The organism is Streptomyces sp. NPDC096310, from assembly GCF_044763125.1.
Lineage (GTDB): Bacteria > Actinomycetota > Actinomycetes > Streptomycetales > Streptomycetaceae > Streptomyces.
Map to the genome: position 1 here is coordinate 111,092 of NZ_JBIWFO010000009.1, position 113,569 is coordinate 224,660.

100 protein-coding genes and 4 pseudogenes (2 of these 104 cut by a window edge) are annotated in these 113,569 nt (G+C 73.1%); 48 read left to right on the plus strand and 56 right to left on the minus strand.

Features of this window, described 5'->3' with window-relative positions; translation table 11 throughout:
- Positions 1-472: the 5' portion of a GNAT family N-acetyltransferase gene (locus ACIQ7D_RS19410; RefSeq protein ID WP_403939070.1), read on the minus strand. 77 nt of this gene lie to the left of the window's left edge; only the first 472 of its 549 coding nucleotides appear in the window; the start codon lies at positions 470-472; its stop codon lies beyond the left edge, outside the window.
- Positions 473-733: 261 nt separating this feature from the next.
- Between ACIQ7D_RS19410 and ACIQ7D_RS19415 the strand changes: the two genes are divergently transcribed.
- Positions 734-1,480 (plus strand): DUF4118 domain-containing protein, encoded by a 747-nt coding sequence (locus ACIQ7D_RS19415; protein ID WP_403939072.1) that lies wholly within the window; start codon positions 734-736, stop codon positions 1,478-1,480.
- Between the two features lie 32 nt (positions 1,481-1,512).
- Here the strand turns inward: ACIQ7D_RS19415 and ACIQ7D_RS19420 are convergent, their stop codons facing one another.
- The gene (locus tag ACIQ7D_RS19420; RefSeq protein ID WP_403939074.1) at positions 1,513-2,883 is read right to left on the minus strand and encodes a DUF2252 domain-containing protein; all 1,371 of its coding nucleotides are present in this window, start codon (positions 2,881-2,883) and stop codon (positions 1,513-1,515) included.
- A 396-nt stretch (positions 2,884-3,279) separates the two neighbouring features.
- Between ACIQ7D_RS19420 and ACIQ7D_RS19425 the strand changes: the two genes are divergently transcribed.
- The 11 genes and pseudogenes from ACIQ7D_RS19425 (at position 3,280) to ACIQ7D_RS19475 (ending at position 13,668) form a co-directional block, all read left to right on the plus strand.
- Positions 3,280-4,023 carry a TetR/AcrR family transcriptional regulator gene (locus ACIQ7D_RS19425; RefSeq protein ID WP_403939076.1) on the plus strand — a complete coding sequence of 248 codons (744 nt, stop codon included), beginning with the start codon at positions 3,280-3,282 and terminating at the stop codon, positions 4,021-4,023.
- Positions 4,024-4,044: 21 nt separating this feature from the next.
- Positions 4,045-4,338 (plus strand): hypothetical protein, encoded by a 294-nt coding sequence (locus tag ACIQ7D_RS19430; protein WP_403939078.1) that lies wholly within the window; start codon positions 4,045-4,047, stop codon positions 4,336-4,338.
- Positions 4,339-4,350: 12 nt separating this feature from the next.
- Positions 4,351-5,553, plus strand: coding sequence for a methyltransferase (locus ACIQ7D_RS19435; protein WP_403939080.1), 1,203 nt, complete (start codon positions 4,351-4,353; stop codon positions 5,551-5,553).
- Positions 5,554-5,668: 115 nt separating this feature from the next.
- Positions 5,669-6,064: a molybdopterin-binding protein gene (locus ACIQ7D_RS19440; RefSeq protein ID WP_403939082.1), complete on the plus strand. Its 396-nt coding sequence runs from the start codon at positions 5,669-5,671 to the stop codon at positions 6,062-6,064.
- 99 nt (positions 6,065-6,163) lie between these two features.
- Positions 6,164-6,976, plus strand: a complete 813-nt coding sequence (modA, locus tag ACIQ7D_RS19445) for a molybdate ABC transporter substrate-binding protein (protein WP_403939084.1) — start codon at positions 6,164-6,166, stop codon at positions 6,974-6,976.
- A gap of 127 nt (positions 6,977-7,103) precedes the next feature.
- On the plus strand, positions 7,104-9,059 hold the full coding sequence (locus ACIQ7D_RS19450; protein WP_403939085.1) for an ABC transporter permease: 1,956 nt from the start codon (positions 7,104-7,106) through the stop codon (positions 9,057-9,059).
- 48 nt (positions 9,060-9,107) lie between these two features.
- A pseudogene (locus ACIQ7D_RS19455) lies at positions 9,108-9,419 on the plus strand (LysR family transcriptional regulator); the annotation flags it as partial.
- Positions 9,377-9,776: pseudogene (locus ACIQ7D_RS19460) on the plus strand (NAD(P)-dependent oxidoreductase); the annotation flags it as partial. The pseudogenes ACIQ7D_RS19455 and ACIQ7D_RS19460, both read left to right, overlap by 43 nt.
- Before the next feature lie 166 nt (positions 9,777-9,942).
- Entirely contained in the window at positions 9,943-11,895 is a 1,953-nt protein-coding gene (locus ACIQ7D_RS19465; protein ID WP_403939304.1) for an NAD-binding protein, read from the plus strand.
- Between the two features lie 73 nt (positions 11,896-11,968).
- Positions 11,969-12,169, plus strand: coding sequence for a hypothetical protein (locus tag ACIQ7D_RS19470; RefSeq protein ID WP_403939087.1), 201 nt, complete (start codon positions 11,969-11,971; stop codon positions 12,167-12,169).
- A gap of 452 nt (positions 12,170-12,621) precedes the next feature.
- Positions 12,622-13,668 (plus strand): phosphatidylinositol-specific phospholipase C domain-containing protein, encoded by a 1,047-nt coding sequence (locus tag ACIQ7D_RS19475; protein ID WP_403939089.1) that lies wholly within the window; start codon positions 12,622-12,624, stop codon positions 13,666-13,668.
- Positions 13,669-13,694: 26 nt separating this feature from the next.
- Here ACIQ7D_RS19475 and ACIQ7D_RS19480 read toward each other — a convergent pair whose 3' ends face one another.
- Positions 13,695-15,248, minus strand: coding sequence for an ATP-dependent DNA ligase (locus tag ACIQ7D_RS19480; RefSeq protein ID WP_403939091.1), 1,554 nt, complete (start codon positions 15,246-15,248; stop codon positions 13,695-13,697).
- A gap of 212 nt (positions 15,249-15,460) precedes the next feature.
- Between ACIQ7D_RS19480 and ACIQ7D_RS19485 the strand changes: the two genes are divergently transcribed.
- The 3 genes from ACIQ7D_RS19485 to ACIQ7D_RS19495 all read left to right on the plus strand — a co-directional run bounded on the left by ACIQ7D_RS19485 (position 15,461) and on the right by ACIQ7D_RS19495 (position 20,242).
- Positions 15,461-16,306, plus strand: coding sequence for an oxygenase MpaB family protein (locus ACIQ7D_RS19485; RefSeq protein WP_403939306.1), 846 nt, complete (start codon positions 15,461-15,463; stop codon positions 16,304-16,306).
- Between the two features lie 19 nt (positions 16,307-16,325).
- Complete coding sequence (locus ACIQ7D_RS19490; RefSeq protein WP_403939093.1) at positions 16,326-18,620, plus strand: tetratricopeptide repeat protein; 2,295 nt, start codon at positions 16,326-16,328, stop codon at positions 18,618-18,620.
- 89 nt (positions 18,621-18,709) lie between these two features.
- Positions 18,710-20,242: a phytoene desaturase family protein gene (locus ACIQ7D_RS19495; RefSeq protein ID WP_403939095.1), complete on the plus strand. Its 1,533-nt coding sequence runs from the start codon at positions 18,710-18,712 to the stop codon at positions 20,240-20,242.
- A gap of 14 nt (positions 20,243-20,256) precedes the next feature.
- Here ACIQ7D_RS19495 and ACIQ7D_RS19500 read toward each other — a convergent pair whose 3' ends face one another.
- Positions 20,257-22,077, minus strand: coding sequence for a serine hydrolase (locus ACIQ7D_RS19500; protein ID WP_403939097.1), 1,821 nt, complete (start codon positions 22,075-22,077; stop codon positions 20,257-20,259).
- 149 nt (positions 22,078-22,226) lie between these two features.
- Here ACIQ7D_RS19500 and ACIQ7D_RS19505 point away from each other — a divergent pair, with 149 nt between their 5' ends.
- Positions 22,227-23,333: a calcium:proton antiporter gene (locus tag ACIQ7D_RS19505; RefSeq protein ID WP_403939099.1), complete on the plus strand. Its 1,107-nt coding sequence runs from the start codon at positions 22,227-22,229 to the stop codon at positions 23,331-23,333.
- 55 nt (positions 23,334-23,388) lie between these two features.
- On the opposite strand, the gene paaK is transcribed toward ACIQ7D_RS19505, so the two are convergent.
- Positions 23,389-24,684: a phenylacetate--CoA ligase PaaK gene (gene paaK, locus ACIQ7D_RS19510; RefSeq protein WP_403939101.1), complete on the minus strand. Its 1,296-nt coding sequence runs from the start codon at positions 24,682-24,684 to the stop codon at positions 23,389-23,391.
- 302 nt (positions 24,685-24,986) lie between these two features.
- Between paaK and ACIQ7D_RS19515 the strand changes: the two genes are divergently transcribed.
- From ACIQ7D_RS19515 to ACIQ7D_RS19530, 4 genes are all read left to right on the plus strand, one after another.
- On the plus strand, positions 24,987-25,229 hold the full coding sequence (locus tag ACIQ7D_RS19515) for a DUF397 domain-containing protein (RefSeq protein ID WP_403939103.1): 243 nt from the start codon (positions 24,987-24,989) through the stop codon (positions 25,227-25,229).
- A 103-nt stretch (positions 25,230-25,332) separates the two neighbouring features.
- Positions 25,333-25,833 (plus strand): hypothetical protein, encoded by a 501-nt coding sequence (locus ACIQ7D_RS19520; protein WP_403939105.1) that lies wholly within the window; start codon positions 25,333-25,335, stop codon positions 25,831-25,833.
- Between the two features lie 103 nt (positions 25,834-25,936).
- Positions 25,937-28,300, plus strand: a complete 2,364-nt coding sequence (locus ACIQ7D_RS19525) for a glycosyl hydrolase family 95 catalytic domain-containing protein (protein ID WP_403939107.1) — start codon at positions 25,937-25,939, stop codon at positions 28,298-28,300.
- A 93-nt stretch (positions 28,301-28,393) separates the two neighbouring features.
- Complete coding sequence (locus ACIQ7D_RS19530) at positions 28,394-29,503, plus strand: chemotaxis protein (RefSeq protein ID WP_403939109.1); 1,110 nt, start codon at positions 28,394-28,396, stop codon at positions 29,501-29,503.
- 128 nt (positions 29,504-29,631) lie between these two features.
- Here ACIQ7D_RS19530 and ACIQ7D_RS19535 read toward each other — a convergent pair whose 3' ends face one another.
- A complete protein-coding gene (locus ACIQ7D_RS19535; RefSeq protein ID WP_403939111.1) occupies positions 29,632-31,623 on the minus strand; it encodes an N-acetylmuramoyl-L-alanine amidase in 1,992 nt (663 codons plus the stop codon).
- A gap of 320 nt (positions 31,624-31,943) precedes the next feature.
- The gene (locus tag ACIQ7D_RS19540) at positions 31,944-33,065 is read right to left on the minus strand and encodes an aminoglycoside phosphotransferase family protein (protein ID WP_403939113.1); all 1,122 of its coding nucleotides are present in this window, start codon (positions 33,063-33,065) and stop codon (positions 31,944-31,946) included.
- 232 nt (positions 33,066-33,297) lie between these two features.
- Between ACIQ7D_RS19540 and ACIQ7D_RS19545 the strand changes: the two genes are divergently transcribed.
- On the plus strand, positions 33,298-34,785 hold the full coding sequence (locus ACIQ7D_RS19545) for a hypothetical protein (RefSeq protein ID WP_403939115.1): 1,488 nt from the start codon (positions 33,298-33,300) through the stop codon (positions 34,783-34,785).
- A gap of 143 nt (positions 34,786-34,928) precedes the next feature.
- On the opposite strand, the gene ACIQ7D_RS19550 is transcribed toward ACIQ7D_RS19545, so the two are convergent.
- The 4 genes from ACIQ7D_RS19550 to ACIQ7D_RS19565 form a co-directional block, all read right to left on the minus strand.
- Positions 34,929-36,485, minus strand: coding sequence for a PP2C family protein-serine/threonine phosphatase (locus ACIQ7D_RS19550; protein ID WP_403939118.1), 1,557 nt, complete (start codon positions 36,483-36,485; stop codon positions 34,929-34,931).
- Between the two features lie 266 nt (positions 36,486-36,751).
- Positions 36,752-37,321, minus strand: coding sequence for a TetR/AcrR family transcriptional regulator (locus ACIQ7D_RS19555; protein ID WP_403939120.1), 570 nt, complete (start codon positions 37,319-37,321; stop codon positions 36,752-36,754).
- Positions 37,318-37,680, minus strand: a complete 363-nt coding sequence (locus tag ACIQ7D_RS19560) for a DUF1304 domain-containing protein (protein ID WP_403939121.1) — start codon at positions 37,678-37,680, stop codon at positions 37,318-37,320. Before ACIQ7D_RS19560 ends, ACIQ7D_RS19555 begins: the two co-directional genes overlap by 4 nt.
- 96 nt (positions 37,681-37,776) lie before the next feature.
- Positions 37,777-38,619: an endonuclease I family protein gene (locus ACIQ7D_RS19565; protein WP_403939123.1), complete on the minus strand. Its 843-nt coding sequence runs from the start codon at positions 38,617-38,619 to the stop codon at positions 37,777-37,779.
- 417 nt (positions 38,620-39,036) lie between these two features.
- Here ACIQ7D_RS19565 and ACIQ7D_RS19570 point away from each other — a divergent pair, with 417 nt between their 5' ends.
- Positions 39,037-40,305 (plus strand): ricin-type beta-trefoil lectin domain protein, encoded by a 1,269-nt coding sequence (locus tag ACIQ7D_RS19570; RefSeq protein WP_403939125.1) that lies wholly within the window; start codon positions 39,037-39,039, stop codon positions 40,303-40,305.
- A 110-nt stretch (positions 40,306-40,415) separates the two neighbouring features.
- On the opposite strand, the gene ACIQ7D_RS19575 is transcribed toward ACIQ7D_RS19570, so the two are convergent.
- Positions 40,416-40,895 (minus strand): hypothetical protein, encoded by a 480-nt coding sequence (locus tag ACIQ7D_RS19575; protein WP_403939127.1) that lies wholly within the window; start codon positions 40,893-40,895, stop codon positions 40,416-40,418.
- A gap of 453 nt (positions 40,896-41,348) precedes the next feature.
- Between ACIQ7D_RS19575 and ACIQ7D_RS19580 the strand changes: the two are divergent.
- Positions 41,349-41,995, plus strand: a pseudogene (locus ACIQ7D_RS19580) (polysaccharide deacetylase family protein).
- A 96-nt stretch (positions 41,996-42,091) separates the two neighbouring features.
- Positions 42,092-42,409, plus strand: a complete 318-nt coding sequence (locus ACIQ7D_RS19585) for a UBP-type zinc finger domain-containing protein (RefSeq protein WP_385123750.1) — start codon at positions 42,092-42,094, stop codon at positions 42,407-42,409.
- A gap of 71 nt (positions 42,410-42,480) precedes the next feature.
- On the opposite strand, the gene ACIQ7D_RS19590 is transcribed toward ACIQ7D_RS19585, so the two are convergent.
- Both ACIQ7D_RS19590 and ACIQ7D_RS19595 read right to left on the minus strand, forming a co-directional pair.
- The gene (locus ACIQ7D_RS19590) at positions 42,481-43,278 is read right to left on the minus strand and encodes a VOC family protein (protein WP_403939129.1); all 798 of its coding nucleotides are present in this window, start codon (positions 43,276-43,278) and stop codon (positions 42,481-42,483) included.
- A gap of 198 nt (positions 43,279-43,476) precedes the next feature.
- Positions 43,477-43,704, minus strand: a pseudogene (locus tag ACIQ7D_RS19595) (response regulator transcription factor); the annotation flags it as partial.
- Here ACIQ7D_RS19595 and ACIQ7D_RS19600 point away from each other — a divergent pair.
- Positions 43,673-44,050: a hypothetical protein gene (locus tag ACIQ7D_RS19600; protein ID WP_403939131.1), complete on the plus strand. Its 378-nt coding sequence runs from the start codon at positions 43,673-43,675 to the stop codon at positions 44,048-44,050. The pseudogene ACIQ7D_RS19595 and the gene ACIQ7D_RS19600 sit on opposite strands and share 32 nt — an antisense overlap.
- 852 nt (positions 44,051-44,902) lie before the next feature.
- Here ACIQ7D_RS19600 and ACIQ7D_RS19605 read toward each other — a convergent pair.
- The 6 genes from ACIQ7D_RS19605 to ACIQ7D_RS19630 form a co-directional block, all read right to left on the minus strand.
- Positions 44,903-45,490 carry a DUF4232 domain-containing protein gene (locus ACIQ7D_RS19605; protein WP_403939133.1) on the minus strand — a complete coding sequence of 196 codons (588 nt, stop codon included), beginning with the start codon at positions 45,488-45,490 and terminating at the stop codon, positions 44,903-44,905.
- Between the two features lie 99 nt (positions 45,491-45,589).
- Positions 45,590-46,657 carry an ABC transporter permease gene (locus ACIQ7D_RS19610; protein ID WP_403939136.1) on the minus strand — a complete coding sequence of 356 codons (1,068 nt, stop codon included), beginning with the start codon at positions 46,655-46,657 and terminating at the stop codon, positions 45,590-45,592.
- A 33-nt stretch (positions 46,658-46,690) separates the two neighbouring features.
- Positions 46,691-47,503: a sulfite exporter TauE/SafE family protein gene (locus ACIQ7D_RS19615; RefSeq protein ID WP_403939138.1), complete on the minus strand. Its 813-nt coding sequence runs from the start codon at positions 47,501-47,503 to the stop codon at positions 46,691-46,693.
- Between the two features lie 63 nt (positions 47,504-47,566).
- The gene (locus tag ACIQ7D_RS19620) at positions 47,567-48,775 is read right to left on the minus strand and encodes an MFS transporter (RefSeq protein WP_403939308.1); all 1,209 of its coding nucleotides are present in this window, start codon (positions 48,773-48,775) and stop codon (positions 47,567-47,569) included.
- A 119-nt stretch (positions 48,776-48,894) separates the two neighbouring features.
- Complete coding sequence (locus ACIQ7D_RS19625; protein ID WP_403939140.1) at positions 48,895-50,073, minus strand: PLP-dependent cysteine synthase family protein; 1,179 nt, start codon at positions 50,071-50,073, stop codon at positions 48,895-48,897.
- Positions 50,074-50,210: 137 nt separating this feature from the next.
- Positions 50,211-50,663 carry a hypothetical protein gene (locus ACIQ7D_RS19630; protein ID WP_403939142.1) on the minus strand — a complete coding sequence of 151 codons (453 nt, stop codon included), beginning with the start codon at positions 50,661-50,663 and terminating at the stop codon, positions 50,211-50,213.
- Positions 50,664-50,836: 173 nt separating this feature from the next.
- On the opposite strand from ACIQ7D_RS19630, the gene ACIQ7D_RS19635 reads away from it, so the two are divergent.
- Positions 50,837-51,430 (plus strand): DUF6461 domain-containing protein, encoded by a 594-nt coding sequence (locus ACIQ7D_RS19635; RefSeq protein WP_403939143.1) that lies wholly within the window; start codon positions 50,837-50,839, stop codon positions 51,428-51,430.
- Positions 51,431-51,562: 132 nt separating this feature from the next.
- Positions 51,563-52,126 (plus strand): NUDIX hydrolase, encoded by a 564-nt coding sequence (locus ACIQ7D_RS19640; protein ID WP_403939145.1) that lies wholly within the window; start codon positions 51,563-51,565, stop codon positions 52,124-52,126.
- Positions 52,127-52,203: 77 nt separating this feature from the next.
- Here the strand turns inward: ACIQ7D_RS19640 and ACIQ7D_RS19645 are convergent, their stop codons facing one another.
- Entirely contained in the window at positions 52,204-52,893 is a 690-nt protein-coding gene (locus ACIQ7D_RS19645) for a YoaK family protein (RefSeq protein WP_403939146.1), read from the minus strand.
- A gap of 150 nt (positions 52,894-53,043) precedes the next feature.
- Between ACIQ7D_RS19645 and ACIQ7D_RS19650 the strand changes: the two genes are divergently transcribed.
- Both ACIQ7D_RS19650 and ACIQ7D_RS19655 read left to right on the plus strand, forming a co-directional pair.
- Positions 53,044-54,354, plus strand: coding sequence for a D-arabinono-1,4-lactone oxidase (locus ACIQ7D_RS19650; protein ID WP_403939147.1), 1,311 nt, complete (start codon positions 53,044-53,046; stop codon positions 54,352-54,354).
- A gap of 97 nt (positions 54,355-54,451) precedes the next feature.
- Positions 54,452-55,405 carry a serine hydrolase gene (locus ACIQ7D_RS19655; protein ID WP_403939148.1) on the plus strand — a complete coding sequence of 318 codons (954 nt, stop codon included), beginning with the start codon at positions 54,452-54,454 and terminating at the stop codon, positions 55,403-55,405.
- A 24-nt stretch (positions 55,406-55,429) separates the two neighbouring features.
- On the opposite strand, the gene ACIQ7D_RS19660 is transcribed toward ACIQ7D_RS19655, so the two are convergent.
- The 12 genes from ACIQ7D_RS19660 to ACIQ7D_RS19715 all read right to left on the minus strand — a co-directional run bounded on the left by ACIQ7D_RS19660 (position 55,430) and on the right by ACIQ7D_RS19715 (position 66,849).
- A complete protein-coding gene (locus tag ACIQ7D_RS19660; protein ID WP_403939149.1) occupies positions 55,430-56,155 on the minus strand; it encodes a class I SAM-dependent methyltransferase in 726 nt (241 codons plus the stop codon).
- Positions 56,156-56,182: 27 nt separating this feature from the next.
- Positions 56,183-57,640: a PLP-dependent aminotransferase family protein gene (locus ACIQ7D_RS19665; protein WP_403939150.1), complete on the minus strand. Its 1,458-nt coding sequence runs from the start codon at positions 57,638-57,640 to the stop codon at positions 56,183-56,185.
- A gap of 117 nt (positions 57,641-57,757) precedes the next feature.
- Entirely contained in the window at positions 57,758-58,795 is a 1,038-nt protein-coding gene (locus ACIQ7D_RS19670; protein ID WP_403939151.1) for a helix-turn-helix domain-containing protein, read from the minus strand.
- Positions 58,796-58,852: 57 nt separating this feature from the next.
- Positions 58,853-59,869, minus strand: coding sequence for an alpha/beta hydrolase (locus ACIQ7D_RS19675; RefSeq protein ID WP_403939152.1), 1,017 nt, complete (start codon positions 59,867-59,869; stop codon positions 58,853-58,855).
- Between the two features lie 136 nt (positions 59,870-60,005).
- Positions 60,006-61,319: a cytochrome P450 gene (locus ACIQ7D_RS19680; protein ID WP_403939154.1), complete on the minus strand. Its 1,314-nt coding sequence runs from the start codon at positions 61,317-61,319 to the stop codon at positions 60,006-60,008.
- Complete coding sequence (locus ACIQ7D_RS19685) at positions 61,316-61,933, minus strand: GTP-binding protein (protein WP_403939156.1); 618 nt, start codon at positions 61,931-61,933, stop codon at positions 61,316-61,318. The genes ACIQ7D_RS19680 and ACIQ7D_RS19685 overlap by 4 nt, the downstream gene beginning before the upstream one ends.
- Positions 61,911-62,285 carry a DUF742 domain-containing protein gene (locus tag ACIQ7D_RS19690; protein WP_403939157.1) on the minus strand — a complete coding sequence of 125 codons (375 nt, stop codon included), beginning with the start codon at positions 62,283-62,285 and terminating at the stop codon, positions 61,911-61,913. The genes ACIQ7D_RS19685 and ACIQ7D_RS19690 overlap by 23 nt, the downstream gene beginning before the upstream one ends.
- Entirely contained in the window at positions 62,282-62,692 is a 411-nt protein-coding gene (locus ACIQ7D_RS19695) for a roadblock/LC7 domain-containing protein (RefSeq protein ID WP_403939159.1), read from the minus strand. The genes ACIQ7D_RS19690 and ACIQ7D_RS19695 overlap by 4 nt, the downstream gene beginning before the upstream one ends.
- Positions 62,693-62,694: 2 nt before the next feature.
- Positions 62,695-64,389 (minus strand): ATP-binding protein, encoded by a 1,695-nt coding sequence (locus ACIQ7D_RS19700; RefSeq protein WP_403939161.1) that lies wholly within the window; start codon positions 64,387-64,389, stop codon positions 62,695-62,697.
- A gap of 425 nt (positions 64,390-64,814) precedes the next feature.
- Positions 64,815-65,534 (minus strand): VOC family protein, encoded by a 720-nt coding sequence (locus ACIQ7D_RS19705; RefSeq protein ID WP_403939163.1) that lies wholly within the window; start codon positions 65,532-65,534, stop codon positions 64,815-64,817.
- A gap of 170 nt (positions 65,535-65,704) precedes the next feature.
- Positions 65,705-66,100, minus strand: a complete 396-nt coding sequence (locus ACIQ7D_RS19710) for a hypothetical protein (RefSeq protein ID WP_403939165.1) — start codon at positions 66,098-66,100, stop codon at positions 65,705-65,707.
- A gap of 98 nt (positions 66,101-66,198) precedes the next feature.
- Positions 66,199-66,849 carry a DUF6629 family protein gene (locus tag ACIQ7D_RS19715; RefSeq protein WP_403939166.1) on the minus strand — a complete coding sequence of 217 codons (651 nt, stop codon included), beginning with the start codon at positions 66,847-66,849 and terminating at the stop codon, positions 66,199-66,201.
- A gap of 396 nt (positions 66,850-67,245) precedes the next feature.
- Here ACIQ7D_RS19715 and ACIQ7D_RS19720 point away from each other — a divergent pair, with 396 nt between their 5' ends.
- Together ACIQ7D_RS19720 and ACIQ7D_RS19725 are read left to right on the plus strand one after the other, a co-directional pair.
- Positions 67,246-67,449, plus strand: a complete 204-nt coding sequence (locus tag ACIQ7D_RS19720; protein WP_403939168.1) for a cold-shock protein — start codon at positions 67,246-67,248, stop codon at positions 67,447-67,449.
- Between the two features lie 143 nt (positions 67,450-67,592).
- Positions 67,593-69,122 (plus strand): DEAD/DEAH box helicase, encoded by a 1,530-nt coding sequence (locus ACIQ7D_RS19725; protein WP_403939170.1) that lies wholly within the window; start codon positions 67,593-67,595, stop codon positions 69,120-69,122.
- 119 nt (positions 69,123-69,241) lie between these two features.
- Here the strand turns inward: ACIQ7D_RS19725 and ACIQ7D_RS19730 are convergent, their stop codons facing one another.
- The 6 genes from ACIQ7D_RS19730 to ACIQ7D_RS19755 form a co-directional block, all read right to left on the minus strand.
- Positions 69,242-69,619 carry a hypothetical protein gene (locus ACIQ7D_RS19730; RefSeq protein ID WP_403939172.1) on the minus strand — a complete coding sequence of 126 codons (378 nt, stop codon included), beginning with the start codon at positions 69,617-69,619 and terminating at the stop codon, positions 69,242-69,244.
- 47 nt (positions 69,620-69,666) lie between these two features.
- Entirely contained in the window at positions 69,667-69,969 is a 303-nt protein-coding gene (locus ACIQ7D_RS19735; protein WP_403939174.1) for an SCO5918 family protein, read from the minus strand.
- Between the two features lie 130 nt (positions 69,970-70,099).
- Positions 70,100-71,626 (minus strand): DUF6056 family protein, encoded by a 1,527-nt coding sequence (locus ACIQ7D_RS19740; RefSeq protein WP_403939175.1) that lies wholly within the window; start codon positions 71,624-71,626, stop codon positions 70,100-70,102.
- A 109-nt stretch (positions 71,627-71,735) separates the two neighbouring features.
- A complete protein-coding gene (locus ACIQ7D_RS19745) occupies positions 71,736-72,650 on the minus strand; it encodes a glycosyltransferase family 2 protein (protein ID WP_403939177.1) in 915 nt (304 codons plus the stop codon).
- A 368-nt stretch (positions 72,651-73,018) separates the two neighbouring features.
- The gene (locus tag ACIQ7D_RS19750; RefSeq protein ID WP_403939179.1) at positions 73,019-73,717 is read right to left on the minus strand and encodes a 4'-phosphopantetheinyl transferase; all 699 of its coding nucleotides are present in this window, start codon (positions 73,715-73,717) and stop codon (positions 73,019-73,021) included.
- The gene (locus tag ACIQ7D_RS19755) at positions 73,714-74,562 is read right to left on the minus strand and encodes a metallophosphoesterase family protein (RefSeq protein WP_403939181.1); all 849 of its coding nucleotides are present in this window, start codon (positions 74,560-74,562) and stop codon (positions 73,714-73,716) included. The genes ACIQ7D_RS19750 and ACIQ7D_RS19755 overlap by 4 nt, the downstream gene beginning before the upstream one ends.
- Before the next feature lie 262 nt (positions 74,563-74,824).
- Here ACIQ7D_RS19755 and ACIQ7D_RS19760 point away from each other — a divergent pair, with 262 nt between their 5' ends.
- Positions 74,825-75,580, plus strand: coding sequence for a thioesterase II family protein (locus tag ACIQ7D_RS19760; RefSeq protein ID WP_403939182.1), 756 nt, complete (start codon positions 74,825-74,827; stop codon positions 75,578-75,580).
- A gap of 142 nt (positions 75,581-75,722) precedes the next feature.
- Here the strand turns inward: ACIQ7D_RS19760 and ACIQ7D_RS19765 are convergent, their stop codons facing one another.
- The gene (locus tag ACIQ7D_RS19765) at positions 75,723-76,472 is read right to left on the minus strand and encodes a hypothetical protein (protein ID WP_403939184.1); all 750 of its coding nucleotides are present in this window, start codon (positions 76,470-76,472) and stop codon (positions 75,723-75,725) included.
- Positions 76,473-76,865: 393 nt separating this feature from the next.
- Here ACIQ7D_RS19765 and ACIQ7D_RS19770 point away from each other — a divergent pair, with 393 nt between their 5' ends.
- Positions 76,866-78,914 (plus strand): FUSC family protein, encoded by a 2,049-nt coding sequence (locus ACIQ7D_RS19770; protein ID WP_403939186.1) that lies wholly within the window; start codon positions 76,866-76,868, stop codon positions 78,912-78,914.
- Positions 78,915-78,995: 81 nt separating this feature from the next.
- On the opposite strand, the gene ACIQ7D_RS19775 is transcribed toward ACIQ7D_RS19770, so the two are convergent.
- On the minus strand, positions 78,996-79,955 hold the full coding sequence (locus ACIQ7D_RS19775) for a zinc-binding alcohol dehydrogenase family protein (RefSeq protein WP_403939188.1): 960 nt from the start codon (positions 79,953-79,955) through the stop codon (positions 78,996-78,998).
- 151 nt (positions 79,956-80,106) lie between these two features.
- On the opposite strand from ACIQ7D_RS19775, the gene ACIQ7D_RS19780 reads away from it, so the two are divergent.
- Positions 80,107-81,033, plus strand: coding sequence for a helix-turn-helix transcriptional regulator (locus tag ACIQ7D_RS19780; protein WP_403939310.1), 927 nt, complete (start codon positions 80,107-80,109; stop codon positions 81,031-81,033).
- Here ACIQ7D_RS19780 and ACIQ7D_RS19785 read toward each other — a convergent pair.
- From ACIQ7D_RS19785 to ACIQ7D_RS19805, 5 genes are all read right to left on the minus strand, one after another.
- The gene (locus tag ACIQ7D_RS19785) at positions 81,030-82,316 is read right to left on the minus strand and encodes an acyltransferase family protein (RefSeq protein WP_403939189.1); all 1,287 of its coding nucleotides are present in this window, start codon (positions 82,314-82,316) and stop codon (positions 81,030-81,032) included. The two genes, ACIQ7D_RS19780 and ACIQ7D_RS19785, sit on opposite strands and share 4 nt — an antisense overlap.
- Positions 82,317-82,399: 83 nt before the next feature.
- Entirely contained in the window at positions 82,400-83,437 is a 1,038-nt protein-coding gene (locus ACIQ7D_RS19790; RefSeq protein WP_403939191.1) for an ABC transporter substrate-binding protein, read from the minus strand.
- A 57-nt stretch (positions 83,438-83,494) separates the two neighbouring features.
- Positions 83,495-84,412, minus strand: coding sequence for an ABC transporter ATP-binding protein (locus ACIQ7D_RS19795; RefSeq protein ID WP_403939193.1), 918 nt, complete (start codon positions 84,410-84,412; stop codon positions 83,495-83,497).
- A 24-nt stretch (positions 84,413-84,436) separates the two neighbouring features.
- Entirely contained in the window at positions 84,437-85,561 is a 1,125-nt protein-coding gene (locus ACIQ7D_RS19800) for a FecCD family ABC transporter permease (RefSeq protein ID WP_403939195.1), read from the minus strand.
- Positions 85,558-86,658 carry a FecCD family ABC transporter permease gene (locus tag ACIQ7D_RS19805; protein ID WP_403939196.1) on the minus strand — a complete coding sequence of 367 codons (1,101 nt, stop codon included), beginning with the start codon at positions 86,656-86,658 and terminating at the stop codon, positions 85,558-85,560. Before ACIQ7D_RS19805 ends, ACIQ7D_RS19800 begins: the two co-directional genes overlap by 4 nt.
- A gap of 350 nt (positions 86,659-87,008) precedes the next feature.
- Between ACIQ7D_RS19805 and ACIQ7D_RS19810 the strand changes: the two genes are divergently transcribed.
- Positions 87,009-88,046: a LacI family DNA-binding transcriptional regulator gene (locus ACIQ7D_RS19810; protein ID WP_403939198.1), complete on the plus strand. Its 1,038-nt coding sequence runs from the start codon at positions 87,009-87,011 to the stop codon at positions 88,044-88,046.
- Between the two features lie 186 nt (positions 88,047-88,232).
- Entirely contained in the window at positions 88,233-89,462 is a 1,230-nt protein-coding gene (locus ACIQ7D_RS19815; protein WP_403939200.1) for an alginate lyase family protein, read from the plus strand.
- Between the two features lie 26 nt (positions 89,463-89,488).
- Here ACIQ7D_RS19815 and ACIQ7D_RS19820 read toward each other — a convergent pair whose 3' ends face one another.
- Complete coding sequence (locus ACIQ7D_RS19820) at positions 89,489-90,925, minus strand: glycosyltransferase family 39 protein (protein WP_403939202.1); 1,437 nt, start codon at positions 90,923-90,925, stop codon at positions 89,489-89,491.
- A gap of 270 nt (positions 90,926-91,195) precedes the next feature.
- Positions 91,196-91,561, minus strand: coding sequence for an ArsR/SmtB family transcription factor (locus ACIQ7D_RS19825; RefSeq protein WP_403939204.1), 366 nt, complete (start codon positions 91,559-91,561; stop codon positions 91,196-91,198).
- A gap of 182 nt (positions 91,562-91,743) precedes the next feature.
- Here ACIQ7D_RS19825 and ACIQ7D_RS19830 point away from each other — a divergent pair, with 182 nt between their 5' ends.
- Complete coding sequence (locus ACIQ7D_RS19830) at positions 91,744-93,084, plus strand: DUF1254 domain-containing protein (RefSeq protein ID WP_403939206.1); 1,341 nt, start codon at positions 91,744-91,746, stop codon at positions 93,082-93,084.
- 119 nt (positions 93,085-93,203) lie between these two features.
- The gene (locus tag ACIQ7D_RS19835) at positions 93,204-93,716 is read left to right on the plus strand and encodes a hypothetical protein (protein WP_403939207.1); all 513 of its coding nucleotides are present in this window, start codon (positions 93,204-93,206) and stop codon (positions 93,714-93,716) included.
- 33 nt (positions 93,717-93,749) lie between these two features.
- Here the strand turns inward: ACIQ7D_RS19835 and ACIQ7D_RS19840 are convergent, their stop codons facing one another.
- Genes ACIQ7D_RS19840 through ACIQ7D_RS19855 form a run of 4 tightly spaced genes read right to left on the minus strand, consistent with a single transcriptional unit; the run spans position 93,750 to position 98,085 of the window.
- On the minus strand, positions 93,750-94,781 hold the full coding sequence (locus tag ACIQ7D_RS19840; RefSeq protein ID WP_403939209.1) for a LacI family DNA-binding transcriptional regulator: 1,032 nt from the start codon (positions 94,779-94,781) through the stop codon (positions 93,750-93,752).
- A gap of 33 nt (positions 94,782-94,814) precedes the next feature.
- Positions 94,815-95,738, minus strand: coding sequence for a carbohydrate ABC transporter permease (locus ACIQ7D_RS19845; RefSeq protein ID WP_403939211.1), 924 nt, complete (start codon positions 95,736-95,738; stop codon positions 94,815-94,817).
- A complete protein-coding gene (locus ACIQ7D_RS19850) occupies positions 95,735-96,760 on the minus strand; it encodes a carbohydrate ABC transporter permease (protein WP_403939213.1) in 1,026 nt (341 codons plus the stop codon). Before ACIQ7D_RS19850 ends, ACIQ7D_RS19845 begins: the two co-directional genes overlap by 4 nt.
- The gene (locus ACIQ7D_RS19855) at positions 96,760-98,085 is read right to left on the minus strand and encodes an ABC transporter substrate-binding protein (protein WP_403939215.1); all 1,326 of its coding nucleotides are present in this window, start codon (positions 98,083-98,085) and stop codon (positions 96,760-96,762) included. Before ACIQ7D_RS19855 ends, ACIQ7D_RS19850 begins: the two co-directional genes overlap by 1 nt.
- 232 nt (positions 98,086-98,317) lie before the next feature.
- Between ACIQ7D_RS19855 and ACIQ7D_RS19860 the strand changes: the two genes are divergently transcribed.
- The 5 genes from ACIQ7D_RS19860 (at position 98,318) to ACIQ7D_RS19880 (ending at position 104,133) form a co-directional block, all read left to right on the plus strand.
- The gene (locus ACIQ7D_RS19860) at positions 98,318-100,339 is read left to right on the plus strand and encodes a beta-galactosidase (protein ID WP_403939217.1); all 2,022 of its coding nucleotides are present in this window, start codon (positions 98,318-98,320) and stop codon (positions 100,337-100,339) included.
- A 168-nt stretch (positions 100,340-100,507) separates the two neighbouring features.
- Positions 100,508-102,091: an arabinogalactan endo-beta-1,4-galactanase gene (locus ACIQ7D_RS19865; protein ID WP_403939219.1), complete on the plus strand. Its 1,584-nt coding sequence runs from the start codon at positions 100,508-100,510 to the stop codon at positions 102,089-102,091.
- 25 nt (positions 102,092-102,116) lie between these two features.
- Positions 102,117-102,584, plus strand: a complete 468-nt coding sequence (locus tag ACIQ7D_RS19870; RefSeq protein WP_403939221.1) for an alpha/beta fold hydrolase — start codon at positions 102,117-102,119, stop codon at positions 102,582-102,584.
- A 137-nt stretch (positions 102,585-102,721) separates the two neighbouring features.
- The gene (locus tag ACIQ7D_RS19875) at positions 102,722-103,285 is read left to right on the plus strand and encodes a SigE family RNA polymerase sigma factor (protein ID WP_403939223.1); all 564 of its coding nucleotides are present in this window, start codon (positions 102,722-102,724) and stop codon (positions 103,283-103,285) included.
- Positions 103,285-104,133, plus strand: a complete 849-nt coding sequence (locus ACIQ7D_RS19880; protein WP_403939225.1) for a hypothetical protein — start codon at positions 103,285-103,287, stop codon at positions 104,131-104,133. The genes ACIQ7D_RS19875 and ACIQ7D_RS19880 overlap by 1 nt, the downstream gene beginning before the upstream one ends.
- A 73-nt stretch (positions 104,134-104,206) precedes the next feature.
- Here ACIQ7D_RS19880 and ACIQ7D_RS19885 read toward each other — a convergent pair whose 3' ends face one another.
- Complete coding sequence (locus tag ACIQ7D_RS19885; protein ID WP_403939227.1) at positions 104,207-105,004, minus strand: peptidoglycan-binding domain-containing protein; 798 nt, start codon at positions 105,002-105,004, stop codon at positions 104,207-104,209.
- A gap of 275 nt (positions 105,005-105,279) precedes the next feature.
- Positions 105,280-106,632, minus strand: coding sequence for a M14 family metallopeptidase (locus ACIQ7D_RS19890; protein ID WP_403939229.1), 1,353 nt, complete (start codon positions 106,630-106,632; stop codon positions 105,280-105,282).
- A 533-nt stretch (positions 106,633-107,165) separates the two neighbouring features.
- On the opposite strand from ACIQ7D_RS19890, the gene ACIQ7D_RS19895 reads away from it, so the two are divergent.
- From ACIQ7D_RS19895 to ACIQ7D_RS19915, 5 genes are all read left to right on the plus strand, one after another.
- Positions 107,166-107,546, plus strand: a complete 381-nt coding sequence (locus ACIQ7D_RS19895) for an MmcQ/YjbR family DNA-binding protein (RefSeq protein WP_403939231.1) — start codon at positions 107,166-107,168, stop codon at positions 107,544-107,546.
- A 49-nt stretch (positions 107,547-107,595) separates the two neighbouring features.
- On the plus strand, positions 107,596-108,324 hold the full coding sequence (locus ACIQ7D_RS19900; protein WP_403939233.1) for a ribonuclease H: 729 nt from the start codon (positions 107,596-107,598) through the stop codon (positions 108,322-108,324).
- A 202-nt stretch (positions 108,325-108,526) separates the two neighbouring features.
- On the plus strand, positions 108,527-108,814 hold the full coding sequence (locus tag ACIQ7D_RS19905) for a lactococcin 972 family bacteriocin (protein WP_403939235.1): 288 nt from the start codon (positions 108,527-108,529) through the stop codon (positions 108,812-108,814).
- Between the two features lie 119 nt (positions 108,815-108,933).
- Positions 108,934-111,069: a hypothetical protein gene (locus ACIQ7D_RS19910; protein ID WP_403939237.1), complete on the plus strand. Its 2,136-nt coding sequence runs from the start codon at positions 108,934-108,936 to the stop codon at positions 111,067-111,069.
- Positions 111,066-111,743, plus strand: coding sequence for an ABC transporter ATP-binding protein (locus tag ACIQ7D_RS19915; protein WP_403939239.1), 678 nt, complete (start codon positions 111,066-111,068; stop codon positions 111,741-111,743). Before ACIQ7D_RS19910 ends, ACIQ7D_RS19915 begins: the two co-directional genes overlap by 4 nt.
- A 155-nt stretch (positions 111,744-111,898) precedes the next feature.
- Here ACIQ7D_RS19915 and ACIQ7D_RS19920 read toward each other — a convergent pair whose 3' ends face one another.
- Both ACIQ7D_RS19920 and solA read right to left on the minus strand, forming a co-directional pair.
- A complete protein-coding gene (locus ACIQ7D_RS19920; RefSeq protein ID WP_403939241.1) occupies positions 111,899-113,047 on the minus strand; it encodes an aromatic ring-hydroxylating dioxygenase subunit alpha in 1,149 nt (382 codons plus the stop codon).
- Between the two features lie 14 nt (positions 113,048-113,061).
- On the minus strand, positions 113,062-113,569 hold the 3' end of the coding sequence (solA, locus tag ACIQ7D_RS19925; RefSeq protein WP_403939243.1) for an N-methyl-L-tryptophan oxidase. 653 nt of this gene lie beyond the right edge of the window; the window shows 508 of its 1,161 coding nt (coding positions 654-1,161); its start codon lies beyond the right edge, outside the window — the gene reads right to left on this strand; the stop codon is at positions 113,062-113,064.

Consider the following 113,569-nt stretch of genomic DNA (forward strand, 5'->3'; position numbering starts at 1 on the left):
AGTACCTCAGCGCCTCGTCCCGCGCGACCAGCCGCATGCCCGCCGCCGCCATCACGCGCTGCGACGCGATGTTGTCGTGGCCGGTGTCCCCCTGGACACGGCTGACCCCGCCGGACCGCGCGAACCGCAGCAGTGCGCGCAGCGCCTCGGACGCGTACCCCCGCCCATGGACGGAGGGGATCAGTCCGTAGCCGATCGTGACGGCGAGATCCTCGTCGGGGACACCGTGGAAGCCGAGACCGCCGATCGCGTGCCCGTCCGCGCGGCGGCGGATCTCGTACGCCCCGAACGGCCCCGGATCACCGGTGATCGCACATGTCGTCAGAAAGCGCCGGGCCCCCGTCATATCCCCGTCCGCGGGGTACCCGGGCGCCCACCGGTCCCCGTCGGCGGGCTCGCCCGCCGCCACCCGCTCGGCTTCGAGCACGCTCAGCGGATGGAGCACCAACCGCTCCGTCACAAGATCGTCCATGACGGCAGACCTATCACGGGCCCCCGGGGCGGCACAGACGTTTTCACGCGATGTGCGCCGAGCGTTCGGCCCTCCTTCGCGCCCGGTACAGCCGGCCGGACATCAAGGGCGCGTCAGGGGCCGCCGGACCCGCGGCAGGGCACCGTCAAGAACCGGGCCGCGCCCGCCGCCACGGATCCGGCGGGTGCACGCTGGAGTAGAGGCCGCCGGACCGGCGGCCCGGTTGCGCCGGACCTCCGTACCGGCACGGCGAGGTGGGCCATGCGCTGTTCGCTCCGTGACCGCGTCGCGCTCGGTGCCGCGCTGCTCGCGCCCCTGGCGACCGCGGGGATACTGGTGCCGTTCCGTACCGGAGTGGCGAGTACGAATCCGGCGCTGATCCTCGTCGTGGTCGTCGTGGCGGTCGCCGCACTCGGCAACCGGGTCGCGGGCGCGCTGGCCGCGCTCTCCTCGGCCGTCTGGTTCGACTTCTTCCTCACCAAGCCGTTCGAACGCTTCACCGTCACCGACACGAACGACCTCACCACGGCCCTCCTGCTGCTGGCCGTGGGGCTCGCCGTCTCCCAACTCGCCGCGCGGGCCCGGCGGCTGCGCGTCATGACGGTGGTCGACGCGGGGCTGCTCGCCCGGATCCACGACACCGCCCGGCTGGCGCGGACCACGGGCTCCTCCGCCGCCGTGGTCGACCAGGTCGGCCGTCACCTGGTCGACATCCTGCGGCTGCGGAGCTGCCGGTTCGAGTACGGGAGCCTGCTCGGGCACCCCGCGCGGCTGGAGCAGGACGGCACCGTCGTCGTGGACCGCGAGCCCTGGGACCTGGAGGCACGCGGCTGGCCCGACGGTGAGATCGAACTGCGGGCCGAGGCGGGCGGCCACTACCAGGGCCGCTTCATGCTCCGGCCCTCACCGGGGGTCGTCCCCAGCCGGCAGGTCCGGCAGGTCGCGGTGACGCTGGCCGACGACGCGGGCGCGGCACTCGAAGGGGAGGCGCCGGTCCTGGACGGCTGAGACCCGTCCGACGAACGGGACGGTCACAGTCCCTACGACCCCGCCCGTACGGCCGGGTCCGCCCGCGCGGGGTGGTCGGCCGCCGGGATCCGGTCGGCGGCGAGGGCCGCGACGAGCGCGGCGTGGTCGGCCGTGTTCCGGTCGGCGTAGCGCAGCGCGAAATCCGCCACGGCGCGCTCGAAGGTGTCCGACCCGCCGAGGTAGTGCGCGATGGCGATCCGGTCCCCGGAGCGGGCGTGCGCCCGCGCCAGGGCCCTGCCGCACAGCTCCGCGTACGTACGCAGCAGGTCCGGCGCCATCGTCTCGACGACGACCGGGCCCTTCATGTCCCGCAGCCGCCGCCAGTAGAAGTGGTGCCCCTCGGGCCCGGTGACCCAGCCGAGGAAGACATCGCCCGCCGCCTGGAGCAGCCGCTGTCCCGCGACCACCCGCCGGCCCTGGTGGGGGTAGACGCTCTGCTGGGCATGCGGTTCGAGCACCGACCGCTCGGCCTCCTTGATCTGGAGGAGGAGCGGATCCCCGGCGTCGCGCCCCTCCAGCAGCACGACGAAGCACCGTGTGCCGACACTCCCCACCCCCGTGACCTTGCGGGCCACGTCGACGAGGCGGAACCGGTCGAGAAGCACCCGCTGCTCCTCGGGGAGCGTGCTGCGGTAACCGATGAAGATCCGCCGGAGCATCGCCGTGTCGAGCCGCCCGACCGGCTCCAGCAGCGGCGGGTCGTGGATGATCCGGCGCGGCCCCGACGCCGTGTCGGTCAGCTCCTCCACCGCCCGCAGACAGGTGCGCCGACGGGCCTGCGGCAGGTCCGCGGCGACGCGCGCGCGGCGGGCCGCCCGGACGAGCGGGCGCAGGTCCGCGGTGCCGATCCGCTCGTACCAGACGCCCAGTTCACCGAGGCGCGCCAGCCGCCGCATCGATGTGCGGTACGCGCCGGCGGCGGCCCGCGCCGCGTCCCGGGCGTCCGCCGCCGGGGCGCCCCGGTCGAGGGCGGCCACCACCACGCTCGCCGCCAGCCGCTTCACATCCCACTCGAACGGGCCGGGCAGGGTCTCGTCGAAGTCGTTGAGATCGAAGAGCAGGGCGCCGTCGGGGGAGGCGAAGACCCCGAAGTTCAGCAGATGGGCGTCGCCGCAGAGCTGGACGGTCAGCCCCGTACACGGCTGGGTCGCCAGATCGGCGGCCATCACGGCGGCGGCGCCGCGCAGAAAGGAGTACGGGGACGCGGCCATCCGCTCGTAGCGCAGCGGCACCAGTTCGGGGACCCGCTGCGTGGCCTGCCGGGCGAGCACGGCGAGCGGGTCGATCCGGTCGGCGCCCGGTATCCACAGCCCGTGCGAGGACCGGGACGCGTCCTTGCGGGCCGCCCGGCCGCGCTCCGCCCGGTCGGCGGGGGTGGTCATGGCGCGGCCCCTCTCCCCGTGGTCGGTGCCGTGGCACGGCCGGTCAGCACGAGCATCCCGCCCCGGCGGCCGGGCAGCCCGGTGCGACGGCCGTTCGAGTGACCCGGCGGACCGCGCCGGTCCCGTAGGGGGGCACGGGGCGATCCCGTACGGGGGGCACGGGCCGGGTCCGTACGGGGCACGAGTCGGTCCCGTACGGGACACGGACCGGTCCCGTGCGGAGGCGGAGCCCGGGTCCGTACGGGGCACGGGCCGGGTCCGTACCGTCCGGACATTTTTGCGGTTTCGCGCGCCTTCGCCGAACGCGGCGTGTCGGCCCCCGGTGCGTGGCATGCTCGACAAGCGCCCTTACCGGTGACAACACCGCGTGTTCCCTGGGCGATTCGGGGAGGTCGGATGGATCCGGGCCGGAATTCCGCGGACACGACGTCGGCATCGTCCGCCCGTACGAGAGCCAAAGAGACCCGCACGGACCCGAACCCCACCGACCGGCCCTGCGCCGACCAGGACCGTACGGGGCAGGACCGCAGGGCGGCGCGCCGGGAGCGGCTGCTGATGACCGCCACCGATCTGTTCACCACCCGGGGCTACCCGGCCACCTCCATCGAACGGATCTGCGCCACCGCCCATGTCTCGATCCGCGCGTTCTACGAGGAGTTCGAGGGCCGAGAGGCGCTGCTGATCGCACTGCACAACGATGTCGCGAGGGCGGGCATGGAAGCCGCGCTGACGGTGCTCAGCGACCCCGGGACGGAGTCGGCGGGAGCCAGGGCCCGGATCTCGGCCCTCACCCGCTCCTACCTGGACGCCGTCACCGCCGAGCCCGCCGCCACCCGGATCGCGTTCGTCGAGGTCGTCGGCGCCGGCCGCGCGGTCGAGGAACACCGGCTGTTGTGGCGGAGCCTGTGGTCCGACTTCCTCAGCGGGGAGGCGGAGCGTGCCGTCGAGCGGGGCGAGGCCGTACCCCGGGACTACTCCCTCGCCATCATGGCGCTCATCGGGGCCATCAACGAACTGGTGGCGCACTGGGCCCGCGACCCCACCGCCTTCCCCCGGGAACTGCTGGCCGACGAACTCGTCCACCACGCGCTCGCCACGCTCGGCATCCCCACCGACGGTATCCCCACCGACGTCCCCTGACGGACGAAGGGAAATGACGCGATGACCGGACTCTGGCACCAGGTACTGCACACCATGTCCCAGCCCGGGGCGTCCCCCGACGACGACCTGCTGGCCCAGGCCGCCGCGGACATCGCCCTGCGCGACCACCCGGGCCCCCCGGCCGACGCCGAGGCGGTCCTGGAGATCGCGCGTTCGGAGTTCGCCGCGGTCCTCAGCCTGAGCCAGGCCCAGGCCGCGCTGGACCGGGCCCGCAGACTCTCCGCGCGGAACGAGGCCGCCCCGGCCGGTGAGCCGAGCGGCCGCGCGGCGCACGGTGGGCCCCCGGGCGGTTAGCCTGAGGGCACGATGAACCGTTTGACGACACCCTGGGGCGAGTTCGGCCTCACCCGATTCCCCGAACACCCCCGCGAGACGCTGCGCGCGTGGGACGCCGCCGACGAGTACCTGCTGCGGCGCCTCGGGGAAGGCGGACAGGAAGGCGACGGCACCCAGGCCGGCCCACCCGGTCCGGCCGGGCCGTCCGGCACCGTCGTGGTCGTCGGGGACCGCTGGGGCGCGCTCACCACCGCGCTCGCCGGCCACCCGGAACGGGACACCGGCGACCTCGTGCAGATCAGCGACTCGTACCTCACCCAGCAGGCGACCCGCGCCAACCTGCGCCGCGCAGGTCTCGGTACGGACGCCGTACGGCTGCTGTCCACCCGGGACACACCGCCGGAGCGGATCGACGTACTGCTGGTCCGCGTCCCCAAGAGCCTGGCCATGCTGGAGGACCAGCTCCACCGGCTGGCGCCCGCCGTGCACCCGGGAACCCTGGTCATCGGTACGGGCCGGGTGACGGAGATCCACACGTCCACCCTGAAACTCTTCGAACAGATCCTCGGCCCCACGAAGACCTCCCTCGCCGTCAAGAAGGCCCGGCTGATCTTCTGCGCACCCGCGGCCGGACGGGTACGGACCACCAGCCCCTGGCCGCACAGCTACGCGCTGCCCGAAGGCCTCGGCTCCGTGTCGGGTCGTACCGTCGTCAACCACGCCGGGATCTTCTGCGCGGAACGGCTCGACATCGGCACCCGGTTCCTGCTGCGCCACCTCCCGCGCCGCCAAGGACCCGACCGGGTCATCGACCTGGGCTGCGGCAACGGGGTCATCGGCACCGCCGTGGCGCTGGACAACCCGGACGCCACGGTGACCTTCATCGACGAGTCGTACGCGGCGGTGGCGTCCGCCGAGGCCACCTTCCGCAAGAACGTCGACGCCGCGACACCCGCGGAGTTCGTCCTCGGCGACAGCCTGACCGGCGTACCCGCCGAGTCGGCCGACCTCGTCCTGACCAACCCGCCGTTCCACACCCACCAGTCGACGACCGACGCGACGGCGTGGCGGATGTTCACCGGGTCGCGCGCGGCGCTGCGGACCGGGGGAGAGCTGTGGGTCATCGGCAACCGGCACCTCGGCTACCACACCAAGCTGCGCAGGCTCTTCGGCAACTGCGAGACCGTGACCAGCGACCCCAAGTTCGTCATCCTGCGGGCGGTCAAGCGCTGAGACGCCGGGTCGGGCGCGCCGCGCCGTCCCGGCCCCCTCGCATCTGCTCTCATCTGCGAGGAAGCATCATCTGAAGAATTGTAAATGCGAGGCTATCCGGCCTATCTTGTCGCACATGCCTTCCTACACGATCGGTCAGGCGGCCCGGCTCCTCGGAGTGAGCCCCGACACCGCGCGCCGCTGGGCCGACGCGGGCCGGATCGCCACCCATCGCGACGAGGGCGGACGCCGTCTCGTCGACGGCCGCGCGCTGGCCGCGTTCTCCGTCGAGGCCGCCCAGAGCGGTACCGACGAGGACGACGTCTCGTACACCTCGGCACGCAACGCCTTCCCCGGCATCGTCACCGCCATCACCCTCGGCGATGTCGCGGCCCAGGTGGAGATCCAGGCGGGACCGCACCGGCTGGTCTCGCTGCTCACCCGGGAAGCGGTCGAGGAACTGGGCCTGGAGGTCGGCATGCAGGCCACCGCCCGGGTGAAGGCCACCAACGTGCACATCGACCGCGTCTGAACCATGGCCGCCGCGTCCGAACGTCCCGGCGGCACGGCCGGTCCCGGTGCCTTGCCCCGCCCCGCGCCCCTCTCCGCCCCACCGCCAAGGAGCACCCTCATGTCCCTCGCCCTCACCCGCCGCCGCGCCGCCACCGCGCTCGTGACAGCCGCTCTGCTCCTGCCGCTGGCGGCCTGCGGCGGCAAGGACGACGCGAAGGGCACCGGCTCGGCCGCCACGGACGGCGCCTCGCCGAGCGGCGCCCCCAAGGCCCAGCTCACCGTGCTGGCCGCCGCCTCGCTCACCGATGTCTTCAAGACGGCGGGCGCCGCGTACGAGAAGGCCAACCCGGGCACCAAGCTCACGTTCTCCTTCGCCGGTTCGCAGGAGCTGGCCGCACAGGTCAAGCAGGGCGCCCCCGCCGACGCGCTGGTCACCGCCGACACCAAGACCATGGACGGGCTGAGGAGCGACACCGGAACCCCGACGGTCATCGCCAGGAACCGCCTGGTCATCGCCACCGGCGAGGGCAACCCGGAGAAGGTCGGTAACCTCAAGGACCTCGCCGACCCGAAACTGAAGGTCGTCCTCGCCGCCCCCGAGGTGCCCGTCGGCCGCTACAGCGAGCAGGTGCTGGACGCGCAGAAGATCGAGGTGAAGCCGGTCTCGCAGGAGCCCAACGTCCGCGCCGTACTGAGCAAGGTCGAACTGGGCGAGGCCGACGCCGGCATCGTCTACCGGACCGACGCCGCCACCGCGACGGACAAGGTCGACGCCGTGGAGATCCCCGACGCGCAGAACGCGATCGCCCAGTACCCGGCCGCCACGCTCAAGACCTCCGAGAACGCCGGCGCCGCCGCCGCGTTCGTCACCTGGCTGAGCGGCCCGGAGGCGCAGAAGATCCTCCATGCGGCCGGTTTCCAGAAGCCGTAACGGCAGCCGCCGACGCGCCGCCGGACGGTCGTCCGGCGCCGACGCGCCGCCGGACGGTCGTCCGTCGTCCGCGCGGCACCCGCGCGGCCCCGTGACCCGTTCCCAACCGATCCAGCCAGGGGGCCCGATGAGCCGCACCCGCATCCGTGGGCTCCGCGCCCCCCTCGCCCTGACGCTCCCCGCGCTGCTCGCCGTCGCGTTCCTGCTGCTGCCCCTGATCGGGATCCTCGCCCGGACCACCTGGGGTGAGCTGGGCACCCATCTCACCAGCCCCGGCGTGGTCCAGGCGCTGAAGCTGTCGCTGCTGGTCTCCTTCTGGGCGCTCGCGCTCTCGCTGCTGCTCGGGGTGCCGCTGGCCTGGCTGCTGGCCCGGGTCGACTTCCCCGGCAAGACCCTCGTCCGCGCCCTCGTCCTGCTGCCGATGGTGCTGCCGCCGACCGTCGGCGGGGTGGCGCTGCTGCTCGGCTTCGGCCGGCGCGGGCTGCTCGGGCCCTGGCTGGGGGACACCTTCGGGATCACCCTGCCGTTCCACACCTCGGGCGCCGTGGTCGCCGCGACCTTTGTCGCGATGCCGTTCCTCATCATCAGCCTCGAAGGCACCCTCGCCGGGCTGCGGCCCGCCTACGAGGAGACCGCCGGGTCGCTGGGCGCCTCGCCCGTACGGGTCTTCCTCACCGTCACCCTGCCGATGGTCGCGCCAGGACTCGCCGCGGGCGCCGCGCTGACCTGGGCACGCGCGCTCGGCGAGTTCGGCGCCACGATCACCTTCGCCGGGAATCTGCCCGGCACCACCCAGACCCTGCCGCTCCAGGTCTATCTGCTGCTCCAGGACTCACCGGAGGCCGCCACCTCGGTCTCGCTGCTGCTCCTGGCCATCGCCATGGCCGTCCTGATCGCGCTGCGCGGCCGGTGGACCGGTCATACGGCCGACCGCGCCCCGGGACGCGGTCCGCTGCCGGACACCGACGGTACGGGAGACCCCCGGACCCCCGAGCCACGGGCGCCGCACGAGCCGGAAGCACCGGAAGCGCCGGAGGAGCCGTCGGAGCGGTGGCCGCTGCACGCCGAGGTGAGCGGCTTCAACCGGCTCACCCTGGACGCCGGGCCCGGCACCACCCTCGCCGTCGTCGGACCCAACGGCGCCGGCAAGACCACCCTGCTCCGCGCGCTCCTCGGCCTCACCCCGCGCGCCCACGCGGAGCTGCGCCTCGGCGAGCTGGACGTCACCTCCCTGCCACCGCACCGCCGAGGAGTCGCCTGGGTCCCGCAGGACGGCGCGCTCTTCCCGCACCTCAGCGCCCTCGCCAACACCGCCTACGGGCTGCGCGCCCACGGCGTCCCCCGCGCCGAGGCCCGCCGTACCGCACAGCGTTGGCTCGACCGGCTCGGCGTCGGGCACCTCGCCCACCGCAAGCCCCACCAGGTCTCCGGCGGGCAGGCACAGCGCGTCGCGCTCGCCCGCGCCCTGGCCGCCCGGCCCCGGCTGCTGCTGCTGGACGAGCCCCTGGCCGCGCTCGACCAGACCACCCGGGCCCGGGTACGGCACACCCTGCGCGGCCATCTCGACGGCTTCGGCGGGGTCTGCCTGATCGTCACGCACGACCCCGTCGAGGCGGTCTCCCTCGCCGACCGGGTCCTCGTACTCGACGAAGGACGCGTCCTCCAGGACGCGCCGCCGGCCGAGGTGACCCGGCATCCGCGCTCGCCGTGGGTGGCCCGGATGCTCGGCCGCAACGCCTGGCCCGGTGCCTTCGGCCCGGACGGGTTCACCCTGGACGCGGGCGGCCGGCTGGTGGTCGCCGAGCCGTTGCCCGACTCCACGCGGGCGCTGGCGGTCATCGCTCCGGAGGCCGTCTCCGTCCACCGGGAGCGGCCCGGCGGCAGCCCGCGCAACGTCTGGCCCGGCACCGTCCGGGAGATCACCGCGCTCGGCAGCAGACTGCGCGTCCTGATCACCTCGGACGAGGCACCCGACCTGGTCGCCGAGATCACCCCCCAGGCGGCGGCCGAACTCCGCCTGGCCGACGGTGTCCAGGTCTGGACCGGCGTCAAGGCCACGGAAGTCACCCTCGTCCCCCTGTGACCCGTACGCCACCCGGCCCTTCACGCCGCACGAGCAGGGGAGCGAGCGTTGTTACTGCGTCAACTGGAATATCTGGTCGCGCTGGCCAGGGAACGCCACTTCGCCCGGGCGGCCGCGGCCTGCTACGTCTCCCAGCCCTCGCTCTCCGCCGCCATCCGCAAACTCGAACGGGACGTGCCCATCGTCCGCCGCGGCCACCGCTTCGAAGGGCTCACCCCCGAAGGCGAACGCGTCCTGGTCCGGGCGCACCGTATCCTCGCTGAGCGCGACGCCCTGCGCCATGAACTCTCCGCGATGCGCGGCGGCCTCGCCGGGACGCTGCGCTCCACCCGGAGACCGAGGGCCTGTTCGGCGACGAGCTGATCGCCACCATGATGTGCGGCGCCTATCTCATCAACACCGCCCGCGCGAGGATCGCCGACCGCGACGCCATCGACCGCGCGCTGCGCGACGGACAGCTCGCCGGGTACGCCGGTGACGTCTGGTACCCGCAGCCCGCCCCCCGCCGACCACCCCTGGCGGACCATGCCGCACCACGGCACGACCCCGCACATCTCCGGCTCCTCGCTCTCCGCGCAGGCCCGTTACGCGGCGGGCACCCGGGAGATCCTGGAGTCCTGGTTCGCCGGGACACCCCTGCGCGAGGAGTACCTGATCGTCGACCAGGGCGCCCTGGCCGGCACCGGAGCCCGCTCCGACTCCGTCGGCCAGGGCTGACGGCTCCTCAGAATCGTCCAGATGCATCTCATCTGACCGGAAATCAGCCGTCCCCGCCGGGCCCCCCGGCCGGGGACGGCTGTGCCGTACCCGAACACGGGCACGGCACACTGGTGCGGTGTCCACACTTCCTCACCAGGTACCCCACGGCTCGACGGCGGGCCACATGATCGTCTGCGGCGACGACACACTGGCCCACCGGCTGGCGGGCGAGCTGCGCCATGTCTACGGCGAGCGGGTCACCCTGGTCGTGCCGCCGGTCCGGGCCTCCCGGCGGCCGCCCGCCCCGGTCGCCGGACCCGGCAGGGCCTCGGCCTTCTTCGGCCGGATGTCCGCGGCCATGGCCCGTACGGCGGCGACCCTGCCGGATCCGGCGGGCGACGACCCCGGCGGCGGGGGGAGCGGGCCACGGGTCCTGGAGACCGACGAACTCGACGAGGACACGCTCGTGGAGGCCGGGGTGGCGGAGGCGGCGGCGCTCGCCCTCGTCCACGACGACGACGAGATCAACATCCGGGCCGCGCTCGCCGCCCGTCGCCTCAACCCCCAACTGCGCCTGGTCATCAGGCTCTACAACCGCAAGCTCGGCCAGCACCTGGAGGAACTGCTCGACCAGGCCGCCGCCGTCGCCGTCCCCGGCCTCGACGCGGCGGCCCTGGACGCCACCACGACCGTACTCTCCGACGCCGACACGGCCGCCCCCGCGCTGGCCGCCACCGCCGTCGCGGGCACCAGCAAGGTCATCCGCGCCGACGGTCTGCTGCTGCGGGCCGTGGAACGCGACCCGCCCGGCCCCGGCCGGGTCGCCGACCCCGGGCTGTGCACCCTCGCCCTCCTCTCGGCCACCACCAACGACCCGGCGGGCACGGAGGGTTCGGAGAACAGCGGCCAGGAGGCCCCGCGGCTGCTGCCCGACGACGCGAGCGCCGCCGCCGCCACCGGCCGCGGTACGGTCGTCCTGGAGGCCGTGTCCCACGCCGGGCCCGATCTGCCGCCCAGCCGGCTCGCCGGCCGGGGCGCCCCGCTCTCCTCGCTCTTCTCCCGGCGGCTGCGCTGGTCCTTCGCCGGGATCCTCGCCGCCGTGCTGGCGCTGGCCGTCGCCTCGTGGATCGCCACCGGCGTCCGCCCGCTGGGCGCCCTCTACCTCACCCTGCTCGATCTCTTCGCCATCGGCGACCCCGCGGTCGGCGAGCCCGTGAACCGGCAGGTCATGCAGCTCCTCGCCATGGTCACCGGGATTCTGCTGCTGCCCGTGGTGCTCGCCGCGGTCCTGGAGGCGCTCGGCACCTTCCGTACCGCGTCGGCGCTGCGCCGGCCACCGCGCGGCCTGTCCGGCCATGTCGTCCTGCTGGGCCTCGGCAAGGTCGGCACCCGTGTCCTGGTCGGCCTGCGCGAGCTGGGCATCCCCGTGGTCTGCGTGGAGGAGGACCCCGAGGCGCGCGGCATCGCGCTCGCCCGCAGGCTGCGGATCCCGACCGTCCTGGGCGATGTCACCCAGGAGGGGGTGCTGGAAGCGGCCAAGATCGAACGGGCGCACGCCCTGCTCGCCCTCACCAGCGTCGACACCACCAATCTTGAGGCCACGCTCTACGCCCGCTCCGTCGCCCCCGATCTGCGGGTGGCCCTGCGGCTGTACGACGACGACTTCGCGACCGCCGTCTACCGCACCCTGCGCGCCGCCCACCCCCGGGCGCTCACCCGCAGCCGCAGCGTCTCCACCCTGGCGGCCCCGGCCTTCGCCATCGCCATGATGGGGCGCCAGATCCTCGGGGCGATCCCCGTAGAGCGCCGGGTGCTGCTGGTCGCCGCCATCGATGTCGCGGGCCACCCCCGGCTGGAGGGGCGCACGGTCGCCGAGGTGTTCCGCCCCGGCGCCTGGCGGGTCATCGCGCTCGACACGGCGGAGCCCGGGGACCGGGTGCCGGACCTCGCGGACACCCGGCCGGGGCCCGAGGGGCGGCGGCCCCCGGGGCTCGTGTGGGATCTGCACCCCGGCTATGTGCTGCACGCCAGGGACCGGGTGGTCCTCGCCGCCACCCGGCGCGGCCTCGCCGAACTGCTCGGGCGCCAGTACGCCGCCGGTTCCAGGCCGGCGCCCGACCCAGGACCGCGCGGATGACCGGGCGCCACCGGGGATGCGACCGGGCCCGGAGGGCACGAGAATGGCCCCACCGGACGAACGAGGAGGCGGCATGAACGAAGAGTCCGCTGCGCAGTACGAGATCGAGAGCGCGACCCCGGACCGGCTGCTGCACACCGGAGCCTGTGACGAGGTGACGGCCGAGGATCTCGCGCTCGCCTCCGGCCGCGACATCACCCCCGAGAGCCTGGCCTGGGCCCGGCGCCGACTGGCCGAGCGGGGACGGGCGGCCATCGAGGAACAGCTTCCGTGACCAGCGGGCCGCTCCCGCCCGGCGACGGCTGACGGGAGCGGCCGCACGGCCACGCCGGTACGGCGGCGGCCTGCTCCTCCCTGTCCGGTAGGCGCCCTCGCCCGTACCCGCTCCCGGTCGGTAACCGCCCGCTGCCTGTACGTGCTCACCGTCCGGACGTAACCCGCCCGGCGGTCGTCCCTGCGGGAACGCGCGCCCGCCGCCTGAACGCCGAACGCGCCCCACCGCGCAGGCGGCGGGGCGCGTCGTCACGCCCGGCCCGGCCTGGCCCCGCCATCCCCATCGGCCCCGCCGCGCCGCGCCCAGCCCTTCCCGCTACCGCCCCCGATGCCGCCCGTTTCCCCGGTGATCGCGTCCGTAGGCCCGATGTCCTCCCGCTCGTCACCGAACTCCCTTACGCTGCCTCTCCGTTGACATGCCCAAGACATGCATGCCGAGAGGAACCCAGGGATATGGCCAAGCTTCTCCGTACGACCCTGGCGGCCGGCGCCGCCGCCGTGCTCGCCCTTGTCGCCACCCCGGCCGGGGCCGCCGACACCGGACAGTTGCCCTATGCTTCCGGCACCGGAGTCGGGGTCCACAACGCGTACGAGAAGGCCACCTTCCCCTACTTCGCGGACGCCCTGGACTCCGGCGCCGGGATGCTCGAACTCGACGTGTGGACCAATGTGTACGGCGCCTCCTGGCGCGTGTCGCACTCCAACCCGATCGGCAACGACAACAACTGCGTCAATGCGGCGGCCGTCGCCGACCTGCGCACCAAGACGCGCAACCGCGACCTGCCGGGCTGCCTCGCCGACATCAAGGTCTGGCACGACGCCAACCCGGGCCACCGCTCCGTCGTGCTCAAGCTGGAGATGAAGGACGGCTTCCAGGGGCAGGGCGGCCGCGGCCCCGCCGCCCTCGACGCGCTGCTGACCGCCAAGCTCGGCGACGCGCTCTACCGCCCCGCCGATCTGGCCGGCGACCACGCCGATCTCGACCAGGCGGCCCAGGCCGGCGCCTGGCCGACGCGCGCGCGGCTCGCGGGCAAGTTCATCGTCGAGCTGATCCCGGGCACGGTGGAGGAGCAGAACCCGCTCGACACCCTCTGGACCGACCGCGAGTACGCCCTGCACCTGCGTGACCTCAAGGCGGCCGGCCGGCTGGGCGAGGCCGCCGCCTTCCCCGCCGTGCACAAGGCGGCGGCCGGTGATCCCCGTACCCGGTACACGGACGCGACGATCAGGCCCTGGTTCGTCTTCTTCGACGGCGACGCCGCCACGTACGCGAACGGCACCATCGACACATCCTGGTACGCCCAGCGCAACTACTTCCTGCTGATGACGGACGCGCACAACGTGGCGCCCGCCATCGACGGCACCAACCCGACCGAGCAGCAGGCCCGCGACCGGCTGGCGCTGCTGGCGCAGCGGAACGCGAGCCTGATCTCCGCGGACTGGCGCGCGCTGCCGACCGTCCTCGGTTCGGTGGTCCCGCGCGGTACGACGGCCCCCTAAGGTCCTCCCCGGGGCGGCGCGGGCTCTCAGTCCGGCCGCTCCGGGTCCCGGCCGTGGGCCGCCAGCACCGCCCCGACCGTGTCCGCCTCCGCCGCCGGCTTGTCCTCGCGGTAGCGCACCACCCGCGCGAAGCGCAGCGTCACCCCCGCCGGGTAGCGGGACGACCGCTGGAGCCCGTCGTACGCGATCTCGACGACCAGTTCGGGGCGTACGGTCACGGTGAAGCCGTCGTCCCGCAGCGCCAGTTCCCGCAGCCGGACCGTCTGCCACTCCAGCATCGCGTCCGTCAGCCCCTTGAACGTCTTGCCGAGCATCGCGAACGAGCCGTCCTCCCGCCGCGCGCCGAGATGCAGATTGGAGAGTCGGCCGGTCCGTCTGCCATGGCCCCATTCAGCGGCCAGCACCACGAGATCCAGGGTGTGCACCGGCTTCACCTTCAGCCAGCCGGCACCTCTGCGGCCCGCGCTGTACGGCGTGTCGAGCGCCTTCACCACCACGCCCTCGTGCCCCCGGTCCAAGGTCTCCCGGAGGAACACCTCCCCCGTGTCGGCGCAGTCACCCGGGCCGCCCGGGACGACGAGCCGCCGTACCCGCATCGGCTCGGGCACCAGCCGCGCCAGCACCTCGTGGCGGTCCCCGCACGGCAGATCGAGCAGATCCTCGCCGTCGGCCGCGAGCACGTCGAAGAAGACCGGCGACAGCGGAACGGCCGTCGCGGCCGACCTGACGTCCGTACGCGACCCGACCCGGCCCGCGACCTCCTGGAACGGCCGCGGTCTGCCCCGCTCGTCCAGGGCAATCACCTCCCCGTCCAGCACGAACCGGTCGCCGTCCAGCTCCAGCACCGCCGCGCTCACCTCCGGCAGCCGCTCGGTGATCTCGTCGAGCGTGCGCGTGAAGATCCGTACCGTGGCCCCCTCCCGGTGCACCTGCACCCGGATCCCGTCCAGCTTCTCCTCCACCACGCACGCGCCGAGCCGCTCGACCGCCTCCGCCACACTCGTGGCGCTCTGCGCGAGCATCGGCAGCACGGGGTGGCCCACCGTCAGCAGGAACTCCTCCAGCACATGCGGGCCCTCCGCCAGCAGCCGCTCGGCCACCGGCAGCAGCGAGCCCGCCAGCATCACCGCCCGCCGCACGGCCGCCGAGGAGGCGCCCGACGTCTGCGCGAGCGCCTCGACGGCGACCGCGTCCAGCGCGCCCTGGCGCACCTCGCCGGAGATCAGCCCCACCAGGAACCGCTGCTCCTCCTCGGTCGCCGCCCCCAGCAGCTCCCGCACCAGCCGCCGCCGCTCCGCCTGCGCGCCGGGCCCGGAGACGGCCGCGAGCGCGGTGAACACGGCGTCCGTGCCGTGCACGGTCAACGAGGCCCGGCCCGCGGGCGGCGGCGGGTCCTTCAGCGCGTTCCAGCCGACCCCGATCCGCCCCTGGGGCAGCCGCCCCGCCAGATACGGGATGACGACGGGCACGTCCCGCGGCCCCGCCGTCCGGAAGACACCGGCCAGCAGGGAGATCTTCCGGGTCCGTGCCGAACTCTCGGCGACCTCCCGTGAGACACGGGCCAGCGGTGCCAGCAGCATGCTGCCATCGTGCTACGCCGGACGCGGCTCCGCCCGTCAGGAGCCGTCCCGTCTCCCGGCGGCGTACGCCCCGCCCGCGGCCCGGCGATAGCCTGGGCGCGCCCCCGGTGGACCACCGGGGGCGGTGTACGAGGCAGGGGAGGCGTGGCCGTGAGGACGACCGGGGCAGGGGCGGCGGGGACGACAGGACCGGCCTCGGCGGCCGACCCGGGCTGTTCGGGCCCGGCTCCGTCACCTGGCAGCTCCACAGCGACCCGATGATGTGGATCGCCGGAATCCGCGCCCTCTACCTCCAGGCGCTGCACCCCCGCGCCGTCCGGGGCGTCCTGCGGAACAGCGACGTCCGCGAGGACACCTGCGGCCGGCTGCGCCGCACCGCCCTCTTCGTGGGCACCATCAGCTACGGCACCACCGAGGCAGCGGAGAAGGCGGGCGCCCGGGTACGGCGGATCCACCGGATGCTGAAGGCCACCGACCCCACGACGGGGGAGCGGTACGCCGTGGACGAGCCGCAGCTGCCGCTCTGGGCGCACCGCACCGAGATCGACTCGTACCTCCGGGTCGTACGCCGCTCCGGCATCCCCGTCAGCGACGCGCAGGCCGACCGCTATGTGGCCGAACACCGCGAGGGCGCCCGGCTGGTCGGTCTCGACCCCGCGCTCGCCGCGTACTTCGACCGGGTACGCCCCGAGCTGGCCTGCGGCCCCGAGGCGCGGGACATCGACGACTTCCTGCGCCGGCCGCCCGTCCACGCCGCGCTCGTCCCCGCCCGCGCCCTGCTGTGGCGGCGGGTGGCCACGCTCGCCTACCAGTCGCTGCCGCCGTACGCCCATGAGCTGTACGGCCGTGCGGTGCCCGACGAGGAGACCGTCACCCACCGGCTCCTCGCCGCCGGCAACCTGCTGCGCCGCGTCCCCGGCCGGGTCCGCGGAAAGCTGCCGCCGCGCCATATCGAGCGCGCCATGGCGCGGCTCGGGCCCGACACGTGTCCCGCCCCGTACACACTCCAGGCCAGGGCCGCCATACTGGACGGGCCGGGGAGGGCGCAGCGAGGGTGACGGGGGGCCACGGCACGCGATGGCGGACAGCATGCTGATCCAGGGCCGCTACCGGCTGCTCGATCTCATCGGACGCGGTGGGATGGGTGAGGTCTGGCGGGCACGCGACGAATCGCTCGGCCGGCAGGTCGCGGTCAAGTGCCTCAAACCGCTCGGCCCGCAGCGCGACGACTCCTTCACCCGGATCATGCGCGAGCGGTTCCGCCGTGAGGCCCGGGTCGCCGCGGCCCTCCAGCACCGCGGCGTCACCGTCGTCCACGACTTCGGCGAGTACGACGGCGTGCTCTACCTCGTCATGGAGCTGCTGGAGGGCCGCAACCTCAGCCAGCTCCTGGAGGACCACGGGAACCCGCTGCCGGTGCCCGACGTCGTCGACATCGCCGAGCAGGTCGCGGACGCCCTCGCGTACACCCACGAACAGGGCATCGTCCACCGCGACCTGAAACCCGCCAACATCATGCGGCTCACCAGCGGAGCCGTGAAGATCTGCGACTTCGGTATCGCGCGCCTCGGCCACGACATCGGCTTCACCTCACGGCTCACCGGTACGGGCATCGCCATGGGGACCCCGCACTACATGTCGCCCGAGCAGATCGGCGGCGGTCAGGTCGACCACCGCAGCGATCTCTACTCGCTCGGCTGCGTGCTGTACGAGATCGCCACCGGCGCCCCGCCGTTCGACCTGGAGGACGCCTGGTCGGTGCTGGTCGGCCACCGCGACACCATCCCCGAGACGCCCAGCGGACACCGCGCCGAGCTGCCCGCGTTCTTCGACGGGATCGTCCTCGACCTGCTGGCCAAGACCCCCGAGGAGCGTCCCGCCGACGCCGGTGTCCTGCGGCGCCGGATCAGCGAGGCCCGCGCCGGTTCGGGGCCCGGCCCGGGCCCCGGCGCGCTCCCGGGCGGCTACGGCCGACCCGCCCTCGGCGGCCCCGGCGCGGGCACGGCCGCGTACCCCGTCGGCGGTTACGGGACGGGGCGCCCCGACGGCGCGCCCCTGCCGCTTTGGACCCGCTCCATGACCACGGGGCACAAGGCGATCGACCCGGCCGACCCGCGGCCCACCCCGCCCGACCACACCGCGGGGCTGACCGGGGAGTGGACCACCCCGGTCGACCCCCGCGCCGGGCTCCCCCGACCACTCACCCCGGGGCGGCCCACCCCCTCGCCCGACCAGCTCGCCGTCCTGACCGGCAGACACAACGCCGGTCTCAGCCTCGGCCGGCTCGGCCGGTGGGAGGAGGCGGGCGAGGTGCACCGCTCGGTCGCCGCCGAGCGGGAACACGCGCTCGGCCCGGACCACCCGGACACCCTCGGCAGCCGCTACGAGGTCGGCTTCACCCTCAGCAGGACCGGGCGTACGGCGGACGCGCTGCGCGAGTTCACCCGCGTCGCGGAGGGCCGCGAGCGGGTGTTCGGCCCCGACCATCCGGAGACGCTCGCCGCGCGCCAGGAGACCGCGTACGTCCTCGGCCAGCTCGGCCGGCACTTCGAGGCCCACGAGGTCTTCGCCGCGGTCCTCGCCTCCCGGGAACGCACCATGGGCCCCGACCACGCCGACACCCTGCGCTGCCGCCACAACCTCGCCTACAACCTCGGCAGGCTGGGCCGTCTCGAAGACGCCCACCGGCTCGCCGGTGAGGTGGCCGCCGCGCGCGCCAGGGTGCTCGGCCCCGGCCATCCCGACACCCTGCTCAGCCGGTACGAGGTGGCGTACGCGCTCGGGCAGCTCGGCCGCTGGCCCGAGGCGCTGACCGCCTACCGCGAGGTCGCCGCCGCCCGCGCCGAATCACTCGGCGCCGACCATCCCGACACCCTCGCCGCCCGCTACGAGGTCGGCATCAGCCTCGGGCGGCTCGGCGAGAGCACGGAGGCGCTGGAGCTGTACCGCGCGCTGGTGGAGGACCGTACCCGGATCCAGGGCGCGCACCACCCCGAGACCCTGCGCGCCCGGCACGGCTTCTGCGTCAACCTCGGGCGCCTCTCCCGCTGGGAGGAGGCGCTCACGGAGTCCCGCGACGTCTGCGCGATCCGCGAACGCGTGCTGGGCGCCGACCATGCCGACACCCTCGTCAGCCGCCGGGAGATCGCCGTCGGTCTGGGCTGGCTCGGCCGCTGGTCCGAGGCCCTCTCCGTCTACCGCCAGGTCGCCGACACCCGCGACCGGGTGCTCGGCGCCACCCACCCCGACGCGCTCGCCAGCCGCAACGACGAGGCCCACTGCCTGGAACAGCTCGGCAGGGGAGCGGAGGCGGTGCAGCTCTACCGGCAGGTGGCGGCGCTGCGCCAGCAGCACGGCGCGCGCGGCTACTGACGGCGCGCGCTCCCCCTGCCCCCGGGCCCTTCGCGCGCCGCTTACGCGCCCGGTCTGGCCCCGAGATCATCCGCGTGTTACCAAGGGCCATGCCCGCACACGCCTCGTACGACGCCGTCATCGTGGGCGGCGGCCACAACGGCCTGGTCGCCGCCGCCTATCTCGCCCGCGCCGGACGCTCCGTCCTCGTCCTCGAACGGCTCGGTGCCACCGGGGGCGCCGCCGTCTCCAGCCGCCCCTTCCCCGGGGTGGACGCCCGGCTCTCCCGCTACTCGTACCTGGTCTCCCTGCTGCCGGACACGATCGTGCGGGAGCTGGGGCTGCGCTTCGCCGTACGCAAGCGCACCGTCTCCTCGTACACCCCGGTGGGTGACGGCGGACTGCTGGTCGGCGCGGGGCGTACCCGGGACTCCTTCGCCGCGCTGACCGGCTCGGACACGGAGTACGCGGCGTGGCGGGAGTTCTACGCGACGACGGCGCGTGTCGCCGGACGGATCTTCCCCACCCTCACCGAACCGCTGCCCACGCGTGCCGCGCTGCGCGACCGGATCGGTGACGAGACCGCCTGGAGGATGCTGTTCGAGGAGCCGATCGGCGCCGCGATCGAGCAGCGGTTCGACCACGACCTGGTCCGGGGCGTCGTCCTCACCGACGCGCTCATCGGCACCTTCGCCGACGCCCACGATCCCTCGCTGGTACAGAACCGCTGCTTCCTCTACCACGTGATCGGCGGCGGGACCGGCGACTGGGACGTCCCCGTGGGCGGCATGGGCGCGCTCACCGACGCGCTGGCCGACGCGGCGCGGGCGGCGGGCGCGGAGATCGCCACCGGGCACGAGGTGACCGCCGTCGAGACCGACGGAACGCACGCCGAGGTCACCTACCGGACCGGCGACACGGAAAGCGTGGTGGCGGGCCGTCAGGTCCTGGTCAACGCCTCGCCCCAGGCGCTCGCCGCGCTCCTCGGCGAGGAGCCGCCCGCCGCCGCCGAAGGCGCCCAGCTCAAGGTCAACATGGTGCTGCGCAGGCTGCCGGAACTGCGCGACCGGTCCGTCGACCCCCGGGAGGCGTTCGCCGGCACGTTCCACATCGCGGAGGGGTACGGCGAGCTGGCCACGGCGTACGCACAGGCGGCGGCCGGCGCGCTGCCCAGCGCCCCGCCGTCCGAGATCTACTGCCACACCCTCACCGACCCGTCGATCCTCGGGCCGGAGCCGGCCGCGCGGGGCTACCAGACGCTGACCCTGTTCGGACTCCACACGCCCGCACGGCTGTTCGCACACGACAACGAGGCGGCACGCGCCGAACTCCTCACGGCGACGCTCGCCCAGCTCGACGCCCGGCTGGCGGAACCGATCGCCGGCTGTCTCGCCCTGGACGAGAACGGCCGCCCCTGCGTCGAGGCGAAGACACCGCTCGACCTCGAACACGAACTGCGGCTGCCCGGCGGCCACATCTTCCACCGCGACCTCGCCTTCCCGTACGAGGACGGCTCCACCGGCCGCTGGGGCGTGGCGACGGCGCACGCGAACGTCCTGCTGTGCGGCGCGGGCGCGGTACGCGGCGGCGGGGTCAGCGGGGTGGCGGGCCACAACGCGGCGATGGCGGCCCTGGGCCGGTAGCGGGGCGGGGACGGTCAGTCCGCCGAGGGCGCCCAGCCGGCCGCCGTGATCCGGGCGGCGTCCCGGGGGCGCGCCTCGTCGAAGAGCGTACGGCCGCCGTCCTGGACCCGCAGTCCGCTCACGTACACACCCCGCCCCACGTACAGCCGGTCCGTCGTGTACCGCCAGCGCAGCACGGTCTCGCGCTCCCGCCACGCCGCGAGGTCCGCGGTCAGCCGGTGCCAGACCCGCCCCGACCAGCCCGTCACCGAGCCCGCCGGGTGCTCCCGAGGCCCCTGCCCCGCCGCCCGGGTGGTGAAGGGCACCGGCCGCCAGCTCGCCCCGCCGTCCCCGGACGCCTCCAGGAACAGGGTGTCCGCCTCCGGTTCCGTGTCCCACCACACGGAGCAGCGCAGCCGCCCGCGCCCGGAGGCCGGGGTGAGCGGGGGCAGGGTGAGCGTGGCCGTCGTCGCGCCGGCCGTCCCGCCGAACCAGGCGGCAGGGCCCCGGGGCGGCCCGACCGGGACCGCGCGCGCCATCCGGTCGGCGGTGGCCACGCGTGGCGCGCTGCCCGAGCGCCAGTTCCGAACCGGATGGACGGAGTTGCCGAGCACGATCAGGAACGAGTCCGTCGTCGGGTCGAGGACGAGGCTGGTGCCGGTGAACCCGGTGTGGCCCGCGGTGGCCGGGGTGGCCATCGCGCCCATGTACCAGTGCTGGTACAGCTCGAACCCCAGCCCGTGGGCGTCGCCGGGGAAGGCCGTGTTGAAGTCGGTGAACATCAGCTCCACCGACGCGGGCCGCAGGATCCGCGCCCGGCCGTACCGGCCGCCGTCGAGGAGGGTACGGGCGAGGACCGCCAGGTCCCAGGCGTCGGAGAAGACACCGGCGTGCCCCGCGACACCGCCGAGGGCGTACGCGTTCTCGTCGTGCACCTCGCCCCACACCAGCCCGCGGTCCAGCCCCGACCACGGCGGCCTGGCGTCCTCGGTGGCGGCGATGCCGGGCCGCCAGGACGCGGGCGGGTTGTAGCGCGTGCGGCGCATCCCGAGCGGGCCGGTGATCCCGGTGCGCAGCAGTGCGTCCAGGGGGTGGCCGGTGATCCGCTCCAGGACGAGCTGGAGCGAGATCAGATTGAGGTCCGAATACCGGTAGACCGTGCCGGGCGGGTCGGCGGGGGGCTCGTCCCACAGGAGCTGGAGCCTGCCCTCGTGGGTCGGGGCCGTGTACAGCGGGATCCACGCGCGGAACCCGGAGGTGTGCGTGAGCAGGTGGCGCACCGTGATGTCGCGCTTGCCCGCGGCCCGCGCGGCGTCCGTCCCCGCGAACTCCGGGAGGTACCCGACGACCGGCCGCTCCAGCTCCAGCGTGCCGCGCTCGATCTGCTGGACGGCGAGGACCGAGGTGAAGAGCTTGGAGACCGAGGCGAGATCGAAGACCGTGTCCTCGGCCATCGGGATCCGCCGCTCCGCGGGCAGCTCCACCCCCGTGCCGGTCGTCTCGTCGTACGCCGCGTAGCGCACGGCGTGGCCGATCGGCCGGTGCAGGGCGACCGTCGCGCCGCGCCCCGCGAGCAGTACGGCGCCCGCGTACCAGGGGTGGACGGGGGAGGGCCCGAGGAACGTTTCCGCGGCAGCGACCAGCCCGTCCAGCTCCCGCTGGATCAGCCCGGCACGCTCCGCGGAGCCACGGCGCAGCGTACGTCCGGCCCGTCCGGGCCCGTCCGGGGAGGCCGGCCGCGCGGCGGCGGTGTCGGCGAAAGGCACCGGCGCCACCGCGAACGCCCCGCCGAGGGCCAGCACCCCGCCGCCCAGCCTGCGCCGGCTGATCCCACCGCCGGCCGCGTCCTCCGCCATGGAAAGGCCCTCCTCTGGAAGTGACTTCCGAGATCCGGATCGAGTGCTGAGACTTTCTTGCCGGTCCCCGCCGGTGTCAACCCTCCGGGCCCGGACGGCTCCGGGCGGTCACCGAGCGGACCCGCGCCACCTCTGGCAGCGTGTGGCGCATGAGCACGAGCATCGGCGTCCGGTCCCTGCTGGCCCAGTGGACCGTGGTGGTGCCGCTGCTCGCGGTGATCGCCCTCCTGCTGAGCTGGGGGCGCAGCCTGCCGGGGTTCGCGGTCGGCCTGGTCGCGCTCTGTCTCGCGGGCGCGGTCCTCGCGGCCGTGCACCACGCCGAGGTCGTCGCCCACCGGGTGGGGGAGCCGTTCGGGTCGCTCGTCCTCGCGGTCGCCGTCACCGTCATCGAAGTGGCGCTCATCGTCACCCTGATGGTCGACGGCGGGGGCAAGAACGCCACCCTCGCCCGCGACACCGTCTTCGCCGCCGTCATGATCACCTGCAACGGCATCCTCGGCCTGTGCCTGCTCGTCGGCGCGCTGCGCAGCCGGGTCGCCGTCTTCAACCCGGAGGGCACCGGCACCGCGCTGGCCACCGTCGCGACCCTGGCCACCCTCACCCTCGTCCTCCCGACCTTCACCACCAGCAAGCCGGGGCCGCAGTTCTCCCCAGCGCAGCTCGGCTTCGCCGCCGTCGCCTCGCTCGTCCTGTACGGGCTGTTCGTCGCCGTGCAGACGGTGCGTCACCGTGACTACTTCCTGCCCGTCACCCAGGAGGGCGATGTGCGGGAGGAGGACACGCACGCCCCGCTGCCCAGCCGCGGGGCGACCACCCTGAGCCTGGTGATGCTGGTGGTGGCGCTGATCGCGGTCGTCGGGGATGCCAAGTCCGTGTCACCCACCATTGAGCGGGGCGTCGAGTCGGCCGGGCTGCCGCAGGCCGTGGTGGGGGTCGTCATCGCCCTGCTGGTGCTGCTGCCGGAGACCCTCGCGGCGGTACGGGCCGCCCGCCGCGAGCGGGTCCAGACCAGCCTCAACCTGGCCCTGGGCTCCGCCATGGCGAGCATCGGGCTGACGATCCCGGCGATCGCGCTCGCCATGATCTGGCTGGAGGGGCCGCTCGTCCTCGGGCTGAACGCCACCCATATGGTGCTGCTCGCGCTCACCGTGGTGGTGGGCGCGCTGACCGTGGCGCCCGGCCGGGCCACCCTGTTGCAAGGCGGGGTCCATCTCGGGATCTTCACCGCGTTCGTGTTCCTCGCCATCAGCCCCTGACGCCCCCACCGACGGACGCCGCCACCGACCGACGTCCCCTCCGCGCGGCGCGCCCTCATGTCGCGCGCGGGCCCCGCAGATCGACGATTCGCCTGATCTTGCCCACCGAGCGCTCCAGGGTCTCCGGATCGACCACCTCGACCGACACCGACACCCCCACCCCGTCCTTGACGGCCTCGGCGATCGCCCGCGCCGCCTCGGCCCGCTGCTCCGGAGTGGCCGCCGCCCGCGCCTCCGCCCGTACGGTCAGGGTGTCCAGCCGCCCCTCACGGGCCAGCCGGAGCTGGAAGTGCGGGGCGACACCCGGGGTGCGCAGCACGATCTCCTCGATCTGGGTGGGGAAGAGGTTCACCCCGCGCAGGATCACCATGTCGTCGGTGCGGCCCGTCACCTTCTCCATCCGGCGGAAGACCCGGGCCGTGCCGGGCAGCAGCCGGGTGAGGTCCCGGGTCCGGTAGCGGATCACCGGCATCGCCTCCTTGGTCAGCGACGTGAAGACCAGTTCGCCCTCCTCGCCGTCCGGCAGTGCCTCACCGGTGAACGGATCGACGACCTCCGGATAGAAGTGGTCCTCCCAGACGGTGAGCCCGTCCTTGGTCTCCACGCACTCCTGCGACACCCCCGGGCCCATCACCTCCGACAGCCCGTAGATGTCGACGGCGTCGATCGCGAACCGCTCCTCGATCTCCCGCCGCATCTCCTCCGTCCACGGCTCGGCGCCGAAGATCCCCACCTCCAGGGAGGTGGCGCGCGGATCGACGCCCTGGCGCTCGAACTCGTCCAGCAGTGTGAGCATGTACGAGGGGGTCACCATGATGATCTCGGGCCGGAAGTCCTGGATCAGCCGGACCTGACGCGCGGTCATGCCCCCGGAGGCGGGGACCACCGTACAGCCGAGCCGCTCCGCCCCGTAGTGCGCGCCGAGCCCGCCGGTGAACAGGCCGTAGCCGTAGGCCACATGGACCGTGTGCCCGGGGCGCCCGCCGGCCGCCCGGATCGAGCGGGCCACCACGTCGGCCCAGATGTCCAGGTCCCGCCGGGTGTACCCGACGACGGTCGGCAGCCCCGTCGTACCGCTGGACGCGTGCAGCCGCCGTACCTCCGACCGGTCCACGGCGAACATCCCGAACGGATAGTTGTCCCGCAGATCGGCCTTGGTGGTGAAGGGGAAGCGGGCCAGGTCCGCGAGCGAGCGGCAGTCCTCTGGGCGCAGCCCGGCCCGGTCGAAGGAGCGCCGGTAGAAGTCCACGTTCTCGTACGCGTGACGCAGTGTGGACCGCAGCCGTTCCAGTTGCAGTACGGCCAGCTCCGCACGGCTGAGCCGTTCCGCCGCGTCCAGCAGAGGGGTCATGGCGCTCTCCCTGGTCCGTCCGGCCGTACCGGCGGCCCGGGCAGCCGGGCGACCGATCATTCGGTTGATCGTCCCGGAGCCAGTAACGCAGGAGCTTCCCGCGAGCGTCAAGGGACAGGGCCCCGCCGGTGTGCGGGCCGCGTCGGGGGGGTCCGGCGCCGGCCGGCCCGTGGTGCGACAGCGGTGATGCGCGCATGCCAGGGCGCCGACCCGGGCCGTCCCGGGTCCCTCTGCCGCGGTCTGTCCCGGAACGTCGGTGATGGATAGTCTGGCCCGGGACGACGCAGCGGGAGGAGCAGGACGTGGCGGAGAGCACCACCACCCAGAAGCCGCTTTCGGGCTGGGACAAGCCGGAGCTCGATCTGAGCGACGCGGACTGGCGGTCGAGCAGCCAGGGCGCGGGCGATGTGCAGATCGCCTTTGTCGAGGGCTTCATCGCGATGCGCAACAGCGGTCGGCCGGAGAGCCCTTCACTGATCTTCAGCCCGGCCGAGTGGCGGGCCTTCGTGATCAACGCGCGCGACGGCGAGTTCGACCTCACGTGAGGTGACCCCGGCCCGGCCGGTCCGCCCGGCGCGGAGCCCCGGACCCGTATTCCGGGGCCTCACCCGGCTCCTGCGCAGTGGCGCGAACCCGTACCATGGTGGGATGTCCTTTCTCCGCCGCCGCAGCGCCGCCACACCCGCGGGCCCGGACTTCGATGTCCTGGCCATGGACCCGGGTGACTGGCCCGGCAATCTGGGCGCCGGTCTGCTGCCCGCCCCCGACGGAAGCTGCCAGGGGGTCTTCCTCCGGTACGACCTGTTCGGCGGCCGCGGCCCCGCGATGATCATCGGAAATCTTCCCGAGGGCTCCCCCGCCCGCGAGCCCGGGGAGGGGCAGGTCCCCTTCGAGGTGGCGCAGCTCCTGCTCGCGCTGGAGAACGACGAGCCGGTCGAGGTCATCGGCACCGAGGACATGCCGGTCATGCAGGGGGACAACCTGCTGATCGTCCGCCGGCTCAAGCTCTCGGAAAGCCGGATCTCCTGCGTGCAGTTCGACCGCAGCGACAACGTCCTCGTCACCATCGCGAGCTGGGACCGGCCCATCACCGACGACCTCTACGCGCTGCTCAAGCCTCTGCCCGCCGAACTGTTCCAGCAGGGCTGACCCTCCGAAGACCGTTCACTTCACGCCATGCGTGAGGTGGACCGTCCGCTCTCTTGCCGGATGAGTCATCGGACTTTTAACGTGACTGGCCATGACTCCTGGGATGAGCCGCAGAACCACGATCGCCTCCGCGCTGGGTGCAACCGGGGCCCTGGTCTGGGGAGTTCCGGCCATGGCCAACTCGGCCCCTGGCGCCGACCCGTCCGATGTATCAACGCTCTGGTACCGGAGCCCCGCCGCCGACTGGGAACGCGACTCCCTGCCCATCGGCAGCGGCGCCCTCGGCGCCGGGGTGCACGGCACCCTCGCCACCGAGCGGCTCACCCTCAACGAGAAGACCCTCTGGACCGGCGGCCCCGGCGCCGCGGACGGCTACGACCACGGCGACTGGACCGCGCCGCGCCCCGGCGCCCTCGCCTCCGTACAACAGCGCCTGGACCGCGAGGGGCGGCTCGACCCGGCCACCGTCGCCGCCGAACTCGGCCAGGCCAGAAGCGGCTACGGGGCCTACCAGGTCCTCGGCGATCTGGAAGTGACCGTGCCCGGCGCGCCGGACGTCCCCGACGCCACTTACCGTCGCTCGCTCGACATCGGGAACGCCGTCGCCGCCGTCTCGTACACCCACCAGGACACCGCGTACACCCGGGAGTTCTTCGCCTCCTTCCCCGACCGGGTGATCGTCGGACACTTCACGGCCGACCGCCCGGGACTGACCTCCTTCACCCTGCGCTACACCTCCCCGCGCACCGACTTCACCACCACCGCGAGCGGTGACCGGCTCACCGTGCGCGGCGCGCTCCAGGACAACGGGCTGCGCTTCGAGGCCCAGATCCGCCTCCGCACCCAGGGCGGCACCGTACGCGCGGAGGCGGACGGCACCCTCACCGTCAGCGGCGCCGACCGTGCCTGGTTCGTCCTCGCCGCCGGCACCGACTACGCCGACACCGGCCCCGCCCACCGGGGCGAGGACCCGCACCCGGCCGTCACCCGCGCCGTCGACCACGCCGCCGCCCGCCCGTACGAGACGCTGCGCGCCGCCCATGTACGCGACCACCGCGCCCTCTTCGACCGGGTCTCGCTCGACCTCGGCGGCCACCTCCCCGACCTCCCCACCGACCAGCTCCTCACCGGGTACACCGGCGGGAACGGATCCGGGGACCGGGCGCTCGAAACGCTGTACTTCCAGTACGGCCGCTACCTGCTCATCGCCTCCTCCCGCCCGGGATCGCTGCCCGCCAACCTCCAGGGCGTCTGGAACAACACCACCAACCCGCCCTGGTCGGCCGACTACCACGTCAACATCAACCTCCAGATGAACTACTGGCTCGCCGAGGTCACCAACCTCGCCGAGACCACCGCCCCCTACGACCGCTACGTCGAATCGCTGCGCGCCCCCGGCCGGCGCAGCGCCCGCCGGCTCTTCGGCACACCCGGCTGGGTCGTCCACAACGAGACCAACCCGTACGGGTTCACCGGGGTCCACGACTGGCCCACCGCCTTCTGGTTCCCCGAGGCCGCCGCCTGGCTCACCCAGCAGCTCTACGACCACTACCGCTTCAGCGGCTCCACCCACTATCTGCGCGCCACCGCCTACCCGGTGATGAAGGAGGCCGCCGAGTTCTGGCTCGCCAACCTCAGGACCGACCCGCGCGACGGCACCCTCGTCGTCACCCCCAGCTACTCGCCGGAGCACGGGGACTTCACGGCGGGCGCCGCCATGTCCCAGCAGATCGTCCACGACCTGCTCACCAACACCCTGGAGGCCGCGACCACCCTCGGGGACGCCCCGGCCTTCCGCACCCGGCTCCAGGACACCCTCGAACGGCTGGACCCCGGGCTGCGTGTCGGCTCCTGGGGCCAGCTCCAGGAGTGGAAGGCCGACCTGGACAGCCCCACCGACGACCACCGCCATGTCTCCCACCTCTTCGCCCTCCACCCCGGCCGGCAGATCGAGCCGGGCAGCGCCTGGGCCGAGGCCGCCAAGGTCTCGCTGAGCGCGCGCGGCGACGGCGGAACCGGCTGGAGCAAGGCGTGGAAGATCAACTTCTGGGCGCGGCTGCGGGACGGCGACCACGCCCGCACCATGCTCGCCGAACAGCTCACGGGCTCCACCCTCGCCAACCTCTGGGACACCCATCCGCCGTTCCAGATCGACGGCAACTTCGGCGCCACCTCCGGCATCGCCGAGATGCTGCTCCAGAGCCACCACGGCCCGATCGAGATCCTTCCCGCCCTGCCCGCCGCCTGGCCCCGGGGGCGGGTGACCGGGCTGCGGGCGCGCGGCGGCGCCACCCTCGACATCACCTGGTCCGGCGGGCGCGCCACCCGGATCGTGCTGCGCGCGAGCCGCACGGGGGAACTGACGCTGCGCAGCACCCTGCTCCCCGGCGGGGAGCGGACCTTCCGCGCCACGGCGGGCCGCACCTACACCTTCCCCGCGCCGGAAGGACCTGCCCCGACCGAGTGACGCGCCGCCCGGCGGCGGCACACCCCCTGCGGAACCCGCCGGTATCCCGCAGGATGGACGCACGTACGGGGGCCGGTGAGCGGAAGGGACAGTATGGACAGCAACGCTCTCACGCCCGAGGTACTGCGGGAGCTGCGCGCGCCGCGCCCGTACCCGGCCGTGTCCCTGACGATGCCCACCCACCGCCGCGACCGCCACAACGAACAGGACACGGTACGGCTGCGCAACCTCCTTGCCGCGGCGGGCCACCGGCTGGAGGCCGACCCCGGCGTGGACCGCAGGACCCGGACGGCCGTGACGGAGCGGCTCGCCGCGGCCGTCGCCGAGGTCGACCTGCGCCACGCGCTCGACGGACTGCTCGTGCTCGCCGACGCGCACGAGCACCGGATCTGGTACCTCCCGCGCGAGGTGCCCGAGCGCGTCGTGCTCGCCGACACCTACCTCACCCGCAACCTCGTGGCAGCCACCGCGCAGTCCCGGCCGTACTGGGTGCTCGGGATCGCCGCCGACCGGGCCACGCTCTGGAGCGGATCAGGCGAGTCGCTGTACGAACACCGCACGGACGGCTTCCCGATGACACCGCCCGAGGAGAGCTGGGACGTCGAGCGCGAGGAGCGGATCGGGAACATCCCGAGCACCTTCAGCGACGAGGAGACCCGCCGCTTCCTGCGCACCGTCGACCAGGCCATGGGCGCCGTCCTGGGGCGCCGCCCCCGCCCGCTGCACCTGGTGGGTCTCGCCCCCGCCCTCGCCCTGCTGGCGGAGACGGGCAACGCCACCCACACGGCGGCCGGCCGGCTGGTCAAGGGCGGTCTCACGGACGGGCCCCCGCGCGTCCTGCTGAAGGAGATCGGCCCTGTGGTCGAGGACCACGCGCGCCGCGAGAAGGCCGAGGTGCTGGACCGGCTCGACGAGGCGAAGGGGCGCCGCACCTTCGCCGCCGGACTGGACGAGGTCTGGGAGTCGGTACGGGAGAAGCGGGCCGATCTGATCGCGCTCGAAGAGCACTACCGGCGTACCGTCCAGGTCCGGGACGGCCATCTCGTCCCCGTCGACGACGCGTCCGCGGCGGATCCCGGCGTACGCGAGGACATCGTGGACGAACTGGTGGAGGGGGCGCTCGACGGCGGCGCCCGGGTGGTGTTCCTTCCGGACGGCACGCTCGACGGCCACGACCGGATCGCCGCCGTCCTGCGCTACTGAGCCCCTGTGCCCGTGCGCCACTGAGCTCCCGGGCTCCCGGGCTCCCCTGACGGGAGGGGTACGGGCGTCACCGGCTCCCCCGTGGCCCGCGACGCCCGTCCCCCTCCCGATCCCCCCGTCCCGGCCGGTCAGCGACCCGCCGGACGCACCTCGACATCGGCCGCCTTGACGAAGGCGACCCGGTGTCCGAACTGGATCTCGTAGTACTGCTCCGTGCCTCGCACCACCCGGTGGGAGGCCGGGTCGAAGGTGGCCGAGTAGTAGTACTCGCCCGGCCTCTTGCCCCCGGTCACATACCGCTGCCCGGCGAGCAGCTTGTACGGCAGCGGGGATTGCGCCTGAACCGGCACACCCGCCGGGTACGCCGCCGCCTCCGGATAGGCCCGCCCGTACACCGGCACCTCCGCGAGCCCGGCCCGTGGCGTCAGCACCGGCGCCCTGGCGCCCACCGCGGCCGGTTCGGCGCGGGGATCGAGGAACCACGCCTGCTGGCCGAGATACCAGATCGCCGTCCAGTCGCCCTGCCGCCCGGCCACCGCGTACTGCTGGCCCGTCGACGCGCGGGCGCCCGTGTCGTTGACGTCCGTCGTCGAGTCCTGGCCACCGGGGCGCAGCCCGGCGTCCCTGACCAGCGGGGCGTTCTCGTCCGGCGCCGTCCGTAGCCGTACCGCGCCCGAGCCGTGCGGGGCGCACGGCGTCCCCACGCTCTCGCACCCGGTGTACCGCTCCCCGGCCGCCGCGTAGTCCGGCCGGATCGTCACCACGGCGGGGCGCGCGCCCCCGCTCGCCTTGAGCGGCCTGCCCAGCAGCTCGAAGTAGTGCGCCCAGTCCCAGTACGGCCCCGGGTCGGTGTGCATCCCGGGGATCGTCGACGCGGTCGTGCCGGGCACGTTGTCATGGCCCAGGATGTGCTGCCGGTCCAGCGGCACCCCGTACCGCTTCGCGAGATACGCCACCAGCCGGGCCGAGGCGCGGTACATCGACTCCGTGTACCAGGCGTCGGGAGCGGCCAGGAAGCCCTCGTGTTCGAGCCCCACCGAGGTGGCGTTGACGTACCAGTTGCCCGCGTGCCAGGCGACGTCCTTGGTCGGTACGTGCTGGGCGATCAGCCCGTCGGAGGAGCGCAGCGTGTAGTGCCACGACACGTACTGCGGGTCCTGGACCAGCTTCAGCGTGGTGTCCCAGGAGCCCTCGGTGTCATGGATGACGATGAAGTCGATCTTCTGGGAGTCCGGCCGGTCCGCCAGGTCGTGGTTGCCGTAGTCCCCTTCGCCGAACTCCTCGTACGGCGCCGGGACCCAGGTGCACGAGACCGTACGCGGACACTCCGTGCGCGCCCGGTCGCCCGCCCGCAGCCCGAGCCGGGTGAGCTGCCCGGTGTCGGGGGAGACCCCGGGATGCGCGCCGAGCGCCACCCGCTGGCCGCTGTCCGTGGTGCGCCGCTCGCCCGCGCGGATCACCTCGTACACGTCACGGGCGTAGGCGGCGGCGGTCAGGGAGTCGTCCGCCCCCGAGAACCGGGCGACCGCGCCGTACCAGTCGGCCGGATCCGCGCTGAGCGGCTCGCCCAACTCCCGCTGGGCCGCCGCCAGCAGCGCGGCGCCACCCCGGAGATTGGCGGCGGGGCTCGTCCGCAACTCCTCGGCGGACAGCCCGGTCAGCCGCGCGGCGCGGTCCAGGGTGCGCAGCCGCGCGGGCAGTTCCGCGGTGGCCGGCGGTGCCACCCGGGCGGGTGCCGTCACGGGCACCGTCAGCGGGCGCGCGGTGTCGCCGCGCGCGTCCTCCGTACCGTCCGAGTGGTGCGGGGCCTCGGCGAGGGCGGTCCTGGCGTCGGTGAGGTGCATGGGGCCGTAGCCACCGGTCACACTCGGCGCGCCGCTGTGCGTGTCCCAGCGGGACTGGAGGTAGGAGACCCCGAGCAGTACGCTCGGCGGAACCCGGTACCGGGAGGCCGCCGCCGCGAACTCGCCCTGAAGCGTGGCGGTTCCCGGCCGCTCCGCGGTGGCGGAGGGGCCGGCGGAGACGAGGGGCAGGAGCAGGGCCGCGGACGCCACGACACCGCCCGCCCGCAGCGCGCGCCCGCGGTTCGGTCTCGGCCGTGGGGGGAGAGAACCTTGCAATGCAGCCTCCAGTGACGGGTGGTGCGCTACGTCATGCCGGTCCGATGTCCTCCAGAGGTATCGGCTCCCGGACGATCCGTCAATCAGGCTCCACGGGAACGATTTCGCACGTCAGCATGGGTTTTCACGGAGTTTCCCGGCGGCGGCTCCCCGGCCTGCGGCGCGTCAGTGGAATGTACCAATGAATGTATACGGCGGGCCGTGGAGGAGGGATGAAGAGGAGGGAGAGAAGGGAGAGAAGGGAGGCGGAAGAGGGCCGGGGCCGCCGGCCCGCGGGGCGGCCCGCGGACCTTGGACGTCCCTGGAGGGGCGCGGGCCGGTCAGCGGGTGCCGACCGCGGCGCGCACCGCCCGCCGCGCCATCGCGCAGTCGTCGTGCAGCCGGCGCAGCAGCAGCCGCTGCTCCTCACCCGTCGGCGCGCCACCCTGCTGCGCCGCGGCGGACGTGCCGGGGCCGGGCGCGGGCGCCTCCCGCATCGCGCGCTGCACCGCCGTCTCGTACATCCGGATCTCCCGTGTCAGCACGAGCATCAGATTGACGAGGAACGCGTCCCGCGCCACCGGTCCGCTGGCCGCGGCGAGCTGGCTGATCTGACGGCGTGCCGCCGGCGCGTCCCCGAGCACCGACCAGAGGGTCGCCAGGTCGTACCCGGGCAGATACCAGCCCGCGTGCTCCCAGTCGACCAGCACCGGGCCCGCCGGTGACAGCAGGATGTTGGAGAGCAGCGCGTCACCGTGACAGAACTGGCGCATGTTCTGCCGGGCACCCGCCAGACCGTGCAGCAGCTTCTGGAGGTCGCCCAGATCCCGGTCGGTGAACAGCCCCAGCTCGTGGTAGCGGGCGATCCGCGACGCGTAGTCGAGCGGCGCGCCGAACAGATCGGCCTGCGGACGCCAGGTGTTGAGCCGGGCGATCGCGCCGAGCGCGGCCCGTAGGTCCGCCCGGGGCGGCGCCTCCGCCGGGTGGCGGGTCAGCGCCGCGGCGCGGCCGGGCATCCGCTCGATGATCAGCGCGCAGTTCTCCGGGTCCGCCGCGATGAGCCGGGGCACCCGGACCGGCGGACGGTTCCGGACGAACGAGCGATATGCAGCTATTTCGTGGCGGAATCGCTCCGTCCAGACGGGGGAGTGGTCCACCAGGCACTTGGCGACCGCGCTGGTCCGCCCGGTGGTCCCGACGAGCAGGACGGACCGGCCGCTGCGGCGCAGTACCTGAACGGGCTTGAACTCGGGGCAGATCCGGTGCACCGCCGTGATCGCCATGCGCAACCGCGCGCCCTGGGGGCCGGACAAGTCGAGTCTCCCGCTGAGCGTCTGGGTGACCGTCGCCGCCCTGAGCCGAGTCCGCCCCGCGTGGGTGGGGTCGAGATACGGTCCGCTGCCCGGGGTGACCGGACGCCCGGACCGGGACGGGGCGGACACGGAGGACGATGCTGTGTACATGGGCGATACAGATCCCTTCGTGTGCCGACGAGTTACGGCGCCTTCCCACCCCGGCAGCCGTGAGGCACCCTGGGGAGTACGTCCGGTTGCCGGGCCGGGGTGGCGCGTTCCTACTGGACACCGGCGAACGGGTGGCACACCATCTGGCGAACCCTGGCGAACCCTGGCGAATAGTCGCCAGGTATCTGACTGAGCGTTACTGTCAAGTCAGCCGAGAACCTGGGGGCTTGACGTGAGCGGTGAACCCAACACCCGTCTGTCGGATCTGTTCGGCCTGGCCGGCTGGTCCAAGGGCGAACTCGCACGGTTGGTGAACCGGCAGGCGGCGGCCATGGGCCACCCCCAACTGGCCACCGACACCTCGCGGGTGAGGCGCTGGATCGACATGGGGGAGACCCCGCGCGACCCGGTGCCGAGAGTGCTGGTCACGCTGTTCACCGAGCGACTCGGTCGTGTCGTGACCATCGAGGACCTCGGGTTCGTACGGAACGGACGCGCGGGGAAACGACGGGACTCCGGGAACGCGGACCACCCCGACGCCCTGCCCTGGGCGCCCGACCGGACGGCAGCGGTCCTCACCGAATTCACGGGAATGGACCTCATGCTCAACCGTCGCGGCTTGGTGGGCGCGGGTGCAGCGCTCACCGCAGGATCCCTACTCACCGGCGCCATGAACGAATGGCTGCACTCCGACCCCGCACGCCCCTCCGCCCCCCCGCACCCCGACGATCATCTGGACGCCGAATCCGCCGGCTTCGACCGCTACGAGGCCGCCCCCATCGGGTCCCAGGAGATCGAGGCGCTGGAGCGGTCGGTCGAGGTGTTCCGTGCCTGGGACGCCGCCCGTGGCGGCGGACTCCAGCGCAAGGCCGTCGTGGGCCAGCTCAACGAGGTGGGCGGCATGCTCGCCTACCGTCACCCCGACCATCTCCAGCGGCGCCTGTGGGGCGTCGCCGCCAACCTCGCCGTCCTCGCGGGCTGGATGTCCCACGACGTCGGCCTCGAACCCACCGCCCAGAAGTACTTCGTCATCGCCACCCACGCGGCGCGCGAGGGAGGGGATCGCCCGCGGGCCGGTGAGGCGCTGTCCAGGGCGGCCCGTCAGATGGTCCATCTCGGCCGGCCCGACGAGGCCCTGGATCTGATGAAGCTCGCCAAGTCGGGCTCCGGGGAGGCCAATCTGCCCCGTACACACGCCATGCTCCGCACGATCGAGGCGTGGGCCCAGGCCTCGATGGGGCGCGGCCAGGCCATGCGCAGAACCCTCGGCGAGGCGGAGGACCTCTTCGTCTCGGACAAGGGGGACGTGCCACCGCCCTGCTGGATGCAGATGTTCGACGAGGCGGACCTCCACGGCATGGAGGCACTGGCCTTCCGTACCCTCGCCGAGCACGACCCGAAGGCGGCGGCCATCGCGCAGGGCCACGCCAAGAAGGCGCTGGAGCTGCGCGGCGACGGACGGCAGCGGTCCAAGATCTTCGACTACATCTCGCTGGCGTCCGCCTGCTTCATCGCGGACGATCCGGAACAGGCGGACCGCTACGCGCGGCTCGCGCTGGTGTCGATGGGGGAGACCTCCTCGCACCGCACCTGGGACCGGCTGCGGGAGATGTACCGGCTCACCGGCCAGTACGCGGGGTACGAGAAGATCGAGGGGCTGCGCGAGGAGATCAGGATCGCGATGCCGAAGAGGGCGGGACTCGGCAAGGCCGACATCTGAGGGCCCGGACCCCCGAGTCCTCGCTGAACCCCTGAATCCCTGAACCTCCGAAACCTCTGAGTGTCCGATCCTCACGGCCGGGGCACAGCTCCACGGCCCTGCGGCTCCACGGAAGGAATCCACGAAGCCGGACCCGGCGCTGTTCAGCGCGTTGTCCCGCCGATCCTGGCGGCCATCACACAGGCGTCGTCCGAGCGCTCGGCCCTGCCGAACTCCTCGTCGATCGCCCGTACCCACTCCTGCGCGGTACGGTGCCCCGCCATCCGGGGCGCCAGCGCCAGGAGCCGTTCCCGCTGCGTTCCGGTGCCGTCACCGTCGTGGGTCAGCCCGTCGGTGTGCAGCACCAGTACGTCTCCGGGGAGCAGCCGGATCTCGGCCTGCTCGTACCCGGCCCCCGAGGTCGCGCCGAGCAGCACGCCGTCCGGCGGGGTCAGCGGACACCCCGTCCCGTCGCGGAAGAGCAGCGGGGCGGGGTGCGCCGCCTGCGCCCAGGAGAGCGTCCCGGACGCCGGCCGGTAGCGGGCGCAGAGCGCGCTGCCCAGCGCGGGTTGTTCCGTGACGTTCAGAAGCTGGTTGAGATGGCCCAGCAGGGCGCCCGGCTCGATGCCCGCCATGGCCATCCCGCGCAGCGCGCCCAGCAGCATCGCCATGGAGGAGGCCGCCGTCACGCCGTGCCCGGTCAGATCGCCCAGGGTCAGCAGGGTGTCGCCGCCGGTCAGTTCGAGCGCGTCGTACCAGCCCCCGCCGTTCGGCGCATCGGCCGCGCGGGGCAGATGGCGCGCGGCCAGCTCCAGCGCGCCCGGGCCGCTCTGCGACAGCCGCAGCGCGCCGCGCCACGACGGGACGACGGCCTCCTGCAGCTCGGTCACGAGCCGGTGCTCGGTCTGGGCGATGTGCTGGGCGCGCTGGACCGACCGGCCGCTCTCGCGCACCGCGCGCTCGCTCCTGCGCAGGGCGCTGACATCGCGCAGCACCGCCCAGAGGGAGGCGGTGCAGCCGTGGGCGTCCACCACCGGCTCGCCCATCAGATGCACCGTACGGACCTGGCCGTCGGCTCTGACGACACGCAGCTCACCGTCGATGGGCTTCCCGTCGATCAGACAGTCCGTCACCATGCCGGTGAGCAGCGCCTGGTCGTCGGGGAAGATCAGGGAGGGCACCTCGTCCAGCGTCATCGGCCCGCGCTCGCGCGCCCGGCCGAGGATCTCGTACATCTCCGCCGACCAGTTCACCTCATCGGTCAGGAGGTTCCACTCGGCGCTGCCCACCCGGCCGGGCAGCGGGGCCGTGCGCTCCGGCCCGTCCGGGGCGAGGCCCGCGCCGATGGCCGTCATTCCCGTGGCACATGCCGGGGATGTGTGCCGCTGTCCCCGCGGGGGATCGTCCGGGGAGGGACGGCCGTCCGGAGCGGCACCGTCCTCCGCGGGGCAGTTCTCGGTGCGGCCGTCCACCGGAGGACTCTCCGGCCGGCCGGCCCTGAGCTGGTCCAGATGTACGCCCAGATGGTCCAGTTGGCGCACCGCGAGATCGCAGAGCGCCCGCTGCCAGCGTCGCAGTGCCTCGTCGTCGTCCACCGCGCTGTCCTGTCGCACCGCCTCCATGTCCCCGCGCAGCGCGCGGGTCCTGGCGATGAGCGCGTCCACCGTCTCCCGCTCGACAGGCTGCGGGACGGGGTGGTCCGCGAACAGGGGGGACGGCATCTCGTACTCCGATACGGGCGCGGCGGCCTGGTCTGGATGGTGGACCGCTACGACTGTTGCACAACCGCCCCGTGCCCGTAAGGCATTTGGCAACACTCGATCCGGTGGTGCTTCTGGCATATGCCGCAGGCTGTTCGATACCCGTCGCGGCCTCCCCGGAGGTCACCCGGGTCAGTCAATCCGACGCCGGTGGCGTGGGCGCGGAAGGGAAATCGCCCACCGGGCGGGGCGTGCGAACCGCCTGGCGGTCCGGGCGCCCGGCGGGTTCAGACGACGGGGATCCGGTGCAGGCCCACCAGCACCCGCCAGATCCGGGTGGCGACGGTCTCCGGGGTCTCCTCGATCAGCCCGTGCAGCCAGTCGGCCAGCACCCCGGCGAAGGCCGCGGCCACCGCCGAGGCGATCAGATCGGGCTCGGGCGCCCCGGCCAGGGCGCGTTCCGTACGGCTGCGCTCGCGCAGTTCGCGGTGGAGCAGTTCGCCCAGCGGACCGCTGCCCCCGGGCCGCAGCAGCGTCCGGTAGAGCGCGGCGTGCGGCACGAGGCCGGTGAAGAACGTGGTCAGCGCGGGCGGCGGGATCCGTGGATCGGGCGTGCCCCGCCAGGCGTGCAGGGCGTCCACCGCGTCCCGTACCACCTCCGCGCAGGCGTCCACCGCCAGTGCCTGGAGATCGGGGTAGTGGAGGTAGAACGTGGCCCGGCCCATTCCGGCCCGGCGGGCCAGGGCCGCGACGCCCAGCTCTTCGAGCGGGTGCTCCGCGCAGGCGTCGAGCAGCGCCTGCCGCAGCCTGGCCCGGGTGCGCGCCGTACGCGGATCGGCGGCCGGGTCCCCGGTCATCCCGCCGCCAGGACGACGGCCAGCGTGATCGCGCCCGGCAGCGCCTGGGCGAGCAGGATGCGCCGGTTCGCGGTGATCCCGCCGTACACCCCGGCGACGACCACACAGCTCAGGAAGAAGATCTGCGCCCGGTACCCGGTGGGGTCGGCGGCGATCAGGCCCCAGACCAGGCCGGCGGAGAGAAAACCGTTGTACAGGCCCTGGTTGGCGGCGAGAGGGGCGGTCGCGCGCGCCATCTCGGCATCGAAACCGGAGAGTCCGCGCCCCGGTGCCCGCTCCCAGAGGAACATCTCCAGCACCAGGATGTACGCGTGGAGCGCGGCCACCAGGCCGACCAGGACGTGTGCGGCTGTCTGCATGATCGGGAACTCCCGTGGTGGCAACGACTGTTGGACATGTGTCCATGAAGTATAGACACATGTCCAACAGGGGGGCTCACGCGGGCCGCGCGGCGGTCACCAGATCGACTCGACCCACTCCGGGTGGTCGATGAACGGGTTCCGGTTGTGCTGGTACTGGTTGTATATGACGTCGTTGCGGCGCTTCTCGAAGGCGTCCGGCGGGTCCTCGTCGCTCCACTGCTTCAGGACCGACAGCTTCCCCATCAGGGGGCTGGAGCCGTTGTTGACCTTCTCGTTGGGTTCGAGGTCCGGCCAGGAGTCGTCCCCCTCGTACCGGACGGCCATGTAGAGGAGCATCCGGGCGACATCGCCCTTGACCGCGTCGCGGGGTTCGAAGGAGTCCGAGTCGGTGTAGTTGCCGGGCGCGCCGGAGACGGCGCTGCCGCCGTTGTCGAAGTCCTTGTTCCCGCGGATGGAGTTGACGGTGACGTCCTCCGGGCGCAGGTGGTGGATGTCGGTGCCGGGGCCGGTCGCCTCGCCGAAGCCGCCGTGGGACTTGGCCCAGACGTGCTCACGGTTCCAGTTGCCGGTGTTGCCGCCGTTGCTCGACTTCGAGATCGACTTGCCCGTGTACAGCTCGATCACGTTCGAGGAGTTCGCGGGGTCCTGGTCGGTGTTCTTGAGCGCCTCCCAGGCCGCCGCGTACGAGATCTTCGACTGGTCCTTGATGATCGTGTGCAGGGCGGACTTGAGCGCCGTGCCGGTCTTGCCGAGCGCGTTCTGGTAGTACGTGTCGTCCAGTGCGGCGGTGGCCGTGGTGGCGGACGCGGCCGTCATGGTGGCGCCGGCCCGGGGCGGCGTGGCCGCCGGAGCTGCGGCGGCCGTGGTGGCGAGTACGGCGGTGGCGGCGCCGAGCGCCAACAGTGCGCGCCGGGTGGGGAGATGGCGACGGGACATGGGGGAGCTGTCCTCTCCGGGGGAGCCGTCGGGGCACGGGCCGACAGGGTGGGGGCGGTGCCGCGACGGTCATGAGGAAACGGTTCAGCGGGAGTTTTCCACAGCTCCTGTGTGGGCGTGTGAACACACCGTGTCGGTCATGTGCAGGTCAAGTTGCCGGACGGGGTGGCGAGGCGCGGTGTGCCGGGGCTCGACGGTCGTCCGGCCTTTTTGCCGCCGCTTTGACGGGATGTGGCGCGGGCGTGTGAGGCGCCGGTGAACTTTGGTCCATACCAACTCCTTGACGCCCCCTCACTCCCTGCCTTAAATCAATGACGGACAGAACCCTCCGGGGCGGCCCTCCGTGTTCACCGACCGTGTGCGCCGTGTCGTGGTTTGTCATGCTCATGCCCCCCACGTGAAGCGATGTGATGCCCTGTGCGAAATTCCCTGGCACGCCGAGCGGCGCAGTGCGCCCTCGCCCTGCTCTGCTGTACCGGCGTGCTGACGGCGGTGCCCGCCTCCGCCGCCACCCCGGACGGGGGCGCCGCGCCCACCGCCGCCGCGGCCGTGACCTTCAACGACGACTTCAACGGTCCGGCGGGATCGGCGGTCGACGGCTCGAAGTGGCAGATCGAGACCGGCGACAACGTCAACAACCACGAACGGCAGTTCTACACGGCGGGCAACAACAACGCCGCCCTCGACGGCCAGGGCAATCTGGTCATCACCGCGCGCAGGGAGAACCCCGGCAACTACCAGTGCTGGTACGGCCGGTGCGAGTACACCTCGGCCCGGCTCAACACCTCGGGGAAGTTCACCTCCACCTACGGGCACGTCGAGGCGCGGATGAAGGTCCCGCGCGGCCAGGGCATGTGGCCCGCCTTCTGGATGCTCGGCAACGACATCGGCAGTGTCGGCTGGCCCAACAGCGGCGAGATCGACGTCATGGAGAACGTCGGCTTCGAACCCGGCACCGTCCACGGCACCCTGCACGGCCCCGGCTACTCCGGCTCGGGCGGCATCGGGGCCGGCTACACCCTCCCCGGCGGCCAGGCGTTCGCCGACGCCTTCCACACCTTCGCCGTCGACTGGGCCCCCGACTCCATCACCTGGAGCGTCGACGGCAATGTCTACCAGCGCCGGACCCCCGCCGACCTCGGTGGCCGCGCCTGGGCGTTCAACAAGCCGTTCTTCCTCATCCTGAACCTCGCGGTCGGCGGCTACTGGCCGGGTGACCCCGACGGCAGCACCCCCTTCCCGGGCCAGCTCGTCGTGGACTACGTCCGCGTCACCACGGGCGACAGCGGCTCCGGTGGTACGACGGGCACCATCACCGGGGTGGGCGGTATGTGCGTCGACGTGGCCGGGGCGAGCTCCGCGAACGGCACGCCCATCCAGCTCCACAACTGCAACGGCGCCGCCGCCCAGCAGTGGACCGTCGGCACGGACGGTACGATCCGGGCCTTCGGCAAGTGCCTGACGGTGAAGGACAACAGCACCGCCGACGGAGCGCCGTTGCAGCTCTGGGACTGCAACGGCGGCGGGAACCAGCGCTGGGGCATCTCCGCCGCGCGGGACATCGTGAACGTCCAGGCCGACAAATGCATGGACGCCACCGGCAACAGCTCGGCCGACGGCACCCGGCTCCAGATCTGGACGTGCGCGGGCACCCCGAACCAGAAGTGGACCGTCAACCGGTCCTGATCCCCGTGTCACCAGGCCCGGCGGCCCGCCCTCGGAGGCGGCGGACCGCCGGGCCTTCGCGCGTCCACGCGGCCCCGTACGGGCGACACGGTCCCGCGACCGGCCCGGGGTCAGGAGGCCGGCTCCACCTCCAGGAAACGGCGGCGTCGCGGGCCCCGGTAGAGCAGGGCCTCCCAGCCCAGCGGCGTCAGCACGGCGGCGCACTCCGTCAGGGCGCGCTCCTCCCCGCGCGCGGCCCCGCCGCCGTGCGGCCCGAGCCACTCCACCCGTACGGTGCCCTCCCGCTCGCCCGGTGTCACGCGGTACCCCGTGGCGGTCCGCCCGCCGGAGGCATCCACGGCCGACGGGGCGAAGGAGGCCGCCTCCAGCGCGAGCGCCACCGCCCGGACGGGGCGGGCGCGTTCCCAGGGGGCGGGAGCGGCGGCGGGATCGCCGGGCCCGGTGTGGGTCAGACGTCTGATCTGGAGCAGCCCCTCGAACGCGATCCGCACCTCGGCCGCCCGCTCCCGGGGCGCCGCGGTGACCGGAGGGCCGTCGCCCGTGGCCGCCTCGAATCCGCCGGGCCGTTCCGCTCCGCCGCCTACCGTCATCGTCCGCCCCCGCCGTTGTGGTGTCCGTGGTCCGCCCCGGCTCCCGGGGCGGACCGTCCCGACCGATGTTCTCAGCCGGCCGGCCCGCGCGGGAGACGCACCGTCCGCGTCGCGGCCGGCGCGCATGACGAGACCCCGACCGGACGGGGGGACGCCGGTCGGGGTCGTATGAGGAAGGGCGCGGATGGCGGTCGCCTCGCGGCGGTTGGCTCCATGGGGCTTCAGCCGAACGATCTTCCCCACAGGCTCTTCTCAGGTGGGCCCGGGGACTCAGTTCCACCCACACCCTCACCCCTTACAACGGAGGGGCGGAACGGAATGTTCCCCGGGGCTCTCCCGGGAGCTCCCCTCCCGGGGCGGACGCGCCCCCGACGCCCCCCGCGCTCCCCTGAGAGCCCCATCCTCCACTATGCATCGCGTGTAGACGCCGTATGTATAGTGCGTAGCGGTTGACTGGGCGGCTGCACGTCGTACGACCGCCACTCCGCCGAGGACGCCAGAAACGGCGCGAAGAAGGGGGCGACCCTAGCGCAGGGCCGCGTCGACTGCGCGAACACCCGCTGTATAGCCCTGACCTTCGACGCGGGCCCCTCCACGTACACACCCCGGCTGCTGGACATACTCAAGAAGGAGAAGGTCCACGCCACCTTCTTCCTGCTCGGCGCGAACCATGTCGTCAAACACCCCGATCTCGTCCGCAGGATCGCGGACGAGGGCCACGAGGTCGCCAATCACACCTGGTCGCACAAGATCCTGACGGATCCGGACGCCGACGGCACCGCCCCACCCTGATGCGCCCGCCGCAGGGCCGCACCGACGACCGGGTCTCCGAGGTGAGCCGCGAACTCGGGCTCGCCCAGATCATGTGGAGCGCGACCGCAAAGGACTACTCCACGAACGACTCCGCGCTCATCGAGAAGCGCATCCTCGACCAGGCGAAGGGGGACGGCATCATCCTGCCGCACGACATCTACGAGGGCACCGTGCCCGCCGTCCCCGGCATCATCGAGGAGCTGAGGAAGCGCGGCTTCACCTTCGTCACCGTTCCCGAGCTGCTGGCCCCCGGCGTCGCCGAGCCGGGCGAGGTCTACAAGCCCTGACGGGACCCTCTCTGCTGGCGGGGTCGGGGGACCGGTCGTACGGTGAAAAAAGACGAATGATCTCCAGGAGACCTGTGCGGTCGGACAGGCGGCGTGATGGCGAACAGCGAAGCGGGTTCCGGCAGCCTGATCTGCGGCCATCTCGCGGACGTCGAGGAGGTGACCCCGGACAGCGAGGACAGCTGCCCGGAGTGTGTCGCCCTGGGCGACACCTGGGTGCATCTGCGGGAGTGCCAGACGTGCGGCCACATCGGCTGCTGCGACTCCTCCAAGAACAAGCACGCCACCGCCCACTACACCGCGTCGGGACACCCGCTCATCCGTTCGTACGAGCCGGGCGAGGGCTGGTGGTGGTGTTACGAGGATCAGGTCGTCTTCGAGGTCGAGGGAGTGGGCCCGGAGCGCCCGGCCTGACCGCGCCGCGCCCGCCGGCTCTCACCCTCAGGTCCAGGGTGAGAGCCGGCGACGGACGGACGGACCCCGGTTCAGCCGGAGGTGACGGTGAAGAGCGCGCCGTCCGGATCGCGCAGCGTCGCCTCGCGCAGCGTCGCCTCGCGCGGCGTGGTCTCCCGCGGGTCCGGCGACGCGTCCCCGGCCACGGCCAGCGCGCCCCCGCCGCTCAGCGCCGCCGCGACCGACCCGGACACCTCGGGAACCCGGAAGTAGACATGCCAGCGCGGCCGCAACTGCGGATCCGGTGTGGCCTGTACGGCTCCGCCACGGATCTTGGCGACGATCTGCCCGTCCTGGCGCAGCACCGCGTGGTCCTCCTCGTGGACGAGTGTGAAGCCGTCCTCCTTCTCCGGCGCCCAGCCGAGGACCTGCCCGTAGAAACGGGCCGCCTCCAGGGTGTCACGCGTCCGCAGCTCCAGCCAGGCGGGCGCACTGCCCCGCCCCACCGTCCAGTCGGAGCGCACCGCGCCCTCCCAGATCCCGAAGGCGGCGCCGTCGGGATCCATCGCGAGCGCCGCCCGCCCGGAGTGGAAGGCCAGCGGCCCCACCGCGACCGTCGCGCCGCGCTCCCTGATCCTGGCCGCCGCCTCGTCCACATCGCTCACCGCGAAGTACGGCGTCCAGGAGACGGCGACCTGAAGCGACGAGGCGAGCGCCCCGATGCCCGCGACGGCCATCCCGTCCGAGAGCGCGACGGTGAAGTCCTCGCCCAGCCCCGCCGGCCGGTACGTCCAGCCCAGCACGTCACCGTAGAACGCCTGAGCGGCGGGCAGTTCCCGTGCGAGCAGACTCACCCAGCATGGAGCGCCGGCCACTGTTTGTGAGTCCATTTTGTCCCGCTCCACACCGCTCACTCCGCCCTCGTCAGACACGTCTTGCTCATACGTATTGCCGCTGTTCGGTGCCTCTACTCTGCCAGGCCGCACACAACTTGACGGACGCGCGCGGCTCCGGCCCGGAGTCGGTGTGTGACGTGAGGGGTGTGATGTCAGGGTCCTGTTCACATCAAGGAGTACGCGGACACCGGATCAGCGGGGGCGCGGTGGGACCAGGCCGGCCTCGTACGCGGAGATGGCCGCCTCCACCCGGTTGCGCGCGCCCAGCTTCGCGAGCACCGCGCTGACATGCGCCTTCACCGTGCCCTCGACCAGGTGCAGCCGCCTCGCGATCTCCGCGTTGGACAGCCCCGTCCCCAGCCCGGCCAGCACCTCGCGCTCCCGCTCCGTGAGCCGCTCCAGCGAGCGGTACGGACGGGCCTCCTTCGAGGCAGGACCGAGCCTCCGTCAGATCCTCGCGTTCGGTCTCTACCAGGCGTTGGTCGCGGTGCTGACGGTCGGGACGGCGTTCGCCACGCGCCACCCGGCCGGCGCGCTCTCGATCCTCGTCACACTCCTGTGGGCACTGCCGAGCGTGCTCCTGGGGCTCGGAGGACCGACGCTCGCGGACGTCAACAACCATCTGCCGTACGGAGCCGGAGACCACTTCATGCGCAGGGGTGCCGAGGCCCCGTACCCGCCGGTGGCGGCGGCCCTGATCGTGGCGGCGCGGGCCGCGACCGCGCACCTGGTCGGCCTGTACGTGCCGCGCCGCCGGGACGCCTGACGCCGCGTCGGAAGCGGCCCGGACACCCCTCACCGTGCTCCTGTCCCGCCGGGTGTCCGGGCCGTGCCACAGAATCGACCCGGGCAGGTGAGGACATCCATCGGAAGGACGGTCGACACGCCATGCGGTACACGCGGATACCCCCGGCCAGGTCCGTCGACCTCACGGACCGGGACCGCACCGACCTCGCCGAGCTGCGCGGGACGATCGCCAACGCCGTGGAGCAACTGCGGGAGACCGTCGCCGTCCCGCACGATCCGCCCGGGACGGAAACGGGTGCGGGCCTGGCTGTCGACGACACGGTCGAGGACCCGCTCGCACGGGCGGTCGCCTCCGGGGTGCCGGTGCGCTGGGAGCGGCACGGGGCAATGCCCACGCTGTCGCCCCTGATCGAACGCGGCATGTACCGGGTGGTGCAGGAGTCCCTCACCAATGCCGTGAAGCACGCGTCGGACGGTGTGATCCGGGTGCGGATCACCCATGAGGCCGACCGAACCCGCGTGAGCGTCGTCAACGCCGCCCCGCCGGCCGAAGAACCGGCGCAGGCGGCCGAAACCCCGGCGACCCGCGCCGCCCGTCGCCGCTCCGCCGCCGCCTTCGTGGCGCCGGTGGCCGCAGCCGCCTTCTTCGTGCCCGCCGCTGTCCATCTGGCCTGGCAACTGACGACGAGCGTGCTGCCGCCGTCCCGGTTCGACGAGCTGACCACCGGCCGGCCGCGGACCGAACTCGCCCGCTGCTGCCGGCCCGTGCCTTCCCCTACCCGTCCGACCACGCCCGTTCCGTACCCCGGCCGCCCGGCGCCACCTGCGAGTTCTACCGTTCCGGCCGCGACCTGTCGGGCCAGGTCGACCTCTACCGGCTCTGCTGGTCCGGTGACACGCTGGTGGCGAAGGACACCGTGGCGGAAAGCCGGCCCTGACCGGGCAGGGCCGCGTCGGCCTTCGCCGCGGTGGGCTGCCACAGTGTGGTGACCGGCTCCCAGACCCGGATGGTGCCGGAGGAGCCCACCGCGGCCGCGCCGAAGCGTGTCCCGTGGTGCGAGGGATCGCCGGCGACGGTGAGGTACGCGACGGTGCGCGACTCCCCGGCGGCCGGGTCGAACGTCCGTACCGCGGCGTACGCGGAGCCGCCGGTGGGCAGCCGGTACGGGGCGCTCGACGCCGGCGGCACGGGCTGCGCGGTGCCGTCGAGGTCCCCGAAGGTGACGGTGGGGATCCGGTCGACGACGCAGGCGGCGCCGCCGTTGTTGGTGACGCTGATCCGGACCACGTGCGCTGTGGCGGCCCGGGCCGCGGTCACCCGGACGGCGTCCTCACGGCAGACGGCGACGGCCGCCGGGGACGCGGCGGGCGCGGCGACGGCGGCCGAGGCACCGGTGGCGACCGGGAGCAGCACGAGAGCGGTGGCCGCCGGAGCGACGAGAGCGGGACGGATACGCATGGTGTGTTTCCCCGTTTCGGTCGGTCGTGCGGGTCTGTGGGCCCGCACATCCGTAGACCCCCGAACGGCCACGGTGGTTGTGCCGACCGTGCGGTCCGGTCACAGGTCCTCCACGGTCCTGCCGCCCGGATGGCGGTGGCGCCAGAACCAGAACACACCGGTCGAGACGAGCGCCCACCCGGCCAGCACGGCGAACGGGAAGACATGCTGCGCGTCTCCGTAGTACACCGCCGTGTGCTGGGCGTTGACGGAGGCGCCCGGCGGCAGCCAGCGCCCGATGTGCCCCAGCACCGACGGCAGCAGCGGCCAGGACACCGCCCCGCCGGAGGACGGGTTTCCCAGCAGCACCATCAGCCCCCAGGTCGGCAGCATCGCCCACCGTCCCATCAGGGTGTTGAACATGGTGAACACCATCCCGGACGTGAACATGGTGAACGCCAGGATCAGCCACGACTCGGTGAAGGGCAGCCGCAGCGCGCCCAGCCACCAGTCCACCACCGCGGCGATGGCGAAGGCGCCGAGCATCGCGTAGACCACGGTGAACGCGATGCGTTCGCCCGGGTTGAGCTCCCGCGCGTGGACGCTCAGTTGGATGGCCCCGACAAAACCGATGATCACAGCGGCGAGCGAGATGTAGAAGAGGGCGAGCCCGCGCGGATCCCCCCTCTGGAGCGGCTTGACGTCACTGATCCGTACGGGTACACCGACGGCGTGGCCCACCACGGGCGCCGTCTCGGTGAGCACCTGCGCCACGGACGCCCCGGCGGCGCTCGCCACGGCGAAGTCGACACCGGCGCCCCGGAACGTCAGGACCGCGAACACCGCCTGCTGCTCCACCGCGTGGTGGGCCGCGGCGTCCGTGGGATAGGGGTGGAGTTCGAGCGACGCGTTGAGCGCCTTCTCCATGCCGTCCACAAAGGCGCGGGCGTGCGCCGTGTCGGTGGGCCCCACCACGGCGGCGGGGATACGGCGCGGCGTCGGGTTCGCCATGTTGTACGTGTACGAACCCGCGAAGAGCCCGGCCGCCGCCGCGAGGATGAACACCAGCACGGCGGCCGGGAGGAAGGGCGACGCGGTGAAGGCACTCCAGCGCTCCGCCGCCCTCGTCCCGCGACGGGGCGCGTCACCGGCTTCGGGATCAGGGTCGGGTGCGTGATCCGCGTCCATGAAAGCACCGTAAACCACGCTTATCGGTCGGGCTCAGCGCAGCAGAAGCTGAAGACCCCCGAGAACGGTCGCGCCGATCACCAGCCGCTCGAAGAGCCGCTGGTCGATCCGGTCCACACAGAACCTGCCTAGGAGGGCGCCCGGTATGACGAACAGTACGAGGGCGGCGTCCAGTAGCAGAGACTCTCCGTCGACCAGCCCGAGCCCCACGCTGAAGGGCAGCTTGGACACGTTGACGATCAGGAAGAACCAGGCGGAGGTGCCGAGGAAACCGAGCTTCTGGAAGCCCGTCGAGAGCAGGTAGAGCGACATGACAGGGCCGCCCGCGTTGGCGACCATCGTGGTGAAGCCGCCGAGCACACCGTACGAACGCGCTCTGAGCCGCCCGGTGGAAGCTCCGGCCGCCCCGCCGGAGTCCGCACCGCCGGCGCCCGTCGCCTCGGCCTCGGCCTCGGCCGCTTCCGCAGCCTCCGCCCTCTTCCGGGTGGCGCGCCGCCGCCACACCGTGACCCCGGCCATCAGCAGCAAAATCGCGCCGATCGAGGTGCGGACCGCGCCGTCGCCGGCCCACAGGAGGAAGAGCGTGCCCAGCACCACCCCGGCGGCGACCGCGGGGAACAGCCGCCACAGCGTGGGCCAGTGGGCGTGCCGCCGGTAGGTGAGCACCGCGAGCACATCGCCGACGATCAGGATGGGCAGCAGCACCCCCGTCGACTCGCGCGCGGGCAGCACGGCGGCGAACACGGCCAGACTGACCGTGTTCGCCCCGCTCACCGCCGTCTTCGAGAAGCCGACGAGTGCCGCCGCGGCGGCCAGCGCGGCCACTCCCCACCAAGAGATGTCCATTGCGGCAGCGATGCTATGCCCCGGGCTTCACACACCGTCGGGCGGGGGACGGCGACCGACCGGTCAGACAGGGATCGGCCGTGGTTCCGGCCGCTCCAGCCGGCCGCCCCGTGCCAGCGCGCCCACCGCCGTGGCGCAGCCCAACCCTGTGACGGTCAGTACGGTCCAGGGCAGCCAGCGGACGCCCGCGCGCTCCGCGAGATCCCACAGCGCCCCGGTGGCGAGATTGCCCAGGGTGATCCCCAGGCCGGAGACGGTGTGGTAGAGGCCGTAGTGCGTGGCGACCAGCCGGTCACCGGAGAGCGCGACCACCGTGTCCATCTCGAACGGGTAGACCACCGCGCTCCCCACGGCCAGCGCGACGACCGCCGCCACCAGGGCGGCGAGCACCCCGAGCCGCGCCGCACGTCCCTCCCCGCCGGGGGCCAGTGTCAGCGGCAGGAACGCCAGCCCCATGACGGTCAGCCCCCGCACCAGCGCCCCGTGCGGGCTCCAGCGCCGGGTCGCCCACGCGGTCAGCCGGAGCTGCCCCGCCACGGTCACGACGGCCGAGACCACGAAGAGCGCGCCGGTGGCCTGCTCCGCTGCGGGGCCGAGCGCGTCGGACGCCGCCAGCGGCAGCGCCAGATAGACCTGGAACGTCAGGACGTACGAGCCGATCATGGCGACCGAGAACAGCAGGAACGGCCGGTTGGCCAGCACCGTGCGCCACGCCGCCGCCGGCCCCGGGCGCCCGTCCGCGCCCTTCCCGCCGCCCCGGGCCGGCAGCGCGCGCCACTGGAGCACCGTCAGCGCGGCGAAGATCACCGCGGCGGCCGTGCACACCAGCCGGAAGTCGGCGGCGAGCAGCAGCAGACCGACCGGCGGGCCCAGCACCATGCCCGCCTGGTAGTAGACGTTGAAGGTCGCGAAGGCGGCGACCCGCCGGTCACCCGCCTCCGCCGCCAGATAGGCACGCACCGCCGGGTTGAAGAGCGCCCCCGCGAACCCGGTCGCCGCCGACGCCACGATCAGCGCGGGCAGCTGGTCCGCCCAGCCCAGCAGCGCGAAGCCCGCCGTACGCAGCAGACAGCCGGCCATGATCGGCGCCTTGTAGCCGAACCGGTCGGCGAGGGTGCCGCCGACGAGGAACATGCCCTGCTGGGAGAGGTTGCGTACGCCGAGCACCAACCCCACCGCCCACGCGGCCAGCCCCAGCCCACCGGCGAGATGCGCCGCGAGATAGGGCATGAGCATGTAGAAGGCGAGATTGATGGCGAACTGGTTGGCCATCAAGAGCCGCGCCGCGGGGGAGAAGGAGAGCGTGCCGGCCCACACCCCCGCGGCCGGATTGCGGCCCGCCTTCGCCGTACGGGCGCCACCCTGCGGTGTCCCCGGTGTCCTGCGCCGCCTCATCGGGCGCCTCCCGTCGACCCGGGGACGCCGTCCCCGCCCGGCCCCGCGCCCCCGGTACGGGCGGGCTCGGCGAGCGGATCCACCACGGTCGTGCACCGCGTCCACCGGGTCACCGTCCGCGCGGCCGGATGCGCGATCTCCTGCGGATCCTCGGCGGGGCGCGCCCCCAGCAGCCCGTGCTCACGGCAGTACGCGTCGTCGAACACCGTCCCGACATAGCGCTGCGGACCGTCGGGGAACACCGCCACGATCCGCTCCTCCACCGGCCCCACCCGCGCCAGCCACCGCGCGACCAGCGCGACCGCCCCCACGCTCCACCCACCGGTGGCGTAGCGGGCCCGCGCCAGCAGCCGCGCCGCCCAGACCGCCTCGGGGGCGGCGACCCAGTGCACCTCGTCGAAGAGGCCGTACGCCACATTGCGCGGATGGATGCTGCTGCCGAGCCCCCGCATCAGCCGGGGCGCCGCGGGCTGGCCGAAGATGGTCGACCCGGTGGTGTCGACGCCCACCACCCGCAGCGTGGGGAAGTGGTCGCGCAGCACGGACGCGATCCCCGCGGAGTGGCCGCCCGTGCCCACACTGACGACGAGCGTGTCGACCCGCCCGAGCTGCGCCATCAGCTCATGGGCGAGCGGCCGGTACGCGGCCACGTTGTCCGGGTTGTGGTACTGGTCCGGGCACCAGGAGTCCCGGTGCGCGGCGAGGAGTTCGGCCACCCGCAGTCGGCGGGCCTCCTGCCAGCCGCCCACCGGGTGCGGCGTCCGTGCCAGCTCGACACGGGCGCCGTACGCGGTCAGCAGACCGGTCATCAGCGGCTCCATGCCAGGGTCGGTGACCACGGTGACGGGATGGCCGAAGGCCACCCCGGCGAGTGCCAGCCCCAGCCCCAGCGTGCCCGAGGTGGACTCCACGATCCGCGCGCCGGGGCGCAGCGTGCCGCGCTCCCGGGCGCGCGCGACCATGTACAGCGCCGTACGGTCCTTGATCCCGCCGGGATTGTGGCCCTCCAGCTTGGCCCAGAACCCCCGTCCGGGGGCGGTGAACGGCGCGCCCACCCAGAGAGTCGGGGTGTCGCCGACGAGCCCCGCCGGACTGTGCGCGGGCAGCGCGGACGGCGGGCGGAGCGGGCCGGGGAGCGGATGTGCGGTGGTGACGGGTCCGTCGAGTGGATTCATGTGCGCGGTCTCCTGCGACCGGGCGCGCGTGGCGCCCGGTCCTGGTGGGGTCATGGAAGCGGTCGGCGTGCCGTCGGCCGTGGACGGTACGGGCGCGGTCCGGCGCCCGTACGGCCGTCACCGGCCCGTGGCCGCCGTCAGTTCCGCCACACCCCGAGCGCCGCGCGCCGCCGGTGGTCAGGGTCCGCGCACGCCCCGGCGGGCGCGCCGTCGCGCGCCGGGTGCGCGGGCGGGGCCACCGCGTCCCCCGTGACCGGTTCCGACGCCGGGGTCCGGTCCGCCGGCGGCGGCACCACGGACGCGTCCGTACGCTGCGGCAGCACGCTCGGCTCGTCCGCGTCGGCGCAGGACGCCGCCCCGTGCGAGCCCCGTCCCGCGCACCCCGCCACCGGGAGGGCGGGCTGTCCCGCCGACGGCTGGTACGCCATGACCGCCGTCCCGGCCGGGACACCCGCCGAGGGCGCGGCCGAGACCGGACCGTGGGCGCAGCCCAGCACATGCACCAGCGCGGCCAGCACGGCGAACAGCACCGCCCAGCCGCGCGGGCGTGCCCGCCGCCCCCTGGTCGCCTCGCCGCCCGCACCGCTCATGTCGCGCAGCGTATGCGATCGGTGACCCGAAGTGCTCGCCGGTGCCGCCTCGGCCGGCCGCCGGGTCGCCCGGAGACCGCCCGTCGTGCCGCCGAGGGGGGTCCGGCGGCGGGTCCGCGTGCGTACTCTGGGGCGCGCGGGACGATGACGGAGGAAAGCGGGGGGCGGGGCCGGTGGCGGAGGACGGCATCGGGTGGCTCCTGGAGCCGTACGCCATCGACTGCGTGACCTTCGCGCGCGGCATCGACCCCGGTGAACTGGTCGCGCGCCTCGGCGCCCGGCCGGACGGTCCGGTCCGGCTCGGCACCGTGACGCAGGCCCTGGACGCGCTCGCGGCGTCGGGCGTCGGCGGTGTCGCCCGGGTCGGCCGGGCGGCCGGCTGGTCCTTCGCCGTCGAGTACGGCGACGCGGTCGGCCCGACGCCGGACGGTCTGGCCGCCGTCTCGCACGGTGGTGTCGAGGCCGTCAACTTCCTGCTGACGCCCTGGCATCCGCCGTCGCTCTTCCGGCACTACGAGGACGGTCGGCACATCTGCTCCTTCGGGATCGGGGCGGAGACCCACCGCCTGGGCAGCGACCCCGACCTGCTGGTGCCCGCACTGACGGAGCTGGCCGTCCTGCCGGTGCCCCGGCGGCTCGACGGCGCCCGCCGCGAGCGCGCCCACCGGCTGACCATGCTGGCCGTCCAGGACCACTTCGGACTGCGGCTGCCCCGGCACGACGTCATGGAGGGCCGGCTTCCGCTCCATCTCGTACGGGAGCGCTGAGCCGGAAACCCGGAGGACACCGGCCGCCGGTCTCCGTACGCTCTCCACGGTCACCGCACCCGGCCCGCGCGAACCCCCGCGCGGCGACCGGCCGGAGACCGGAACCACGAGCCGGGAAACAGGGAGAGGCGCATGCGGACAGCCGGACGACGGATCGACGAGGTGCTGGACGGCTACCGGCCCCACGACCGGGCCGAGGCCGCCGATGTCACCCGCGTACGGGAACTCGCGCACGGCGCCGAGGACCCCTGGCTGCGCGCCATCCCTCTGCATGTGACGGCCTCGGCCCTGATCGTGCACCCCGGCAGCGGGCGCGTCCTGATGCGGCGCCACCCCCGGATGGGCACCTGGCTCCAGGTCGGCGGCCACGGCGACCCGGGCGAGACCGAGCCCCTGGACGTCGCGCTGCGCGAGGCCCGCGAGGAGACCGGACTCGGCGACCTGACGCCCTGGCGGGACGCCGCCCTTGTCCAGGTGGTGATCGTGCCCGTGCCCGCGGGCGGCGGCGAGCCCGCGCACGAACACGCCGACCTCCGGTACGTCCTCACCACGGCTCTGCCGGACGCCGTCCGACCGGAGCGGCCCGACGCGCCCCTGCGCTGGATGACCCCGGCCGAGGCGTCCGAGGCCACCAGCGAGGAGAACGTACGCGAGGCGCTGCGGCGCGTCGGGAAGCTGCTGGCGGCGACGGACTGACCCGCCCCGGGCGGCCGGGCCGGACGCGGAGCACCCCGTACACACCGGCCCGGTCCCGGCCGGACCCCGCCCCGCGCTCAGACAGGCGCACCCTCGGGCAGCGGCGCCCGCGCGAACACCCAGGCCACGCCCGCGACCAGCACGGCGGCCAGCGCCACCACCCCCGCCAGGGTCACCTGGAGCAGCAGGGCCCCACAGGCCGCCCCGGCGAACATGGCGAGCACCGACCCCACCCGGCGGTGCGGCCGGGCACCGGTCCCTGCCCCGAGCACGCTCTCCGCGGTGAGCGCCGTGAGGGTCTGGGTGAGCACCGTCGTGGTGAGATCCCGGGGCCCCAGCAGCCGTACCGTCGCGTTCTGCAGCCCGCAGCACAGACCGAGCAGCGCGACGATCGCCAGCAGCTCCCGCCCCTCGGCGCGCAGCACCCCGGTACCGACCAGCAGCGCCGTCAGCGCCAGCCCGGCCGCCTGCCCGGCGAACGCGCCGCCGAGCCAGAGCCGCGGCCGGCCGCCGAGGAGCCTGCTGAGCTGACCGCCGAGGAACGCCCCGAGCACGAAGGCCGCCATCGCCACGATCGGCGCGACGACCGGCAGCCGGTCGCTCCGTACGACGGAGAACCCCAGGAAGACCACATTGCCGGTCATGTTGGCGACGAAGACATGGCCGAGCCGCAGAAAACTCACCGCGTCCACCAGACCGGTCGCGAACGTCATGACCAGCAGCGCCCCCACCGCCCACCGCCGCGCCACGGGAAGATCCTCGGCCACCGTGCTTCACCCTCTCTCCGCCGTGCCTGCGCCGCCGTCCCACATGCCGTGCGAGCACGCCACAGCCCCTAACCAAGCAGGTGGGACTCCTGATAAGAAGAACCCCGAGCGGGCATGGCCCCGCGCCCCGACGCAGCGAAGGAGACCTCCGTGCCCCACGCGCCCGGACGCAACCAGGGACCGCGCGACACCTCCGTACCGCCGGCGGTACGGAACTGGGCGGGCAACATCACCTTCCGGGCGGCACGTCTGCACACCCCCGCGTCGGTGGAGCGGCTGCGGGAGATCGTCGCGGGCGGCGACGCCGTACGGGCCCTCGGCAGCGGCCACTCCTTCAACACGATCGCCGACACGGACGGCGACCTGGTCTCGGTGGCCGGACTGCCCAGGACCGTGGAGGTCGACGCGGCGGCGGCCACGGTCACCGTCGGCGCGGGGCTGCGGTTCGCCGAGTTCACCGGCGCGGTCCACGCGGCGGGACTGGCCCTGCACAACCTCGGCTCGCTCCCGCACATCTCCGTCGCCGGCGCCTGTGCCACCGGCACCCACGGCTCGGGGGCCGGCAACGGCACCCTGGCATCGGCCGTACAGGCGCTGGAGATCGTCACCGCCGACGGCGAACCGCTCCGGCTCGCCCGCGGCGACGCGGACTTCCCCGGCGCCGTGGTCGCCCTGGGCGCCCTCGGGATCGTCACCCGGATGACGCTCGGCCTCGTACCCGCCTACGAGATACGGCAGCGGGTGTACGACGGACTGGCGCCCGAGACGCTGCGCGAGCGCTTCGACGCGATCCTGTCCGCCGCCTACAGCGTGAGCGTCTTCACCGACTGGCGCCCCGGTGGCGCGGCCCAGGTGTGGCTGAAGCAGCGGACCGGCGACCCGGGCTCCGATTCCGCGCCGGACACCTGGCACGGCGCCCTGCCCGCGGACGGCCCCCGCCATCCGGTGCCCGGCATGGACGCGTCGACCTGCACCGAGCAGGCCGGCATCCCGGGGCCGTGGCACGAACGGCTGCCCCACTTCCGCGCCGGCTACGTCCCGAGCAGCGGCGACGAACTCCAGAGCGAGTACTTCGTGGCACGGGAGGACGGCCCCGCCGCCTTCGACGCGCTGGCCCGCATCGGGGAGCGGATCGCGTCCGTGCTCCAGGTCGGCGAGATACGCACCGTCGCCGCCGACGACCTGTGGCTCAGCCCCGCGTACGGCCGGTCCACGGTGGCCTTCCACTTCACCTGGGTCCCGGACACCGACGCGGTGACGCCGGTGCTGGAGGCGATCGAGGAGGCGCTCGCCCCGTTCGCCACCCGGCCGCACTGGGGCAAGCTCTTCGTGATGGGGCCCGAGCAGGTCAGGGGCGTGTACCCGCGCTACGCCGACTTCGAGGCGCTGGCGGCCAGGCTCGACCCGCGAGGTGTGTTCCGTAACACCCTGCTGGACCGCTACTTCCCTGGTGCGGGGTGACGCACATCACTGATTCGATGGTGTGTCAGAAAATAAGTCATAGAAGTTTAACCTGGGCCACAGACAAGGCTCAGTGAGAGTTCCTAGCCTCTCCGGCATGCCCCACCACCGTTCGATCCCCTCCGCCCGCCGCTCCCTGCCGCGCCGGGCCGCCCTCCCGGCGGCCACCGCGGCGGCCGTCTGCCTGACCGTATGGACGGCGACGGGCTTCCCGTCACCGTCCGGCGGCGCCTCCGGCGCGGTGCCGTGGATCGGCGGGCTCTCCGGGCAGACCTCCGACTCCCTCGACACGCCGTCGTCCCCGGCCGACCCCGACGAGGTCCTGACGCGGCGGCTCGCCGCACTGCCGAAGCCCGCCAAGGCATCGGTCTCGGTGGCGGTGATCGACCTCAAGGACGGCCGGGAGGCGGACTACGGCGTCGGCGCGGGGCAGCCCGGCGCGGGCGGGACCTACGACACGGCGAGCATCGTGAAGGTCGACATCCTGGCGGCGCTGCTGCTGCGGGCGCAGGACGAGCACCGGGCGCTCACCACCGCGGAGAAGTCCCACGCCACCAAGATGATCAAGGTGAGCGACAACGAGTCCGCGACCGCGCTGTGGCGCGCGATCGGCACGGGCGACGGCCTCGACGCGGCGAACAAGCGGCTGGGGCTGACCGGCACCACCGCCGGGAGCGGCCCGCTGTGGGGGCTGACCCAGTCGACCGCGGCCGACCAGATCACCCTGCTGTCGTCGGTCTTCGGGGACGGCGCCACCTCCCCGCTGACCGCCGCCTCCCGCGCGTACATACGGGAGCTGATGGGCGGGATAGCGGCCGACCAGGACTGGGGCGTCTCGGCGGCGGGCACGGCGACCGGGCTGAAGAACGGCTGGCTCTCCCGGAGCGGGACCGGCCTGTGGGACGTGAACAGCATCGGCCGGATCGAGGAGAACGGACACAGCTATCTGCTCGCCGTGCTCTCCCGGGGCAACGTCAGCATGAAGGCCGGGATCACCCTGGTGGAGAAGGCGGCCACCACCGCGGTCGCCGCCTCCCGGGAGTGGGCGTAACGCCCCGGCGCCCACCGCCCCGGATCAGCTCCTGGTGGCCACCACCAGGACACAGCGGGGGCTGCCGTCCGGCCGGGTGCCGAGACCGGCCAGCGGCAGCAGACCGGTCGTGAACCCGGCGCCCGCCAGGTCGGCCAGCACGTCCGGCAGCCGGAAGGTGCGGTAATACATGACGAACGGCGGATGCCGGAGCAGATTGCGCAGCCGCATCACCCCGTCGAACCCCCACATCGCCCAGTACGCCGCCGAGCCGACCCGGGGCGGCGCGGGCACCGGGAAGACGAACCGGCCGCCCGGCCGCAGCGCCGCGTACGCCTCGGCGAAGAGCACGGGCCGCTCACCGGGCAGGAAGTGCCCGAACGCGCCGAAACTCACCGCCAGGTCGAAGGCGTCCCGGAACGGCAGGGCGCGCGCGTCGGCCCGTACCCACTCCACCGCCGGGCCCGGGGAATCCCCCAGGTCGGCGCGGGCGGCAGCGAGCATCCCCGCGCTGAAGTCGACACCGGTGGCGCGCTCGGCGCAGAGCCGGCGCAGCACCTGGACCCCCGCGCCGGTCCCGCAGCAGATGTCGAGTCCGGTACGGAAAGGACCGAGCGGAGCGGTCGTACGGAACACCGCGTCCAGCACCGGACCGGGCGTACGGAACGGCGTCCGGTCGAACTTCGGGGCCAGCAGGTCGTAGCCGTGCTCGACGGACGACAGCGCCTGCACGGCGAGTTCGCGAAAGGTGGGGCCCTCAGGGGTGAACATCACGCTCAGGGTAGCCACCGCGCGCCCTCACGGGGCCACCAGACCGGCGCGGGCGGCGGCGATCCGGCGCACCGCCTCCCGCAGCCGCTCGGGCGGCTGGGTGAAGGGCAGCCGGAGCCACCGCTCCAGCCCGTCCCGCACCCCGAAGCGGGCCCCGGGCGTGAGCAGCACGCCATGCTGCCGCGCGGCGGCGGCCAGCCGTGAACCGACCGGTTCCGGCAGCCGGCACCAGAGGTTGACGCCGCCGGCCGGTGTACGGAAGGACCAGTCGGGCAACTCGGCGCGCACCGCGGCGACCAGCGTGTCCCGCCGGTCACGCAGCTCACGCCGGCGCGGTCCCAGGGCCGGCCCTGGGTCGCTGAGCAGCCCCGAGAGCCAGAGCTGCTCGAACAGCGGCGAGCCGAGATCCAGCGAGGCCCTGATCTCCCCGAGCCCGCCGATCAGCTCCTCGCAGGCCCTGATCCAGCCGATGCGCAGGCCGCCCCAGTGGGTCTTGGCGGGGGAGCCCACCGTGATCGTCCAGCGCGGCGCGAACGCGGCCAGCGGCGGCGGCGCGCTCCCCGGCCCGTCCCCGTCCGAATCCCCGCCGCCGAGGCCGAGATCCACCGCCGTCTCGTCGACGACCGCATGGGTCCGGGTGGCGGCCAGCACCGCGCCCAACCGCTCACGGTCCCCGGCGCCCAGGCTCCGCCCGGTGGGGTTGTGGAAGTCGGCCATCAGATACGCCAGCCGGGGCGAGGTCTGGCGCAGCGTCGCCGCGATCCCCTCGACGTCCCAGCCGGACGCGGCGAACGGATCGACCGGCACCGGCACCAGATGGCCCCGTGCCGTCGTCACCGCGTCGAAGGCGTGCGGATAGCCGGGCTCCTCGACCAGAACCCGGTCGCCGGGCCCGGTCAGCAGCCGCAACGCCAGGGCGAAACCGTGGTGCGCCCCATTGGTGATCATGATCTCGGACGGTGTCGTGGGCAGACCGCGCGCCGTGTACCGGGCGGCGATCCGCTCACGCAGCGGCGCGATGCCCAGATCGTCGTACGTCTCGTCCCGCAACGCCTCCCGCAGGGCCCGCCGCGCCGCCTCGAAGGCGGGCAGCAGACCGTCCGCCGCGCCGGGGGACGCGCGGGTGAGATCGATCGGCCCGGCGCCCTCCGGCCGCCCGGCATCCGGGAGCCGCTCCCCGGGCGGCGCCGCCGTCCAGGACCCGGAGCCCTGACGTGACGCGACCAGCCCCGCGTCCCGCAGCCGCTCCAGCGCCGCGCCGATCATGGTCCTGCTGACCCCGAGCGCGAGGGCCAGCTCCCGCTCGGACGGCAGCCGTGTCCCCGGCGGCAGTCTGCCGTCCCTGATCCGGGTGGCTAGGGCGTCGGCCAGATCGTGCCCGCCGCTGCGCGGACCGCCCCGGTGCCACTGCCCGAGCGTGCTCGCCAGCCGGGCGGCGGAGATCCGGCCCATGGTGCGACTGCTGAGAGGCGGCAACCCATTCATCAGGCCACTGTAATCAGGCGGATCGTGAAGTGGTATGTGAATTCCGGCCAATCGGACGTCATGCGGGGAAAGGGACTCGGCTCCGGTCGCCGCACCCCGGGGGAGCGGCGGGCCCGGTCAGCGCCCTGCGGCCCGGTGCAGCCGCCGCGCCATGAGCGCGAGCTGGAGCCGCAGCCGCCCGTACGGATCCTGCACCGGCCAGCCGAGCCACTGCTCCGCCTGGGCCAGCCGGTCCTGGAGCGTCGAGTGGTGCAGTGTCAGCTCCACCGCCGCGGCGCGCAGACTCGGCGCGAACGCCACCGTGTGCAGCGTGAGCGCCGCCCAGGGCGCCGTGGCGACCGCGCGCTCCAGCGCCCGTACGTCGGGAACCGGTTCGGCCCCGGCGTCGACCGCGTCCGCCAGCAGGACCAGGGTGCCCAGGTCGTCCGCGTACACCGTCCTCGGGCCGGGGCCCCGCTCGTCGCCCTCCGCCGTGAACCGCAGCGCGACCCGCGCGGCGGCCCAGGAGACCGGCAGAGCGAGCACCGGCACCGCCGGGCCGACCCCGGCCCGCCGCTCCCCGGCCGCGGACGGCCCCCGCACGGCGGATGAGCCCGCTCCTGGCGCGGGCACCGGCTCGACCACGGGCGGCGCCCCGGCCGGTGCCACCGCGCGGGCCGACGCCGTGTCCCGCAGGCCGAGCCGCCCGGCCGCCTGCCGCCGCGCGTGCTCCGGGGCGGACGCGTCCAGCAGCACCTCCACCGAGGCCGGATCGTCGCCGGGCCGCTGGACCGGGGCCCGGCCCCGGGTCCGGTCGAGGACCACCCGCGCCGCGGCCGCGCTCCGCTCCAGCACCATGGCGTGGACCCCGCCGGGCGGCCCGGCCAGCTCCAGCCACACGGCCGGAGCGCCGTCCGGCTCCAGCGGGGCCGACATCCAGCGGGGCTCGGGCGAAGCGCCCCGGGCCAGCCGTACGCCGTCGGCGCCGACCCGGATCCGTACGCCCCGCTCCTCGTCCACCAGCCGGGCCGGGCACCCGGAGAGCACCGCCGCGCCGCGCACCAGCGCCTCCAGGCCCGCCCGGCCCTCGACCAGCCGGTCGAAGTACGCGATCACATGGAGCGCCGCCCCCGCGTCCGGGTCGAGCGCGGCGAGTCTGCCCGCGAGTTCCTTCACCTTCTCATCCTGCGACGCCGGGCGCCCGGCGCCAAGGGCGTGCCGGCCGACCGCGCCTCAGCTCCCCAGCAGCCGGGTGAGCCAGCGCAACTGGGCGGCCCTGGCCTCCTGGGCGAGCGCGGTCTGCGGCGCCAGCGACTCGAAACCGTGGAAGCCACCGGGCCACACATGCAGCTCCGCCCGGCCGCCCGCCTGCCACAGCCGGGACGCGTACGTCACGTCCTCGTCCCGGAAGGTCTCGGCGGAGCCGACGTCGATGAACGCGGGCGGCAGCCCCGACAGGTCCGTGGCCCGCGCGGGAGCGGCGTACGGGGAGACGTCCGGACCACCGCGCGACTCGCCGAGCAGCGCAGTCCAGCCGATGTGGTTCGCGGCCTGGTCCCAGACGCCCTGGCCGGCCATCTGAAAGCTCGACGGGGTGTCGTTGCGGTCGTCGAGCATCGGGCACATGAGCATCTGCCCGGCGAGCGCGGGCCCGTTCCTGTCGCGGGCCAGCAGCGCGACGGCCGCGGCCAGTCCACCGCCCGCGCTGCCGCCGGCGACCACGATCCGGTCGGGGTCGATGCCCAGCTCGGCGGCGTGCTCCGCCGTCCAGACCAGCCCCGCGTACACGTCCTCCACCGGCGCGGGATGCGGATGCTCGGGGGCGAGCCGGTACTCCACCGACACCACGACCAGGTTCAGCTCCAGCGCCCAGTCGAGGGGGTTCTCCAGCCCGGTCCTGCTGTTCCCGAGGATCATGCCGCCGCCGTGGATCTGGTAAAGCGCGGGCAGCCCCGGTGAGGTGGCGGACGGACCGGTTCCGGCGGGTCGGCAGATGAGCAGGGAGATGTCCGGCGCACCGGGCGGCCCCGGCACCGTACGCTCCTCCAGCTCGATGGCGCCGCCGCGGCGCAGATCCTCGTCGGACGAACCGAATCCCCGGCCCCGCCGGAGGGCGGGGAGGTCCGTGAAATCCAGCGGGCCGCCCATCTCGGCGAGGATGACATCGAGCGCCGCCCCCAGCTCCGGGTCGAACGGAGGGGCCGGGACCGGCCGTTCGGTCCCGGTGGGCTGTGGCTCCGTGGCGGTCATCGGCTCTCCCTTGTCCGTGGTCACACCCTGCGACCGGTGGTGACCATGGTGCGGCAGCGGCCACGGTCACCGGGAGTGCCGTCCGGCGGGGATCACCCGCCGGACGGCGGGTGACCGGACCGGGGCCGTCGCACCCTCACCCGGCCGCCGCCCGCTCCCCGCCGCGGACCGGGATCCGGGCCGGGGAGAACTCCACGGGCAGGGACTTGGGCACCCGGGTCCACGGGGAGGGGTGCCAGGCCACCTCCTCGGAGGGGATCGCGAGCTTCATGTCGGGCAGCAGATGCAGCACGGTGTTGACCGCGGTACGGGTGATCAGCCGCGCCGGCACCTGCGCGGGACAGGCGTGCGGACCCGCCGAGAAGGCGAGATGGGCCCGGTTGCCCGGCTCGCTCGCGGCGTCGTCGGGACGGATCACCGGATCGTCGTTGGCCGCGGCGATCCCCAGGATCAGCACGTCACCGCGCCGGATGAGCCGGCCCCCCAGCTCCGTGTCGGCGAGCGCGTAACGGGCGGGCTGGTTGTTCATCGGCGGGTCGCGCCACAGCGCCTCGTCGAGCGCGTCGTCCACGCCGAGCCGCCCCCCGTGCATCCGGGCGGCGAAGCGCGGATCGGTGAGCAGCAGCCGCAGCGCCAGCGAGGTCCACGCGTTGACCCCCTCCGTACCGGCGGAGATCATCGCCGCCATCGACTGCAGACGCTCCTCGTCGTTACGGAGGTTCGGATGGTTGATGAACGAGGTGGTCAGATCGTCCGCCGGGTTGCTGTGCCGCTGGCGCAGCGCGTCGGCGAGGATCCCCTCGAAGTCCCGGTTGCCGTCCTGGGAGTCGTCGGCGCTGCCGAACACCGCGACCAGCGTGCCCAGCAGCTTCTGGCCCTCGTCGCTGTTCAGCCCGAACAGCGACGCGATGGAGAGCATCGGCACGATCGTGGCGTACTCGGTCACCAGGTCCGCCCGGCCGCGCTGGGAGAACCCCGCGATCAGCTCCGTGCACACCGACTCGACCTGACGGCGCGCCCGGCGCTGGTCGATCCTGGCCACTCCCTCGTCGAGGGGCTGGCGCAGCCTGCGGTGTTCCGCGCCGTCGGCGCCGAGGACATTGGCGCGCCAGCCCATCATCGGGAGCAGCCTCGACCGCGGGGACACGACCCCGTCGTTGAGGTCGCGCCAGTTCCTGGCGTCCCGGGAGTAGATCTGCTCCTGCCGGGTGATGGTCAGCAGCTCCCGGTAGCCGAGAACGAGCCAGGCGTGCACGCCTGGATCCAGTTCGACCTTGGCGACATTGCCCCACCGGGCGCGCAGCGCGCGGTAGACCTCCCGGGGGTCGGGCGCGCCCGTGGCCGCGGCGAGCGGCATGGGCGCATCCCCGTCCACGGGTGCCCCGGGCGTGTGGCGCGCGGGGCACTCCGGCGGCGGCGAGAGCGGGGTGAGCGCGGGGGGGCGGGTCATGAGGCGGTCTCCTTGGCGGGCTCGGCGCCGGCGTGCGAGACGTTCGACACGTACTCGACCAGGCTGATCAGGGCGTCCACCGACGGCATGCGCTCCCGCGCGTCGCACATCACCACAGGGGTGTCCGGCAGCAGATCGAGCGCCCCGCGCAGCTCCGCCGTACCGTGCACCTCGCTGTCGGGGAACTGGTTGACGGCGACGGCGAACGGCAGCCCGCGCAGCTCCAGTTGTTCGAGGACGTCGAAGCTGTCCGTCAGCCTCCGGGTGTCGACGATGACGAGGACGCCCAGCGCGCCCTCGGCCAGTCCGTCCCAGAGATCCCAGAACCGGCGCTGCCCCGGGGTGCCGAACAGATAGAGCACCAGCCGGGAGTTGAGGGTGATCCGGCCGAAGTCCATGGCGACGGTGGTGGTCGTCTTCGTGCTCATCCCGGCCAGATCGTCCACACCGACGGACGCCTCGGTCATCACCTCCTCCGTGCGCAGCGGTTCGATCTCGCTGACCGAGCCGACCAGGGTCGTCTTCCCGACGCCGAACGCGCCCACCACCAGGATCTTGACGGCCTGTTGGATCGTGTCGGGTAAATAGCGGTCAGCGGAGCCGACGGAGACCATCCAGTACCTCCTGAAGGAGTTGGGAATCGGGGAGAACGGCTTGAGGGACGCCGGAGCGGGCGCAGAGATGACCGTCGTCGATCAGATCGGACGCGAGCACCTTCACCAGGCTCACCGGCAGTTCGAGATGGGCGGCGGCCTCCACGAGGGAGAGCAGCCGCTCGCACATCCGCACCAGGGCGCGCTCCTCCCGGGTCGCGGAGACCGGCAGGTCGCGCGGGGAGTCGGCGGCGATGAGAAGGCTCTCGACGCCGACGGTGTTACGGCTGGGCCTGCACCGGCCCTTGGTGATCACATACGGGCGGAGGGCGTTCGCCGCATACTCGCCGTACTCGCTGTCCGGGCCACTCACCGCACGGATTCCTGCCGGGGCGGGCTGGACAGGTTCCCCGCGCCCATCCGCAGCACCTGCGCCTGCATCTGCCGGGCGACCAGCTTCGGGTCCACCACGGGGCCGGTCACCACCGCGAGATGGGCGCCTCTGGCGCTGCGCATGAACAGATAGCCCCCGTTGAACTCCACCATCTGCTGGTGGACCGCCCCGCCGTCCTCGCCGAACTCCCTGCCCAGACTGCGGGCGAGGGACTGGAGCCCCGAACAGTTGGCGGCCAGCCGGTCGGCGGAGTCCCGGTCCGTCCCCTCGGAGCTGGCCAGCAGCAGTCCGTCGGCGCTGAAGACGATCACCTCGCGCACCCCCGGCACTGCGGCCACCTCGGCGATCATCCAGCCGCGTTGCTCCGGGTTCTCCGTGTAACTCATGCTCACGTCAGTCCTTCCGGTGAATCGGGGGTGGGGTACGAAAGGCCTCGCTGGCCCTGGTGGGGTACGGAGTGGCCCTGATGCGGTACGGGGTCGGGCGACGGCACGGACCGGCCGCCCTCGATGAACTGCTCCATCCAGTCGCCCGCCTGTTCGGGCGTGCCCGGCGGGGTGGCCGCGACGGGACCCGCCTCCACCGGCGCGTACTCGTCGCGCCGCGAGCGCCGCTGCGGCAGCCTCCGTACGAGGGAGGCACGCTCCGGCGCGGGCCGCAGTACGGACTCCTGGACGTACGGGCTCACGGCGTCCGCCATCGCCTCGGCCACCGCCGGGACGGGCGGCGGCGGTTCGGCGGAGGCGACCGGCGCGGAGAATGCCACCGGTCCGGGTACCCCGGCGGGTTCGCGCCCCGCACGCCCCTCCCGGACCGCGGGATCCGCCGTCGAGGCCGCCTCGGACACGGCCGGGGATCCCTCCGCGACGGGCACCCCGGACCTCCTGCGGACGAGCGGCACGGCGGCCGTACCGGCGGGGGGAAGTGTCTCCAGCACGTCGCGGGGGACCAGAACCACCGCGCGGACCCCGCCGTACGGGGAGGGCCCGAGGTCGACATGGAAGCCGTGCCGGTCGGCGAAGCGGCCCACGACCGCGAAACCGGTCTGCGGGATCTCGCCGACCTCGCCGACCCCGAGGAGCCGGCGGCCGGAGACGATCTCGCGCGCCTCGGCCAGCCGGTACTCGTCCATGCCGAGACCGCCGTCGTCCACCTCGACCACCGCGCCGCGCTGCACCGTCCGCACGGTCACCGGCACCGCCGTGCGCGGCGGCGAGTACTCGGTTGCGTTGGCGAGCAGCTCCGCCAGCAGGTGGATCAGCGGCTCGACGATCGACGGGGTGACCCCGAGGTCCGGGTCGCCGGTCACCTGCACCCGCTGGTAGGCGACGATCCGGCCGGAGGCGGCGCGCACCACGTCCACCATCGCCAGCGGCTTCTGCCACTGCTGTCCGGGCCATTCGCCGCACAGCACCTTGAGACTCTGCGCGTGCCGGGCCTGCTGGGTCGCCGCGTGGTCCACCCGCATGGTGGTCTCCAGCAGGTCGGCGTCGCCGGGGAAGCGGTCCGCGAGGCCGGTGACGGCGGCCTGGATCCGGTGCGCCGAGGTCTGCACCCGGCTCGCCAGCTCCACCAGGGCCAGACGCTGGGACTCCTCGCGGTACTGCACGGCACCGGTGACCGAGGAGAGCAACAGATCGAATCCGTCGCTCACGGCGCGCCCGAGCTGTTCGCCGCCGTGCAGCGGCGCGGGAATCTCCGAACGGGTGAGGGCCGCGGGCAGCCGCTGGTTGACGAGATGCTCGACCTCCTCCTTCACCAGCTCGGCCTGGTGCTTGGAGCGCTGCTCGGCATGGGCGCGCCAGCCGGTCTCCCGGCGCACCGCCTCGGCCTCGCGCTCCCTGGCCTCGTCCAGGAACCGGGAGGCGTCGTACTCGGCCCGCTGATGCCGGCCGCGCAGCACCGCCAAGGCGACGAGCAGCAGCGCGGCGGACGCGCCGTACGCCACGGCCGCTCCGGTACTCATGCGGGCGAGGGGCACCAGCGGTATGGCGAAGGCCACGAGCGCGACCACGAGGGTGGCCGGCCAGAGCCACGGTGAGCTGCCCCGGGGCAGAGAAGGGGGCGCGGGGGAACGTGCCATGGAAAACCTTTGGGTTCGCTGAGGAAACGTGGTCCGGCAGAGGTCACCCGGTGGAGGTCACGGGAGGTGTCGACGGTGCGCGGCCGGTATGACCTGGCGCGGGCCCAGGGGGCGGCGGACGCCGTCGGCCTCACCGTGTTCATGCGAGTTGATCATGGGTTGAACTACCTCTTCACCAGACGTTGTTGGGGATCGTATCCCCGCCGGACCGGTTCTGAAGTAACTTAACGAATACGGAGGGTCACGAAAATAAATCGACCGTTATCGACTGATGCCGACAGAAAAAGACTGCCGCTGACTGGCGCTGCCTGTCTGCGCGGGACCACCGGCGATCGGTTCGGCCATCTGGGTGCCGTCGGCGCGTCACGCGCTCGATCGGCCGCATCTTGTTCGTCACCCGCGCGGGGGACGCCGGACGCCCCGCCTCACGCGACGACGGTGAACAGGCCCCCGTCCGGGTCGCGGAGCGTGGCCTCGTGGCCCGAGTCCGAGACGGCGGGCGGCGCGACGACGCCGCCCCCGGCCGCCGCGGCGGCCGCCGCCGCGCAGGCCACGTCGGCCACTCGGAAGTAGACGTGCCAGCGCGGCCGGATCTGCGGGTCGGGCGCGCTCTCGACGGCCCCGCCGCGCAGCGCGGCGACCGTGTGCGTACCGTCGCGGACCAGCACCTGGTCGTTCTCGTAGTGCACCTCGCAGCTCCGCCGCTCGTCGGAGCCCCAGGAGAGCACCTGCGCGTAGAAGATGGCCGCCGCGAAGGCGTCCCGGGTACGCAGCTCCAGCCGCGCCGGCCCGCTGCCCCGGCCCACCGACCAGCCCACGACGGTCCTGCCCTCCCAGAAGCCGAACACGGCGCCGTCCGGGTCGGCGGCGAGGGTGGCGCGCCCCGTGCTCATGGCGAGGGGGCCCACCGCGACGGTCGCCCCCCGCTCCCGGATACGCGCGGCGGCCGCGTCCGCGTCCTCCACCGCGAAGTACGGGGTCCAGGCGACGGCGGCCTGCAGGCTCGGGGCCAGCGCCCCGATCCCGCCGACGGCCCGGCCGCCGGAGAGCGCCACGGAGAACGCGTCGCCCAGCTCGGTGGGGCGGAAGGTCCAGCCGAGGACCGCGCCGTAGAACTCCTGGGCGGCGCGCAGGTCGCGGGCCATCAGACTCACCCAGCAGGGGGCCCCGGTTACGGCCTGTGGTGACGCCGGCATGGCTCTGGTCCACTCCGTTCTGGCGGGTCCGCGGGAGCCGTCCTCGGCACTCCCGTAGCCATGGTTCACCCGGGCGGGGCGCCGCGCACGTCGGCGCCCCAGGAGCGGGCCGTGTGCCGTCAGGCGGAGGCCGGTGGTGGCACCGCGGCCTGCACGGGCTGGACCCCCGGCTGCACGGAACGCTGCGCCGCCTGGTCGGGGACGGAGCCGTTGATCTTCTCGATCGCCTGCCGGGCGTGCTCGCCGGGGGTACGCGACGTCAGCGACGACACGGTGGAGGCCGGGGCGGTGACCGGCCAGTCCTGCGCGGGCTTCGCGTGGCCGGCGGCGGCCCGGGTGCGCAACCGGTGGCTCGCGGCCTCGTCCAGACTGACGGGACGTTTCATCTGGGCGGCCAGCCGACTGGCCTCCTGCCCCAGCGAGGCGACGTCCTCCCACCCCAGCCGAACCACCAGACGGAGTTCGGCCTCCCCGTCGGGCAGCGCGCGGAGGGAGGTGTTGACGGCGTCATTCATGGACTGATCCTCTGGGTCTCGGAACGGAACCCTGGCGGAGAGGGCCGCACCGCGGGCGCGGGTGCTGCGGAGTGATACGGGCCACCGCCACCGCGTGTTCACCCCCGTGGCCGATTGCCGCCGTTCGCCGGGCGCACCGCCCCGTCCGGCGCGCGTCCCCGTACGAGCAGCACGACGGAGGCCACCGCGGCCAGGGCGCACCAGGTGGAGACGTACTCCAGACGCCACAGCGCCGCGCAGAGCACCGCGCCGAGCGCCACCACCACACCCAGCAGCCGCACCCACCGGTCCCCGCCGAGCAGCAGGGCGCCGACCGTGGCGACCAGATAGCCAGCGACGAGCGGCGCGGCGTACGGCAGGTCGATCACGTACCCGACCGTGTGGCCCCGGATCTCGGCGGTCACCGTACGGCGCGTGAGGGCGTACGCCAGGGCCCCGGCCGTGGCGAGCCCGACGGCCACCGGAACCGCCAGCCGGCGCCGCGCCGCGGGCGGCGCCGCGAGCAGCACGGCCACGGGTACCCATCCGGCCAGCAGGGGCAGCGCGACAACCGCCCAGGCCAGGGTCGCGGGACCGGAGCCTCCGCCGGCCCGCCACACGGCGGCCTCGATGATCTGGTGCGCCCCCAGGATCAGCGGCAGCGCGGCGAGCGGCAGCTCACGGGCCGAGCGCACCCGGACCAGACAGGCCGCCCCGATCGCGGTGATCGCGGTGCCCGCCACGAGGTCGGCCGTCGCGCTCCAGCACATGACGCCTCTCAACATAGGCGCGGACGTGCGGAAGGGCTCTCGCGCGCCGGACCGGCCGCCCCGGCGTCCGGAGCACGTTCCACCGCGGGCCGGGGCGGCGCAGGCGATTCCTGAATGTCTGTGGCCGCCACCGCAGAAATAATCTTCATGCCCGGTGAACTTTTGTGGTGCGACCGGCGGAGTGCTAAATGCGCGCCGTACCGGATGCTCACCCCGTGCTACTGTTGATCTCAGTTGCGGTTGTGGTTCCCAAAGACTTCAAGTGCTCTTACCGGTTTCTATGCCGGTGGGTGCGCTTTTGTATTTCTGGAGATTTCTCCGGACGGGGTAATCATCGCGGCGGCGTGGGGTACGCACAGTGCGGGCCCCCGGGGATCACCCCGAAGGAGATCAAACATGGCCAGTGGCACCGTAAAGTGGTTCAACTCGGAAAAGGGCTTCGGCTTCATCGAGCAGGACGGTGGCGGCGCTGACGTCTTCGCCCACTACTCGAACATCGCCAGCCAGGGCTTCCGTGAGCTGCAGGAGGGCCAGAAGGTGACCTTCGACGTGACGCAGGGCCAGAAGGGCCCGCAGGCGGAGAACATCGTTCCCGCCTGACGTCGAGCGTTTGACGTAGCTGGGGCCCGCACCCTTGAGATGCGGGCCCCAGCTGCTTTGTATTTATCCGGCTCGTTCTTGCGATTCTCCGCGCGGTTTCTGCCTGGGAATTCTCGATACGTGCCCATCGAGAAAGGTTCTGAATGAACCGCGCACCGCGCACGAACGACCGTTACTCCCGTACCCGTTCCGGTGGCCCCGCCGCCGGTCGGGGCGGCCGCTTCGGCGGTCAGCCCGCCGGCCGCTCGGGCGCCCCGGGCCGCTCCGGTGGCTACGGGCGGCGCCCCGCCGCGCCGAAGGGGGAGTTCGCGCTCCCCGTGACCATCACCCCGGCGCTGCCCCCGGTGACCTCCTTCGACGAGCTGGACCTGCCCGCCGAGGTACTGAAGACGCTCACCGGACAGGGCGTCACCGAGCCCTTCCCGATCCAGGGCGCCACCCTGCCCAACTCGCTGGCGGGCCGGGACGTGCTGGGCCGGGGCCGCACCGGCTCCGGCAAGACCCTCGCCTTCGGCCTCGCGATGCTCGCCCGTACCGCCGGCCAGCGGGCCCAGCCGCGCGAGCCGCTGGCCCTGGTCCTCGTCCCCACCCGGGAACTGGCCCAGCAGGTCACCGACGCGCTCACCCCCTACGCCCGCTCCCTGCGGCTGCGGACGGCGACCGTCGTCGGCGGGATGTCGATCGGCCGGCAGGCCGGCGCCCTGCGCGGCGGCGCCGAGATCGTCGTGGCCACGCCCGGACGGCTCAAGGACCTCATCGAGCGCGGCGACTGCCGGCTGGGCCGGGTCGCGATCACGGTGCTGGACGAGGCCGACCAGATGGCCGACATGGGGTTCATGCCGCAGGTCACGGAGTTGCTGGACCAGGTGCGTACCGAGGGCCAGCGGATGCTGTTCTCGGCGACCCTGGACCGTAACGTCGACCTGCTGGTCCGTCGCTACCTGCACGACCCGGTCGTCCACTCGGTCGACCCGTCCGCGGGCGCGGTCACCACGATGGAACACCATGTGCTGCATGTGCACGGCGCCGACAAGTACGCCACCACCACGGAGATCGCCGCGCGCGATGGCCGGGTGCTGATGTTCCTGGACACCAAGCACGCCGTCGACCGGCTCACCGAGCACCTGCTGAACAGCGGCGTACGCGCCGCCGCGCTGCACGGCGGCAAGTCCCAGCCCCAGCGCACCCGCACCCTCGCGCAGTTCAAGACCGGCCATGTCACGGTGCTGGTGGCCACCAACGTCGCCGCCCGCGGCATCCATGTCGACAACCTCGACCTCGTCGTCAACGTCGACCCGCCCAGCGATCACAAGGACTATCTGCACCGCGGCGGCCGTACGGCCCGCGCGGGGGAGTCCGGCAGCGTGGTCACCCTGGTGCTGCCGGGCCAGCGCCGTGAGATGACCCGGCTGATGGCCGACGCGGGCATCACCCCGCACACCACCCAGGTCCGCTCCGGCGAGGCCGAACTGCACCGGATCACCGGCGCCCAGGCACCGTCGGGTGTCCCCGTCACCATCAGCGCGCCGGTGGCCGACCGCCCGCAGCGCGGCGGCCCCTCGTCGCGCGGCCGGGCCCGGGGCCGTTCGCCGCAGTCGCGCCGTAACGCCGAGCAGTCCGCGGCCCGCGCCGCCGCCGCGCAGCGCCGCGCCCCCCGGGACAACGCCGCCTGACGGGGCGTGGAGCGCGCGCTCACACACGGGGAGGGCCCCGGTACCGATCGGTACCGGGGCCCTCCCCGTGTGTCACGGACGGACGGGGGCTCGGTCGGGCGCGGGCGCGCCGCGGGTGCTCAGCCGTCGGAGTAGCTGACGTCCCCCACCGTCCAGGCGCTGACGTCCTTGACGGCGATACGGTACATGCCGCCGGTCTCCGGGATGCCCAGCGTGCCCTGGAGGATCCGGGCCACATGGAAGTGCAGATGGGTGGGCGGCTCGCTGCTCCGGCGCGGGCGGGCGCCCCGGTCGGGGGAGACGAAGATGGCGGCGAACGGTGCCAGACGCTCGGAGTCCTCCAGGACCTCCGCCACGCGCTCCCGCCATACGGCTTCGGGCGCCAGGCGGCCCGTGAGGACGGCGCCCTGGACGACCACGGTGAGGGACATCTGATTGCTTTGCTCGGACTCCACGGTGGTGGCGATGTCAACAAGCAGATGATCAGGCTTCGACATGGGCGCCGACTCTACTACGCCCACGGCCGCCCACGGGGGCGGTCCGGTCAGTCCTGGGCGGCCGGCCCCAGCAGCGCCGAGGCAGTCTCCAGCGGGGTGAGGGGCGCCGCGGGCTCGGGAGTGGCCCGGCAGGTGAAGCCGAGCCGGGTCAGTGCGCGCGTCACCTCGAAGGCGGTGAAGTCACGGCGGTCCTGCCGGGTGATCACCTCGCCCACCTGCTTGACCGGGTAGCTGCGGCGGCCGATGACCACGGACTCGCCGGTGATCGGCTCGGGCTTGACGCCCTTCATCGCCTGCTGCACCTCGCTCTTGGTCAGTTCGAAGGGAAAGCGGGCGATGACGCAGCGCATAATGCCTCACGGGGAAGAAGGAGAAGTGCGGGAAAGCTCAGCATCCCACACGCTTTTGCGGGCGCGGACCGGGATATTCACGCCGGGCCGGGACGAGCGCCCGGTGCGCCGCCGCGGCGGCGCACCGGGATCACGGCACCTTCCCCGGCGCGAAGGTGACCCGCGACAGGTGGTAGTACGCGGCGACACACCGGGCGGGCCAGGGCCTGTGCCGATGGCCGCCGAACGGTTCGCCCATCCCGCTGATCGGCACGGGGTGGTACGGCAGGACCCGCGCGCCCCGCGCCGCGTGCTCACGCAGCCACCGGTCCTGGTGGTCCCAGCGCTCCGCCCGTACGCGCAGATCCTGGCCCAGATCGCCGACGGGGACGGCCAGTCCGGCACAGGAGGCGGCGCACACCACGGCGCCGGCGGCCGCCACCGCACCCGTACGCCACCCGGCGCGCCGCAGCGCACGCCCCAGGAGCGCGCCCGCGCCCGTCAGCACCAGGACGTACAGCAGGAGATAGTCGTTCCAGGTGCGCGCCGCGCGCGCCACGCCCTCGCCGAAGAGCGGATACGTGAGGACCGTGCAGAGATAGCCGGAGACGACGACCGCGAGGGCGCCGGTGACCAGCGGGACGGCGGGACGGCAGGGCAGCAGCACAGACGGGTGCGCGGACCGGTCCCGTACGAGCAGCCCGAGGAGCAGACCGGCGGCGACGGCCCCCACGTACTGCCAGGTGGTCAGGACCGTGCCCAGGATCTCCAGGAAGCCGTGGAACGACTCCGCCAGCGAGGCGGGCGCGAACAACTCGCCGGTCGCCGCCCCGTAGCGCTCGCGGCGCTGCCGTGACCCCGGGGAGGTGACCAGGACGACCAGACCGCTCATCACGCCCGCGAGCCCGGTCAGGCACCAGGCCCGCGCGTACGGCCGTACGCGCGGGACGAAGAGCCTTGAGCGCACCAGCAGTCCGGCCATGAGCGCCACCAGGGCGACGGCCGAGGTCTCCTCCGAGAGCGTCCCGAGGAAGCAGCCGGTGACGAACACGGTGGCCAGGGCGGCGCGCCGGCCCCGGCGTGAGCGGGCCCACGCGAGGGGGATCACCGCGGCGCAGGCCAGCACCGGTGCCATGGTGTGCGAGACGGAGGAGGCGGGCCAGTAGAAGGTCTTGTAGATGTTGAGCGTCGGGAAGAGGAAGACCACGGCCGTCATGGCCGCCACGAGCAGCGGGACACCGCGCGGCGCCGTGCGCCCGGCCAGGCGCAGCACCGTACGGACCGTGCCCCACAGGAGGGCCAGCATCACGACGGCGCTGACCGCGGCGAACCACTCGTGTCCCGCGATGCCGGGCTTCGCGTACAGCCCGACCAGCAGACCGTTGCCGAGCCGCCCGTTGTCCGTGCCGTAGAACTTCCCGATCAGCCCCGTGACGCCGTGGTCGCGCACCTGGGGGAGGAAGCACCAGTCGTCCGCGCTGGGGCGGACATGGCGGCCGAGCCAGGCCGCCATGGCCAGCACGGCGAGGGGCAGCGCCGCGAGCGCGGGCGGTCCGTATGTCCGTCGGCCGCGCGGGGACCGCCCGTGTCCCGGATCGGGGCCGGGCGCGGGGACGGCCGGTTCGGCCGGTTCGGCCGGCTCTCCGGGGAGGATGACGCTCGGCGCGCCCGTGGCCATGCACACCACTGCCTTTCGGGGCTTCGGGGGAGCGGACACGACCTGGGGCCTCTCGTTCGCCTGAGCCGGCCTGATCCGGTCTGATCCGGCCGGCGCGGGCCGGAAGACCTCAGTGGGCGGCCCGGTTGCGCGGTCCGACGCCGATTCGGGACTGTTCCGTTTCGCGGACCACGTAATGCGGGCGGTGTTTCGCCTCGTGATAGATGCGGCCCACGTATTCGCCGATGATGCCGAGCGTCGCGAGCTGGATTCCGCTGAGTGCCACGACGGAGGTGATCAGGGTGGTGTAACCGGGCGCGTCCACCCCGTTCAGTGCGACATTCGCGATGATCCACAGGGCGTAACCCAGCGCGGAGAGGAAGAGCCACAGCCCGGTGTGGATCGCCAGCCGCAGCGGGCGGCTGTTGAAGGAGAGGAGTCCGTCGATTCCGTAGTTGAGCAGATTCCGCCCGCCCCATTTCGACTTTCCGGCGGCCCGCCGCACATTCCGATAGGTGAAGCTCGCCGTGTCGAAACCGATCCAGGAGAAGATCCCCTTGGAGAAGCGGTTGGACTCCGGCAGCGAGAGCACGCTGTCCACCGCGCGGCGCGAGAGCAGCCGGAAGTCCCCGGCGCCGTCGACGACTTCGACCTCCATGCAGCGCCGCACCAGCCGGTAGTAGGCGAGGCTCAGCGCGGTGCGCAGGGCGCCCTCGCCCGCGCGGTCGCGCTGGGCCACGACCTGGTCGTAGCCGTGGCGGTGCAGATCCAGCATCCGGGGGACCAGGTCGGGAGGGTGCTGGAGGTCGGCGTCCATCAGGATCACCGCGTCGCCCCGGGACATCCGCAGCCCCGCCAGCATGGCCGCCTCCTTGCCGAAGTTACGGCTGAAGGAGGTGTAGCGGACCCGTGGATCGGCGCCGGCGAGTCCGCTCAGCAGCAGCCGGGTCCCGTCGGTGCTGCCGTCGTCCACGTAACAGATCTCGAAGGTCTGCCGGGTCGGTTCGAGGGCGGCGAGCAGAGCGCTGTGAAAGGACCCGAGCACTTCGCTCTCGTTGAAACACGGTACGACAATGGAAACCTGAAGCATGGTCATCCCACTTCACATGGCTGATTCGGCAGGCGCGCCCAGAGGGGGCGGGGCGGAGGAATCAGCCGGATATGCCGGCGTGGAAGGAGTGGGAATGCACCGCGCGTTACCCGGCTTTCCGCTCGCCGGGATTCTGCCGCCGCATCGTGGCCACGCCGTTGCCTCCGGTCCGTTCCTCAGGCCTATTGCCGGTGGCAACCATAGGATTAATCTATCTTCAGCTCAATGAGACATGCCGGACGGCGCGGTGCTTTCGCGCCGCGCCGTCCCCGCGAGCCGACTCGCGTTCCGTCGGTCCCGCGCTCCGTCAGTTCCGCGTTTCGTCAGTCTCGCGTTTCGTCAGTTCCCCGCCCCCGCGTGGCCGGGAGATGGATCGCGGTCACCACCAGACCGCGCTCCGCGATCCAGCGGCCGGGAAACACTCCGACGCGCCGGCCGCCGACCAGCGGTCCTGGTACCAGCAGCTCGGCGCTGAAGCTCCGTTCGGCCGGGTCGATGGCGATCCGCGCCTCGGAGAAGTCCAGTTCGATCCCGGTGAGCGGGTACCAGACCTTGAAGACGCTCTCCTTGGCGCTGAAGAGCAGCCGGTCCCAGCTTGTCCCCGGGTGCCGCTTCGTCAGCAGCCTGACCTGCTCGGTCTCCTCCGGCAGCCCGATGAGGTCCAGCACGCCGTCCGGCAGCGGCGCGTCCGGCTCCGCGTCGATGCCCACCGACGCCGTCCCGTCCGCCCGCGCCACGGCGGCGGCGCGATACCCGTCGCAGTGCGTCATGCTGCCGACTATCCCGTCGGGCCACCGGGGCGCCCCCCGGTGGCCCGGCAGCAGCGGTACCGGCGGCTGACCGAGCCGCAGCAGGGCGCGGCGGGCCAGCAGCCGTACGGTCGTGAACTCCCGCTGCCGTTTCGGCACGGCCTTCGCGACCTGCTCCGTCTCCTGCGCGTACACCAGCTCGCCCGGGCCGGGCCCGGGGTCGTCGTACGCCGCCTCGCAGGCGACCGTGGAGGGAAGTACGGACTCGATCACCAGGCACTCCGGTCGTCAGGGACGGGCAGGATCTCCCGCAGCGGGACCCTCGGCGGCCGGGGGCGCCACTCGCGCGGATAGCCGACCGAGACCTCCTCGAAGCGCACCCCGTCGTGCCAGGTGACCCGGGGGATGTGCAGATGGCCGTAGACGACGGCGGCGGCGCGGAACCGGGTGTGCCAGTCGGCGGTCCGCTCCGTGCCGCACCACTGGGCGAACTCGGGGTGGCGCAGCACCCGGGTGGGGTGCCGTACCAGTGGGAAGTGGTTGACCAGGACGGTACGCAGACCGGGATCGACGGCGGACAGCCGCCGCTCGGTCTCCTCGACGCGCGCCCAGCACCACGCGTCCCTGCCCTCGTAGGGGTCCGCGTGCAGGAAGTACTCGTCGGTGCAGACGATGCCCGCCTCGTGGGCCACGCGCAGCGACTCCTCCGTGGTGGTGGCGCCCGGGGCCCGGAACGAGTAGTCGTAGAGCACGAACAGCGGTGCGACGGCGACCGGACCGCCCGGGCCGCGCCACACCGGGTAGGGGTCCTCGGGCGTGGCGATGCCCAACTCCCGGCACAGCTCGACCAGATGCAGATACCGCTTCTCACCACGGAGATCGCACGGGTCCTGCGGATGGGTCCACAGTTCGTGATTGCCGGGCGCCCACACCACCTTGGCGAACCGCTCGCTCAGCAGCCGAAGGGCCCACGCCACATCGGCGTACTTCTCGGCGACATCGCCCGCGACGATCAGCCAGTCCTCGTCGGACTCCGGGCGCATCCCCTCGACCAGCGCGCGGTTCTCGTCGTACACGACATGCAGATCGCTGACCGCCAGGAGTTTTCCGTCGGGCACGCTTCTGTCCTTCCGGGTCGGGCTCGAACGCCGGTCCGGGCGCCGGTCGTTCCCCCCCGAGGTTACGGGGGAAGCCCGCCCCGAAGTGCGCGGACCGGCTGTGAAATACCCCGCTCCCTTACCCGGTTGGGGACCCGCCGGGACGAGCGGGCGGGTGCATGGTCATGCTGACGGGCGGCGTACCGCCGCAGTAGAGTGACGACGGCCCAGGGCCAGGCCCCGGTGCCCGGCCCGTATGCACGCACCAGGAGGATGCGACACGATGGCGACGTCCACCGAGGAGAGCCTGTGGATCCGGTGCTTCCACCCCGCACCGGAAAGCCCGGGACAACTCCTCTGTTTTCCCCACGCGGGGGGCTCGGCGTCCTTCTACTTCCCTCTCTCCGAACAACTCGCCCCGGTGGCCGAGGTGTTCGCGGTCCAGTACCCGGGACGCCAGGACCGGCTCAAGGAGAGCAGCCCCCGCGACATCGGGGTGATGGCCGACCGGATCTACGCGGCGGTCCGCACCCAGCTCGGTGCCCGGCCGACGACGTTCTTCGGGCACAGCATGGGCGCCGTCCTCGCCTTCGAGGTCGCGCGGCGCTTCGAGGCCGACGGCGGTGAGATCTCCCGGCTCTTCGCCTCGGGGCGGCGCGCCCCGTCGCGCCACCGCGACGAGGACGTGCACCGGCGCACCGACGACGGGATCGTCGCCGAGCTGAAGTCGATGTCCGGGACGAACACGGCGCTGCTCGGGGACGAGGAGATCCTCCGGATGATCCTGCCGGCACTGCGCAGCGACTACCAGGCCATCGAGACCTACCGGTGCGCGCCCGGTGTCACACTCCGTGCCCCCATCTCCGCGTTCACCGGCGACAGCGACCCGAAGACCTCGCTGGAGGAGGCCGAGGAGTGGCGAGGACACACCACGGGCGCCTTCGACCTCAGGGTCTTCCCCGGCGGCCACTTCTATCTCAGCGCGCAGGCGCCCTCGGTGGTCGCGGTGCTGAGGGAACACCTGGCGTCCGTCGCCTGAGCCGACGAGCCGCCGGGCCCGGTCGGGCGTGGCGGGATCTCCGTACCGTCCGTGCACGGTGCGGACCGGCGGTGGCCCGAGCCACCGCCGGTCCGTCCGGGGCGTGCGGACGGAAGGGCACCGGGTGCGGCGGCGCCGATCGTCAGCTACCGGAGGCCTGGTAGAGGCCGCGCCCGGCCCGGTGGGCGCGGGAGGTGCCGACCAGCCGGTCGAGGGTGCTCCGTACGGCGTTGATGCTGCCGGGCGTGGCGTCGCGCCCCAACTGCGCCGCCACATCGCGGGCCCGGACCGGGTCGCCGCCCGCCGCGGCGAGGATGGCCAGGATCTGGTCGGTCAGTCCGGCGCCCTGCGGATCGCCGGCGGCGGGAGCCGACTTCTTGGTGGTGGCCCCCTTCGCGGACTTGGCCGGGGCGGTCTTCTTCGCCGGGCGCTTGGTCTCCTTCGGCGCCTTGGCGGCCGTCCCGGTCTTCGCCTTGGCCTCGGAACCGGCCGCGGCCTTCGTGGCCTTGGCGGCGCCGCGCGCCTTCCCCCGGGCGGGGGCCTTCTCGGCGGGAGCCGTCCCGGCCGGAGCCTCCTCCGCGGGGGCCTTCGCGGCCGGGGGCTCCTCGGCCGGTGCGGCCTCCGGCGCGGTCCGCGGTGCCACCAACCGCGGCTCCGGTGCCGGCGCCGCCTCCACCGGCGCGGCCATCGGTGCCACCGCTTCGGCCGCCTCCGCGGCGGGGGAGAGCGCCTGGAGCGCGCCCAGTGCGGTACGCACCGACTCCAACCGCTCGGTGACCGTGGCCAGTTCCTTCTCCAGGGCCTGCTGGTGTGATTCCAGTTGCGGGAGTTCCGAGCGGAGAAGCGCCGTGGTCGCCTCGATGGTGCCCGGTGTGCGGGATGTGGAAGTCATGGTGTCGCCCTCTCGTCCTGGCCGCCGCCGTTGCCCCCGTCGGCCGCCTCTGGCATGCAGCCTAGGCCCTGTGGTGTGTCGTGTTGTGGCAGGAACGTGTGAACGGTCTTCACTCATTGCTTCGGACTGCCCGAACTCGCCCTGTGCGCAGGATGGTTCACGCTCCGCTCGCCACACGGCGCACGGCCGGGCCACCGCAGGTGACCGGACCGGCGGTGGGACCCGTGAGAGGTGTGTGGCGTGTTGCCGTGACGAACGCTCTCGCCGGAAGGACATCCGCCCGTAACGGAACAGCGGCTCGAACGGACAGGTGTGCTGTTACGGTCGGAGAGGTGCGGTCGTCGCTGCCCGCCGGTCCGCTCACCCGCCCCCGACCGGTCGCCCAGGAGACTTGTGATCGCCTTCCTCCCGCGCCGTCCCCGCTCCGCACGCCGCGCCGTACCCGCCTGGCTCAGCCATCCGCTGGGCTGGCGCTCCGGCCCCGTTCCCCGGGCCGCGGTGGTCCGCGGCGCGCTGAGCGCGGGCCCGCTGCTCGCGCTCGGTGTGCTGACCGGTGAGGTCGGCCCGGGCGTTCTCGCCGCGCTCGGCGCGATGCTCGCCGGCGTCAACGACCGCCCAGGCACCCGCCGTACCGGCGTCGTCCACATCGGGCTGCCCGCGGTCGCCGGGGCCTTCGGACTGCTGAGCGGCGGACTGCTCGCGGACAGCGGCGGCCGGTGGGCCGTCGTGCCCGCACTCGCCGTGGTGGGCTGGCTCTCCGGCGCGCTGAGCGTCGCAGGGCCGGTGTGGTCGGCGGCGGCGATGCAACTGCTCGTCACCGCCTCCATCGGAGCCGGAATGCCACTGGCGGGCCCGGCGTGGCTCAAGGCGACCTGCTATCTGGGCGGCGCCGCCTGGCTGTTGCTCCTCCGGTTCCTCCTGCGCACTCCCCGTCTGCGCCGGGGCGCCCGGTGGGACGGCGAGCGGGAGGCAGTCGCCGCCGTCTTCGACGCCCTCGCCGATGTGCTGCGCGCCGTGGGCGGTCCTGACGCCGGGGCCGCCGGGCGCCGGCTGACCGCCGCGCAGCAGCGCGCGGACGAGTCCGTACGCCTCATGCGGCTGCTGTCCTGGCCGGCCAGGACCGGCGGCTCGGCCGCCGCGCACCGGATCGTCGCCCGCTTCGGTGCGGCGACCGCGCTGTGCGAGGCCGGGACAGCGCTGCTGTGGGAGGGCAGGCCACTGCCCGCCCAGGTGGCCGAGGGCCCCCGCAGGCTGGCCGCCGCCGTCCGTGCGGACGGCGCGCCCGGCGCCCTGCCGAGCCCGGCCTCCGACACGGTCCAACGCGGTGCGTTCGACCGCGCGTTGCTGGACGCGGCGATCGCCTTCGACCGTACGGAACCGGCCGGCGGGCCCCCACCGTACGGAACGGTCCCCACCCCGCCCAGGGAGCCGCGCACCGTCCGCCGGCTGCTGGGCCGTGTGTTCGCGCCCGCGCGCCGGGAGAACGGGCTGCGGGTGGCGCTCTGCGTGGCGGCGAGCACCGCCGTCGCCCTGAGCCTGCACCAGGACCACTGGTACTGGCTGCCCGCCACCGCAGCGTTCCTGGTCAAGCCCGATCTGGGACCGCTCTTCTCCCGGGTGGTGAACCGTGTCGCGGGCACCGCCGCCGGTGTGCTGGTCTTCATCCTGCTCACGGCCTCGGCGGCAGGCCTCGGCAGCCCCTGGTGGGTGATCGCCGTGGTGGTGACGGGCGGGGCGCTGATCCCGGTGGCCACCCGCCACTTCGCTTTCCAGACCGCGGTCGTCACCCTGCTCGTCCTGTCGTTCCTCCACGTGGCGGGGGACACCCAGGCGACCGTGGCACGGCTGCTCGACACCGCGCTGGCCTGCGCCATCGTGCTGCTCGTCGGACACCTTCCGCACCTCACCGATCCACGGATACGCGTCGGCCACCGCTTCGCGGTCACGCTGCGCAGCACGGAGCGCTACCTGCGCCATGTACTGGACACACCGCCCGCCGACGACACGCCCCACCCCCCGGGGGCGCCGTACGGAAGGGCGACTCCGGCAGCGCCGAGCGGTGGCGACGCGGCCGGTGTCGCGCTGCGCCACGCCGCCTACCGCGCGCTCGCCGAGGCGCGGGCCGTGGCGGAGACGGCCGCGGCGGAGCTGCCGGGGCCGTACCGTACCCACCGCCACGACTGGCCGGCGGTGGTGGCGCGCGCGGAGCGGATCGTGGAGGCCGCGACCGTCTGTGCCGTACGCGTCGAACAGGGGGTGCCGCCCCCGCCGCCCGCCGAGGTACGGGAGGTCACCCGGGCGCTGGCCGCGATGGCCGACGCCCTGGAGAAGGGCTGCCCGCCGGCCGCCGCGGCCCTGCCGCCGCCCCCGAGCCGCTGCCGGTCCCTGCGGGACGTGGTGACCCACCTCCACGGGATCCAGGCCCTGACCACGGCGGCCTGACCCACCGCCGTGGTTCAGGCCGCCGTGCGATCGAGCCCGGTGCGCATCGACCCGCGCACCACGCCCCACTGACCGCACTCGTCAGACGGAGCCGCGCGGCACCGTCACCACGTGCTTGCCCACGACGCCGCCGCGCTCGAACGCCTCATGGGCCGCGGCGATGTCCGCGAGCGGATACACGCTGTCCACCACCGGGCGCAGCGCACCCGACGTGACCTGGTCGGCCACCTCGCGCAGCACGGGCGTTTCGGGGTTGGCGCTGAAGGTGCGGATACGGCGGGAACCGTGCACGCTGGAGGCGGCGATCGCGGCCAGGGCCGACGGGGACAGTCCGACGGTGACCATCCGGCCGCCCTTGGCCAACCGGCTTCGGTAGCAGTGCAGTTCCGTGCCGACGGTGTCGACGATGACATCGAACGGTCCGATCCGGTCCGAGGTGGTGGAGCCGTGGTCCAGGACCTCGTCGGCGCCCAGGTCGGTCAGGATCTCGGCGTGCCGGTCGCGGGCCAGCGCGGTCACGTGGCCCCCCATGGCGTGCGCAAGCTGCACGGCGGCCGTACCGACCCCGCCGGCCGCGCCCCGCACCAGGACCCGCTCCCCGCCCGTCAGGCGCACGCTGTCGCGCAGCGCGATCAGCGCCGTGGACCCCGCGACCACCAGGGCTGCCGCCTCGACCGACGAGAGGTCCGCCGGGGCGTGCGAGATACGCTCCGCGGGGACCGCGACGTACTCGGCCGCCCCGGCGACGGAGTGCCGCTGCCGGGGATGCACCATGCCCCACACCCGGTCCCCGGCCCGGTAGCCCTCGACACCGGCGCCGGTCGCGGCGACGGTTCCCGCGAAGTCCAGTCCCGCACCGATCGGGAAGCGGCGTCCCGACACCATCTTCACTTCGCCCGCGCGGACGATCACGTCGTGTCCGTTCACGCTGGACGCCTCGACCGACACCAGCACCTCACCCGCGCCCGGGGCGGGACGATCCACGTCATTGATCCGCAGTACGTCCGCCGTACCGAAACTCATGATCTGAACGGCCTTCATGTCGCAGTCCTTCCGTGACCGGCTGTGGTGTGTCCGATGCTGGCCCCTGCACGCCGCATCACGGTCGTTCGCCTTTTCCTGGGTCCGGCAGACCCACCCTCGCCGACCGCACCGGCGCCATACTGGTGCCGTGACCGACTCCTCCCACGCCATGAACGACGATCCCCGACGCGAACTCGCCGACTTCCTGCGCACCCGCCGAACTCGGTTGCGACCACAGGACGTCGGCTTGGAGCCCGGCCCGCGGCGGCGCGTCGCCGGGCTGCGACGGGAGGAACTGGCGCTGCTGGCCGGGGTGAGCCCGGACTACTACCAGCGCATGGAGCAGGCACGCGATGTCCGGCCTTCCGCACAGGTTCTGGACGCCCTCGCGCGCGCACTCAACTTCTCCGCCGAGGAGACCCGCCACCTGCACAGCCTCGCCGCCGCCGCACGCGTCCCGGCCCGTCTGCCGCGTTCGTACGAGCCGGAGGAGGTACCGGACACCACGGTACGACTGCTGCACGGCATGGCCTCGCCCGCTCTGGTCATCGGCCGTTTCCTGGACGTGCTCGCCTGGAACCCGCTCGGCGGCGCCCTGCTGGGGGAGTTCACCCGGCAGCCGTGGAGGGAGCGGAACCTGCTGGCGCTGTTCCTGCGCCCCGAGGCCGACCGGACGTGCCCGAACCGGGCGGACACCGTCTCGGAGCTGATCGGGATGCTCCGGACGCAGGTCGCCGCCGATCCGGGTCACCCGCGCGCGGTCGAGTTGGTGGGGGGACTCGCGGTCCGCAGCGACGAGTTCGCGGCGCTGTGGGCCCTCCACGACGTCGCGGAACCGACCCGCGGTCACCTGCGCCTCGACCACCCCCTGGTCGGCGAACTGAACCTGGATTGGGACGCCTATCCGATACCGGGCGGCCTCGGCCCCGCGCTCATGGTCTGCACCGCTGCCGAAGGCAGCCCCGACGCCGAACGACTCCACCTGCTCGCCGGCCTACTGGGCGCCCAGGGAACCGACGCGGAATCCGTCCGGCGGACCAGTACGCGCGTGGACCAGTGGGCGGCCCCTTCGGGACCTCCTCCCGAGCGCCACTAGCTCTTCTTGCGGCGGGTGAGCGGCCGTTCGATCAGCCGGTACGAGGCGAGGGCCGCCAGGAAACTGGCCGCGACCGTGGCGGCCCCCTGCCAGGCACCGAGACCCAGGTCCGACATGAGCCGGGCCAGTGGATAGTGCCACAGGTACAGGCCGTAGCTGAGATTGCGCCCGACCCACACCAGGGGGGCCAGGGAGAGCGACCGGGACAGCCAGGTGTCGGGGCGCAGCTCCAGCGCCGCGACCAGCGTCGCCGACAGCAGGCCTGTCACCAGGAACCCGACGGTGTACCAGGGCACGGTCCAGGCGCTGGCGCCCGTCATCGGCACCTGCCAGACGATCAGGGCGAGCAGCGCCAGCGCGGGCCAGGCCAGCCGCCCCGCCCACCGCCCCAGCGCCACGAGCCGCGGATGGCCGGTGGGCAGCCGGGCGACCAGTACGGCCAGCAGCGCACCCGCCAGCAGTTGGTCGGCCCGGGTGTCCATGCCGTTGTAGATACGGTGCGCGGCGTCCGGATTCCACAGCACAACACGCCACACCACGGGCAGCAGGCACACCACGGCGGTGCAGATCAGCACCGTACGCGCCCGGAACCTGCGCAGGAGCAGCAGCAGGAGCGGCGGCCAGACGAAGTAGAACTGCTCCTCGACACCGAGCGACCAGGTGTGCGACAGCAGGGAGGTGTCACTGGAGTAGACGCCGGGCTGGGAGGCCCTGACGATGTTGACGAGGAAGGTGGCGGCCAGCACGACGGCCGCCCACGCGCCGTCGAACGAGGGCAGCCGGGTGGTGAGGGCCAGTACGGCGCAGAACGCGCAGACAGCGAGCAGCGCCGGCACCAGCCGCAGCCAGCGCCGCCAGTAGAAGGACCGCATCGCGACATCGCCGGTCCTGGCGAACTCGGCGAGCAGCAGCCGGGTGATCACGAATCCGCTGATGGTGAAGAAGACGTCCACCCCGAGCGCGCCGCCGGGCAGCAGATCGGGCTGGAGGTGGTAGACGATGACCAGCACGACGGCCAGCGCCCGCAGCCCGTCGACCCCGCGCACCCGGCCGCCCCGGCGCAGCGCTCCGGGGAAGCCGCGCCCTCCCCGGTCGGGCCGCCCGTCCGCCCGTACCGGAAGGAGCCCCAGCGCGAGCGTCGACGGCGCGCCGCCGTGGCCGGTGCGCCGGGGCAGTTCCGGCGTGCCCCCGCCGGGTCCGGCAGGTCTGTGCCGGCCCTGCTCCTCGTCGGTCGCGTCCTCTCGGCCCGTGCGCGTGGCTGTGTCGGTAGGTGTGCTGTCCATCCCGTGCCCGTGCCCGGAAAGTGAACGGCCACGCGGTTGTTCATCGAAATCTCAGAAACGCGCGGCCGTCCGGGTGAAGGCGGTTACGTGAGGGGCGCGGCGAACAGCGGGACGACCTTCTCCAGCGCGTACGCCACCGAGAGCACCGAGTCCGTCGCGAACGCGTTGCTGAGCGTGGGGTCGTCGAGCATCACCGAGCGGCCCGCCTCGACGGAGGGAACGGCCTGGTAGAGCGGGTCGTCGGTGACCTTCTTCGCGTCGACGCCGATGGGCGTCATCACCATGAGGTCGGAGTCCAGCAGATCCAGGTTCTCCCGGCTGACGGGGATGGAGAACGACGCGCCGGCCTTGGCGTCGACGGCCGGGTTGTTCTTGAAACCGAGGCGTTCGACGAAGTCGACACGGCCGGTTCCGTGGACGTACGCGCCGAACTCGGCGGACGTCCGGGAGCCGAGGGTGATCGTCTTGCCCTTGAACTCGGGGTGGGCGGCGGCGGACTTCCGGAACGCGCCCTCGGTCTCGGCGATGAGCCGCTTGCCCTTCTCGGGGATGCCGAGCGCGGTGGAGATCATCTCGGTCTGCTTGCTCCACGAGATCTTGTACTGGTCGCCGCCCTTCGGCACGCCGATGGTCGGGGCGATCTTGCTCAGGGTGTCGTAACGTCCCTGGTCCCCGCTGGACTTGGTGTCCAGGATGAGATCGGGCTGGAGCGCGGCGATCTTCTCGAACTGGGGCTCCAGCGTGCCGATGATCTCCGGGCTCTTCTTGTAGAGGCCCTTCGCCCAGGGGCCGACGCCGTCGCCGCCGAACGCCAGCCAGTCGCTGGCCCCGACGGGCCGCACACCGAGCGCCAGGGCGGCCTCCGCGTCGCCCCAGCCCAGCGCCACGATGCGCTGGGGCCGCTCGGAGACGGTGACCTCGCCGAACTTGGTCGCCACCTTGGCGGGGAAGGCGCCGTCGTCCTGGGCGGACGAGGAGCCCTTGGAGGTGTCCTCGGAGGAGGACGAGCCGCAGGCGGCCAGCACGCCGACGAGCAGCGCGGTCAGAGCGGCCGACAGGGCGCCGGGAACCAGCCGCGACCGGCGTCCAGGGGTGGTGCGAAGGTTCTTTCGAAAGGACATGAAATTAGGTTAGCCTAACCTCAGATCATTCCGTACGTGTGGGGCGCGGGTGTACCGTCACCGGCCCCCCGCGGGCTCCCCGGGCACCGGCTGTTCTTCGGGCTCCCCGGGCACCGGCTGTCCTTCGGGCTCCCCGGGCACCGGCTGTCCTTCGGGCTCCCCGAGCACCGGCTCCCCGGCGATGTGGTGACGGCCCATCGGTACGATCATCGGCGTCAGCGACGCGGGGTCCTCGGTCACCGAGCAGCGCATCCCGAACACCTCCGTCACCAGGGCCGCCGACACGATCTCCGACGGCGCCCCCTCCGCCACGATCCGCCCGTCCTTCATGGCGATGAGATGGTCGGCGTACCGGCAGGCCAGGTTCAGATCGTGCAGCACCACCGCGATGGTCGAGCCGTACGCCCGGTTCAGGTCGGTCAGCAGATCCAGCACGTCGAGCTGGTGGCTGATGTCGAGAAACGTCGTCGGCTCGTCCAGCAGCAGGATGTCCGTACGCTGCGACAGCGCCATGGCGATCCACACCCGCTGCCGCTGACCGCCGGAGAGTTCGTCCACCGGCCGCGCCGCCAGCTCCAGCACATCCGTCGCCAGCAGCGCCTCCGCCACCGCCGTGTCGTCCTCGGCCGTCCAGCGCCGGAACCACCCCTGGTGCGGATAGCGGCCCCGGCCCACCAGATCGCTCACCGTGATGCCGTCCGGGGCCACCGGGCTCTGCGGCAGGATCCCCAGCACCCCGGCGACCTCCTTGGTGGGCATCGCCTGGATGTCCTTCCCGTCCAGCAGCACACGTCCGGCGGTGGGCGCCAGCAGCCGGGCCATCGAACGCAGCAGGGTCGACTTCCCGCAGGCGTTCGGACCGACGATCATCGTGATCCGGCCCGGCGGTATGTCGACGCTCAGCCCGGAGACGACCTCTCGCCCGTCGTAACCGAGGCGGACGTCCCGCGCCCGCAGTGTGTGCTCCGCACTCATGTGCAGATCCTCCCCTTGTCTCACTCAGCCGCCCCTGCCCGCCCGGTTGGCGCGGGCCAGGAGCCACAGCAGATAGGGTGCGCCGATCACACCCGTCACCACGCCGACCGGGAACTGGGTGGAACCCAGCAGATGCTGTGCGGCGAAGTCCGCGACCAGCACGATCAGCGCCCCGGTCAGCGCGGCGGGCAGCAGCGCCGCGCCCCGGCGCGGCACCAGCCGGCGGGCGATCGGCGCGGAGACGAACGCCACGAACGCCACCGGGCCCGCCGCCGCCGTCGCCACCCCGGCCAGCGCCACCGCGCAGAACACCAGCGCCAGCCGGGCGCGCTCCACCCGGGTGCCGAGCCCCACCGCGGTCTCGTCGCCCAGTTGCAGGGCGCGAAGGGGCCGCGCCGCGAGAAACGTCGGCGGTACGAGAAGCGCCAGGGCCACCACGAGCGGCCGGAGCTGGTCCCAGGAACGGCCGTTGAGGCTGCCCGTCAGCCACGCGAGCGCGTTCTGCGCCTCGGACAGGTCCGAACTCGTCAACAGGTGCGAGATCATGCTGGACAGCGCCGCGCCGATCCCGATGCCCACCAGGACCAGCCGGTACCCGGCGACGCCGCCACGCCACGCGAGCGCGTAGATCGCCGTCGCGGTCATCAGCGCACCCAGCAGGGCGCTGGCGGAGAGCGCGTAACCACTGGCACCGAACGCCACACTGGCCAGCACCCCGGCCGCGCCCGCCCCCGAACTGATCCCGATCACGTCGGGACTGGCCAGCGGGTTGCGCAGCAGCGTCTGGAAGACGGCGCCCGAGAGCCCGAAGGCCGCCCCGACGAGCAGGCCGATCAGCGCGCGCGGCAGCCGCAGTTCGAGGATCACGAACCGGGCGCCCCCGTCCCCGCCGCCGGCCAGCGTCGCGACCACCTCGCCCAGCGGGACGAACAGGTCGCCGACGGCCAGCGAGACACACAACGCGGCCAGTACGGCGGCGCCCAGCGTCCCGCAGACCACGGCGGACCGGATCCTCCCGGAACGCCGTGCCCGTACGACATCCGCCACGGCGGTGGTCAGTCGCGCGTCCGGCCGTTCCGGCGAACGGCCCCCGGTCCTGCCGTCCGGCACGGCCGGGTTCTCCACGGCTCCAGCGGTCAGATCCCTCACAGCTCCACCAGATGACGACGGCGCACCAGAATCACGAAGGGCACGGCCCCGAGAACCGCCGTCACGATCCCCACCTGCACCTCACCGGGCCGGGCGATCAGCCGCCCCACGATGTCGGAGACCAGCATCAGCACGGGCGCCAGCAGCGCGCTGTACGGGAGGATCCAGCGGTAGTCGGGTCCGGTGAACATCCGGGCCGCGTGCGGGACGACCAGGCCGACGAACGCGATGGGCCCGACCACCGAGGTGGCCGTGCCGCACAGCACCATCACCGTCGCCGCCGAGACGAGCCGTGTCGTGCCCACCCGCTGTCCCAGCGCCCGCGCGAGATCATCGCCCAGCGACAGCGTGTTGAGCCGCGGACCGAGCGCCAGCGCCAGCACCACACCCACGGCGATGAACGGCAGGGCCGGCCAGAGGAGTTCGGCGTCCCGGCCGGCCAGCGAACCGACCTTCCAGAACCGGAACCGGTCGAAGACCATACGGTCCGTCAGCAGAATGGCGGTGGTCACCGACCCCAGGATCGCGCTGGTCGCCGCCCCGGCCAGCGCCAGCTTCACCGGCGTGGCACCGTCCCGGCCCAGCGAACCGACGCTGTAGACCAGTACGGTCGCGGCGAACGCGCCCAGCAGTCCGAACCAGATGTACGCGGACGGCGAGCCGAGGCCGAGCAGGCCGATCGCCGTCACCACGGCCACCGAGGCGCCGGCGTTGACCCCGAGAATGCCCGGGTCGGCCAGCGGGTTACGGGCCACGCCCTGCATGACCGCCCCGGCGAGCCCCAGCGCGATGCCCGCCATCAGCCCGGCGACGGTACGCGGAACGCGCTCCTCCCGGACGATGAGCTGCGCCTTGTCGGACAGATCCCGCTCGAACAGGACCCGCAGCACATCGCCGCTCGCGGCGTCACCGGAACCGAACGCGAGACTCGCCCAGACCGCCAGCACCAGCAGCCCCGCGGTCACCAGCAGACCCGCTCCCAGCAGCGGACGCCCCCTGCGCGCTCGGGGAGCGGTGGCGCCGGGCTCGTCGGTGGGTTCATCGGCGGACCGGTCGGCGGAGCCGGACCCGGCCCGGGTTCCGGAGTGTGCCCTCACGCTTCGTGGGCCTTCGCGCGGAGCGTCCCACCACCGTGCATCTGGCATGCCCTCACTGTGCTGTTCCGGGCACGGCCGACCGTGCCCGGAACCTACGGAACCTGTCGAATCCCTAAAGTAAGGTGAGCCTAACATCGCCGTGTCGCCGTTCAGTCCCCGTCTCCGCCCGGCGGTGCACCGGAGATGAACCTTGCCCCGCCCGCGCGGTGGAGCCGGCGGACACGAGGGCTTCACGTCACCGGAACGCGGCCGTAATGTAGAAACCGGTTGCTATCCGGGCGGGCCCCGACGCGACCGTTCCTGCACCACGACGCGACGGGCCGGGTACGGCACGCACGAAGGGGGAGGCGATGGCGCGCACCGGCGGCCCCACCGGACCGACACTCGCGATCGTGGCGAGGGAGGCCCGGGTGTCGGTGCCCACCGCCTCGAAGGTGGTGAACGGGCGCGCGGACGTCGCCCCGGAGACCCGGCGCCGCGTCACCGAGGCGCTCGACCGGCTCGGCTATGTGCGCAGACCCCGGGCCGGCGCCACCGGGCGGACCTCCTCCCTGGTGGACGTCGTCCTGCACTCCCTGGACAGCTCCTGGTCGGGCGCGGTGCTGCACGGAGTCGAGGCCGCCGCGGCCGAGGCCGGCCTGGACCTCGTGGTCTCCGCCGGGCTCGCCGGACCCCGGGGGTACGGACCCGGGCGCGGCCGGCTGCACCGGCTCGCCGCGCGCGGTTCGGCCGGGGCCCTGTTCAGCCGCGCGGAGCTCACCCCCTCCCAGTACGCCTGGCTGGCGCAGCACCGTATCCCCTTCGTCCTGATCGACCCGGTGGTGGAGCCCCCGCCGGGCGTCGTCTGGGTCGGCGCGGACGACATCGGCGGCGGCGCCGCCGCGACACGGCATCTGCTCGGCCTCGGCCACCGGCGGATCGCGGTCCTCGGCGGACACCGCCACCGGCTCGCCACCGCCGCCCGGATCGCCGGACACCGCGCGGCGCTCAACGCGGCGGGCGTCCCCCACCGCCCCGAGTACGAGAGGTACGCGGGCCTCACCCCGGCCGGCGCCCGCCGTCACGCGCTGGAACTCCTCGCGCTGCCCGAGCCGCCGACCGCCCTCGCCGTCTGCTCCGACACGATGGCCCTCGCCGTCTACGAGGCCGCCGCGGAACGCGGTCTGCGCGTCCCCGGCGACCTGTGCGTGGTCGGCTTCGACGACCTGCCGGAGTCACGCTGGGCCGCCCCCGCGCTCACCACCGTCCGCCGCCCGCTCTCCGACATGGCGGGCACCGCGCTGCGCCTGCTGGTCGCCCCGGCGGCGGAGGATCCGCCCGCGCCCCGGCGTACGCGGCTCCCCACACGCCTGGTGGTGCGCGCCAGCACCGCTCCCGCGCCCGGTTGAGGGTCGAGCCCGCCGGACCGGAACGAAACTTTCGCATTCCGCACCGGCGGGAGACACCGGCGGCATTCCCCCGCACCATAGGTACCGGTTTCCCTCCCCGCTGCGCGAAGCCGTATCCCCACACCAGAAGCCGTATCCCCACACCATTCCCTGCCCTCCCCCCCCCACCCATGGAATGAGATCCCGATGAGCCGCACCCACACGCACGCGATCAGCCGCCGCGGCATACTCAAGGCCGCCGGAGCGGTCGCCGTCGCCGGGGCCGCGGGCGGCGCCGTCCAGGCCGGCGCCGCCCCCACCGCGCAGGCCGCCCCCGCCCCCTTCGTCCACCCCGGCGCGCTCCACGCGTACGGCGAGCTGAACCGCGCGAAGGTACGGGTCGACGCCGGCAACGACCCCTGGCTGGCCGGCTGGAACCGGCTGACCGCCAACGCGCACGCCCAGGCGGGCTGGCAGCCCCGGCCGCAGGCCACCGTGATCCGCGGCGGCACCGGCGAGAACTACGGCACGCTGTACAACGACATCCACGCCGCCTACCAGAACGCCCTGCGCTGGAAGATCGCCGGCACCACCGCACACGGCGACACCGCCCGGGACATCCTCAACGCCTGGTCGGCGACGCTCACCACCGTCACCGGCAACGCCGACCGCTTCCTCGCCGCCGGGATCTACGGCTACCAGTTCGCCAACGCCGCCGAACTGATGCGCGGATACGCCGGGTTCGACCTCGACCGCTTCCGCCGCATGATGGCGGATGTGTTCTACCCGCTCAACAACCAGTTCCTCACCGGCCACAACGACGCCTGCATCACCAACTACTGGGCCAACTGGGACCTCTGCACCATGAACTCGATCCTCGCGATCGGTATCCTCAACGACGACGGGGCCAAGTACGACCAGGCCGTCACCTACTTCAAGAACGGCGCGGGCAACGGCGCGATCAGCAAGGCCGTCCCCTTCGTGTACGAGAGCGAGGGTCTTGCCCAGTGGCAGGAGTCCGGCCGCGACCAGGGCCACACCATGATGGGCATGGGCCAGATGGGCGCCTTCTGCGAAATGGCCTGGAGCCAGGGCGAGGACCTGTACGGCTACGACAACAACCGCTTCATGAAGGCCGCCCAGTACGTCGCCAAGTACAACCTCGGCCAGAGCGTCCCCTTCACCACGTACTCCTGGGGCACCGGCCAGAACTGCGCCTACCGCGAACACACGGTCATCTCCGACGCGAGCCGGGGCCAGGTCCGTCCGGTGTGGGACCTCCTCCACTACCACTACGCGCGGCGCCGGGGCCTCTCCGTGCCGTACATCACGGCCATGGCCGAGAGCGTCCGCCCCGAGGGCGGCGGCGGTGACTACGGGTCGAACAGCGGCGGCTTCGACCAACTCGGCTTCGGCACCCTGCTCTACGCCAAGTAGGGGCACCACCCGGCCGGTACGGACGCTCAGCAGCGGCCGGGGCGGGCGTGGACCGTGATCCGGGCCCGGGTCACGGTCCGGCTGCCGCACTCCTCGAAGTACGTCCGCAGCACCGCGCGTTTGGCGGCCTCCCGGGCGGTCGCCTCCAGCGGCTGGCCGGGCAGATCGCCCACCGCCACGATCCGCCGCGCCGCCAGCATCCGGGCGCGCACCCGCCCCGCCGGCAGCTCCGTGCCGTGCAGGGTGTGCGACGCGACGGGGGAGCGCTCCAGGGCGAGATCCGTCAGCCCCCGGAACTCGCCCGGCCGCGCGAGCGTCCACACCCGGCGCCGCGCCGGCAGGAAGAGCAGACCGTCGCCGGGCCGCCCGGACTCCCGTACGGCCCGGGCGACGGCGGTGGCGTCGTTCTGACGGCTCTGCGGGGTCCGCAGACAGGCGCCCACCGGACACAGCGCCGCCAGCGCCGCCGCCACCGCCAGCACGGACACCGCCCGGCGCCGCGCGCGGTCCGCGTACCCCGGGACGGCGCACCGATCGAGCGCGGCGCCGAGGAGCAGCGCGAGAGCGACGGTGTACGAGAGGACGTACCGCTCGACGTAGAACGGCCGCAGCGGGGTGAGCGCCATCAGCAGCGCGGTCGGCAGGATCAGCAGGGGCAGCGCGAGCGCCTCCAGCCGGGGGACCGGAGGCGCGTCGGCGGAGGGGCGGGCGCCGGCGCCGGATCCGCGTGGCGCCGTACGGGCGCACACCACACCCACCGCCGTCACCATGGCGAAGCCCAGGACATGCCGCACGCCCGGGGCGCCGATCCAGTCGACCTGCGCCGACTGCGTCGTACTGAAGAGCGCGAGCGGCAGCAGCCCGGCGCCCACCGCGCACGCGGCGGCGGCCCACGCCCGTACGGTCCGCCGGGACGCCCCGGAACACACCACCGTCACCCCGTGGGCGCACAGCGTCAGCACCGCGAACTCGTGCAGCAGACAGGCGCTCAGCAGCACCCCGGCGTACGCGCCCCACCGGCGCCGCCGCGACGGACGGCCGAGCGCGCGCACCAGCAGCCAGCACGACCAGGTGACCAGCGCGCACACCAGCGCGTAGGAACGGCCCTCCTGCGCGTACCGCTGCACCGCCGGGAGCAGCGGCAGGACCAGTCCCGCCGCCAGTCCCGCGCGCGGCCCGGCGAGCGCGCGGCCGAGCAGCGCGACCCCGGCGGACGCCGCCGCCACCGCGAGCACCGAAGGCAGCCGCAGCGCCACGAGCCCGCCGTCCCAGAGGGCGAAGACCCCGTGCATGAACAGGTAGTAGAGACCGTGCACCGCGTCGACCCGGCCCGCGGTGTGCCAGATCTGCCACAGGGCGCGATGGGCCACCTCGTACGTGACGGCCTCGTCGCCCCACAGCGTCCCGCCGCGCCGGATCCCCCACACCCCGAGCACCAGCGCCAGCGCGGACGGGGCGAGCACGGCGAGCGCCCGCGAGAGCGCTGGACGCGCGGGCGCCGTCGGGGCGGGCGCGGGCGGGGCGGGCGGCGGCGGGGCGAGGGCGATGACGGGCTCCGATCCCTCCCGCGCGGAGCCGGGTCGGCGGGGCGCGGCGCGTACGGGGTGACCGGCCGCACTATCCCCGATCCGCGCGCGAGCCGTCCGGCGACGCCCCAGGACCGGCCGGGCGGTCCCACCGTCGGCCCGGGGTCCGTACGCCGTCCGGGCCTCCCGGCGCGCGGCGGCTGCGTGCTACGCCTCGGGGCGTACGGGCAGATCGCGGGCGCCGAGGCGAAGGTGCTCGATGTGGTAGACGGCCTCGTCGAGCAGGAGCGCGACATGGTTGTCGTACAGGCTGTAGACGATCCGCCGGCCCTGCCGTGCCCCGGTGACCAGCCCCAGCGCTCGCAGCAGACGCAACTGGTGGGAGACGGCCGACTGCTCCATCTCGACGGCCTCGGCCAGCTCCGTCACCCCGCAGGCGCCCTGCCGCAGCCGGGTCAGGATCATCAGCCGGGAGGGGGTGGCCAGCGCCTGGAGCGTGGCGGCGATGGTGGCGGCGGAGTCGGCGTCGAGATGTCCGGTCGGTGTGGCGCGTTCGTCGACTCCGTGTCCCATGGGCTCATCGTATATCCGTCGACACCTGAAGAGGTGTCGGTGTGTCCGCCGCGGCGGACACACCCGCCCTCACCCGGACAGCGTCCGCCGGATGGCGGCCCCCGCCCCCGGCGGCCGACGATGGCCGCACCCCTGTGACGGGACGGGGCCGTCCACCGGGACGGGACGGAGAGGCGGACGGGATGAGCGATCTGCGGGCGCTGGCGGCGGAGGCGTACGTCTACGGCTATCCGATGGTCTTCAACCTGGACCAGGCCGACCGCTTCACCCACGCCGGCCTCGGTCTGGTACCGCCCGCGCCCTTCAACACCCTGTCCCACAGCGCCGAGCGGGCCGGGCCGTGGGACAGCTTCCCGGGCGTCAACAACGACACCGTCCACTCCGTGGCCCAGCTCGACCTCTCCGGCGGCCCGCTGCTGCTGACCGTGCCCGACACCGCCGACCGCTACTACGTCCTGCGGCTCGTGGACGCCTGGACCAACAACTTCGCCTATGTCGGGAGGCGCGCCACCGGCACCGCCGCGGGCAGCTTCCTGCTCACCGGGCCGGAGTGGAGCGGCGAGGTCCCGGCCGGGACCACCCGGATCGCCTGCCCCACCGCGCTGGCCTCGCTCGTCGGCCGATGGGCGTCCGCGGGCCCCGAGGACCTCGCCGCCACCGCCGCGCTCCAGCGCGCCACCCGCCTGGAGCCGTACGCGCCCGGCGATCGCGCCGCACCGCTCGCGGGCCTGCCGCTCGCCGACCCGGACGTCACCGACGGCACCCTGATGTTCTTCGAGAAGCTGCGCGTGCGGATGGCCGCGTTCCCGCCCGCCCCCGTCGACGCCGCCCACCAGCGCCGCTTCGCGTCCCTCGGCCTGCTGGCCCCCTCCAGCCCCTACCCGGCACCGGAGCCCGAACTCGCCGACGCGCTGCGCGAGGGGTTCACCGAGGGCAGGGAGCGCGTCGAGTACGCCGCCACCCACGCCGAGGGCCCGGAGCAGAACGGCTGGCGACTCGCCTACCACGCCTTCGACTACAACGCGGACTTCTTCGGGACGGGCGTCCTGACCGGCCCCGAGTGGACGGTCACCGACCGCGGCGCGGCGCGGCTGCTGCGGGCCGCGGCCGCCCGCACCGATCTGTGGGGCGGCCACGGCTACGAAGCCGCGTACGCGATGATCTGGAACGACGCGGACGGAGAGCCGCTGGAGGGGAGCCAGGACTACACGCTGCGCTTCGAACAGCCGCCGCCCGTCGACGCGTTCTGGTCGCTCACCATGTACGACCTGCCCGAGTACCACCTCGTCGGCAACCCCCTCGACCGGTACGCGATCGGCGACCGCACCCCGGGGCTGCACCGCGCCGCCGACGGTTCCCTCACCCTCCATCTGCGGACCCGCCGCCCGGAGAGCGAGGAGGCCGCCGCCAACTGGCTGCCCACCCCGCCCGGACGCTTCCGTCCCGTCCTGCGGCTGTACCAGCCGAGCCCCGCGCTTCTCGATGGCGGCTACGTTCTCCCGGCGATCCGCCGCACGGCCTGACCGGCGCGGCGCGGGGGCCGGTGACGCGGCCGGTCGGGCCGGGCAGGCCCTTCAGGACCGGGCAGGCCCGTCACTATGATGGCGGGGCTGTCCACCGCATCACGTCTGGAGCCCCGCCGATGACGCCGCCCGCCACCGCCCGCGTCCTGGTCACCCTCGACGAAGATCTCGCCCGGGCCACCGCCGACCGGCAGGGCGCGCTGTGGAAACTGGCCGAGGACGGACGGGCCCTGGACGCCAATGTCGTACGGCTGCCACCGGGCGCGGGCGTCGCCGAGCACAGCGACGACGTGCTCGACGTCCTGCTCGTCGTCCTGGACGGCGACGGGACGCTCGGCACGTCCGCCGGAGCCGAACCGCTCGCCCCGCACGCGGTGGTGTGGCTGCCCAGGACCTCGCGCCGCTCGCTGACGGCGGGGGAGCGCGGCCTGGTCTATCTGACCGCGCACCCGCGCCGCCCCGGACTGTCGATCGGCGCCGGCGCGCCGGGCGCCGCCCCCGTACAGGCGCCGCCGGCCGAGGGCGGCGAGCCGCCCTGCGCGCTGAACCGCGTCTGCGCCGCATGCGGACGGCTCTGCGGGGAGCGCGACGCGCGGTTCTGCGCCCGCTGCGGGGACGCCCTGCCCGGCTGACCGCGGCAGGGCGCTGGATGACCGATACCGGGGTCAGGCCGAGTCGCGCCGGACCAGTTCGGTGGGAAGGATGACCGTGGAGGTGTCCTCCCCGCCGATCTGGGCGAGCAGCACCCGTACCATCTCCGCGCTGATGCGGTCCCACGGCTGGCGGATCGTGGTCAGCGCGGGCCGGGTGTCCAGGGCGGCGGGCGAGTCGTCGAAACCGCCCACCGCGACATCCTCGGGCACCCGGCGCCCGGCGTCCCGCAGCGCCGTGAGCACGCCCTGCGCCATCAGGTCCGACGCGACGAACACCGCGTCCAGGTCGGGCGCCCGCCGCAGCAGTTCCACCGCGGCGGCCTCCCCGCTCGCCCGGCTGTAGTCACCGGCGGCGACGAGCCGTTCGTCGGCCTCGATACCGGCCTCGGCCAGGATCTCCCGGTAGCCGGCCAGCCGCTCCGTGCCGCCCGGGGTGTCCAGCGGTCCGGTCACCGTGGCGATGCGCCGGCGCCCGGCGCGCAGCAGATGGCGCACCATCTCGCGCGCGCCGTCCCGGTCGTCGGCCGCGACGTAGCTGACCTTGGAGCTCTGCCCGAGCGGTTTCCCGCAGGCCACCAACGGCACCCGGGCCGCCCGCAGTTGCTCGGCGACCCGGTCGCCGGAGTGGCTGGACACCAGCAGGACGCCGTCGACATGGCCCGAGGTGATGTAGCGGGCGATCCGGCGCCGTTCGTCCTTCGTCCCGGCGATCATCAGCAGCAGCGGGATGTCGTGCGCGGCCAGCGCCTGCGTACACCCCCGCAGCAGCACATTGAAGTTGGGGTCCTCGAAGAACCGCTCCTGCGGCTCGGTGAGCAGGAAGGCCACCGAGTCGGAACGGCCCGTGATGAGACTGCGGGCGTGCCGGTTGACGACGTAACCCGTCCTGCGGATCGCGGCGTTGACGGCCTCCTCCGCGGCCGGGCTCACATAGTGGCCGCCGTTGAGGACCCGCGAGACGGTGCCCCGGGAGACACCCGCCTCCCGTGCCACGTCGTGGATGGTCGGCGGCTTGCGCCGGCCGTTGCTGCCCGTGCGGCTCATACCTGTCGTTCTCTCGTGATCGTGCCTGTCGCGTCAGGACTTTACGGCCCCGGACAGCAGATCCAGGCTCCAGAACCGCTGGATGACCAGGAACAGCGCGATCAGTGGCACCACCGCGAGCAGCGCACCCGTGATGACCAGAGTGTAGAGCGCGGGGGTGTTGGAGCCCTGTTGGAGGAGGGTGTAGAGACCCAGCGTGATGGGGAACTTCTGGTCGTCGCCGAGCATGATGTAGGGGAGGAGGAAGTTGTTCCAGATGGCCACGAACTGGAAGAGAAACACCGTCACCAGCCCCGGCAGCATCATCGGCAGCGCCACCGACCGGAAGATCCGCCACTCGCCGCCGCCGTCCATCCGGCCGGCCTCGACCACATCGCGCGGTACGGACGCCGCCGCGTAGATCCGGGCGAGGTAGACCCCGTAGGGGGAGAGGATCAGCGGCAGCAGCACGGACAGATAGCTGTCGGCCATGTCGGCCTTCGCCATCAGCAGGTACTGCGGTACGGCGAGGATGACCGGCGGCATCAGCACCCCGGCGAGCAGTACGTTGAAGATCGTCTCGCGGCCCCGGAAGCGGTAGACGGCGAGGGCGTAGCCGCTGAGCGCGGAGACCGCCGTCGAGAGCAGGGCGCCGGCCCCTGAGTAGAACAGGGAGTTGAGCATCCAGCGCCAGTACACGCCCTCCCGGTACGCGGACAGCTCGGCGACGTTGTCCGTGAAGCCCGTGCCGGGCAGGAAGGTGAAGGTGGAGAACAGCTCGCGGCCCGACTTGGTGGAGGCCACCACGATCCACGCCACCGGCAGCAGACAGTAGAGCGCGCCGGTGAGCAGGGCGATCGTGGGCACCCAGGCGATCCGGCGCCCCGGCTTCGGCCGGGTGGGCGGCGGCGGCCCCTGCGCGGTGCCCGGGGTGGTGCCGGCCGCGGGCGCGGCACGGCGGGTGGTGACAGCGTTCACGGGGTCTCTCCCTGGTTCGAACGGGAGTTCGCAGCTTTGAGGAAGCCGAAGGACAGGACGAGGGTCACGGCCGCGATGACCACGGAGGTGGCCGCCGCCGAGTAGATGTCTCCCTTGACGAAGGCGTCCTGGTAGACCTTCATCAGCGGGGACCAGGTGGTGGAGAGCGAGTTGGTCAGGGGCTTGAGGGTGGTGGGTTCGCTGAACACCTGGAGGGTCGCGATGATCGAGAAGAAGAACGTCAGCACCAGTGCGGGTGCGACGATCGGGATCTTGATCCGCAGGGCTGTCTGGAGCTGTGAACAGCCGTCCAGCCGGGCCGCCTCGTAAATCTCGACGGGGATCGAGCGCAGCGACGTGTAGATGACGATCATGTTGAAGCCGGTGCCGCCCCACAGGGCGATGTTGGCCAGCGCGATGTACAGCGGCCCGCCGTCCAGCAGATTCGGCTGAGGGAGCCCCGCCTTGTCCAGCAGGTAGTAGAAGGGGCTCACGTCGGGCAGGTAGAGGAAGCCCCACATCATCGCGGCGATCACACCGGGAACCGCGTACGGCAGGAAGATCGCGAGCCGGGAGAAGCCGCTGAGCCGGGTGCGCTCGGCGTCCAGCATCAGGGCGAGGACCAGGGCGAGACCGAGCATCGTGGGGACCACGATCGCCCCGTACCCCAGCACGCGCAGCGCGCTGGAGAGCAGTTGGGAGTCGGAGAGCGCGTCCGTGTAGTTGGAGAGCCCGGCCCAGACCTCCTGGCGTGCGCCCCGGCCGAGGCCGAGCCCCTTGACCTCGACCTTACGCAGGCTCAAGTAGAGGGCGTACCCGATGGGCAGGGCGAAGAAGAGCGCGAACAGCGCGACGGCGGGCACCAGGAAGGCGTACGGCGCGTTGCGCACCTGGCGGCTCGCCCGGCTGCGCGGGCGGCGCCCGCCGCGACCACGCGCGGCGGTGCCGGTGGGGCCGGAAGCGGTGGTGGTGCCGCCCGGCGGGCGGCCCGGGCCGCCCGCCGGGCGCGGGGTGGCGGCCATCAGCCGGTGACCTCGAAGCCCTGCTTCTTCATGTCGGCCACGGTGGACTCCTGCATGGCCGTCAGGGCCGCGCCGAAGTCCGACTTGTTCTTGGCCGCGGTGGCGAAGGCGTCACGGAAGGTGGTGTACGCGACGTTGACGTTCGGGCCCCACGCGGAGGGCGCGGTGCTCTTCGCGATCCCGGCGGCCGTGGTGTAGAAGTCCGGCTGGTTCGCGAAGAACACGGGGGCCTGGCTCAGTGCGCCGCCCGTCTGCGCGGCCGTCGCGGCCGGGTAGATCCCGCCCTCCTTGACCAGCGCGGCCAGCGCGGCACTGTCGGTGTTCAGCCAGGCGGCGAACTTCGCCGCGGCCTTCTTGTGCGTCGAGTCGTTGGTGACACCGGTGGACGAGCCGCCCCAGCTCCCGGTCGTCGGCTTGGCCGCGTCCCACTGCGGCAGCGGCGCCATGGCCCACTTGTCCTTGGTGTCCGGCGCGGCGGTCGTCAGGGTGCCCGGCGCCCAGACGGCGCTGACCCAGGCGATCTGCTTGCCGGTGTTGAGCGCCTTGTTCCAGGACGGGGTGTACATGGGCTGGTTGTCGATGGCGCCCTCCTTGACGAGACCGCCCCAGAAGTCGGCGACCTTCTTCGTGGCGGCGTCGTCGATCCCCACCTTCCAGGTGTCGCCCTGGGTGGTCCACCACCGGGCGCCCGCCTGCTGGGCGAGACCGGCGAAGAGCCCCGCGTCGTTGCTGGAGAACGTCGTCAGCGCCTTGGACGGGTCCTTCTTCTTGAGCGCGCGGGCCGTCTCGGCGAACGCGTCCCAGGTGGTGGGCACGGTGAGCCCGTACTCCTCGAAGAGATCGGCGCGGTAGTAGAACATCATCGGCCCGGAGTCCTGCGGGACCGCGTAGACGGCGTCCGTCCCGAGGGTGGTCTGCTGCCAGACGCCGGGGGCGAACTTGTCCTCCGCGTCCGCGACATCGCCGGAGATGTCCGCGAGGACGTCGTTGCTGACCAGCGTCGGCAGCGCCTGGTACTCCGCCTGCACCAGGTCGGGGGCCTTCTTCGCCTTGGCCGCGGTGATGATCTTGGTGACCAGGTCGTCGCCGGACGCCTGCTTCTTCACCGTGACCGTGATGCCGGACTTCTTGCCCTCCGTCGTGTTCCAGAGATCGACGACCTTGTCCATGCCGGGGGCCCAGGCCCAGTAGGTGAGGTCGGCCGGTCCGTCGGCCCCCGCGTCGTCGCCGGAACCGGAGCCGGAGCCGCACGCGGCGAGCGCGGTGGCGCCGAGCGCGATGGCGAGGGACGTGGCCACGAGGCGTCTGCGCGTCGTGAATTGCATGGTGTTACTCCCCTGACGAACCCTGACGGAGGCCCCCGACCCGAGGACGGTGGACCGGGCCTGATCTGTGAGCGTTCACAGTAGAGAAACGTCCCGGACACTTGTCAATGGTTGTTCCTGTGCGGTTATGTTGGATCTACCGGGGCGTTGCGATCTGTGCACGTTCCCACACCCGATACACATGATGGCCCGATCCGCTCGCCGGCCGCACCCGCACCACAGGAGGCAATCCATGCCGCACACCGCACCCGAGGGCCTGCCGGGGCTCGCGTTCGGCGGGGACTACAACCCCGAGCAGTGGCCGGAGGCCGTCTGGCAGGAGGACGTCCGCCTCATGCGCGAGGCCGGCGTCAACCTGGTGTCGATCGGTATCTTCTCGTGGGCCCTGCTCGAACCGGAGCCGGGCCGGTACGACTTCGGCTGGCTGGACCGGGTCGTCGACCTGCTCCACGAGAACGGCGTACGGGTGGACCTCGGCACCCCCACCGTCGCCCCGCCCGCCTGGTTCTACCGCGACCACCCCGACGCGCTCCCGGTCAGCCGCGAGGGCGTGCGGTACGCGTTCGGCTCGCGGGGCGCGATCTGCCACAGCTCACCGGCGTACCGCGAGGCCGCCGCCGCCATCACCGAACAGCTCGCCCTGCGCTACGGCTCCCACCCCGCGCTGGCACTCTGGCACGTGCACAACGAGTACGGCGTCCCCGTCAGCGCCTGCTACTGCGACACCTGCGCCGTCCACTTCCGTACCTGGCTGCGCGCCACCTACCAGGACCTCGACGCGGTCAACGACGCCTGGGGCACCGCCTTCTGGGGCCAGCGCTACGGCTCCTTCGACGAGATCCAGCCGCCCAGGGCCACCCCCACCGTCTGCAACCCCGCCCACCGCCTCGACTACGCGCGCTTCGCCGACGCCACCATGCGCGAGAACTTCGTACGGGAGCGCGACCTGCTCCACCGGCTCGCCCCCGGCATCCCCGTCACCACCAACTTCATGACCGCCCTCAGCCAGTGCGACTCCGTCGACTACTGGGCCTGGGGCCGCGAGGTCGACCTCGTCACCAACGACCACTACCTCATCACCGACGGCCGGCGCACCCATGTGAACCTCGCCATGGCCGCCGACCTCACCCGCTCCGTGGCCGGCGGCGCCCCCTGGCTGCTGCTCGAACACTCCACCAGCGGCGTCAACTGGCAGCCCCGCAACCCCGCCAAGGCCCCCGGCCAGATGGCCCGCAACAGCCTCGCCCACGTGGCGCGCGGCTCGGAGGGCGCGCTGTTCTTCCAGTGGCGCCAGTCCCGGCGCGGCGCCGAGAAGTTCCACTCCTCGATGGTGCCGCACGCCGGCACCGACAGCCGTGTCTGGCGCGAGGTCGTCGGCCTCGGCGCCCACCTGGACAGCCTCGCCACCGTACGCTCCACCCGTACCGTCGCCGACGCCGCCGTCGTCTGGGACTGGCAGTCCTGGTGGGCGCAGCGCCTGGAATGGCGGCCGAGCGAGGACCACGACGCCCGCGAGCGCGCCGACTCCTTCTACGAGGCGCTCTACGACCGCCACCTCACCGTGGACTTCGCCCACCCCGATGCCGATCTCTCCCGCTACCCGCTCGTCGTGGTGCCCGCCCTCTACCTCGCCACCGAGGAGACGGGCCGCAATCTGCGCGCCTATGTCGAGAACGGCGGCACCCTCGTCGTCTCGTACTTCTCCGGCATCGTCGACGAGCACGACGCCGTCCACCCGGGCGCCTGCCCCGGCGTGCTGCGCGACGTCCTCGGCCTGACCGTCGAGGAGTTCTCCCCGCTCGGCGAGGGCGATCGCGTACGGATCACCGCGGCCGACGGCGCGGAGCTGACCGCCGACGTGTGGAGCGAGTTCGTCGTCCCGCGCGGCGCCGAGACGGTCTGGACCTACGCCGACGGGCTTGCCGCCGGCCACCCGGCCGTCACCCGTCACCGCCTGGGCCGCGGCACCGCCTGGTACGTCTCCACCCGGCTCGCCCCCGGCGCGCTCGACACGATCCTCGGCGCCGCCGCCGACGACGCGGGGATCGCGCCGCGCACCGAACTCCCGCACGACGTCGAGGTCGTCCGCCGGTCCGGGGAGAGCGGCGAGTACCTGTTCGCCATCAACCACACCGGTACGGACGCCAAGGTGCCACTGCCCGCCGCGGGCACCGAACTCCTCACCGGCGAACGGGCCTCGGGCGGACTCGCCCTGCCGGCCGGTTCCGTACGGGTCGTGAAGCTCGACGCCTGAGCGCGGCCCCCGGGCCCGCGCCACGGCAGACGTACGACTGAGCCGCACACGCACCACCGAGCCGCACACGCACCACTGGGCCGACACGCACCACCGAGCACCACGGTCTTGCCGAGCACCACCGGGACACACCCCCTGCCCCGTCCATCGGTCGAAGGGACATCGACGATGCACCTCGCACACCGCACCTGGCGCACCCGACTCGGAGCCACCGCCACCGCCGCACTCGGCGCGCTGCTCCTGACCGCGCTGCCCGCGCAGCAGGCCCAGGCCGCCACGACCCTCACCAACCCCGGCTTCGAGTCCGACTCCACCGGCACCGCCACCCCCACCGGCTGGTCCACCTACTCGGCCGCCGGGCAGAACGCCGCCTCGTTCTCCGAGAGCGGCGGGGCCTCCGGGAACCGCCGCCTCGCCCACTGGTCGGCCTCGGCGTACAAGGTCGAGACCTACCAGTACCTGACGGGCCTGGCCGACGGTACGTACACACTCAGCGCCCGTGTCCGTTCCAGCGGCGGCCAGAACTCCGCCTACATCGCCCTGCGGAACTGCGGCGGCGCCGAGCAGCGCACGGATCTGCCGCCCACCGCCGACGGCGCGTGGATCCGTATCGTGACCTCGGTCCGGGTGAGCGGCGGCAGCTGCACCGTCAGCCTCAACTCCGACGCGCACGCGGGGGAGTGGGCCAACTTCGACGACCTGACGTTCGCGCCCGGCGCCACCGGGCTGTCCGTCAAGGGCGGCGACCTCTCCACCCTCCCGAAGAACGAGGCGTTCGGCGCCACCTACAGCGGCGCCACCGGACAGAGCGGCAACGCGCTCGGCCTGCTGCGCGGCGCGGGCATGAACTACGTACGGCTCAAGGTGTGGGTGAACCCGGCCGACGGCTACAACAACAAGGCCCGCGTCCTCGCCATGGCCAAGCGGGCCAAGGCCGAGTCGATGAAGGTACTGATCGACTTCCACTACTCGGACCGCTGGTCCGACCCGGGCCAGCAGACCAAGCCCGCCGCCTGGGCCTCGCACACGTACAGCCAGCTCCGGACCGACGTCTACAACCACACCTACGACGTGCTCAACGCCCTCAAGGCGCAGGGCACCACGGCCGACATGGTCCAGATCGGCAACGAGATCAACGGTGGCATGCTCTGGCCCGAGGGCTCCACCGACAACTGGACCCAGCTCGCCGGTCTGCTGACCTCCGGTGCCCAGGCCGCCAACGCCGTCTCCCCGTCCACCCAGATCGCGCTGCACCTCGCCAAGGGCGGTGACAACGGGGGCACCCGCTGGTGGTTCGACCAGGCGGTGGCCCGGCAGGTGCCCTTCGACGTGATCGCCCTCTCGTACTACGGGTACTGGCACGGTCCGCTCTCCGGGCTCCAGGCCAATCTGGACGATGTGTCCGCCCGCTACGGCAAGCCGGTGCTCGTCGCCGAGACGGCGTACGCCAGCACCCTCGCCAACGGCGACTTCCTGGAGAACAACATCGCTACCAGCGGCCAACTGGCGCCCGGTTACCCGGCCACCCCCGCCGGCCAGGCCGCCAACCTCCGGGACGTGATGAACGTCGTCGAGGCGGTCCCGGGCGGACGCGGACTGGGCATCGTCTACTGGGAACCGGCCTGGACCGCGGTCAAGGGCAGCGGCTGGGACCCGCAGGACCCGTCCTCGGGCAACGCCTGGGAGAATCAGGCGCTCTTCGGGTACGACAAGAAGCTCCTGCCCGCCGCGAACTGGTTCGCCCACCGCTGACCGTCCCGCGCCTCCCGGTGCGTACGTGCGCCGCACCGGGACCGACATCCCGCGGTGCCTCGCCGCCTACCGGGCCGGCGGCGCCCGCGAGGCCGCCCGGTTCGTCGCCGGGGCCTTTCGCCCCGACAGCCCCCGCGGCCTGCGCACGGCGCACCTGCGCACCATGACCGGCACCCCGGACCATGTCATCGCCCAGTCCTACGCGGGCATGTACACCGACCCCGGCGCGGTCGGTGCCCGGCCGCACAGCGAGGCATACCTGGCGCGCCGCACCTGCCCGGCCCTCACCGTACGGACCACGCGGGGCGCCGCCGCGTGGGAGCGCACCACGCTGGGCACCGGCCCGGGCGCCACCGGCTCCCGGGTCGAACACTGGCCCGACACCGGCCACTACCTCCACGAGGAACACCCCGAACGCACGGTCCGACTGATACGCGGCTGGACCGAGCGACACGACGGACCGACATATCGCCAACACGACGGTCGTGGCTGATTACTGACGGCACGTAAGGAAGCAGATCCGGACCGGGCACAGCGGGAGGCGCCTTCGGCCGATCCCGCTGCTACGCTCCGATTCTCGGTGCCGTGGCCTGGCCGGTGATCGAGCGGAAGCAGACAAGGAGCGGCATCGTGGGCACTGTCGTCGACGATCCCACCCACGCCGAATTCCATGAGTTCTTCGAGCGGCACTACGCCGAACTCTCGCGACTGGCCTACCTGTTGACCGGCGAGGCCGACACGGCCGACGACCTCGCGTCGGACGCCCTGCTCGCGCTCTGGCACCGCTGGGACCGCGTCAGGGCGGCCGACCACCCCGTCGCATACGCCCGCGGGGTGGTCACGAACCTGGCCAAGTCCCGGATCCGCAGCGCCGTTCGGGAGCGCCGCCGGGTCGCGCTGTTCTGGTCACAGCGCGGTGAGCGGTTCGACGGCCCGGACGTGCCCGCGGTGCTCGACGTACGGACGGCACTGCGGCGCCTGCCCTTCCGTAAACGGGCCTGCGTGGTGCTGCGCCACGCGCTCGACCTCTCGGAACGGGACACGGCGCTCGCTCTCGGCATCTCGGTGGGTACGGTCAAGAGCCAGACCTCCCGGGGTATGGCGGAGCTGCAACGGCTGCTCGGCCCCGGGGCGTCGGCGCAGCGGGTGCATGCCACGGTGGCGGCGGACCGTACCGAAGGAGGCAGGGGCTGATGGTGGACGACGACCTGCCCACGCGATTGCGGGAGGCGGCCGGTGAGCACCGCCCCGACCGGGAGCGCATGCTCGCGCGCGTGGAGCGCGGCATGGCGGGCCCGAGGGCCGTGGGGCGCCCTGCGCAGCCCCTGCGCCCGGCCGGCTGGCCGCGGGTGGCCGTGGTGACGGCAGCGGCGGCCGGCGCCCTCGGCGTGGGGGCGCTCGCGCTCGTCTCCACCCAGGGGACGCCGAACCAGACGGTGGCGGCCTCCCCGGAACCGGCGCGCCCCTCCGCGGAACCCGCCCCGGGCCTCTCGTCCCCGCACGCCCCGGTGGAGCGGTCGCCGAGCCGGAGCCCGGAGGGCCACGCCACGGCCGGGACGTCGCGTCCCGCAGGCCCACCGGAGACGCGGACCTCGCCCGCCGCCCCGGACAACCCCCCGGCCGGTTCGGCCGCCCCCTCGCCGACCCCGGAGAGCGGCTTCCTCCGCTCCGAGGGGGTGGTGGACCCGCACAGCAACGCCTACTGGGCGCAGAGCAACATCACACTCCGGACCGAAAGGCCGCTGACCTCGCTCACCGTGGAACTGCGCGTCGTCGCCACCGGCGGGATCGAGGACGCAGGCTCCTGGCGGTCTTTGCCCGAACAGGACTTCACCCTCTCCGTCCGTGTGCGCGACGGCGCGCTGGTCTACCGGTGGACACTGCGGGACGGCGCGACCGTACCGGCCGGCGAGCATGTTTTCGCGGGCCAGTACAACCACGACGAGGGCGGACGCAACGCCGAGGACGACCGCTACACGGCACGGGCGGTCTCCTCCGGCGAAACCGCCGAGGTGACAGGGGACTTCGCCCCGGGAGGCTGACGGGCCCGGCACCGGCGGGACGCGGGCGGGCCCGGGCGCGGCGTGGTGTGCCGGCCGGCTCGGGCCCGGGCGGTCAGGAGCCGGTACGGGATTCGAGGTCGCGGCGGGTGTCGTCGCCGTAGACTCCGGTCTCGTCGCCCCGGATCCCGTACCAGAGCTGGAACCGGCCGACCGCCTCGGTGAGCACCGTGTCGTACGTGCCGCTGACACTGCCGCCCTCGTACACGTTGGGGATGCGCGACAGTCGCTCCTGCAGATCGCTCACCTCCGGTCCGCTGTCGCCCTCCTGGAGTACGGGGGCGGCCCCGCCCGGGTCGGCGGGTGCGGCGGTCGGCGGTGTTCCGGGCGCCGGGGCCGTGGTGGGCGGCGCGGTCGGGGACGGGAACGGGGAGGAGGCGGGCGGCTCGGCAGCCTCGCTCGTACCCTCCGAGCCGCCCCAGGTGAGCAGTAGCGCGACCCCGAAGCCCACCACCCCGGCGCCGGCCACGCCGAGGAAGGCGGTGAACCGGGCGCTGCGGCCCGTCGTGGTGTTCCACCCGGTCTCGCCCGACGGTGCGGGAACGGGCGGCAACTCCTCGGTGTCCGTGGTGTCCTGGGAGGAATCGGAGGCCGTATGCCCCCTGCGGAAGTCCCAGGAATCCGACGGCTTCGGTGAACTCGGCGGCTTCGTCGGTCCGGACGGCTTCGCGCCCAGCGGTACGTTTTCCCAGCCCTCGCCGCGGCCGTCCTCCGGGTCGTCGGTGCCGGTGTCCTCCGGGCGGAAGAGCTCGGTGAAGTCGGAGAGCGCGCGGGGCCGCCGGCGGCGTATGACATGCGTCGGTTCCAGCACCGTACGTCGCCCGGGCCGCGTGGGATCGGATGGCTCCGTCACGCCCGCCTCCTTCACCGCTTGCCTGACTGTCCGTTCGGATCGGGACGCTACCCCGATCGCCCGGGACATGTGTGCGAATGGCGTCAAGTGGCGGGTGAGGCAGAACACTTGGCCGGTGCTGAACGCACGGGCGGCGCACCCTCCGGCTCCGCGCACAGCAGCCGCGGGTACGCGACAGCGGCGCCCCCGGTAGTGCGGGGACGCCCCTGCGCGCTCCGGTCCGGTCATGTCGTCAGCGGCACGGCGGCCGTGCGGACGCCGTCACCCGGACGCCGTCAGCAGTACTGCGACTCCTTGCCGATGGAGCGGTACATGCAGTCCGCGTTCTCCAGGAGTTGCAGCACCGCGTCGCGGTTCCTGCTGGTCTCCCGGGTGATCACCTCGTCGGGCGGATAGAAGCCACCACCCGAACTCGACGACGGATACATCTCGAAGGTGTACGCGAAGACCTTGTGCGTACCCCACAGCCAGTCGTCGATCGAACCGTCCGTGATGTACAGGTCGCTGGACTGCTCCGGGGTGTAGCCGTTGCTCGCGGCCATCTTGCGCCCCACGGTGGCGAACGCGTCGCGGTCGTCCGCGGTCATCCCGGTGGTGGTGTCCGCGGTGGTGTAGCCGAAGGGCCACAGCACCAGCTCGCTGTAGGTGTGGAAGTCGATCGCCGCCTTGATCTGCTGGGTGCCGCCGACGACCCTGCTCCGTACGAAGTCCGCGACGACCTTCACCTCGGGCGCGGACTCGGCGGCGGCGCCCCGGTAGGTCTCGGACGAGGCGCTGCCCGAGGAGCCGCCGCAGCAGCCCCACCGGTAGGCCCAGTTGCGGTTCAGGTCCGTACCGACCGCGCTGGACGAGGAGTTGGGCTGGCGGTTCTTGCGCCAGCTCCGGTACGAGCCGGTGGCGATGTCGTACTCCCCGCCGTCCGGGTTGAGATCCGGCACGATCCAGATCTCGCGGCTGTTCACGATGCTGGTGACGCGCGAGTCGGTGCCGTATCCGGAGGTCAGGTTCTTCAGCAGGTACAGCGCCATCTCGACGGTGAGGTGCTCACGTGCGTGCTGGTGGTGGGTGAACAGGACTTCGGGCTCGTTCTCGTCGGTGGCGGCATTGTCGCTGATCTTGATGGCGACGATGTCGCGGCCCTGGTACGAGGTACCGATGACCCGCCGGCTCACGATCCCGGGGTTGGCCGCGATGACGGAGCTGATCTCGCTCGTCATCTCGGCGTAGTTGTGGTACGACGAGTCGGCCGAGGGGAAGTCGAAGGGCACGGCGTCCGCCCCGGCGGAGCGGTCGGGCACGGTGCCCAGCGGAGTGGGGTCGTACCCCAGCGCGCGCAGCTTCCGTACCTCGGCGGCGCGGGCGGAGACGACCACGCTCTCGCTGTCCGACTCGTCGATGGTCACACCGGTCGCGGCGAGCGCCGTACGCGTGGCGGAGGTGGTGTGCGCCCGGATCTCGTACTGCTGAAGGTCCTCGGCGGCGGCCGCTCTGGCCGCGGCGGCCGAAGGGGTGTCGCCGGCTCCGCTGGCCGTCGCGCCGGCGCCGAGAGCGAGGGCGAGCGCGAGGGCGGTGAGGGTCACGGTCCGTCTGCGGCGGACGGCGCCGCTTCCGCGGATGCGCAGTCGCATGGGGGGCTCCTGGGTGTGGTGGTGTGGGGGAGCGGGAGCGGTGAGGCTCCTCGGGCGGTGGTGCGTCGTGGCTCCGCCCGTGTGCGGGACATCCTGAAGGTGTGGCATGCCCCGGTCAAGGGTGCGAATGAGGCAACTCCGGCCGCGTTGGTGTGGCGGTACTGTTGCGGTGCGGACGGCGCCCAGTTGAGGACCGTGTCCTGGTGGGCGATGCACCGGTCGCTGCGGACGATCTGCCGGTCGCCCTGCGCGTTGACGGCCACCGCCTGTGTGTCGGTGATCTCCGGGTGCTTGGACCTCAGCCAGGTTCTGGACGGTCACCCCGGTGACGGTGAGATCGCTCGCGGAGAAGGTCGCGGTGGCGCTGCCCGCGGTGCCGTACGCCGACCCGTCGGGCTTCTTGGTCCCGAGGCGTTGTCGTAGGTGATCACGACGTCCTCGGCAATGCCGGTGGCGCCCTTGATCGTCGCCGGCGCCCGCGTCCGTCCCTTCGTACCGCCTGGTTGTCAGTGCCCCCGTCTACGCTGACGTGTGTGATTGATTCCGACGATGTCCGCCGTATCGCGCTGTCCCTGCCGGAGACGGTGGAGAAGGAAGCCTGGTCCATGCCGACCTTCCGGGTGGCGGGAAAGATGTTCATCACGGTCCCGGACGACGAGACCTCGTTCGCGGTCCGCTGCCCCCGGTACGAGCGGGCGGAGCTGATCGCCGCCGAGCCGGAGAAGTTCTGGGTGCCGGCCCACGAGGCGGCCTCCGCGTGGGTCCGGGTACGGCTGCGCGCCCTGGACGATCTCGACGAGCTGTACGACATCCTGGTGGACTCCTGGAAGCAGGCGGCCCCGCCGCGCCTCCTGGAAACCTTCCCTGCCCCGGGTCCAGGCTCCGGATCAGCCCCCGGCCCCGGGACCGGCTGACCCGGGCCGCCCGCCCGGGGGCCCCGCGCCCGGCGGGCCGGAGCCTGGCATGATCTGCGGCATGGCTGAACGTGTGATCGCCGCGTGTGACGGCGCGTCGAAAGGAAATCCCGGGCCCGCCGGCTGGGCCTGGGTCGTCGCCGACGGCGAGGAGACCCCCGTCCGCTGGGAGGCGGGCCCCCTGGGCACGGCGACCAACAACGTCGCGGAACTCACCGCCCTGGAGCGGCTGCTGACCGCCACGGACCCCGAGGTCGCGCTGGAGATCCGGATGGACTCCCAGTACGCGATGAAGGCCGTCACTACCTGGCTGCCCGGCTGGAAGCGCAAGGGCTGGAAGACCGCCTCGGGCAAGCCGGTCGCCAACCAGGAGCTGGTCGCCCGGATCGACGCGCTGCTCGGCGACCGGTCCGTGGAGTTCCGCTACGTCCCCGCGCACCAGGTCGACGGCGACCGGCTCAACGACTTCGCCGACCGTGCCGCGAGCCAGGCGGCGCTCGCCCAGCGCGCCGCGGGCAGCGAACACGGTTCCCCGCAGCCCCCGGCCGCGCCCGACACCGTACGGTCGTCAGGTGCCCGGGGGGCCGGTTCCTCCCGTACGGGGACGGCGGCGAAGGCGGGCGGCAAACCCGCGGCGAAGTCCGGGTCGCGCAGGACCCTCAACGCCAAGTTCCCGGGCCGCTGCCGCTGCGGACGCTCCTACGCGGCGGGCGAGTCCATCGCCAAGAACCCCGACGGCTGGGGCCACCCGGCCTGTGCCACCGCCTCCGCCGTCTGAGCCGCCCCGGGAGGTCGTCTCTCACCAAGTGGCCGCAGCGGCTTGCCGGTTGAGCCATGAACTCGGTGAACTCCAGTTCGTTTTCGGCCACCCTGTGACCTGATCATCACTTCCTGCTACCGCGATCTGCTGCGAAGATTCTCGACGTTCAAGATCGTTCGGCCCTGCAACGCACATTCCTTGTCGAAAAGGTGGGTTGATGATGAGCCTCAAGCGCGCAGTCAAGATGGCGGCCGTGTCCACGGCACTGGTGGTGGCCGGTGCCACTCCCGCGCTGGCGACCGTGATCAGCATCGGGGGCGGCACCTGGGACTACGGGGCGGGCACCGCCATCGTCTGGTCGGACTACTACCACGGCTCCAAGTGCCACGGTTCGACCTCGGTCGGCAAGTACATCGACAGCGACGAGGAAGCAGCCGGCGGCTGGTCCCTCACACAGGCCGAGGTCGCGCTGTCGGGGAACGAGAGCTACTACAGAACGAGCTGCTGACCCACTGGCAGCATGCGTAGCGTGCCCCCGAGGAGCCGCGTTCCACGCGGCCCTCGGGGGTTTCGCGCGCTCTCCACCACCTGGCCGGTCGATCTCACCCATAGCTTTGTAGGACACGCATGCTGCATCGTGGCGTCACGTTCGCCCACGCCGTCATCCTGGCGTTCTCCGCCCTGTTCTCCTTCCTGTTCCTGAAGAGCTTCGAAGACCAGTGGGCCCTGGGCTACGACGCGGTCGTCCAAGTCGGCGAGTCCCGTGACACCAGCACCAGCCGCGCCGTCGGCGAAGCCCTCGACGCCTTCGCCCGCGACCACGACGTCACCGTCGGCCGTCAGGAACCCGACCTGAAGCGTCCCGACCGGAGCCGGTATCTCTACCTGACGCCGACCGGCCCCCGGGCCGGCTGGCTCGACAGCGGTTACCCGGCCTTCAGCCCCGGGCAGCTCACCACCACGCGCCCGCTGTCCGATCTCTCGAACCGCGACCCCCGCGGCCTCTACTACCTCTTCGGCGATTCCGGCACCGTCGGGCCCTTCATCAAGCTGCTGGAGGAGCACGGTCTCACCGCCCGGCATGTCCGGCCCGCCTCCGTCGAACAGGTCTCCTTCGCGTACGGCGGCGGAGCCCTGGCCCGTTCCCTGATCGTCATCGCCCTCGTCTGCGTCACCATGACCGGGGCCGGTGTGCTGCTCAACGCCAAGTCGTACGGGGTGCTGCGCCTCCAGGGCATGTCGCTGCCCGGGATCCTCGCCCGTGACCTGCTCCGGCTCGCCCGCTTCTGGGGGGCCTTCCTCTCGGTCCTGGTGATCGGGACGACCGCCCTGCTGGCCTGGTACAACCACCTGGCCTGGTTCGGTCTGTTCACCGCCCTCACCGCGGCGACGGCCGCCGCCTTCACCGCCCTCACCCTCGCCACCCACGCGGGGATGCTCGCCCTGACCGCGCGCTCCGGCACCCTGGCCGCCCTCAAGGGCGAGATACCCGCCCGCTCCACGGCCGTCGCCACCTACCTCGTCCGCGTGCCCGCCCTGCTGCTCGCCCTGGGCATCGCGGCCTCGGTCCTCCAAGCCGGACAGGACCTGACCCGGCGGCAGGACACCTTCGCGCGGTACGAGCAGGCCGGGCAGGCCTCCTCCGTACGGTTCAACGGCTACCTGGGAGCCGCCGACTCCCTGCGGAGACTCGAAGCGAAGGTCGGCCCCTGGCTGCGCGCGGCCGACGCGGACGGCGAACTCGTCCTGGCCGGCCGGAAGGACATCCGGAGATCCCGGGACGGGCAGAACATTCCGGTGGACGGCCTGATGGTCGTCAACAGGACCTTCCTCGACCATCAGAAGATCCTCGGCCCGGACGGCCGCCGCTACGCGCGCGCCGCCGCCGAGGAGAACCCGGGCAGCACCGGGAAGAGCCCGGGCGGCAGCGGAGACGCGCAGCGGATCCTGCTGCTGGTCCCGCAGCATCTCGCCGCCCACACCGCTGAGCTCAAGGCGATGGTGCCGGGCCTGGTCAGCCCTCCTGATCCGGACCGGATCACGCCCGCGATGATCGCGGTCCTCCCCACCGCCGACAATCAGGAGATCTTCACCTACAACGCCCGCGGCAGCTACCGCCCCGGGCAGGACCGGCGCGCGGACGACTCGTCCCTCACCGACCCCGTGATCGTCGTCGTCCCCAACGGCGCCGACTACATCAGCGACAAGGGCTACACCGCCTACGCCTCCCAGCGGAGCATCGTCTTCCCGGATCCCGCCGACATCACCGCCGGTATCGACGCGCGCGACCTGCACAGCGAGGTCATCGCCGTCAGCCCCGTCGCGGGCGACGCCGCCCAGGCGATCCGTGAGATCACCGCCGATTTCCGGCTCCAGCTCTTCAACCTGGCCATCGCGCTCGCCGTCCTGTTCGTCACGGGCGTCGGCGTGGTCATCGTCCACACCCGCAAGAACGCGCAGCGCATCTTCGCCCGGCACCTCCACGGCTGGACCTTCACCAGCACCCACCGCGCCCTGCTGGCCGCCGAGGCGGCGATCGTCGCGCTGCTCGCCTCCTGGATACCGCTCCAGGTCTGGCAGAACAACCAGGGCCTCGCACGGTACGAGGCACTCGGCATCCCCGCCCCGCGCCCCCCGATGACGGTCACCGGCCTGGACCTGACCGTCATCACCGGCCTGGTCGCGGTCGAGATCACCGCCACCCTGGCCGTCCTGGCCTTCTTCCACCGTCGCATCATCAAGGAAGGATCCACCGAAGCGTGATCGACATCGCCGGGCTGTCCAAGTCCTTCGGCACCCGAGTGCTCTGGCAGGACCTGACCTTCACCATCGAGGCCGGGCGGATGCTCGCGCTGACCGGACCCAGCGGATCCGGCAAATCAACCCTCCTCAACTGCCTCGGGCTCCTCGACACCCCCACCACGGGCACCATGCGCCACCACGACCGGGACCTCACCGGGCTCGGCGCCCGCAAGACCCGTATCTACCGCCGCGACACCCTCGGTTACCTCTTCCAGAACTACGCCCTGATCGACAACGCCACCATCGCCGACAACCTCGGCATCGCCGTCCGGCCCGCCCGGAACCGGGGCAGGACCCTGCCCGCGCCGTCCCCCGCCGAGGCACTGGAACGGGTCGGTCTCGCCGGGCGCGAGAAGGACATCGTCCACCGGCTCTCGGGCGGCGAACAGCAGCGCGTGGCCCTCGCGCGCCTCATCGTCAAACAGCCCGCCCTCGTCCTGGCCGACGAGCCCACCGGCGCACTCGACATCGACAACACCCATATGGTCATCGACACCCTGCGCACCCTGGCCGACAGCGGCTGCGCCGTGGTGATCGCCACCCATGACCCCGTCGTCAGGGACCTGTGCGACAGCGTCCTCGATGTAGGGACATCCACCACCCCCACGCCCGTCAAGGAGATCAGCGCCCCATGAACCCTCGCCTGACCTGGTCCATCGTGGCTGTCGTCGCGCTGGCCGCCGCCGTTCTGCTCCTCTACGGCACTCACGCGCTGACGATCGTCCAGCGCCTGGTCCTCAGCCTGTTCTGAGACGAGCCGCCGGTACGGCCGGGCCGACGGGGCGGCCCGTCAGCCCGGCCGGTCCGCCAGCCGCTCCGTCACCCAGTGGTGGAAGGCGCCGATGTGGTGCTCCGAGGGGACGAGCACACCGCCCTCGTGGTAGACCCGGGAGCTCATCCCCGGCTGGGTGCGCTCACAGGCGTCGAAGTCCTGGACGTTGACCCGGTGGAACAGCTCCACCGACGTGGACAGGTCCTCGCCCCGGGCCACCACCTCCGGGGCGTACAGCCAGTCGCACTCGACGACCGTACGGTCCGCGGCGATCGGGAACATCCGGTGCAGGATCACATGGTCGGGAACCAGATTGACGAAGACGGCCGGCTTCACGGTGATCGCGTAGTAGCGCCGGTCCTGCTCCTCGGCGATCGAGGGCAGCCGGCCGGGGCCCGCACTGCCGTCCACCGTGAAGCCCAGCGCCTGCGGCGCGAACCGAGCGCCGTGTCCCACGTAGTACTGGGCGGCGAAGCCCTCCGCGAACTCCGGCAGGATCTCGGTGAGTTCGGGGTGGATCGTGGCGCAGTGGTAGCACTCCATGAAGTTCTCGACGATGAGTTTCCAGTTGGCCCGCACGTCGTACGTGATGCGCCTGCCGAGCGCCAGCTCCTCCGTGCGGTAGCGCTCGATGGACGCCGTGTCGCCCAGCCGCTCCACCGCCGCCCCCAGCACCGTGTCCTCGAAGGACGGCGGCTCCTCGGCCAGGCAGAGCCACGCGTACCCCAGCCACTCCCGCAGCGCGACCGGCCGCAGCCCGTACGCGACCCGGTCGACGTCCGGCATCCTCACCAGGTTGGGCGCCGCGATCAGCTTCCCGTCCAGGTCGTAGGTCCAGGCGTGGTACGGACACTGGAGGTTGCGGCGCACCTGCCCCGACTCCTCCGTGCACAGCCGGGCTCCCCGGTGCCGGCACACATTGAGGAAGGCGCGCAGCTCACCCCTTCTGTTGCGGGTGACGAGCACCGACTCGCGGCCGATCCGTACGGTACGGAACGCGCCGGGCCCGGTGAGATCGGAGCCGCGCACCGCGCAGAACCAGAGCGACTCGAAGATCCTCTCCTGCTCCAGCGCGAAGATCCCGGGGTCGGTGTAGGAGTGGCCGGGAAGCGTGGCGATCAGGCTCGGGGCCGTGCCGCTCTCCACGGACGGGGGCGTGGTCGTCATGGCGGTTCTGCCTCTCAGGCGGCCGCGCCGGAGAGCCGGCGCGGATCGAACAGCTCGATGGGGTGACGGGTGGCGCCGGTGAGCGCGAGATCCGCGACGATCTCACCCACCACGGGGACGAACTTGAAGCCGTGCCCGGAGAAACCGCAGGCCACGACCACCGCCGCCGGGTGCGCCGGATGCCGGGCGATGACGAAGTGCTCGTCGGGGGTGTTGGAGTACATGCAGGTCGCCGCCTGCTGGAAGGTGCCTGGCAGGGACGGGATGTGGCGGCGCATGTGCGCGGCCATCGCCTCGATCTCCTCCTCGCGCACCGTCCGGTCGATGGTCCCCGGGGTGCACACCGCGCCCTTGCGGAAGAAGGCGACCTTGGCGCCGCCGCCGGGGCCGTCGATCGCGGGGAAGCCGTACACCTGCACACCGTCCCCGTCCTCCCAGATGTAGATGGGATGGTGCTCGGGGAGGAAGGGCGCGACGCCGCCCTCCGGCCGGAACCAGTACATGACCTGCCGCTCGATGGTG

Bases quoted from the DNA above. Each gene is read 5' to 3' on its own strand.
- ACIQ7D_RS19840 (WP_403939209.1), bottom strand. From the start codon at position 94,781: ATGAGCCGCACGGGCAGCAACGGCCGGCGCAAGCCGCCGACCATCCAC.
- ACIQ7D_RS19865 (WP_403939219.1), top strand. From the start codon at position 100,508: ATGCACCTCGCACACCGCACCTGGCGCACCCGACTCGGAGCCACCGCC.
- ACIQ7D_RS19725 (WP_403939170.1), top strand. From the start codon at position 67,593: ATGAACCGCGCACCGCGCACGAACGACCGTTACTCCCGTACCCGTTCC.
- ACIQ7D_RS19430 (WP_403939078.1), top strand. From the start codon at position 4,045: ATGACCGGACTCTGGCACCAGGTACTGCACACCATGTCCCAGCCCGGG.
- ACIQ7D_RS19660 (WP_403939149.1), bottom strand. From the start codon at position 56,155: ATGTTCACCCCTGAGGGCCCCACCTTTCGCGAACTCGCCGTGCAGGCG.
- ACIQ7D_RS19695 (WP_403939159.1), bottom strand. From the start codon at position 62,692: ATGAGTTACACGGAGAACCCGGAGCAACGCGGCTGGATGATCGCCGAG.
- ACIQ7D_RS19495 (WP_403939095.1), top strand. From the start codon at position 18,710: ATGCCCGCACACGCCTCGTACGACGCCGTCATCGTGGGCGGCGGCCAC.
- ACIQ7D_RS19860 (WP_403939217.1), top strand. From the start codon at position 98,318: ATGCCGCACACCGCACCCGAGGGCCTGCCGGGGCTCGCGTTCGGCGGG.
- ACIQ7D_RS19775 (WP_403939188.1), bottom strand. From the start codon at position 79,955: ATGAAGGCCGTTCAGATCATGAGTTTCGGTACGGCGGACGTACTGCGG.
- ACIQ7D_RS19810 (WP_403939198.1), top strand. From the start codon at position 87,009: ATGGCGCGCACCGGCGGCCCCACCGGACCGACACTCGCGATCGTGGCG.
- ACIQ7D_RS19525 (WP_403939107.1), top strand. From the start codon at position 25,937: ATGAGCCGCAGAACCACGATCGCCTCCGCGCTGGGTGCAACCGGGGCC.
- ACIQ7D_RS19675 (WP_403939152.1), bottom strand. From the start codon at position 59,869: ATGACCGCCACGGAGCCACAGCCCACCGGGACCGAACGGCCGGTCCCG.
- ACIQ7D_RS19720 (WP_403939168.1), top strand. From the start codon at position 67,246: ATGGCCAGTGGCACCGTAAAGTGGTTCAACTCGGAAAAGGGCTTCGGC.
- modA (WP_403939084.1), top strand. From the start codon at position 6,164: ATGTCCCTCGCCCTCACCCGCCGCCGCGCCGCCACCGCGCTCGTGACA.
- ACIQ7D_RS19420 (WP_403939074.1), bottom strand. From the start codon at position 2,883: ATGACCACCCCCGCCGACCGGGCGGAGCGCGGCCGGGCGGCCCGCAAG.
- ACIQ7D_RS19815 (WP_403939200.1), top strand. From the start codon at position 88,233: ATGAGCCGCACCCACACGCACGCGATCAGCCGCCGCGGCATACTCAAG.
- ACIQ7D_RS19835 (WP_403939207.1), top strand. From the start codon at position 93,204: ATGACGCCGCCCGCCACCGCCCGCGTCCTGGTCACCCTCGACGAAGAT.
- ACIQ7D_RS19905 (WP_403939235.1), top strand. From the start codon at position 108,527: ATGAGCCTCAAGCGCGCAGTCAAGATGGCGGCCGTGTCCACGGCACTG.
- ACIQ7D_RS19550 (WP_403939118.1), bottom strand. From the start codon at position 36,485: ATGCCGTCCCCCCTGTTCGCGGACCACCCCGTCCCGCAGCCTGTCGAG.
- ACIQ7D_RS19790 (WP_403939191.1), bottom strand. From the start codon at position 83,437: ATGTCCTTTCGAAAGAACCTTCGCACCACCCCTGGACGCCGGTCGCGG.
- ACIQ7D_RS19605 (WP_403939133.1), bottom strand. From the start codon at position 45,490: ATGCGTATCCGTCCCGCTCTCGTCGCTCCGGCGGCCACCGCTCTCGTG.
- ACIQ7D_RS19855 (WP_403939215.1), bottom strand. From the start codon at position 98,085: ATGCAATTCACGACGCGCAGACGCCTCGTGGCCACGTCCCTCGCCATC.
- ACIQ7D_RS19585 (WP_385123750.1), top strand. From the start codon at position 42,092: ATGGCGAACAGCGAAGCGGGTTCCGGCAGCCTGATCTGCGGCCATCTC.
- ACIQ7D_RS19465 (WP_403939304.1), top strand. From the start codon at position 9,943: ATGATCGTCTGCGGCGACGACACACTGGCCCACCGGCTGGCGGGCGAG.
- ACIQ7D_RS19710 (WP_403939165.1), bottom strand. From the start codon at position 66,100: ATGAATGACGCCGTCAACACCTCCCTCCGCGCGCTGCCCGACGGGGAG.
- ACIQ7D_RS19415 (WP_403939072.1), top strand. From the start codon at position 734: ATGCGCTGTTCGCTCCGTGACCGCGTCGCGCTCGGTGCCGCGCTGCTC.
- ACIQ7D_RS19575 (WP_403939127.1), bottom strand. From the start codon at position 40,895: ATGACGGTAGGCGGCGGAGCGGAACGGCCCGGCGGATTCGAGGCGGCC.
- ACIQ7D_RS19880 (WP_403939225.1), top strand. From the start codon at position 103,285: ATGGTGGACGACGACCTGCCCACGCGATTGCGGGAGGCGGCCGGTGAG.
- ACIQ7D_RS19825 (WP_403939204.1), bottom strand. From the start codon at position 91,561: ATGGGACACGGAGTCGACGAACGCGCCACACCGACCGGACATCTCGAC.
- ACIQ7D_RS19785 (WP_403939189.1), bottom strand. From the start codon at position 82,316: ATGGACAGCACACCTACCGACACAGCCACGCGCACGGGCCGAGAGGAC.
- ACIQ7D_RS19560 (WP_403939121.1), bottom strand. From the start codon at position 37,680: ATGCAGACAGCCGCACACGTCCTGGTCGGCCTGGTGGCCGCGCTCCAC.
- ACIQ7D_RS19740 (WP_403939175.1), bottom strand. From the start codon at position 71,626: ATGGCCACGGGCGCGCCGAGCGTCATCCTCCCCGGAGAGCCGGCCGAA.
- ACIQ7D_RS19475 (WP_403939089.1), top strand. From the start codon at position 12,622: ATGGCCAAGCTTCTCCGTACGACCCTGGCGGCCGGCGCCGCCGCCGTG.
- ACIQ7D_RS19760 (WP_403939182.1), top strand. From the start codon at position 74,825: ATGGCGACGTCCACCGAGGAGAGCCTGTGGATCCGGTGCTTCCACCCC.
- ACIQ7D_RS19540 (WP_403939113.1), bottom strand. From the start codon at position 33,065: ATGTACACAGCATCGTCCTCCGTGTCCGCCCCGTCCCGGTCCGGGCGT.
- ACIQ7D_RS19910 (WP_403939237.1), top strand. From the start codon at position 108,934: ATGCTGCATCGTGGCGTCACGTTCGCCCACGCCGTCATCCTGGCGTTC.
- ACIQ7D_RS19830 (WP_403939206.1), top strand. From the start codon at position 91,744: ATGAGCGATCTGCGGGCGCTGGCGGCGGAGGCGTACGTCTACGGCTAT.
- ACIQ7D_RS19620 (WP_403939308.1), bottom strand. From the start codon at position 48,775: ATGGCCAACCAGTTCGCCATCAATCTCGCCTTCTACATGCTCATGCCC.
- ACIQ7D_RS19795 (WP_403939193.1), bottom strand. From the start codon at position 84,412: ATGAGTGCGGAGCACACACTGCGGGCGCGGGACGTCCGCCTCGGTTAC.
- ACIQ7D_RS19680 (WP_403939154.1), bottom strand. From the start codon at position 61,319: ATGACCCGCCCCCCCGCGCTCACCCCGCTCTCGCCGCCGCCGGAGTGC.
- ACIQ7D_RS19655 (WP_403939148.1), top strand. From the start codon at position 54,452: ATGCCCCACCACCGTTCGATCCCCTCCGCCCGCCGCTCCCTGCCGCGC.
- ACIQ7D_RS19435 (WP_403939080.1), top strand. From the start codon at position 4,351: ATGAACCGTTTGACGACACCCTGGGGCGAGTTCGGCCTCACCCGATTC.
- paaK (WP_403939101.1), bottom strand. From the start codon at position 24,684: ATGACCCCTCTGCTGGACGCGGCGGAACGGCTCAGCCGTGCGGAGCTG.
- ACIQ7D_RS19900 (WP_403939233.1), top strand. From the start codon at position 107,596: ATGATCTGCGGCATGGCTGAACGTGTGATCGCCGCGTGTGACGGCGCG.
- ACIQ7D_RS19500 (WP_403939097.1), bottom strand. From the start codon at position 22,077: ATGGCGGAGGACGCGGCCGGCGGTGGGATCAGCCGGCGCAGGCTGGGC.
- ACIQ7D_RS19630 (WP_403939142.1), bottom strand. From the start codon at position 50,663: ATGAGCGGTGCGGGCGGCGAGGCGACCAGGGGGCGGCGGGCACGCCCG.
- ACIQ7D_RS19450 (WP_403939085.1), top strand. From the start codon at position 7,104: ATGAGCCGCACCCGCATCCGTGGGCTCCGCGCCCCCCTCGCCCTGACG.
- ACIQ7D_RS19665 (WP_403939150.1), bottom strand. From the start codon at position 57,640: ATGAATGGGTTGCCGCCTCTCAGCAGTCGCACCATGGGCCGGATCTCC.
- ACIQ7D_RS19615 (WP_403939138.1), bottom strand. From the start codon at position 47,503: ATGGACATCTCTTGGTGGGGAGTGGCCGCGCTGGCCGCCGCGGCGGCA.
- ACIQ7D_RS19685 (WP_403939156.1), bottom strand. From the start codon at position 61,933: ATGGTCTCCGTCGGCTCCGCTGACCGCTATTTACCCGACACGATCCAA.
- ACIQ7D_RS19565 (WP_403939123.1), bottom strand. From the start codon at position 38,619: ATGTCCCGTCGCCATCTCCCCACCCGGCGCGCACTGTTGGCGCTCGGC.
- ACIQ7D_RS19715 (WP_403939166.1), bottom strand. From the start codon at position 66,849: ATGTGCTGGAGCGCGACGGCCGACCTCGTGGCGGGCACCGCGATCACC.
- ACIQ7D_RS19610 (WP_403939136.1), bottom strand. From the start codon at position 46,657: ATGGACGCGGATCACGCACCCGACCCTGATCCCGAAGCCGGTGACGCG.
- ACIQ7D_RS19440 (WP_403939082.1), top strand. From the start codon at position 5,669: ATGCCTTCCTACACGATCGGTCAGGCGGCCCGGCTCCTCGGAGTGAGC.
- ACIQ7D_RS19780 (WP_403939310.1), top strand. From the start codon at position 80,107: ATGAACGACGATCCCCGACGCGAACTCGCCGACTTCCTGCGCACCCGC.
- ACIQ7D_RS19890 (WP_403939229.1), bottom strand. From the start codon at position 106,632: ATGCGACTGCGCATCCGCGGAAGCGGCGCCGTCCGCCGCAGACGGACC.
- ACIQ7D_RS19520 (WP_403939105.1), top strand. From the start codon at position 25,333: ATGTCCTTTCTCCGCCGCCGCAGCGCCGCCACACCCGCGGGCCCGGAC.
- ACIQ7D_RS19480 (WP_403939091.1), bottom strand. From the start codon at position 15,248: ATGCTGCTGGCACCGCTGGCCCGTGTCTCACGGGAGGTCGCCGAGAGT.
- ACIQ7D_RS19530 (WP_403939109.1), top strand. From the start codon at position 28,394: ATGGACAGCAACGCTCTCACGCCCGAGGTACTGCGGGAGCTGCGCGCG.
- ACIQ7D_RS19505 (WP_403939099.1), top strand. From the start codon at position 22,227: ATGAGCACGAGCATCGGCGTCCGGTCCCTGCTGGCCCAGTGGACCGTG.
- ACIQ7D_RS19700 (WP_403939161.1), bottom strand. From the start codon at position 64,389: ATGGCACGTTCCCCCGCGCCCCCTTCTCTGCCCCGGGGCAGCTCACCG.
- ACIQ7D_RS19490 (WP_403939093.1), top strand. From the start codon at position 16,326: ATGGCGGACAGCATGCTGATCCAGGGCCGCTACCGGCTGCTCGATCTC.
- ACIQ7D_RS19705 (WP_403939163.1), bottom strand. From the start codon at position 65,534: ATGGCCCGCGACCTGCGCGCCGCCCAGGAGTTCTACGGCGCGGTCCTC.
- ACIQ7D_RS19735 (WP_403939174.1), bottom strand. From the start codon at position 69,969: ATGCGCTGCGTCATCGCCCGCTTTCCCTTCGAACTGACCAAGAGCGAG.
- ACIQ7D_RS19555 (WP_403939120.1), bottom strand. From the start codon at position 37,321: ATGACCGGGGACCCGGCCGCCGATCCGCGTACGGCGCGCACCCGGGCC.
- ACIQ7D_RS19730 (WP_403939172.1), bottom strand. From the start codon at position 69,619: ATGTCGAAGCCTGATCATCTGCTTGTTGACATCGCCACCACCGTGGAG.
- ACIQ7D_RS19850 (WP_403939213.1), bottom strand. From the start codon at position 96,760: ATGGCCGCCACCCCGCGCCCGGCGGGCGGCCCGGGCCGCCCGCCGGGC.
- ACIQ7D_RS19625 (WP_403939140.1), bottom strand. From the start codon at position 50,073: ATGAATCCACTCGACGGACCCGTCACCACCGCACATCCGCTCCCCGGC.
- ACIQ7D_RS19590 (WP_403939129.1), bottom strand. From the start codon at position 43,278: ATGGACTCACAAACAGTGGCCGGCGCTCCATGCTGGGTGAGTCTGCTC.
- ACIQ7D_RS19640 (WP_403939145.1), top strand. From the start codon at position 51,563: ATGCGGACAGCCGGACGACGGATCGACGAGGTGCTGGACGGCTACCGG.
- ACIQ7D_RS19470 (WP_403939087.1), top strand. From the start codon at position 11,969: ATGAACGAAGAGTCCGCTGCGCAGTACGAGATCGAGAGCGCGACCCCG.
- ACIQ7D_RS19765 (WP_403939184.1), bottom strand. From the start codon at position 76,472: ATGACTTCCACATCCCGCACACCGGGCACCATCGAGGCGACCACGGCG.
- ACIQ7D_RS19920 (WP_403939241.1), bottom strand. From the start codon at position 113,047: ATGACGACCACGCCCCCGTCCGTGGAGAGCGGCACGGCCCCGAGCCTG.
- ACIQ7D_RS19425 (WP_403939076.1), top strand. From the start codon at position 3,280: ATGGATCCGGGCCGGAATTCCGCGGACACGACGTCGGCATCGTCCGCC.